This window comes from Streptomyces sp. NPDC111656 (genome assembly GCF_055656965.1).
Genome location: NZ_JBVKCA010000013.1, coordinates 56,371 through 168,404, shown reverse-complemented (window position 1 = coordinate 168,404; position 112,034 = coordinate 56,371). Strand labels below are relative to the sequence as shown.

Annotated in this window: 103 protein-coding genes, 5 pseudogenes and 1 riboswitch (1 of these 109 running past the window's edge); of the genes and pseudogenes, 56 read left to right on the top strand and 52 right to left on the bottom strand. The window is 71.8% G+C overall.

What is annotated here, in order from left to right; all coding sequences use genetic code 11:
* Positions 1-96 precede the first annotated feature (96 nt).
* Positions 97-912: a DUF899 domain-containing protein gene (locus tag ACZ7M3_RS32955; protein ID WP_472068020.1), complete on the top strand. Its 816-nt coding sequence runs from the start codon at positions 97-99 to the stop codon at positions 910-912.
* 78 nt (positions 913-990) lie between these two features.
* Here ACZ7M3_RS32955 and ACZ7M3_RS32950 read toward each other — a convergent pair.
* The 9 genes and pseudogenes from ACZ7M3_RS32950 to ACZ7M3_RS32910 form a co-directional block, all read right to left on the bottom strand.
* A pseudogene (locus ACZ7M3_RS32950) lies at positions 991-1,830 on the bottom strand (LLM class flavin-dependent oxidoreductase); the annotation flags it as partial.
* Positions 1,784-2,323: pseudogene (locus tag ACZ7M3_RS32945) on the bottom strand (LLM class flavin-dependent oxidoreductase); the annotation flags it as partial. The pseudogenes ACZ7M3_RS32945 and ACZ7M3_RS32950, both read right to left, overlap by 47 nt.
* Positions 2,320-3,708 (bottom strand): NtaA/DmoA family FMN-dependent monooxygenase, encoded by a 1,389-nt coding sequence (locus tag ACZ7M3_RS32940; RefSeq protein ID WP_472068018.1) that lies wholly within the window; start codon positions 3,706-3,708, stop codon positions 2,320-2,322. The gene ACZ7M3_RS32940 and the pseudogene ACZ7M3_RS32945, both read right to left, overlap by 4 nt.
* Before the next feature lie 17 nt (positions 3,709-3,725).
* Positions 3,726-4,961, bottom strand: coding sequence for an LLM class flavin-dependent oxidoreductase (locus tag ACZ7M3_RS32935; protein ID WP_472068016.1), 1,236 nt, complete (start codon positions 4,959-4,961; stop codon positions 3,726-3,728).
* 75 nt (positions 4,962-5,036) lie between these two features.
* Entirely contained in the window at positions 5,037-5,126 is a 90-nt protein-coding gene (locus ACZ7M3_RS32930; RefSeq protein ID WP_323138250.1) for a putative leader peptide, read from the bottom strand.
* 106 nt (positions 5,127-5,232) lie between these two features.
* Entirely contained in the window at positions 5,233-6,009 is a 777-nt protein-coding gene (locus ACZ7M3_RS32925) for a GNAT family N-acetyltransferase (protein WP_472068014.1), read from the bottom strand.
* Positions 6,010-6,035: 26 nt separating this feature from the next.
* Entirely contained in the window at positions 6,036-7,061 is a 1,026-nt protein-coding gene (locus ACZ7M3_RS32920; protein WP_472068012.1) for an ABC transporter substrate-binding protein, read from the bottom strand.
* 110 nt (positions 7,062-7,171) lie between these two features.
* Positions 7,172-7,996: an amino acid ABC transporter ATP-binding protein gene (locus ACZ7M3_RS32915; protein ID WP_261686495.1), complete on the bottom strand. Its 825-nt coding sequence runs from the start codon at positions 7,994-7,996 to the stop codon at positions 7,172-7,174.
* A complete protein-coding gene (locus ACZ7M3_RS32910) occupies positions 7,993-8,958 on the bottom strand; it encodes an amino acid ABC transporter permease (protein ID WP_472068010.1) in 966 nt (321 codons plus the stop codon). The genes ACZ7M3_RS32915 and ACZ7M3_RS32910 overlap by 4 nt, the downstream gene beginning before the upstream one ends.
* Positions 8,959-9,427: 469 nt before the next feature.
* Positions 9,428-9,574, top strand: a riboswitch (SAM riboswitch).
* Positions 9,575-9,604: 30 nt separating this feature from the next.
* On the opposite strand from ACZ7M3_RS32910, the gene ACZ7M3_RS32905 reads away from it, so the two are divergent.
* Positions 9,605-9,685 (top strand): putative leader peptide, encoded by an 81-nt coding sequence (locus ACZ7M3_RS32905; protein WP_351696613.1) that lies wholly within the window; start codon positions 9,605-9,607, stop codon positions 9,683-9,685.
* 152 nt (positions 9,686-9,837) lie between these two features.
* Positions 9,838-10,527 carry a glutathione S-transferase C-terminal domain-containing protein gene (locus ACZ7M3_RS32900; RefSeq protein WP_472068008.1) on the top strand — a complete coding sequence of 230 codons (690 nt, stop codon included), beginning with the start codon at positions 9,838-9,840 and terminating at the stop codon, positions 10,525-10,527.
* 56 nt (positions 10,528-10,583) lie between these two features.
* Here the strand turns inward: ACZ7M3_RS32900 and ACZ7M3_RS32895 are convergent, their stop codons facing one another.
* Positions 10,584-11,099 (bottom strand): YceI family protein, encoded by a 516-nt coding sequence (locus ACZ7M3_RS32895; RefSeq protein WP_351299322.1) that lies wholly within the window; start codon positions 11,097-11,099, stop codon positions 10,584-10,586.
* Positions 11,100-11,255: 156 nt separating this feature from the next.
* Here ACZ7M3_RS32895 and ACZ7M3_RS32890 point away from each other — a divergent pair, with 156 nt between their 5' ends.
* Positions 11,256-11,801: a MarR family winged helix-turn-helix transcriptional regulator gene (locus ACZ7M3_RS32890; RefSeq protein ID WP_472068006.1), complete on the top strand. Its 546-nt coding sequence runs from the start codon at positions 11,256-11,258 to the stop codon at positions 11,799-11,801.
* 24 nt (positions 11,802-11,825) lie between these two features.
* Here ACZ7M3_RS32890 and ACZ7M3_RS32885 read toward each other — a convergent pair whose 3' ends face one another.
* Both ACZ7M3_RS32885 and ACZ7M3_RS32880 read right to left on the bottom strand, forming a co-directional pair.
* Positions 11,826-12,620: a maleylpyruvate isomerase family mycothiol-dependent enzyme gene (locus tag ACZ7M3_RS32885; protein ID WP_472068004.1), complete on the bottom strand. Its 795-nt coding sequence runs from the start codon at positions 12,618-12,620 to the stop codon at positions 11,826-11,828.
* A gap of 55 nt (positions 12,621-12,675) precedes the next feature.
* Positions 12,676-13,560, bottom strand: coding sequence for a dioxygenase family protein (locus ACZ7M3_RS32880; protein WP_472068002.1), 885 nt, complete (start codon positions 13,558-13,560; stop codon positions 12,676-12,678).
* Positions 13,561-13,866: 306 nt separating this feature from the next.
* Between ACZ7M3_RS32880 and ACZ7M3_RS32875 the strand changes: the two genes are divergently transcribed.
* Complete coding sequence (locus ACZ7M3_RS32875) at positions 13,867-14,340, top strand: hypothetical protein (RefSeq protein ID WP_388116124.1); 474 nt, start codon at positions 13,867-13,869, stop codon at positions 14,338-14,340.
* A 131-nt stretch (positions 14,341-14,471) separates the two neighbouring features.
* Here ACZ7M3_RS32875 and ACZ7M3_RS32870 read toward each other — a convergent pair whose 3' ends face one another.
* Positions 14,472-15,098: a MerR family transcriptional regulator gene (locus ACZ7M3_RS32870; protein WP_472068000.1), complete on the bottom strand. Its 627-nt coding sequence runs from the start codon at positions 15,096-15,098 to the stop codon at positions 14,472-14,474.
* A gap of 149 nt (positions 15,099-15,247) precedes the next feature.
* Between ACZ7M3_RS32870 and ACZ7M3_RS32865 the strand changes: the two genes are divergently transcribed.
* From ACZ7M3_RS32865 to ACZ7M3_RS32855, 3 genes are all read left to right on the top strand, one after another.
* Positions 15,248-15,691, top strand: a complete 444-nt coding sequence (locus tag ACZ7M3_RS32865) for a DUF3291 domain-containing protein (protein ID WP_472067998.1) — start codon at positions 15,248-15,250, stop codon at positions 15,689-15,691.
* Between the two features lie 58 nt (positions 15,692-15,749).
* Positions 15,750-17,192, top strand: coding sequence for an MFS transporter (locus tag ACZ7M3_RS32860; protein WP_472067996.1), 1,443 nt, complete (start codon positions 15,750-15,752; stop codon positions 17,190-17,192).
* 192 nt (positions 17,193-17,384) lie between these two features.
* Complete coding sequence (locus ACZ7M3_RS32855) at positions 17,385-18,680, top strand: YhgE/Pip domain-containing protein (protein WP_472067994.1); 1,296 nt, start codon at positions 17,385-17,387, stop codon at positions 18,678-18,680.
* A gap of 138 nt (positions 18,681-18,818) precedes the next feature.
* Here ACZ7M3_RS32855 and ACZ7M3_RS32850 read toward each other — a convergent pair whose 3' ends face one another.
* Entirely contained in the window at positions 18,819-19,502 is a 684-nt protein-coding gene (locus tag ACZ7M3_RS32850) for a TetR/AcrR family transcriptional regulator (protein ID WP_472067992.1), read from the bottom strand.
* Positions 19,503-19,508: 6 nt separating this feature from the next.
* Positions 19,509-19,703, bottom strand: a pseudogene (locus tag ACZ7M3_RS32845) (cytochrome P450); the annotation flags it as partial.
* Here ACZ7M3_RS32845 and ACZ7M3_RS32840 point away from each other — a divergent pair.
* Positions 19,702-20,628: pseudogene (locus ACZ7M3_RS32840) on the top strand (MFS transporter); the annotation flags it as partial. The pseudogenes ACZ7M3_RS32845 and ACZ7M3_RS32840 overlap by 2 nt on opposite strands.
* Before the next feature lie 55 nt (positions 20,629-20,683).
* Here ACZ7M3_RS32840 and ACZ7M3_RS32835 read toward each other — a convergent pair.
* The 3 genes from ACZ7M3_RS32835 to ACZ7M3_RS32825 all read right to left on the bottom strand — a co-directional run bounded on the left by ACZ7M3_RS32835 (position 20,684) and on the right by ACZ7M3_RS32825 (position 24,031).
* Positions 20,684-21,946 (bottom strand): NAD(P)/FAD-dependent oxidoreductase, encoded by a 1,263-nt coding sequence (locus tag ACZ7M3_RS32835; RefSeq protein ID WP_472067990.1) that lies wholly within the window; start codon positions 21,944-21,946, stop codon positions 20,684-20,686.
* A gap of 166 nt (positions 21,947-22,112) precedes the next feature.
* The gene (locus ACZ7M3_RS32830; RefSeq protein ID WP_472067988.1) at positions 22,113-22,829 is read right to left on the bottom strand and encodes a response regulator transcription factor; all 717 of its coding nucleotides are present in this window, start codon (positions 22,827-22,829) and stop codon (positions 22,113-22,115) included.
* Positions 22,830-23,506: 677 nt separating this feature from the next.
* The gene (locus ACZ7M3_RS32825; protein ID WP_452971741.1) at positions 23,507-24,031 is read right to left on the bottom strand and encodes a MarR family winged helix-turn-helix transcriptional regulator; all 525 of its coding nucleotides are present in this window, start codon (positions 24,029-24,031) and stop codon (positions 23,507-23,509) included.
* Positions 24,032-24,537: 506 nt separating this feature from the next.
* Here ACZ7M3_RS32825 and ACZ7M3_RS32820 point away from each other — a divergent pair.
* Positions 24,538-25,581 carry a zinc-dependent alcohol dehydrogenase gene (locus ACZ7M3_RS32820; RefSeq protein ID WP_472067986.1) on the top strand — a complete coding sequence of 348 codons (1,044 nt, stop codon included), beginning with the start codon at positions 24,538-24,540 and terminating at the stop codon, positions 25,579-25,581.
* A 28-nt stretch (positions 25,582-25,609) separates the two neighbouring features.
* Here ACZ7M3_RS32820 and ACZ7M3_RS32815 read toward each other — a convergent pair whose 3' ends face one another.
* The 5 genes from ACZ7M3_RS32815 to ACZ7M3_RS32795 form a co-directional block, all read right to left on the bottom strand.
* Positions 25,610-26,614: an SMP-30/gluconolactonase/LRE family protein gene (locus tag ACZ7M3_RS32815; protein ID WP_472067984.1), complete on the bottom strand. Its 1,005-nt coding sequence runs from the start codon at positions 26,612-26,614 to the stop codon at positions 25,610-25,612.
* A complete protein-coding gene (locus tag ACZ7M3_RS32810; protein WP_472067982.1) occupies positions 26,611-27,513 on the bottom strand; it encodes a helix-turn-helix domain-containing protein in 903 nt (300 codons plus the stop codon). The genes ACZ7M3_RS32815 and ACZ7M3_RS32810 overlap by 4 nt, the downstream gene beginning before the upstream one ends.
* Positions 27,514-27,574: 61 nt before the next feature.
* Complete coding sequence (locus ACZ7M3_RS32805; protein ID WP_472067980.1) at positions 27,575-28,453, bottom strand: HTD2 family dehydratase; 879 nt, start codon at positions 28,451-28,453, stop codon at positions 27,575-27,577.
* Between the two features lie 52 nt (positions 28,454-28,505).
* Positions 28,506-29,696 (bottom strand): RNA-guided endonuclease InsQ/TnpB family protein, encoded by a 1,191-nt coding sequence (locus ACZ7M3_RS32800; RefSeq protein ID WP_472067978.1) that lies wholly within the window; start codon positions 29,694-29,696, stop codon positions 28,506-28,508.
* 245 nt (positions 29,697-29,941) lie between these two features.
* The gene (locus ACZ7M3_RS32795; protein ID WP_472067976.1) at positions 29,942-30,895 is read right to left on the bottom strand and encodes a LysR family transcriptional regulator; all 954 of its coding nucleotides are present in this window, start codon (positions 30,893-30,895) and stop codon (positions 29,942-29,944) included.
* Between the two features lie 19 nt (positions 30,896-30,914).
* Between ACZ7M3_RS32795 and ACZ7M3_RS32790 the strand changes: the two genes are divergently transcribed.
* The 3 genes from ACZ7M3_RS32790 to ACZ7M3_RS32780 are packed head-to-tail and all read left to right on the top strand — an operon-like array spanning position 30,915 to position 33,556.
* Positions 30,915-31,130, top strand: a complete 216-nt coding sequence (locus tag ACZ7M3_RS32790; protein ID WP_472067974.1) for a hypothetical protein — start codon at positions 30,915-30,917, stop codon at positions 31,128-31,130.
* On the top strand, positions 31,127-32,329 hold the full coding sequence (locus ACZ7M3_RS32785) for a CaiB/BaiF CoA transferase family protein (RefSeq protein ID WP_472067972.1): 1,203 nt from the start codon (positions 31,127-31,129) through the stop codon (positions 32,327-32,329). The genes ACZ7M3_RS32790 and ACZ7M3_RS32785 overlap by 4 nt, the downstream gene beginning before the upstream one ends.
* 60 nt (positions 32,330-32,389) lie before the next feature.
* On the top strand, positions 32,390-33,556 hold the full coding sequence (locus tag ACZ7M3_RS32780) for an acyl-CoA dehydrogenase family protein (protein ID WP_472067970.1): 1,167 nt from the start codon (positions 32,390-32,392) through the stop codon (positions 33,554-33,556).
* On the opposite strand, the gene ACZ7M3_RS32775 is transcribed toward ACZ7M3_RS32780, so the two are convergent.
* Both ACZ7M3_RS32775 and ACZ7M3_RS32770 read right to left on the bottom strand, forming a co-directional pair.
* Positions 33,477-33,809: a DinB family protein gene (locus ACZ7M3_RS32775; protein ID WP_472067968.1), complete on the bottom strand. Its 333-nt coding sequence runs from the start codon at positions 33,807-33,809 to the stop codon at positions 33,477-33,479. The two genes, ACZ7M3_RS32780 and ACZ7M3_RS32775, sit on opposite strands and share 80 nt — an antisense overlap.
* Before the next feature lie 135 nt (positions 33,810-33,944).
* The gene (locus ACZ7M3_RS32770) at positions 33,945-34,526 is read right to left on the bottom strand and encodes a dienelactone hydrolase family protein (RefSeq protein ID WP_472067966.1); all 582 of its coding nucleotides are present in this window, start codon (positions 34,524-34,526) and stop codon (positions 33,945-33,947) included.
* Between the two features lie 50 nt (positions 34,527-34,576).
* Here ACZ7M3_RS32770 and ACZ7M3_RS32765 point away from each other — a divergent pair, with 50 nt between their 5' ends.
* Positions 34,577-35,002: an SCO4225 family membrane protein gene (locus ACZ7M3_RS32765; protein ID WP_472067964.1), complete on the top strand. Its 426-nt coding sequence runs from the start codon at positions 34,577-34,579 to the stop codon at positions 35,000-35,002.
* 51 nt (positions 35,003-35,053) lie between these two features.
* On the opposite strand, the gene ACZ7M3_RS32760 is transcribed toward ACZ7M3_RS32765, so the two are convergent.
* Entirely contained in the window at positions 35,054-35,623 is a 570-nt protein-coding gene (locus tag ACZ7M3_RS32760; protein ID WP_472067962.1) for a TetR/AcrR family transcriptional regulator, read from the bottom strand.
* Positions 35,624-35,781: 158 nt separating this feature from the next.
* Between ACZ7M3_RS32760 and ACZ7M3_RS32755 the strand changes: the two genes are divergently transcribed.
* Positions 35,782-36,639, top strand: a complete 858-nt coding sequence (locus ACZ7M3_RS32755) for an AAA family ATPase (RefSeq protein WP_351299551.1) — start codon at positions 35,782-35,784, stop codon at positions 36,637-36,639.
* Positions 36,636-38,018, top strand: a complete 1,383-nt coding sequence (locus tag ACZ7M3_RS32750; protein ID WP_472067960.1) for a vWA domain-containing protein — start codon at positions 36,636-36,638, stop codon at positions 38,016-38,018. Before ACZ7M3_RS32755 ends, ACZ7M3_RS32750 begins: the two co-directional genes overlap by 4 nt.
* A 46-nt stretch (positions 38,019-38,064) precedes the next feature.
* On the opposite strand, the gene ACZ7M3_RS32745 is transcribed toward ACZ7M3_RS32750, so the two are convergent.
* On the bottom strand, positions 38,065-38,766 hold the full coding sequence (locus tag ACZ7M3_RS32745; protein ID WP_472067958.1) for an SDR family oxidoreductase: 702 nt from the start codon (positions 38,764-38,766) through the stop codon (positions 38,065-38,067).
* 184 nt (positions 38,767-38,950) lie between these two features.
* Positions 38,951-40,468: an MFS transporter gene (locus ACZ7M3_RS32740; RefSeq protein WP_472067956.1), complete on the bottom strand. Its 1,518-nt coding sequence runs from the start codon at positions 40,466-40,468 to the stop codon at positions 38,951-38,953.
* A gap of 164 nt (positions 40,469-40,632) precedes the next feature.
* Here ACZ7M3_RS32740 and ACZ7M3_RS32735 point away from each other — a divergent pair, with 164 nt between their 5' ends.
* The 23 genes from ACZ7M3_RS32735 (at position 40,633) to ACZ7M3_RS32625 (ending at position 69,751) form a co-directional block, all read left to right on the top strand.
* On the top strand, positions 40,633-41,112 hold the full coding sequence (locus tag ACZ7M3_RS32735; protein WP_472067954.1) for a MarR family winged helix-turn-helix transcriptional regulator: 480 nt from the start codon (positions 40,633-40,635) through the stop codon (positions 41,110-41,112).
* 112 nt (positions 41,113-41,224) lie between these two features.
* Positions 41,225-41,851, top strand: a complete 627-nt coding sequence (locus ACZ7M3_RS32730) for a Pvc16 family protein (protein ID WP_472067952.1) — start codon at positions 41,225-41,227, stop codon at positions 41,849-41,851.
* Positions 41,848-42,570, top strand: a complete 723-nt coding sequence (locus tag ACZ7M3_RS32725; protein WP_472067950.1) for a hypothetical protein — start codon at positions 41,848-41,850, stop codon at positions 42,568-42,570. Before ACZ7M3_RS32730 ends, ACZ7M3_RS32725 begins: the two co-directional genes overlap by 4 nt.
* Positions 42,571-42,592: 22 nt before the next feature.
* A complete protein-coding gene (locus ACZ7M3_RS32720) occupies positions 42,593-44,416 on the top strand; it encodes a phage tail sheath family protein (RefSeq protein WP_472067948.1) in 1,824 nt (607 codons plus the stop codon).
* 41 nt (positions 44,417-44,457) lie between these two features.
* Positions 44,458-44,913 (top strand): phage tail protein, encoded by a 456-nt coding sequence (locus ACZ7M3_RS32715; RefSeq protein WP_067361825.1) that lies wholly within the window; start codon positions 44,458-44,460, stop codon positions 44,911-44,913.
* A gap of 189 nt (positions 44,914-45,102) precedes the next feature.
* Positions 45,103-46,662 (top strand): phage tail sheath subtilisin-like domain-containing protein, encoded by a 1,560-nt coding sequence (locus ACZ7M3_RS32710; RefSeq protein WP_472067946.1) that lies wholly within the window; start codon positions 45,103-45,105, stop codon positions 46,660-46,662.
* Complete coding sequence (locus tag ACZ7M3_RS32705; RefSeq protein ID WP_472067944.1) at positions 46,659-47,174, top strand: phage tail protein; 516 nt, start codon at positions 46,659-46,661, stop codon at positions 47,172-47,174. Before ACZ7M3_RS32710 ends, ACZ7M3_RS32705 begins: the two co-directional genes overlap by 4 nt.
* Positions 47,175-47,218: 44 nt before the next feature.
* Positions 47,219-47,440, top strand: coding sequence for a putative phage tail protein (locus ACZ7M3_RS32700; RefSeq protein ID WP_452968840.1), 222 nt, complete (start codon positions 47,219-47,221; stop codon positions 47,438-47,440).
* Positions 47,440-48,141 carry a CIS tube protein gene (locus ACZ7M3_RS32695; RefSeq protein ID WP_472067942.1) on the top strand — a complete coding sequence of 234 codons (702 nt, stop codon included), beginning with the start codon at positions 47,440-47,442 and terminating at the stop codon, positions 48,139-48,141. Before ACZ7M3_RS32700 ends, ACZ7M3_RS32695 begins: the two co-directional genes overlap by 1 nt.
* A 6-nt stretch (positions 48,142-48,147) precedes the next feature.
* The gene (locus tag ACZ7M3_RS32690) at positions 48,148-49,365 is read left to right on the top strand and encodes a phage late control D family protein (RefSeq protein ID WP_472067940.1); all 1,218 of its coding nucleotides are present in this window, start codon (positions 48,148-48,150) and stop codon (positions 49,363-49,365) included.
* A 7-nt stretch (positions 49,366-49,372) separates the two neighbouring features.
* A complete protein-coding gene (locus tag ACZ7M3_RS32685; RefSeq protein ID WP_261686529.1) occupies positions 49,373-50,125 on the top strand; it encodes a phage baseplate assembly protein V in 753 nt (250 codons plus the stop codon).
* On the top strand, positions 50,122-50,577 hold the full coding sequence (locus ACZ7M3_RS32680; RefSeq protein WP_472067938.1) for a GPW/gp25 family protein: 456 nt from the start codon (positions 50,122-50,124) through the stop codon (positions 50,575-50,577). Before ACZ7M3_RS32685 ends, ACZ7M3_RS32680 begins: the two co-directional genes overlap by 4 nt.
* A complete protein-coding gene (locus ACZ7M3_RS32675; protein ID WP_472067936.1) occupies positions 50,574-52,733 on the top strand; it encodes a baseplate J/gp47 family protein in 2,160 nt (719 codons plus the stop codon). Before ACZ7M3_RS32680 ends, ACZ7M3_RS32675 begins: the two co-directional genes overlap by 4 nt.
* Positions 52,730-54,892: a putative baseplate assembly protein gene (locus ACZ7M3_RS32670; RefSeq protein WP_472067934.1), complete on the top strand. Its 2,163-nt coding sequence runs from the start codon at positions 52,730-52,732 to the stop codon at positions 54,890-54,892. Before ACZ7M3_RS32675 ends, ACZ7M3_RS32670 begins: the two co-directional genes overlap by 4 nt.
* 2 nt (positions 54,893-54,894) lie before the next feature.
* Entirely contained in the window at positions 54,895-56,457 is a 1,563-nt protein-coding gene (locus ACZ7M3_RS32665) for a hypothetical protein (protein ID WP_472067932.1), read from the top strand.
* On the top strand, positions 56,454-57,896 hold the full coding sequence (locus ACZ7M3_RS32660; protein WP_472067930.1) for a hypothetical protein: 1,443 nt from the start codon (positions 56,454-56,456) through the stop codon (positions 57,894-57,896). The genes ACZ7M3_RS32665 and ACZ7M3_RS32660 overlap by 4 nt, the downstream gene beginning before the upstream one ends.
* A complete protein-coding gene (locus ACZ7M3_RS32655; RefSeq protein WP_393014089.1) occupies positions 57,893-59,044 on the top strand; it encodes a hypothetical protein in 1,152 nt (383 codons plus the stop codon). The genes ACZ7M3_RS32660 and ACZ7M3_RS32655 overlap by 4 nt, the downstream gene beginning before the upstream one ends.
* Before the next feature lie 50 nt (positions 59,045-59,094).
* Positions 59,095-60,318 (top strand): hypothetical protein, encoded by a 1,224-nt coding sequence (locus tag ACZ7M3_RS32650; protein ID WP_472067928.1) that lies wholly within the window; start codon positions 59,095-59,097, stop codon positions 60,316-60,318.
* A gap of 18 nt (positions 60,319-60,336) precedes the next feature.
* Positions 60,337-60,948 carry a hypothetical protein gene (locus ACZ7M3_RS32645; protein WP_472067926.1) on the top strand — a complete coding sequence of 204 codons (612 nt, stop codon included), beginning with the start codon at positions 60,337-60,339 and terminating at the stop codon, positions 60,946-60,948.
* Between the two features lie 93 nt (positions 60,949-61,041).
* The gene (locus tag ACZ7M3_RS32640) at positions 61,042-63,063 is read left to right on the top strand and encodes a hypothetical protein (RefSeq protein WP_472067924.1); all 2,022 of its coding nucleotides are present in this window, start codon (positions 61,042-61,044) and stop codon (positions 63,061-63,063) included.
* Between the two features lies 1 nt (position 63,064).
* On the top strand, positions 63,065-65,263 hold the full coding sequence (locus ACZ7M3_RS32635) for an ATP-binding protein (RefSeq protein ID WP_472067922.1): 2,199 nt from the start codon (positions 63,065-63,067) through the stop codon (positions 65,261-65,263).
* Between the two features lie 335 nt (positions 65,264-65,598).
* Complete coding sequence (locus ACZ7M3_RS32630) at positions 65,599-68,673, top strand: DNA/RNA non-specific endonuclease (protein WP_472067920.1); 3,075 nt, start codon at positions 65,599-65,601, stop codon at positions 68,671-68,673.
* A 139-nt stretch (positions 68,674-68,812) separates the two neighbouring features.
* Positions 68,813-69,751 (top strand): tetratricopeptide repeat protein, encoded by a 939-nt coding sequence (locus ACZ7M3_RS32625; RefSeq protein WP_472068225.1) that lies wholly within the window; start codon positions 68,813-68,815, stop codon positions 69,749-69,751.
* Between the two features lie 193 nt (positions 69,752-69,944).
* Here ACZ7M3_RS32625 and ACZ7M3_RS32620 read toward each other — a convergent pair whose 3' ends face one another.
* Positions 69,945-72,707 (bottom strand): helix-turn-helix transcriptional regulator, encoded by a 2,763-nt coding sequence (locus ACZ7M3_RS32620; protein WP_472067918.1) that lies wholly within the window; start codon positions 72,705-72,707, stop codon positions 69,945-69,947.
* Positions 72,708-73,162: 455 nt separating this feature from the next.
* Between ACZ7M3_RS32620 and ACZ7M3_RS32615 the strand changes: the two genes are divergently transcribed.
* A complete protein-coding gene (locus tag ACZ7M3_RS32615) occupies positions 73,163-74,344 on the top strand; it encodes a glycosyltransferase (RefSeq protein WP_472068223.1) in 1,182 nt (393 codons plus the stop codon).
* A gap of 257 nt (positions 74,345-74,601) precedes the next feature.
* On the opposite strand, the gene ACZ7M3_RS32610 is transcribed toward ACZ7M3_RS32615, so the two are convergent.
* The 3 genes from ACZ7M3_RS32610 to ACZ7M3_RS32600 form a co-directional block, all read right to left on the bottom strand.
* Positions 74,602-75,543, bottom strand: coding sequence for an SDR family NAD(P)-dependent oxidoreductase (locus ACZ7M3_RS32610; protein ID WP_472067916.1), 942 nt, complete (start codon positions 75,541-75,543; stop codon positions 74,602-74,604).
* A gap of 118 nt (positions 75,544-75,661) precedes the next feature.
* Positions 75,662-76,468: an SDR family NAD(P)-dependent oxidoreductase gene (locus ACZ7M3_RS32605; protein WP_472067914.1), complete on the bottom strand. Its 807-nt coding sequence runs from the start codon at positions 76,466-76,468 to the stop codon at positions 75,662-75,664.
* Positions 76,465-78,093 (bottom strand): acyl-CoA synthetase, encoded by a 1,629-nt coding sequence (locus ACZ7M3_RS32600; RefSeq protein ID WP_472067912.1) that lies wholly within the window; start codon positions 78,091-78,093, stop codon positions 76,465-76,467. Before ACZ7M3_RS32600 ends, ACZ7M3_RS32605 begins: the two co-directional genes overlap by 4 nt.
* A gap of 252 nt (positions 78,094-78,345) precedes the next feature.
* On the opposite strand from ACZ7M3_RS32600, the gene ACZ7M3_RS32595 reads away from it, so the two are divergent.
* From ACZ7M3_RS32595 to ACZ7M3_RS32585, 3 genes are all read left to right on the top strand, one after another.
* Entirely contained in the window at positions 78,346-79,152 is an 807-nt protein-coding gene (locus ACZ7M3_RS32595) for an enoyl-CoA hydratase/isomerase family protein (protein WP_472067910.1), read from the top strand.
* Between the two features lie 120 nt (positions 79,153-79,272).
* Positions 79,273-80,331 (top strand): alcohol dehydrogenase catalytic domain-containing protein, encoded by a 1,059-nt coding sequence (locus ACZ7M3_RS32590; protein ID WP_472067908.1) that lies wholly within the window; start codon positions 79,273-79,275, stop codon positions 80,329-80,331.
* 1 nt (position 80,332) lies between these two features.
* Positions 80,333-81,487 (top strand): acyl-CoA dehydrogenase family protein, encoded by a 1,155-nt coding sequence (locus tag ACZ7M3_RS32585; RefSeq protein WP_472067906.1) that lies wholly within the window; start codon positions 80,333-80,335, stop codon positions 81,485-81,487.
* Between the two features lie 58 nt (positions 81,488-81,545).
* Here the strand turns inward: ACZ7M3_RS32585 and ACZ7M3_RS32580 are convergent, their stop codons facing one another.
* Positions 81,546-82,253 carry a TetR/AcrR family transcriptional regulator gene (locus ACZ7M3_RS32580; protein WP_472067904.1) on the bottom strand — a complete coding sequence of 236 codons (708 nt, stop codon included), beginning with the start codon at positions 82,251-82,253 and terminating at the stop codon, positions 81,546-81,548.
* 197 nt (positions 82,254-82,450) lie between these two features.
* On the opposite strand from ACZ7M3_RS32580, the gene ACZ7M3_RS32575 reads away from it, so the two are divergent.
* Positions 82,451-84,460 carry an alpha-ketoacid dehydrogenase subunit alpha/beta gene (locus tag ACZ7M3_RS32575; RefSeq protein WP_472067902.1) on the top strand — a complete coding sequence of 670 codons (2,010 nt, stop codon included), beginning with the start codon at positions 82,451-82,453 and terminating at the stop codon, positions 84,458-84,460.
* A gap of 66 nt (positions 84,461-84,526) precedes the next feature.
* Here the strand turns inward: ACZ7M3_RS32575 and ACZ7M3_RS32570 are convergent, their stop codons facing one another.
* On the bottom strand, positions 84,527-85,573 hold the full coding sequence (locus tag ACZ7M3_RS32570) for a cyclase family protein (protein WP_472067900.1): 1,047 nt from the start codon (positions 85,571-85,573) through the stop codon (positions 84,527-84,529).
* A gap of 153 nt (positions 85,574-85,726) precedes the next feature.
* Here ACZ7M3_RS32570 and ACZ7M3_RS32565 point away from each other — a divergent pair, with 153 nt between their 5' ends.
* Together ACZ7M3_RS32565 and ACZ7M3_RS32560 are read left to right on the top strand one after the other, a co-directional pair.
* Positions 85,727-86,122 carry a YybH family protein gene (locus ACZ7M3_RS32565; RefSeq protein WP_472067898.1) on the top strand — a complete coding sequence of 132 codons (396 nt, stop codon included), beginning with the start codon at positions 85,727-85,729 and terminating at the stop codon, positions 86,120-86,122.
* A gap of 53 nt (positions 86,123-86,175) precedes the next feature.
* Positions 86,176-86,574, top strand: a complete 399-nt coding sequence (locus ACZ7M3_RS32560) for a nuclear transport factor 2 family protein (RefSeq protein ID WP_472067896.1) — start codon at positions 86,176-86,178, stop codon at positions 86,572-86,574.
* A gap of 149 nt (positions 86,575-86,723) precedes the next feature.
* On the opposite strand, the gene ACZ7M3_RS32555 is transcribed toward ACZ7M3_RS32560, so the two are convergent.
* Positions 86,724-88,361, bottom strand: coding sequence for a flavin-containing monooxygenase (locus tag ACZ7M3_RS32555; RefSeq protein WP_472067894.1), 1,638 nt, complete (start codon positions 88,359-88,361; stop codon positions 86,724-86,726).
* A 667-nt stretch (positions 88,362-89,028) separates the two neighbouring features.
* Here ACZ7M3_RS32555 and ACZ7M3_RS32550 point away from each other — a divergent pair.
* The 4 genes from ACZ7M3_RS32550 to ACZ7M3_RS32535 all read left to right on the top strand — a co-directional run bounded on the left by ACZ7M3_RS32550 (position 89,029) and on the right by ACZ7M3_RS32535 (position 91,922).
* Complete coding sequence (locus tag ACZ7M3_RS32550; protein WP_472067892.1) at positions 89,029-89,409, top strand: carboxymuconolactone decarboxylase family protein; 381 nt, start codon at positions 89,029-89,031, stop codon at positions 89,407-89,409.
* A gap of 206 nt (positions 89,410-89,615) precedes the next feature.
* Positions 89,616-90,368 carry an SDR family NAD(P)-dependent oxidoreductase gene (locus ACZ7M3_RS32545; protein WP_472067890.1) on the top strand — a complete coding sequence of 251 codons (753 nt, stop codon included), beginning with the start codon at positions 89,616-89,618 and terminating at the stop codon, positions 90,366-90,368.
* A gap of 154 nt (positions 90,369-90,522) precedes the next feature.
* On the top strand, positions 90,523-91,710 hold the full coding sequence (locus tag ACZ7M3_RS32540) for an NAD(P)/FAD-dependent oxidoreductase (protein WP_472067888.1): 1,188 nt from the start codon (positions 90,523-90,525) through the stop codon (positions 91,708-91,710).
* A gap of 17 nt (positions 91,711-91,727) precedes the next feature.
* Positions 91,728-91,922, top strand: a complete 195-nt coding sequence (locus ACZ7M3_RS32535; RefSeq protein WP_060895483.1) for a ferredoxin — start codon at positions 91,728-91,730, stop codon at positions 91,920-91,922.
* Between the two features lie 133 nt (positions 91,923-92,055).
* Here the strand turns inward: ACZ7M3_RS32535 and ACZ7M3_RS32530 are convergent, their stop codons facing one another.
* Entirely contained in the window at positions 92,056-93,297 is a 1,242-nt protein-coding gene (locus ACZ7M3_RS32530; protein ID WP_472067886.1) for a DUF418 domain-containing protein, read from the bottom strand.
* Between the two features lie 202 nt (positions 93,298-93,499).
* Between ACZ7M3_RS32530 and ACZ7M3_RS32525 the strand changes: the two genes are divergently transcribed.
* Both ACZ7M3_RS32525 and ACZ7M3_RS32520 read left to right on the top strand, forming a co-directional pair.
* On the top strand, positions 93,500-94,171 hold the full coding sequence (locus tag ACZ7M3_RS32525) for a response regulator (RefSeq protein WP_472067884.1): 672 nt from the start codon (positions 93,500-93,502) through the stop codon (positions 94,169-94,171).
* Positions 94,168-95,286 carry a sensor histidine kinase gene (locus ACZ7M3_RS32520; RefSeq protein ID WP_388526187.1) on the top strand — a complete coding sequence of 373 codons (1,119 nt, stop codon included), beginning with the start codon at positions 94,168-94,170 and terminating at the stop codon, positions 95,284-95,286. The genes ACZ7M3_RS32525 and ACZ7M3_RS32520 overlap by 4 nt, the downstream gene beginning before the upstream one ends.
* A 109-nt stretch (positions 95,287-95,395) precedes the next feature.
* Here ACZ7M3_RS32520 and ykgO read toward each other — a convergent pair whose 3' ends face one another.
* The 3 genes from ykgO to rpmG all read right to left on the bottom strand — a co-directional run bounded on the left by ykgO (position 95,396) and on the right by rpmG (position 96,085).
* Positions 95,396-95,518 (bottom strand): type B 50S ribosomal protein L36, encoded by a 123-nt coding sequence (gene ykgO, locus ACZ7M3_RS32515; protein ID WP_054230145.1) that lies wholly within the window; start codon positions 95,516-95,518, stop codon positions 95,396-95,398.
* Between the two features lie 40 nt (positions 95,519-95,558).
* Positions 95,559-95,819 (bottom strand): type B 50S ribosomal protein L31, encoded by a 261-nt coding sequence (locus ACZ7M3_RS32510; RefSeq protein ID WP_452968913.1) that lies wholly within the window; start codon positions 95,817-95,819, stop codon positions 95,559-95,561.
* Positions 95,820-95,920: 101 nt separating this feature from the next.
* On the bottom strand, positions 95,921-96,085 hold the full coding sequence (rpmG, locus tag ACZ7M3_RS32505) for a 50S ribosomal protein L33 (protein WP_054230143.1): 165 nt from the start codon (positions 96,083-96,085) through the stop codon (positions 95,921-95,923).
* A 761-nt stretch (positions 96,086-96,846) separates the two neighbouring features.
* On the opposite strand from rpmG, the gene ACZ7M3_RS32500 reads away from it, so the two are divergent.
* Positions 96,847-98,658 carry a hypothetical protein gene (locus tag ACZ7M3_RS32500; protein ID WP_472067881.1) on the top strand — a complete coding sequence of 604 codons (1,812 nt, stop codon included), beginning with the start codon at positions 96,847-96,849 and terminating at the stop codon, positions 98,656-98,658.
* Positions 98,659-98,665: 7 nt separating this feature from the next.
* Positions 98,666-99,796, top strand: a complete 1,131-nt coding sequence (locus ACZ7M3_RS32495; protein WP_190168152.1) for a serine/threonine-protein kinase — start codon at positions 98,666-98,668, stop codon at positions 99,794-99,796.
* Between the two features lie 78 nt (positions 99,797-99,874).
* Here ACZ7M3_RS32495 and ACZ7M3_RS32490 read toward each other — a convergent pair whose 3' ends face one another.
* Both ACZ7M3_RS32490 and ACZ7M3_RS32485 read right to left on the bottom strand, forming a co-directional pair.
* On the bottom strand, positions 99,875-101,116 hold the full coding sequence (locus ACZ7M3_RS32490) for a cytochrome P450 (RefSeq protein ID WP_472067879.1): 1,242 nt from the start codon (positions 101,114-101,116) through the stop codon (positions 99,875-99,877).
* 208 nt (positions 101,117-101,324) lie between these two features.
* Positions 101,325-102,059 carry an SDR family oxidoreductase gene (locus tag ACZ7M3_RS32485; protein WP_067361910.1) on the bottom strand — a complete coding sequence of 245 codons (735 nt, stop codon included), beginning with the start codon at positions 102,057-102,059 and terminating at the stop codon, positions 101,325-101,327.
* 136 nt (positions 102,060-102,195) lie between these two features.
* Between ACZ7M3_RS32485 and ACZ7M3_RS32480 the strand changes: the two genes are divergently transcribed.
* On the top strand, positions 102,196-102,786 hold the full coding sequence (locus ACZ7M3_RS32480) for a TetR/AcrR family transcriptional regulator (RefSeq protein WP_472067877.1): 591 nt from the start codon (positions 102,196-102,198) through the stop codon (positions 102,784-102,786).
* Between the two features lie 69 nt (positions 102,787-102,855).
* On the opposite strand, the gene ACZ7M3_RS32475 is transcribed toward ACZ7M3_RS32480, so the two are convergent.
* The 10 genes and pseudogenes from ACZ7M3_RS32475 to ACZ7M3_RS32430 all read right to left on the bottom strand — a co-directional run bounded on the left by ACZ7M3_RS32475 (position 102,856) and on the right by ACZ7M3_RS32430 (position 111,160).
* Positions 102,856-103,398 carry a nitrobindin family protein gene (locus ACZ7M3_RS32475; RefSeq protein ID WP_472067875.1) on the bottom strand — a complete coding sequence of 181 codons (543 nt, stop codon included), beginning with the start codon at positions 103,396-103,398 and terminating at the stop codon, positions 102,856-102,858.
* 357 nt (positions 103,399-103,755) lie between these two features.
* Positions 103,756-104,313 (bottom strand): hypothetical protein, encoded by a 558-nt coding sequence (locus ACZ7M3_RS32470; protein WP_472067873.1) that lies wholly within the window; start codon positions 104,311-104,313, stop codon positions 103,756-103,758.
* A 62-nt stretch (positions 104,314-104,375) separates the two neighbouring features.
* Positions 104,376-104,651, bottom strand: a pseudogene (locus tag ACZ7M3_RS32465) (BlaI/MecI/CopY family transcriptional regulator); the annotation flags it as partial.
* Between the two features lie 107 nt (positions 104,652-104,758).
* Positions 104,759-105,346 (bottom strand): class I SAM-dependent methyltransferase, encoded by a 588-nt coding sequence (locus ACZ7M3_RS32460; protein ID WP_472067871.1) that lies wholly within the window; start codon positions 105,344-105,346, stop codon positions 104,759-104,761.
* 297 nt (positions 105,347-105,643) lie between these two features.
* Positions 105,644-106,495, bottom strand: coding sequence for a helix-turn-helix domain-containing protein (locus tag ACZ7M3_RS32455; protein WP_472067869.1), 852 nt, complete (start codon positions 106,493-106,495; stop codon positions 105,644-105,646).
* A 213-nt stretch (positions 106,496-106,708) separates the two neighbouring features.
* On the bottom strand, positions 106,709-107,353 hold the full coding sequence (locus ACZ7M3_RS32450; protein WP_472067867.1) for a class I SAM-dependent methyltransferase: 645 nt from the start codon (positions 107,351-107,353) through the stop codon (positions 106,709-106,711).
* Positions 107,354-107,447: 94 nt separating this feature from the next.
* Complete coding sequence (locus ACZ7M3_RS32445) at positions 107,448-108,686, bottom strand: MFS transporter (protein ID WP_472067865.1); 1,239 nt, start codon at positions 108,684-108,686, stop codon at positions 107,448-107,450.
* Positions 108,687-108,840: 154 nt separating this feature from the next.
* Positions 108,841-110,232, bottom strand: a complete 1,392-nt coding sequence (locus tag ACZ7M3_RS32440) for an amidohydrolase family protein (protein WP_472067863.1) — start codon at positions 110,230-110,232, stop codon at positions 108,841-108,843.
* A gap of 89 nt (positions 110,233-110,321) precedes the next feature.
* Positions 110,322-110,678, bottom strand: coding sequence for an Atu4866 domain-containing protein (locus tag ACZ7M3_RS32435; RefSeq protein ID WP_472067861.1), 357 nt, complete (start codon positions 110,676-110,678; stop codon positions 110,322-110,324).
* The gene (locus tag ACZ7M3_RS32430) at positions 110,675-111,160 is read right to left on the bottom strand and encodes a hypothetical protein (RefSeq protein ID WP_472067859.1); all 486 of its coding nucleotides are present in this window, start codon (positions 111,158-111,160) and stop codon (positions 110,675-110,677) included. Before ACZ7M3_RS32430 ends, ACZ7M3_RS32435 begins: the two co-directional genes overlap by 4 nt.
* A 347-nt stretch (positions 111,161-111,507) precedes the next feature.
* Between ACZ7M3_RS32430 and ACZ7M3_RS32425 the strand changes: the two genes are divergently transcribed.
* Positions 111,508-111,774 carry an Atu4866 domain-containing protein gene (locus ACZ7M3_RS32425; RefSeq protein ID WP_351311008.1) on the top strand — a complete coding sequence of 89 codons (267 nt, stop codon included), beginning with the start codon at positions 111,508-111,510 and terminating at the stop codon, positions 111,772-111,774.
* A 240-nt stretch (positions 111,775-112,014) separates the two neighbouring features.
* Here the strand turns inward: ACZ7M3_RS32425 and ACZ7M3_RS32420 are convergent, their stop codons facing one another.
* On the bottom strand, positions 112,015-112,034 hold the 3' end of the coding sequence (locus ACZ7M3_RS32420; protein ID WP_472067857.1) for a helix-turn-helix transcriptional regulator. Its footprint extends 838 nt past the window's final position; 20 of the gene's 858 nt are visible here — the last part of the coding sequence; its start codon lies beyond the right edge, outside the window — the gene reads right to left on this strand; it ends in the stop codon at positions 112,015-112,017.

Sequence of the window (112,034 nt, the reverse complement as noted above, 5' to 3'; positions counted from 1 at the left end):
GCCGCGATGAGTTCTGGTCGGCGCGGGAGTCTGTTCCGGTGAGCGTCGCGGAACGTCGTGCGACGCCGCCCGGCACGAGACACCACGGAGGACCCCATGACGACCACGCCGAGTGACCCGACCACCGCGCTGCCCGGCCGCCCGCCCGTCGCCGACCTGGCCACCTGGCAGGCCGCCCGTGACGCGCTCCTGGTCCGCGAGAAGGCCCACACCCGCGAGGGCGACGCCCTCGCCGCGGCCCGGCGCCGGCTGCCGATGGTGGAGCTCGACGGGACGGTCGAGGTCGTCGGACCCGACGGCCCGGTCCCGTTCCTGGACCTGTTCCAGGGCCGCGACGAGCTCGTGGTCTACCAGCACATGTGGCACGACGGCGCGCCGCACCAGGGGCAGTGCGAGGGCTGCACCACCACGGCCTGGCACCTGAAGGACGCCGTCTACCTCAACGCCCGCGGCGTCTCGTTCGCCGTGCTGACCTCGGGCCCGTGGGACGAGGTGGCCTCCTACGTCGAGTTCATGGGCTACACCCAGCCCTGGTACTCGGTGCGCGGTGTGGACGCGCCGATCGGCGGAGGAATGGGGCACATCGCCTGTTTCCTGCGCGACGACGACCGCGTGTTCCTCACCTACTCCACGACGGGCCGTGGCAACGAGCCGGTCAACGGGTCCCTCGCCCTGCTCGACATGACGCCCTACGGCCGCGGCGAGGCATGGGAGGACCATCCCGAGGGCCGGCCCGTGATCGGCGATGTCCGCGAGGGGCACCCGTCCGCGGGCCGCCAGGCCTGCTGGTACTGGCGCTCGGACGCGGACGGGAACGCCACCTGGGGCCCGACCAGCCGGCCCGTACCGCAGTGGACCCGGCCCGGCGCGACCGCCGTGGAGACCCTCGGCCGGCACGGCCACCACCACTGACGCGCCTTCGTCGACGACGTCGGCATCGGCGTCGGCGCGGGGAGTCCGGGTCCGCGTGTCGTCCGAGTGCCGGTACCGCTATCTGCGTCGCCACTCCTCGGCCAGCAGTTCGTACGAGCGCACCCGGTCCGCATGGCCGTGGGTGATGGTCGTGATCAGCAACTCGTCGGCCCCAGTGGCCTCCTGGAGCTGTTCCAACTGGTCGGCGACGTGTCCCGGGGAGCCCACGAACTGGGTCTCGACGCGATCCGCGACCAGCGCCCGGTCCGTGTCGCTCCACACGTGGGCGCGGGCCTCCTTCGGCGTCGGGAACTCGATCGCGCCCTCGGCGGTACGGATGCTGCGGACCCAGAGGCCGTATCCGGTGGCGAGTTCGCGCGCGGTCCCGTCGTCCTCGGCGACGACCACGTCCGCGGACACGCTGACGTACGGCTTGTCGAGGACGTCGGACGGCCGGAAGGCGGCGCGGTAGCCCTCCGCCGCCTCCAGCACCGTGGCCGGACTGACGTGGTAGTTCGCCGCGAACCGCAGCCCGTTGCGGCCGGCGACCGTGGCGCTCTCCCCGCTGCTACTGCCCAGGATCCACACCTGCACGTCCGCGCCCTCGCCCGGGACGACATGCGCCTCGACGCCGTCCGCCGACCGGTACGTCCCCGCGAGCAGGGCGAGGATGTCGTCGATCTGCTCGCCGTAGTCCTGCGACCGGGCGTGCGGCTGCTGGAGCAGCGTGCGCTGGAGGGCGACGCGGGGTGAGCCGAGCAGGTACTCGAAGGAGAACCGGGGCGGGATGCGCGGACCGTTCGGGGCGCGGACGTCGACCACGGGGGTCGCGGTCGGCAGCGGGGCGGTGGGCCCTCCCGGCGGGCGCCCGCCGGAGCGGCCGAGGCCCAGGTCGAGACGGCCGGGATGCAGAGCGTCGCACCTCCGCGTCCTTGAGTTCCGGGCGGAAGCGGGTCTCGGCGGTCACCTTGTCCTGGCGCCAGATCTTGCGGAACACCTCGTAGCTCTCGGCGTTGCGGTCCCACCGGTCCTCGGGGGTGACCTGGAACAGGTCCCGCTGGGCGGCGCCGTTGCCCTTGCCGATGATCAGGTCCAGGCGACCGTCGGAGAGGTGGTCGAGGGTCGCGTAGTCCTCGTGCGCGCGTACCGGGTCGAGCAGGCTGAGCGTCGTCACGGCCGTGAACAGGCGGATGCGTTTGGTGAGCGCGGCGACGTGGCTGAGCACGACGGGCGGCGAGGACGAGATGAACGGCCGCTCGTGCCGCTCCCTCACGCCGAAGCCGTCGAAGCCCAACTCCTCGGTGAGCAGGGCGTTGTCGAGGACCTCGCGGAATCGGTCGTGGGTGGGCTTCTGCACGCCGGTGATCGGGTCCGGCCGGAGCACGATCAGGGTGATGGCGAGGAATTTCATGACACCGCACGCTCGTCGCGCACGTCGTCCGGGTGGGCGAGGCCGAGGTGGTCGCGCAGGGTCGTGCCCTCGTACTCGGTGCGGTACACGCCGCGCTCCTGGAGCAGTGGGACCACGGTGTCGGCGAAGGTGTCGAGGCCGCCGGGGGTGATGTGCGGGACGAGGATGAAGCCGTCACTGGCGTCGGCCTGCACGTAGGAGTCGATGGTCTCGGCGACGGTGGCCGGGGAGCCGACGAAGGCCTGCCGGTTGCCGGTCTCGATGACCAGATCGCGGATGGACCACTTGTTGGCGGCCGCGAGCTCCCGCCACTCCCGGGCGGTGGCGAGCGGGTCGCGGTACATCCGGACCTGGGCGCGGCCCCGGGCGATGGTGTGTTCGCCGAGGTCCGGGTCGATGTCGGGCAGCGGTCCTTCCGGGTCGTACGCGGACAGGTCGCGGTTCCAGACGAACTCCAGGTGCTTGATCGCCGTGGCGCCGCTGACCTGCTGGCGGCGTACCTCGCGGGAGATCTCCTCCGCCTCGGCGTCCGTGTCGCCGAGGACGAAGGTCGCGGCGGGCAGGATCAGCAGCTGGTCGCGCTGACGGCCGTAGCGGGCGAGGCGTCCCTTGACGTCCTTGTAGAACGCCTGGCCCTCCTTGAGGGTGGCATACCGGCTGAAGATCGCGTCCGCGCTGGAGGCGGCGAACTCGCGCCCCTCGTCGGAGTCTCCCGCCTGGAAGATCACCGGGCGTCCCTGCGGGCTGCGCGGGACGTTGAACTGTCCCTGGATGTCGAAGTGCCGGCCCTGGTGCACAAAGGCTCCGGCCTTCGCGTCGCGCAGGAAGGTGCCGGTCTGCTGGTCGGCGACGATCTCGTCCCCGTGCCAGGAGTCGAGGAGCTCGTTCGCCGTGGTCAGGAACTCCTTGGCCCGGGAGTAGCGCTCCTCCTGCGGGAGGAAGCCGCCGCGGCGGAAGTTCTCGCCGGTGAAGGCGTCCCAGGAGGTGACCACGTTCCAGGCGGCGCGGCCGTCGGAGAGGTGGTCGAGGCTGGCGAACTGGCGGGCCACCTCGTAGGGCTCGTTGAAGGTGGAGTTGATGGTGCCGGTCAGACCGAGGTGTTCGGTGACGGCGGCGAGCGCGGTGAGGATCGTGAAGGTGTCGGGGCGGCCGACGACGTCCAGGTCGTAGACCTTGCCGCCCTGTTCGCGCAGTCGCAGTCCTTCGGCGAGGAACAGGAAGTCGAACTTGGCGCGCTCGGCGGTGCGCGCGAAGTGGGCGAAGGAGCTGAACTCGATGTGGCTGCCGGCCTCGGGGTCGCTCCACACGGTGGTGTTGTTGACGCCGGGGAAGTGCGCCGCGAGGTGGACCTGCTTGCGGGGCTTGTCCTGTGACGTGCTGCTCATGAGTGGGTCCCTCCGGCTCAGGCGGTGGCGGCGTAGCGGTTGGCGGGGCGGGAGAGGCCGAGCAGCCCGCGCAGGGTGTCGGACTCGTACGACTGCCGGAAGACGCCCCGGCGCTGGAGTTCGGGCACGAGGCCCCGGGTCACGGCGGGCAGGTCGTGGCCGAGGACGGCGGGACGCAGCCGGAAGCCGGACAGCCCTGCCTCCGCCAACTCCTGGAGCAGATCGGCCAGTTGGGCGGGGGTGCCGGTGAAGATCCGGGCATCGCTCGTGTACGGGTATCCGGCCAGGGCGTCGAGACGCTCGCGGCGGGCCGCTGCGGCGGCCGGATCGTCGTCCAGGAACACCACGAGGTCGCCGAAGACGTGCAGGGGTTCGTCGGCGCGGCCGGCCGCCCTCTGCTCGGCGCGGATCTCCTCGACGATGGCACGGGCCTGGCCGGCGTCGTGCGGGGTGACGTAACCGATGTCGGTGGCCCGGGCCACCAGCCGGTAGGGGACGGTCGCGTGGGCGAGGGCGCTGACGATCGGCTGGCCCTGCGGCGGGCGGGGGGTGATCGAGGGGCCCTTGACGCTGAAGCGCTTGCCCTCGAAGTCGATGTAGTGCAGTTTGTCGCGGTCGACGAAGCGTCCGGTGGCGACGTCCCGGATCTCCGCGTCGTCCTCCCAGCTGTCCCAGAGCCGGCGCACCGCCTCCACATAGTCCGCGGCCTCGTCGAAGAGGTCGGTCGTCAGCTCTCGCACGGCCGGGCTGTCGAGGTCCTCGATGCGCAGCGGCGGGAGCGTACGGCGGCCGAAGTGCGCGGCTTCGTGCGCGCGGGCCGACACCTGCGCCCGTACGCCCGCACGGCCCGTGCTGACGTAGTCGAGGGTGGCGATCGCCTTGGAGAGGTGGAAGGGCTCGGTGTGGGTGACGACGGCGGTCGGGACCAGTCCTATGTGGCTCGTCACAGGGGCGACGCGGGCGGCGATCAGGACGGCGTCCAGGCGCCCGCGGACCTGGTCGGTGCGGCTGTCGGGCTCGGTGAGGTGCGAGGACTGGAGTCCGAGGGCGTCCTCGATGGTGACGAAGTCGAGGAGACCGCGCTCGGCCTCGGTGACCAGGTCCGTCCAGTACCCGGCGGTGAGCAGTTCACGGGGGCGGGCCACCGGCTCGCGCCAGGCGGCCGGGTGCCAGCCGGCGCCGTCGAGTGCGACGGCGACGTGCAGATGGGGGGACGAGGGGGAGGAAACGGGCAGCGAAGATGATGCGGACACGGAGGGGGTGCCTTCCTGGTCGACCGTACGAGAGCGCGGCCCTCTACGCGGAGGGCGTGGCGGCGGGGTGACAGGTCAGGGACGACAGAGCGCGCCGGCCACGCGCTGCAGATCGATGTGCGGCCGGGAGTAAAGACGTACACGGCGGCGCGGGGTGAGCACCATGACGCGGAGATCGGACCCGACTCGCACGTCCCTCACCTCCGCCCTTGCGTCCCGGCGGGCCTGTGGCCGCGCCGACGTCGTGAACCTCTTCAACACAACGGCCCGTCTACGCCGTCTGTTCCTGCTCGGCGCCCGGAGTTCGGACGAGGAGGAAGTCCGAGCGGCGGCGCAGGGTGAATCCGATCGACTCGTAGAGCCGGATCGCGCCGGTGTTGGTCGCGGAGGCATGCAGGAAGGGCGTGTCTCCGCGCTCCCTGATGCCGGCGGCGATCGCGCGGACCAGTCGTGTGGCCAGGCCCTTGCCTCGGTGGTCCGGGGCGGTGCAGACCGCGCTGATCTCCGTCCAGCCGGGCGGTCGCAGCCTCCCCCAGCCTCCGGCCGGGGGGACCCCCATCTCGCTTCGCTCGCCGGCCAGCGCGATCAGCCGGCCGCGGTGCCGGATGCCGAGGTAGGTGCCGAGTTCGACCGTGCGGGGCAGAAAGGGCCCCGGCTCGGTCAGGGCGATCAGGTCCAGGATCTCGGGGACGTCGTCGGGCCCGAGCCGCACTGCTTCGGGGGCGGGCTCGGCGCGCAGCGCGGTGTCGACCAGTTGTACGCCCTGGCCGTGCTGGACCGTTTCCCAGCCCTGGGGCGCCGACTTCGCCCCGGTCACGGGGGTGACGGTGCCGGGGCCGACGAGAGCGGCGAGGTCGTCCCAGGCGCGCGGGTCGGCCGGATCGGCGAGGGCGGTGAACGGGGAGACGTCCAGGGGGTAGCGGGCGGCGCTGCCGACGCGCTCGGCGAGGTGGGCGTGCGGGCCGGTCAGCGCTGCCCAGGCGGCGTTGTCCAGGATGTGGGGTGTCGCCGTGCTCTGCGGCGGGGTCGGTCGGGCAACGGTGGACATGGTGGTGTCGGACCTCCGGAAAGCGGTCAGGAGTTGTCGAGCGGGAGGCCGGGCGGGTTGATCCGCGAGGTACTGACGGCCTCGTTGGAGAGGTTCCAGGCGGCGAGCCACTTGGCGTACCGACCGTCCTTGATGAGGTGGTTGATCGCGTCGGCGACCGGCTTGGCCAGCCCGCTGTCCTTCTTCGCGGTGGCCGCGATCAGGCCCTGGAGGGTCGCGCCCGCGCCGGAGAACTTGCCCGCGTTACGGGTCGGGTTGGGCGTCTTCGCCGTCTGGGTGATGTGGTACGAGATACCGGGGTTGGGTCCGAAGTAGGCGTCGATCTTCCCGCTGGACAGCGCCAGATAGACGCTGTTGTTGTCCTGGAAGTACTTGACGGTGAGCTTCTTGCCCTCCTTCGCGAGCTTCGCCTTCCACTCCAGCAGGAGCTTCTCCTGGTTGGTTCCGGCGCCCACGGAGACGGTCTTGCCGGCCAGGTTCTCGTAGTCGCCGGCGAAGTTCCAGGTGCTCTTCTTCGGCACCTCGAAGGCGAGGTTGTCCTGCCGGTAGGAGGCGAACTCGTACTTCTTCTTGCGTTCCTCGGTGTCCGTGACGTTCGTGAAGGCGACGTCGACCTTGCCGCTGTCGATGCCGACGAACAGGTTCTCCCAGGTCGAGTTCTTCACCTCCGCCTTCAGTCCGAGGACCGCGGCGACCAGTCGGCCGAGGTCGGGTTCGGCACCGGTGAGGGTCTTCTGGTCCTGGCCGACGTACGCCAGCGGCGGGAACCCGGCGGGCAGTGCGCCGACGCCGACGACCAGTTTGCCGCTCTTGGCGACGGACTTGGGCAGCTCGGCGCTGATGGACTTGACCTCGGACACCTTGAGGTCGGTCTGCTGTGCGGCGCCGTTGGAGAGCGCGCCCACGGTGACGGTGCCGGCGGCCGCGCTGTCGGAGGTGGTGGCGGCGTCGCTCTCGCCCCCGCAGGCGGCGAGTCCGGCGGCGAGAGCGGCGACGGCGGTGGAGGCGGTGAGGCCACGGAGGAGTCTGCTGCGGAGGGTGAGGGTGCGCATGGCTGTCCTTGTCCGATGCTCGTGATGAACCGTGTGGTGGGTAAGGCGCGGTGAGAGAAGGCGTGAGGGGTGAAGGTGCGGTGAGGGAAGGTGCGGTGAGGGCGGGAGGTTCAGAGGACCTTGCTCAGGAAGTCCCTGGTCCGCTCGTGCGTCGGGTGGTCCAACACCTCGGTGGGCGAGCCCTGTTCGACGACGCGACCCTCGTCGAGGAAGACGATCCGGTCGGCCACCTCGCGGGCGAAGCCGATCTCGTGGGTCACGATGACGAGCGTGGTGCCGCTGGTGGCCAGGTCCTTGATGACGGCGAGTACCTCGCCGACCAGCTCGGGGTCGAGGGCGGAGGTCGGCTCGTCGAAGAGGATGACTCCGGGCCGCAGCGCGAGGGCGCGGGCGATGGCGACCCGCTGCTGCTGGCCGCCCGACAACTGGCGTGGATAGGCGTCGGCCTTGTCGGCCAGACCCACGCGGTCGAGGAGGGTGCGCGCGAGCTCCCTGGCCTCGGGCCGCTTCAGCCGTCGGGTCGCCACCGGCGCGGCCGCCACGTTGTCCAGCACCGTCAGGTGCGGGAACAGGTTGAAGTTCTGGAAGACGAACCCGATCCGGCCGCGCTGGGCCAGGATCGCCCGCTCGGTCAGCTCCTTGAGCCTCCCCCAGCCTTCGGCCGGGGGGACCCCCATCGCGCTGCGCTTGCCGTGCCGGCGTACGCCGATGAGCTCGCCGTTCAGGCTGACATGGCCGATCTCGGGCTTCTCCAGGTGGTTGATCACCCTGAGGAGGGTGGACTTGCCGGAGCCGGACGGGCCGAGGATCACGGTGACCTCTCCGGGCCGCACCGTCAACTCCACTCCGTTCAGCACGCGTTGGGCGCCGTACCACTTGTGCACATCGCGCACCTCGACGGCGGCCGGTCGGATCTCGAGCGTCTCGCCGGTCATATCGCCGCCTCCTTGCGGACCCGGGCCCGCAGGTCACGCAGACCGGTGCGGACCTTCTGCAACGGGGTCGGCGGGAGGGAGCGCAGCGCGCCCCGCGAGTAGTACCGCTCGACGTAGAACTGGGCGACGGACACGACGCTCGTGAGGATCAGGTACCAGGCGGTGGCGACCAGCAGCAGCGGCACAATGTCGCCGGGGTAGGTGGAGCCCATGCTCTGCACCGAGCCGAAGAGGTCGAGCAGCGAGACGTAGAAGACCAGCGAGGTGCCCTTGATCAGGCCGATCAGCTGGTTGACGTAGTTCGGGGTGATGGAGCGCAGCGCCTGCGGGAACACGATCCTCGTGAACTGGTACCCCTTGGGCAGACCGAGCGCGGAGGCCGCCTCGTGCTGGCCCTGGTCGACGGAGAGGATGCCGCCGCGGACCACTTCCGCCGCGTACGCCGCCTCGTTGAGGCTCAGTCCGACGACCGCGACGACCATGTCGGTGGCGAGCCGGGACTCGTCGAAGGTGAAGAAGGCGGGGCCGAAGGGGACGCCGAGGCTCAGCGTCTTGTAGAGCGCGCTGAAGTTGTAGAGGAAGAGCAGGACGACAATGAGGGGCACCGAGCGGAACAGCCAGATGTAGACCCAGCTCACCGCGCGCAGCACGGGGCTTTCGGAGAGTCGGGCCAGGGCGAGCAGGATGCCGACGAGCAGGCCCAACACGGCGCTGTAGAGCGTCACTTCGAGGGTGATGAGCAGGCCGTCGAGGATCGTGGGACGCAGGAACCAGTACTGGAACCGGTCCCATTGGAAGAAGGGGTTGGTCGCCAGCCCGTGGACGATCTGGGTGACCACGACGAGCACGATCGCCGAGGCGATCCAGCGGCCGGGGTGGCGCAGGGGCAGCACGCGCTGTGCCGCTGCCGGGCGGGGCTCCGACGTGCTCAACGGCACGGCGGAGCCCAGGGATTCACTCATAAAGGGCTCCAACGAATGCGGACACACCGCCGCCGGCCCGTACGACGGCGGTGCGCGCGGGGACAGACGGATGTCAGGGGGTATGGAGGGAGGAGAGGCTCACCGACTGCGCGCCGACAGGGCGGCGGGCGAGGGAGGTCGAGCCGTGCGGACGTTCAACGCCGCGGAAGGCGGAAGCGGTCAGCCCTGACAGAGACAGCGGGCGCCGCGGGAGCTACGACACAGTGCGGCGGCGGGGCAGCCGTGGCGCCGCGAAGCGGTCGTCCCGTCAGCTGCGTACATCGCGTTCACCGTCACCATTCCGCCCCGCTGGGCCTCGAACGCACCGGAATCGATCCGGTCCGATGCGGCGTAAGTTAGGCATGGCCCCAAACGAATGTCAACGCGCCCCGGCCGGAACGACCACGTGGTGAGACCGCGCATATGCCTTCTTGACTGCTCCGCGGACCGCACCGAGACTGGCTGGGACGGTCACGATTGTCAGCGCCCGTCGTGCGGGTTTCTCCCGTTCGACGCGGTTATCGGCCCCGGCCCGCTGACAGGCAACCCTTCCACCGCGACGGGGTGCCCCGGGTGACGACCGGGTCCCGCCGGTGCGGTGGGGCAAGCGTGGTCTCGCCTCTCGCGAGCCCCGGACACGGGAGCGATGGGAATGGCCAGGAGGAGCACGAGCGGTCTGACCAGGCGCCTGCACATCGATCTGCAGCGGGTCTCCAGCGCGTACTAGTCCAGGCGGTCCGTCCAGCGCGTACTGGTCCACGCGGTCCGTCCGGTCAGGCACGTCCCACGATCCGGACCGGCCCGTACGTCAGCGCAGTCACTCCGTTCCGCCACCGCCGTCCAACGGGCCGCGGGGGCTTCGACGTTGCCTGGAGAGTCATGCCCAAGACAGTCTCGCTCGCCGCCCCTCGCCCCCACCGCATCCGCAGCCGCATCGGCGTCGGCCTGGCCGGCGGTTTCTACCCGGCGCCGCACCGCTATCAGCTGTACCTCGCCGAGGGCTGTCCGCGCTCGCTGCGCATCTCGGTCACCCTGGAGCTGCTCGGTCTCCACGACTCGGTCGCCACCACGCTGCTGACGCTTCCCGCCGAGACACCCGACGCGTTCGCCGCACTGCGCCGCGCGTACGAGGCCACCTGGCACCACTACGACGGCCCGCTCACCGCGCCCGCGCTGTGCGACCGTTGGAGCGGACGGATCGTGAGCAACCACACGCCGGACATCCTGCGTGACCTCGCCGGGCTGCCGGTCTGCCGGAGCGACGCCCGCCTCCCCCGGCTGAACCCACCGGCCCTCGCCGCGGACATCGACGCCTTGCGCGAACTCCTCGACCGGGACGTCACCCCCGCCGCGCCGCCGCTTGCGCGCACGACGGCACTCCAGTCGCTGGACCGGCAACTCGCCTCGCGCGTCTACGCGTTGGGCGACGAGCTGACGGCCGCGGACGTCGACCTCTGGGTGGCTCTGACCCAACTCGGCCCGACGGAGTCCCTCTCCCCCTACGGTCGACTCCGCGACTACGTACGTCGGCTCGACGCCCACCCGGCCTTCCACGGCAAGGTGCGCTGAGCGCGTACGCCGGGGCCGGTAGGGCCGTAGGGCCCGGGCCCCGGCGCCGCGTCGACTCAGCCGTTGGCGCGGGTGAAGACGAGCGTGCCGGTGACGGTCGTCAGGCCGCGGATCATGCCCATCTGGTTCCAGCCCATGTCGAACTGGTCGCGGTCCACGGTGAACTCCGCGGTGAGCGTGACCGTGTCGGCGCTCGCCCCGGTCACCCGGCCGGTGACGGGCTGCGGCCGGCTGATGCCGCGCACGGTCAGCTGCCCGTTGATCTCCACGGTGTCGTCCTGACCGAGGACGGCGTCGCGGACGGCGAAGGTGATCGTGGGGTGGCGGTCGGCGTCGAAGAGGTCGGCGGAGCGGAGGTGCTTGTCCCGCTTGGCGTTCTTCGTGTCCAGGGACGCGACATCCAGGGTGATGGTGCCGCGGGCGGTCCCGTCGGGCTGGACCTCGCCCTCTCCGGCGACTCCGGTGAAGGTGCCCTTCACGGTGACCATGCCCCACATCGTCTTGTGCTTGATGGCGACGGTGGTACGGGCGGGGTCGAGCTGCCACAGGCCGGTTTCGACGGCGACGGTCATGAGAGTTCTCCAGACGGTTACGGGCAGTGCACAGGGGTGCGCGACGCACGGGGCGCGCGGCACACGGGGACTGTGGGGACAACGCGGTCATCCAAATTTGGATGACTCCACGCTAGCCGGTTCTTCAAATTTGGACAACCGGTAGACTGTGACACTATGGCCGACCCTTCCGCCCCCGCTGACCTGCCCGAACGCGAGCCGTCGGGCGACGGTGAGCTGCTGCCCGCCCCACTGCGGGCCTGGATGCGTCTTCTGGCGGCGGCCGGGGCGATCGAGCAGCAACTGCGCGCCCGCGTCAAGGAAACCCTCGACGTCTCGCACGACGAGTTCCTGGTGCTGTGTCTGCTGGCCGACCAGCCCGGATCCAGCCTGCGGATGACCCAGATCGCGGAACTGCTGGGCCGCCCCAAGACGCGGCTGACCTATCAGGTGGCGTGTCTGCAGCACGCGGGACTGATCACACGGCGCTCGGCGTGCGGTGACCGACGCGGTATCGAGGTGGTCCTCACGGACAAGGCGCGTCGACTGCTGCGCGAGTCCACGGGCCCGCTGGCCGACGCCGTCTCGCAGGCCATCGCACAGACGGCCTGCGCGCAGCGCTACGAGGCCCTGCACGACTTGCTGCCACCCTCGCCGCATCCCGGTGCCGGCTCCGGGCAGGTCGAGGGTGGCGATGCGGCCCCCGAGGGGCCGGTGAAGTAGCCCCTCAGGGGATGGACCGGCGGATCAGAACCCGGGGAAGACGCGTCGCAGGTCGTCCAGGGTGAGGGCGTCGCCCTTGAGGGTCACCTCGGCCGGGGTGTGGGTGGCGGCATGGCGGCCGGTGACGAGCCGCAGCCACCACTCGGCCGGTGCGCTCAGGACGGCGTCGGGCTCGGCCGGCTCGTCGGTGAGCGCGACCGCGTCGACCAGGTCGAGCCCGAACGCGTGCCGGGGAGCGGTGGTGTGGACCGCGAGGCGAACCTGCCGCCCACCGAGGGCCTCGACCTTGCCGAGGAAGCCGATGAGCAGTCCGGCCTGGTCGAGGAGCGGCTCGACCGCGGCGGGCGCCAGAACCGCCGTACGGTCGAAGGCCACCTCCACGTCCCAGGTGTGGTGGGTGAACTCGCCGAGCCGCAGACCCGCCACCGTCGCGACGTCCACGGGCGCGGGCAGGAAGCCGAGGTCGACCCGGAGTTCGGCACGGGCCCGCGGATCGAGAGCCTCGTATGCGCGCACCAGCGCCTCGTTGACGGTCACGAAGTTCTCGGCGCGCTCGACCGGGGACATCGCGTCCCAGCGCGCCCACACCGACTTGTTGAAGTCGCCGTCCCTGGGCCCGGTGCCGTGCAGCGCGCCCTCCAGGGAGGCGAGGCCGATCTCCGCGCCGCTGCCCAGGTGGCTGAGGACCTGGGACACGTCCCACTCCGACGCCCCGGACGGCCGGGTGAGGTCGGCGGTGGCGAGCCCGTGCACCACGGCGGTCAGGTAGTCGTGTCCGCCGCGCAGGGCGTCGATGGTCTGGTCGGCACGGTCGTTCATGTCTCAACTCCGTTGACGTGGAAGCGGTGTGTGTCGGTACGGAGGGTTCAAGGGTTCACACCGCGGTCTGGAAGGACCGCTTGGAGAAGCCCATCATGAAACCCTCGACGGTGGTGCGCACCGCCCGGTCGGCACTCGGGGCGGCGCCCAGCGTGACGAACAGCGGGATGTAGTGGTCAACCGTCGGATGGGCGTACGGCATTCCGGGCGCCCTGGTCCGGAAGGCCGCGAGTGCGTCGATGTCGCCGCGGGCGAGCGCGTCGGCGACCCAGGTGTCGAAGTCCGAGGACCAGCCCGGCACTTCGCCCTTCGTCAGCATCTCGCGGGTGAGGAAGGGCAGCCCGTGCGTCATGAACCCCGAGCCGATCACGAGGACGCCCTCCTCCCGCAACGGGCCGAGCCGGGCGCCGAGTTCGAGGAGCCGGCCGGGGTCGTGGCTGGGCAGGCTGAGCTGGAGCACCGGGATGTCACCCAAGGGGTACATGGCCATCAGCGGCACCCAAGCCCCGTGGTCGAGGCCGCGGGAGGGGTGCTGGTACAGCGACTCGCCGTCCGGCATGGTCCCGGCCACGCGGTGCGCGAGGGCGGTCGCGTCGGGGGTGTCGTACGTCATCGCGTAGTAGCGCGGGTGGAAGCCGCCGAAGTCGTAGACGAGCGGGGTGTGCGCCGCCGGGGCGGACAGGCACAGCGGCGCCGCCTCCCAGTGCGCGGAGACGATCAGGACGCTCTTCGGCTTCGGCAGGGACTGGGCCCACTCGAACAGTTCCCGCAGCCATGGCCCGTCGTCGAACAGCGGGGGCGCGCCATGGCTCAGGTACAGAGCGGGAAGCGGTCCGTCCGCGGGCGTCCACGCGCGCTGGGACCGGGCTCGCGGCAGCGCGTCGATCAGGAACCGGTCGTACGCTCCGGCGGGCACCTCGGGATCATGGAGGGAGTTCATGCCGGTCCTTACGTGGGTGAGGGTGCTCCGGCTTGCGGGGTGAGGCGCATTAACTTGAACATTCAACTTTGACCCTAGGTCATCCCACTTGAGACGTCAACCAAACGGCCGCGGACGGTGACGCCGGAGGTCCGAAGAAGGACGCCGTACGCGATCGGACGTAGTCCGATCTCCGTATGCGGGATCGGACGCCGGTTGGACGCGGTGGCCGACGGGCTTCACTAGGGTCGGCCGGAGTCCACGGTCAGGTGCAGCTCAACGGTGGACCGTCCGGAGTTCGGGCTGCCCGCCGAAGGAGTCCACCGCGTGTCGCACCATCCCTCCGTTCCCTCGCCCCACGACCGGATCACCGGCCCCCACCCCGCCCGGCACACCGCGTTGCTCCTGCTGCACGGGTACACCGACGGCGACGCGCGGGCCGTCGCCTCAGCCCTGGACACCCTGGACGATTCGGCGCTCGACGACACGTACACCTATCTCTGTGCCGTCATGGACGTCACCCTGCGCCTCACTCTGACCGCCCAGCCCGCGGCCCGTGACGTGGGCCGGGCCGCCGAACAGGCGGCCACGGCGGCTCCCCCGCACTACGAGTTCGCCTTCGGGCAGGCGGTCCGGGCCTGGGCGGCGGGCGACACGCAGGCCCTGACCCGCGCCGCCGACGCGGACCTCCCGGGGGCCGTGCATCTACTGGCCGTGATGACCGTGGCCCTGGGTGTCTCCGTGCTCGACCACGACGGCCTGAACGCCCTGCTCAACTGCCTCCCGGAAGACCCGCGTTGATCGCGACCACCGCCTGATCGAAGCTCCTCGGTCAGCGCCACCCGCATCACACGGCCCGTCCGATGACGGCCGTCCGTTCAACAGCGGCCGTCCGCCCGATGACGGCCGTCCGTTCAACGGCGGCCGTCCGATCAACGGTGACCGCCCCCATGGCGCCGCGCCGACTCGTTCTCCTGGGCCATGCGGCGCAGCGCCATCAGCGCGGGTTCGAGCAGGACCGTGAGCAGCAGCGCGCGCTCTGCCAGTTCCAGCGGGTCGTCGATTCCGTCCAGTTGGTCGAGGTCGAGCGCCGCGGTGCCTTCGGCCAGCCGGGCGTACGGCACGAGCGCGCCCCGGTCGAGCGGGACACCCAGGCCGCGCAACGAGCCCAGGGTCTCGGCCAGCGTCGCCCGCGCGGGCGCCGACTTGTGGACGTCCCAGCCCAACTCCTCGACGAGCGCGTCGACTTCGGCCCGTTCAGTGGAGTCCTCCGCGGATTCCTCAGCGGCCCCGATCGAACCGAGGGTGAGACCGAGCAGGCGATGGGTGTCGCCAGTGTGCTCCGCCAGAGCTCCCAGGACCTCCCGGGTGGTGCTGACGGACAGCCCCCGGACGCCGGTCAGCGCGCGGATCAGGCGCAGCCTGCGCAGATGGTTCCCGTCGTACTCGGCCTGGGTCGCCGACAGTTGCCGGCCGGCCGGGAGCAGCCCCTCGCGGAGGTAGTACTTGATCGTCGTGACGGAGACGCCACTGAGGCGGCTCAGCTCGGACATACGCATCGGGTCGGCTCCGCTCTGGTCATTGGATACCTCTACTGTCTAACATGGATAGCGGAGGTATCCAATCAGCGCTCCCCTGGATCTCCGTCCATTGAGCGCTCCCCTGCGCCTCCGCCCGTCGTCCTGCCTCTGTGGAAGAAGGCGCCACCGTGCCCACGCTCCCCTGGACCACCGTCAACGCGCCCGGACCGGACTCCCGCGCGTTCGTCATGGCCTCGCGCTTCGAGGTTCGCTCCTTCCGTGACGTACCGCGCTTCTTCCTGCGGTCCCTGGCCGCGTGGAAGCAGGTGAAGAGCGCGCCCGGCGCGTACGGCGCCACGCTCGTCGCCCAGCCGCTCAAGCGCACCTTCTGGACACTGTCGGCCTGGGAGGACAAGCGAGCCCTCTACACATACGCGAAGACCGAACCGCACCGATCGATCATGACCGGGCTGCGGTCCACGACGAGCGGCTCGGTCTTCACGTTCTGGGAGCTTCCGGCCTCGCAACTCCCCCTCGACTGGACGGACGCCCGGCGACGGCTCGCCGAGCAGGAGCGCGCGGACGCCACCGGCGCGCGCCGACCTTCCGACGCCGGACCCGGCACCACCTGACACTCCCCCGCCCCCCTCCCCCGCACCAACTCTTCATCGCACAAGGAGACATTCCGTCATGACGCTGTCCGAGCGAAGCCCGGCCCTGGACGACCCTTCGGTCGACCCGGCGCGCGAGCGACGAAGGGTGCCCCTGTGGCTCGCGATCGTCGCGTGCAGCGTGCCCATGTTCATGGTCGCACTGGACAACCTCGTCGTCTCCACGGCGCTACGCACCCTGGCCGTGGACCTGGAGGCGTCCACCCAGCAGCTCCAGTGGTTCGTCAACGCCTACGTGCTCAGCTTCGCCTGTCTGCTGATGACGGGTGCCGCCCTGGGCGACCGGTTCGGGCGCCGGCGGGTCTTCGTGATCGGCATCGTCGTCTTCACCCTGGCCTCCGCCGGCTGCGGACTGGCCGACAGCAGCGCGCAGTTGATCGGCTACCGCGCGGTCCAGGGCTTCGGTGCCGCGGCCGTGATGCCGCTGTCGCTGACCCTGCTCTCCCAGGCCGTGCCGGAGCGGCTGCGCGGCCTCGCCCTCGGTCTGTGGTCGGGCATCAGCGGGCTGGCGGTGGCGATGGGCCCGGTGGTCGGCGGCGCGGTGGTCGACGGGCTGGACTGGCGATGGATCTTCTGGATCAACGTGCCGGTGGGCGTCGTGGCCGTACCCCTCATCCTGCTCACCCTGCGCGAGAGCTCGCTTCCGGGCGTCCGCCTCGACCTGGTCGGGATGGTGCTGGCCGCCGCCGGACTGTGCGCCGTGGTGTGGGGCATCGTGCACGGCGACACGGACGGCTGGACGTCGGCGAAGGTGCTGGGGGCGTTCCTGGGGGGCGCGGTGCTGCTCGCCGTCTTCGTGGCCTGGGAGGCGCGGGTTCCCGAGCCGATGCTGCCGCTCTCGTTCTACCGGGTCCGGGCCTTCACCCTGACCAACGTCGTCTCCGCGGCGATGTACTTCGGCGTCTTCGGTTCGCTGTTCCTGCTCGCCCAGTACCTCCAGATCGTGCCGCAGCGCACGCCGTTCGAGGCCGGAGTGCGCACCCTGGCCTGGACCCTGATGCCCATGTTCGTCGCCCCCGTCGCCGGACTGCTCTCCAACCGGGTGGGCGGCGGCAGGCTGATGGCCCTCGGGCTCTTCCTCCAGGGCGTGGGTCTCGGCTGGATCAACGTGGTCGCGGACATCGACACCCCGTACTCCTCCCTCGTCGCCCCGATGATCGTCGCCGGTGTCGGTATGGGCCTCGTGTTCGCCCCGACGGCCGCGGTCGTCCTCGGCTCGGTCAGCAAGGAGCACGCAGGCAAGGCCTCCGGCGCCAACACCACCGTCCGCGAGATCGGCGGCGCCCTCGGTATCGCGGTCCTCAGCTCGGTCTTCGTCGCCCACGGCGGCATGGGCACGCCCCAGCGGTTCATCGACGGTCTGCACCCGGCGGTGTGGGTCGGCGTCGCGGTCGTCCTCGTGGGCGCGGTGTGCGCGCTGGGCATCCCGCGCGGGCCGCGAGGGGAGGGGGCGGGCGCGTGAACGCCGGTCCGCGCGGCGCCGGTCCGCGCGGCGCCGGTCCGCGCGGCGCTGAGCCGGGGGTGCGGTGCCCCCGTGGCGTTGTGTGCGCGGCGCGTCGCTGACCGCCGCGCCGCCGCAGCCTCCATCCTGGCCTGGTGCGGGCGCCCGTACCCGCCCACGCAGGTCCCGCGCCGCACCCACCCACGGAGAGCCATGGCCGCCGACAGCCCGCCCCCCGCCGACGACACCCGCGTCCGGGCAAGCGCCTCCGTGCTTCTGCGCCGGCCGAAGCTGTGGCTGGTGCCGACCGTGCTGTGCGGGCTGCTGGCGTTCCTGCTGTCACTGCTCTACATGGGCGGCATCGTGAACCCGAACGGGGAACTGCACCACCTGCCCATCGGCATCGTCAACGCCGACCAGGGCAGACCGCTGCCCGGGCAGACCACGAACCTCGGCACGCAGGTCACCCGCTCCGTCACCGCCGACACCTCCGGCAAGGCCGACTGGCAACCCCTCACCCGAGCCGAGGCCCAGGACAGACTGGCCTCCGGCAAGATCTACGGCGTGCTGGTCGTCCCCGCCGACTTCACGACCACCACCGCCGCCCTCACCACCGCGAACGCCGGCACCCGGCCCACCCTGACGGTGCTCACCAACCCCGCCATGGGCAGTCTCGGCTCCTCCCTCGCGAGCCGGATCACCCAACAGGCCGCGCAGCAGGCCTCCCTGGCCATCGGCATGCAGCTGATGGATTCCCCCGCCACCGCGGCGGCCGACGCCACCACCCGCCTCGTGCTGGCCGACCCCGTCGCCGTCGCCACCCAGGTCGGCCACCCGATCGGCGACCACAGCGGTCTGGGACTGAGCGCGTTCTACTACACCCTGCTCCTCGTCCTCGCCGGGTTCCTCGGCGGCAACGTCATCAGCAACGGCGTCGACACCGCCCTCGGTTACGCCGACAACGAGATCGGCCCCTGGCACGCCCGCCGTCCCACCGTGCCCATCAGCCGCACCGAGACGCTGCTGCTGAAGATGGTGATGACCGCGGGGATCACCGTCCTGACCACCACCCTGGTCATGATCGCCACCGTCGGGATCCTCGGCATGGACGCCTCGCACCTGCCGCTGCTGTGGATCTACTCCTACTGCGCGTCACTGGCCGTCGGCCTGGGCGTGCAGGCCATCAACGCCGCCTTCGGGGGCATCGGCCAGCTCGTCTCCATGTTCGTGTTCATCGTCCTGGGCCTGCCCTCCTCCGGTTCCACCGTCCCCCTCGAAGCCGTGCCGGGCTTCTACCGTTTCCTGAGCCACTTCGAACCCATGCGCCAACTGAGCGTCGGCGTCCGCGCCATCCTCTTCTTCGACGCCCGCGCCGACGCCGGCCTCACCCGCTCCTGGATCATGATCGCCGTCGGCGCCGCCCTCGCCCTCCTCTTCGGTCTCGCCATGACCCGCTACTACGACCGCAAGGGCCTGCACCGCCTCACCCCCCAACCCCCCTCCGGCTGATCGCCCGGAAGACGTGCCGTGGACGACCTCCAGTCCGGGCGAGGGGCCGGCCCAGGCACTGCTGGACGCCGAAGCCGAAGGCGTCCGATTCGCGGGGGCTGCATCGCTCTGTCGTCCGCGGAAGCCGCGGGGACGGGATCAGTCGCGGCAGATCTCACCCCGCTGTCGGCGCGGGCAGGGTGTGATCGGTGCCAGCCACAGCGCGACGACGGCATCGGTCAGGCCGAGTGCGGTGTCGTGCCAACTGGACCGTGGTGTGGGGGTGTTGTCGGCGAGGGCGCGCTCGCGCTCGGCGCACATGTGCACCATCAGCTCCCGCGCCATGTCACTGCGCTCGGCGTGCACCTCGACCGGCAGGTCGGCAAGGCACCGGTGCAGCCGTTCGAGGACCATCCGCATCGACGGGGAGCTGAGGGTCTCGTCGATCACGATCCGGCGCAGCGCCGGGTCGGTCATCACCTGCGCGGTGAAGCGGGCGTACCAGGAGGGCCGGCCGAGCTCGGCCAGGTGTTCGGTGAGGGGGCGCACCAGGCAGGCCACCCAGTCCCGGATGTCGGCGCTCTCCTCGTCGATCTCGGCGAGCAGCCGCAGGCGCACCTGCTCGATCCGTACGAAGTGCTTGCGCACGATCGCCCGCACCAGGTCGGCCTTGGTGCCGAAGTGATAGCCGACCGCGGCGTTGTTGCCCTGCCCCGCGGCCTCGCTGACCTGGCGGTTGGAGACCGCGTACACCCCTTGCTCGGCGTACAGTCGCTCCGCCGCGGTCAGGATCGACTCCCGTGTCGCACTGACCTGTTCGGCCCGTACGGTTCTGGCCGCCATGGCCGGTCACCACCTCACCGGGACTTCGCGCAGCCCTCCGACGACCAGTCCCTCGAGCCGTCGCAGTTCCTCGACCGGAACGGCCAGGTCGAGCGAGGGAAGCCTACGCAGCAGTACGTCGAGGACGGCCCCCAACTCGGTTCGGGCGAGCGCCTGTCCCAGGCAGGAGTGCGGGCCGACGCCGAACGCCAGATGGGTGTTCGACCTGGTGGGCGCGGCCGGGCTGTCGGCCGCGCTGCTCTGCCTGCTGCTGGCGATCTCCAAGGGGGCCGACTGGGGCTGGGCGAGCGCCACGACCCTCACCCTGTTCACGGTGGCCGTCGCCGTACTGCTGGTGTGGGGCCGCTGGGAACTGCGCGCGGGACAACCGCTGGTGGACCTGCGGACCACCGCGCGGCGTCAGGTGCTGTTCACCAATCTCGCCTCCGCCGTGTTCGGCTTCTCGATGTTCGCGATGGCCCTGGTGCTGCCGCAGCTCCTGCAACTGCCGAAGGCCACCGGCTACGGCCTCGGGCAGTCGATGATGGTCGTCGGCCTGGTCATGGCGCCCAACGGCCTGGTGATGATGGCCACGGCGCCGCTGTCCGCGCGGATCTCCAGGACCAAGGGGCCCAAGGTCACGCTGATGCTCGGCGCCCTCGTGGTCGCCGCCGGCTACGGCCTCAGTGTCACGATGATGTCCGCCATCTGGCAGCTCGTCCTCGTCTCCAGCATCATCGGGGCCGGCGTCGGGCTCGCCTACGGCGCGATGCCCTCGCTCGTCATGGGGGCCGTCCCCGTCTCCGAGACCGCCGCGGCCAACAGCCTCAACACACTCATGCGGTCCATCGGCACGTCGGTCTCCAGCGCGGTCGCGGGTGTCACCCTGGCCCAGCTGACCACCACGTTCGGCTCCGTGGCCCTGCCCTCGGAGAACGCCTTCCGGGTGGTCATGGCCATCGGTTCCGGCGCCGCCCTGGTGGCCTTCGGCTTCGCCGCCTGCCTGCCCCGCCGAAGCCCGCTCGCCGGCACCCCGTCGACGCCGGTGACCGGGGAGCCGTCCACGCCCGCGGACCCTTCCGAGGGCACGTCCGAGGGCACGTCCGCAGGGACTCCGGCGAGTACGACCGTGGAGACGAGGCCGTAGGCCGCAGGCGGACGGGGCCCGCGTGGCGACGCGCGGGCCCTCCTGCGGGCCGTGCTCAGAACGACGGTTCGCCGTGGACGATCTCCTTGGCATCGGCGTCCGTCGCCCATGCCCACCCCCGTATCGCCTCGTGCCAGCTGGTGCCCATGGCAATGGCCTGCCGCCAGGGACGCATGGCCTTCGGCGGCATCCCGACCGCGAGGGCCCCGGCCAACCGGTCACCGGTGCGGTAGATGGCGAGGAACCGACGCTCGCTCATCTCGCCCTCCACCACGACGATCTCGTCGTGCCCGCGCAGATGACCGAACGCCTGCACCTTCATGTCGTACTGGTCCGACCAGAAGTAGGGCATCGGGGCGAAGGGCCTGCGGGCCTCGGGGTGGAGCAGGTTGTAGGCGGCGGTGACGCCCTGCTCAGCCGCATTGGTCCGGTGCTCGATCCGCATCGACGTACCGAACAGCGGGTTGTACCAGCGGGCGACGTCCCCCGCCCCGTACACCCCGGGTCCGGCCGCGCAGAACTCGTCGCACACCAGGCCGTCGGCCACCTTGAGGCCGCCGCCCTCGAGCCACCCGGTGTTCGGCACACATCCGATCGTCACCAACACCTCGTCGGCGTCCACGAGTTCACCGCCCGCGAGCCGCACACCGTCCTCCGTCACGTCGGTGACGGTCACACCGGTCCGCAGATCGACGCCGTGCTCCAGGTGGGCCGCCGAGAACACCCGCCCGACCTCCTCGCCCACCGCGTGCGCCAGCGGAACCGGGGCCGGTTCGAGGAGTGTGACCTCCGTGCCCATGCCGCGCGCCACGGCGGCGGCCTCCGCGCCGAGGAACCCGGCACCGACGATCACGAGTCGCCGCCCGTGCCCCAGCCGTTCCCGCAGGGCGAGCGCGTCGTCCACCGTGCGCAGTACGCGCGCACCCTCGCCGGGGAGCCTGCGCGGGCGTGCCCCGGTGGCCACGATCAGACCGTCGTACGACAGTCGCGTGCCGTCGGCCAGCAGGACCGTGCGAGCGGCCGCGTCCAGAGCCGTCGCGGCGACCCCCAGCCGCAGATCGAGGCCGAGCCCGTCCAACTCCGCCTGCGTGCGCAGCGCCAGCCGCTCGGGCTCCCACCGCGCGCCGAGGACCTGCTTCGACAGCGGCGGCCGGTCGTACGGCGCGTGCGGCTCCTCACCGACCAGGGTGAGCGAGCCGTCGTATCCCTCCCCTCGCAGGGTCTCCACCGCCGCGAGTCCGGCGGCCGAGGCGCCGACGACCAGAATCCGCCTCGCCCGTCCAACAGCCGGATCACCACGCCCTTGTGTGTCGGCCATGTCACTCCTCGGTCGTGAGGTCCGACCTCAACCGGGGGCCGGAACAAGGTGGTCGAAGACCCGGTTGTGGACCTGGTTGGGCCCAGGCAACCGAACCGGGCTGACGCCCTCCGGCCTTTTCCCTGACTTCAAGCTGACGTGATCGAGGTCACACGGTCGAGGTTCCTCACAGGGTGGCGCGGCCCAACCAGTAGCCGAAGCCCCGGCGGGTGTGGATGAGGGCCGGTTCCTCCTGGTTCACCTTGCGTCGAAGGCGGGACACGAGCTTCTCGATCGCGTTCTCGGCACGGACCTCACCCCAGACGTGCCGGCTGATCTGGTTCTTCGAGAACACCTGTTCCGCGTTGACCAGCAGGTGCCGCAACAGCCGGTACTCGGCGGGGGTCAGATCGAGCACCCGCTGTCCGCGCCGCGCCTGACAGGCCGCGTCGTCGAGAACCAGGTCGCCGTAGCGCGGCGAGCCGTCCCCGCGCCCCGCGCTCCTGCCACGCAGCAGTACCTGCGCCCGGGCCAGCACCTCGGCGATCCGGAAAGGCTTGGTGACATAGTCCACCTCGCCCAGGCCCAGATCGGGGATGAGACTGCCCAGGGAGTCGCACTCGGTCAGGAACAGCACGGGCGGTCGCCCGGTGGGCGCGAGCCGGTGTCTGCGGGGGATGCCGCCCAGGTCGGTCATCATGGCGTCGAGGACCACCAGGTCGAAGCGGTGCTCGGCGAGCTGGGCTGTCAACTCGGCGGCGCCGGCCACGACTTTGACGCGATAGCCCGCCAATTCCAGTGTGGTCGAGAGCAGTTCGGTGACGTCGGGGCCGTCGGCGACTACGAGGACATGCTGACCCTGCCCACGCACCGGCGACCGCCGCTCACTCACGTATCCGTACATGGAAAGACCATTCGTGTAGGGCCGGACTTCACACGGGAGCGGCACCGAGCGACGAGAGGGGTGCGGTCGGAGGTCTCCGCCGGGTTCGCCGGGCGGCGGGGGCGGTACGTCGGACGCGTGCGGGTGAGGGGAGCGGTGCACTCACGGGGACTCCTCCGCGGGTCTCCGAAGGGACGTCCGCCACCGTGGAGTGCTCCGGCGCTTCTGAGCGGGCTCCAGGGGCGGCACTTCTGCGTGGTCGGGCCGGGGGTGGTGCGGGCTGCCGCGGGCGGGGGTCGTTGGCGGTTCGGCGGGGTGCGTGGATCGCTGTTGAACGGTGCGGCGGGCTGTGCGGGGTGTCGCTGAGCGGGCTGGCTGTGCGTGACGCCGAGCGGTCGAACCGGGCGGGGTGTGCGGGGGGCGGTCGTCGGGGGGCTGCCCGGCGGTCGTCGGGGGCGGGGTGTCGTGCGGCTGGGCCGTTGGTCGCGTCGGTGCGGTGCGGTGCGGTCGAGCGAACGGGCTGGGGTCGCGCCGGTGCGGTGCGGTCGAGCGGTCGGGCTGGGGTCGCGCTGGGGAACGGCCGGCCCGGGGGTGTCCCTGGGCGCTGCCCTTCCGTTCGTTCGGCCAGACCCGTCGTACCCCCTCCCCACCTCCGGCCCGGTGGCCGTCGGCCCGGCCGAGCCGAGCGGGCCCTCGGATCAGGCCGGGCGGGCAGCCCCGGCCGGCTCCCGGGAGGTCTCCTCGTCCTCGATGGCGTAGGAGAGGAAGTCGTCCACCATCCGGTGGAACAGGGTGGCGAGCTGCTGCAACTCCTGCGGCGACCAGTCCGCCAGAGCCATCTGCATACCCCGCGTGCTCGCCTCGCGGATGCGGTGGACCGCCTCCTCGCCTGCCGGAGTGATCTGAATGCGCTGCGCACGGCGGTCGTCGGGGTCCGGAACCCGGGTCACGAGACCGGCCTTCTGCAGCTGCTGCACCTGCCGGGTGATGTGGGACGCCTCCACGGCCAGCCGGGCCGCCAGCTCGCCGGGGCGCATCGGCTCGGAGTCGGCGATCTGCCGCAGCAGCGCCGTCGCGGCACGGTCCAGCGCCACTCCGGCCAGCGCCATCAGCCGATCGTGCTGGCGGATCCCTCTGGCCAGGTAGGTGATGCGACTCAGTGCGCGCTCGATCTCCAACGTGGCGGTCGAGACGGGAACGTCTGCGGGCGGCGGTGTGGGCATGGGTCCAGTCTAGCGCCTGATTGCCTGAGTCAAGTAACTTAGCAAACCATTTGCTTGACTCAAGTACTTCACATATGCTTGCCTGACTCAAGTAAGCCGGTAGTGAGAGCCGGTGGCCGACACACAGACCGAGGCCCCCTCCAGCGGAGGCGGCCTCGCCGCGCCGAACCCGTGGGGACGGGGAACGGCGCAGTCCCGGGCCCGGCGGCCGGTTCACTCCCCCGTCCACCGCCGGGCCCGAGGGCACCGAACCGCACCGCCTCTCCCCTGTCCGGCCAGGTCGACGTCCACCGCGCACAGACCGAAGGAGCACGGCATGAGCAGCACCGGCCCCGAAGGGCGCGGCGCCGTCCTGCCCGTCGACCACGGCTGGTCCGCCGTCTGACGACGGCCCCCTGATCCGATCGGGTCGCGAACCGCGCGCACCGGTCACGACCCGTCCGAGCCGGCAGCAAGCAGCCCGCAGCAAGCAACTGTCGCAGCGTCTTCAGAAAGCGAATCCCTCCATGGCCACCATGAAGTCCGTACAGACCGGCCCCGTCAACGCCATCGACACAGTCGAGGTCGAGCGCCCGGTACCCGGTCCCAAGGACGTCCTCATGCGCATCCGCGCCTGTGGCATCTGTGGGACCGACACCTTCTTTCTGCACATCGGCGGCGCGCCCTTCGGCCCCGACGGCTCCATGGTCTCCATCCCTCTCGGTCACGAGCCCGCGGGTGAGATCGTCGAGGTCGGCGCCGAAGTCGAGGACCTGAAGGTGGGCGACCGTGTGGTGGTCAATCCCCAGGCCGCCCCCTCCGGCATCATCGGCTGTGGCGGCAGGTTCGGCGCCCTCGCCGAGTACCTCCTCATCGAGAACGCCGAGATCGGCAGGAGCGTCGCCGTCTTCCCCGGGACCGTTCCCTTCGACGTCGCGGCCCTCAACGAGCCCATGGCCGTCGCCCGCCACTGCGTCAACCGGTCCGGGGCCGAGCCGGCCGACAAGGTCGTGATCTTCGGTGCCGGGCCGATCGGTCTCGGCGCGGCGATCTGGCTGAAGCTGCGGGGGGTCCAGCACGTCACGGTCGCCGACGTCATCCCCGAGCGCCTGGAGACCGCACTCGCCGTGGGTGCCGACGCCGTCATCAACTCCGCCGAGGAGAAAGTGACCGAGCGGCTGACCGAACTGCACGGCCAGGCCGCGAACGCGCTCGGGCAGCCCCGTCCCGCCACCGACATCTACATCGACGCGGCCGGTGTCGCCGCCGTCATCAACACCACGGTCGAGTCGGCGAAGTGGGGAGCCAAGCTGGTCATGGTGGCCGTGCAGAAGAAGTCCGACGCGGTCGATCTCGGCGGGATGCTCCGCAGTGAGCTGACGCTCATCGCCTCGCAGGGCTATCCCACCGAGATCTTCGAGGTCACCCCCGAGCTCGTCGAGCACCACGAGCGCTTCGCCAAGCTCATCAGCCACCGCGTCCCCTTCGGTGACGCCAAGCACGCGTTCGAGCTCGCGCTGACGCCGGGTGCGGCGGAGAAGGTCGTCGTGACCTTCGACGACGAGCGGTAGTCCCGGGAAGCTTGTCGGGTGGGACGAACTACTTCCGGCTCCTTCCTATCGACGCGGGACCCAGCAGGAGGTTGGGGTCGGTGGACGTGGTGTAGGCGGCGCTGAGCACGTAGAGCGTGCCGTGACGCAGCGCGACGGAGGTCGGGTTCTGCAGGCCGTCGGCGGCGGTGAGTACGGTCGACGAGGTGCCGTCGCGGCGGATGCGTACGACCGTGTTGGGGCCGTTGAGCGCGGCCAGGATCTCGTCGCCGCGGCCGGTGAAGGCGAAGTCGTCGATGCCGGCCAGATCCGTCGCCCGGATCCGGACGGGGCCGGGCCCGCCGTTCGGGCCGAACGGGATGCGCAGCACGGTGCCCCGGTCGAGGTTGGTCGCCCACAGCGCGTTGCCGTGGATCTTCAGACCGTTGACGCCGAGGAAGCCGGTCGCGGAGAGTTCGGGGGCGGCGGACCAGGTGGCCGGTTCGCTGCCGGTCGAGCCCTTCGTGGGGACGGTGTAGATCTTCCCCAGTACGGAGTCGGCGACGTAGAGCCTGCCACGGTGTTCGTCCAGCACCAGTCCGTTGGGCAGGCCGTCCGCGGGGAGGGCGGCGATGCGTTGCGGGGTGCCGCCCGGGCGCAGCCGCCACAGGCCGGTCAGGTCCGAAGTGCCGGTGGCGTAGAGGAAGTACAGCGTGCCGTCGTGGGCCCGGGCGATGCCGGTGGTCAGGGCGAAGCCGAGGACCGGGGTGTGCACTCCGCCGTCGGCCGGGGCCGGCAGGGTGGCCAGGATGCGGGTCGTGCCCGCCGTGCTGACGGCGGCCACCTGCCGGGCGGCAGCGAAGGTGACGTCGGCCGTGCCGTCGGGCTCCAGCGCGATGTTCTCGGGCATCTGCCCCCGTGTCAGGTCGAAGTGCGCGGCAATACGGGGCTTCGCGAGCGGCCCGGTGCAGGCCGCCGCGGGGGACGCGGTGAGGGCGGTCACGGCGGTCATTCCGGCGGCCGTGAGCGTGTAGGCGAGTGCGGTCAGTTTCCGTGCGGTCAGTTTCTTTCTCATGCTTCTTTCGCTGTTTCCTTCGTGATGGTTCTCGGGCGCACGGCGGACGGGCCGACCGCCGCCGTGCTGTGGGTGAGGAGGGTCATGGCGGCCCGGGACGGCGAGTCGGCCTCGGTGGTCGCGACGACGACGTACTGCCCCTGTTCGGTGTGCAGCGTCTGCTGGGTGACGTCCATGGCGCCGACCAGCGGATGCCGCATCGCGTAGACCGCGACATCGCTGGTCTTGACCCGGTGGTCGGCCCACATCGCCGCGAACTCGGCGCTGTTGAGGGTCAGTTCACCGACGAGCGAGGCGAGTGCCGGGTCGTCGGGGTACTGCCCGGACGCCAGGCGCAACGTGCCCACGACGGCTCTGGCCTTGGCCGGCCAGTCCGCGTACAGATCGCGGGTGTGGGCGTCGAGGAACACCAGCCGGGCCATGTTGGGACGGTCACCCGGCCGGTCCGGGCCGTCCGGGTCGAGGTGTCCGGCGTACAGCGCGTGCCCGGCGCGGTTCCACGCCAGTACGTCGCTGTACCGGCCCGTGACCACCACGGGCACATCCGGGAGCACGCCCAGGAGTTGAGCGACCGCGGGTGAGACCCGTTCCGGCGCCGGGCGGCGCGTCCGGGGCCGGCGCCGGGCAGCGGCGGACAGCTCCCGCAGGTGCCGTCGTTCGGCCTCGCTCAGCCTCAGTGCCTGGGCGATCGCGTCCAGAACGTCCGGGGAGGCCTGGGACTGCCCCTGCTCCAGCCGCGCGTAGTACGACTCGCTCACCCCGGCGAGCCGGGCCAGTTCCTCGCGCCGCAGCCCCGGCACACGACGGCGTTCGCCGTACGTCACCACACCGAGGTCCTCGGGCCGCAGCTGCGAGCGGCGCGCCCGCAGGAACTCACCCAGCTGTCGTTTTCCGTCCATGCGCCGAGTATTGGGCTCGCCCGCGAGGGCCAACCACACCCTGATCGGGATACCCGAGGGCTCAGCGCTCCGTGAAGGTCACCTCGGCCGTGGCGTGCGTGGGATCCCGGTGGGTGGCGACGGACAGGTCGGCGCGGTCCTCGCGGGGCGTCCCGCGAGCCAACAGGTGTTCGCCGGCGAAGACGGGGCTGCGCAGCCGGTAGGACAGGGAAAGGACCTGTCGGGAGGGGGCGTCGCGGCGGACCAGTTCCAGCATCAGGAGGGCCAGGAGCGGGCCGTGCACGACGAGCCCGGGATAGCCCTCGCCGTCCCGGGCGTACGGAGTGTCGTAGTGGATGCGGTGGGCGTTCGCGGTGAGTGCGCTGAACCGGAACAGCAGGGGCGGGTCCGGGTGCAGGGGAAGGTGCCAGTGGCCGTCCGGCCGGGCAGTCGCCGAGGGGTCGAGCGCCGCCCGGGTGTGGGGGGTCGTGGTACGGCCGGAACGGTAGACGATGTCCTGTTCCTCGACGAGACAGGTACGGCCGCGCTGGCGGAGCTCGTGGCGCTGGGTCACGAAGAGGAGTTCGCCGCTCCTGCCCCGCTTAGTGGTCACGGCCCCCAGGCTACTGACGCGCTCGGCGCGCTCGCCGAGGCGCAGCGGCTCGTCGACCGTGCACCGCCCGCCGGCGACCATCCGCTGCCGGTCGGGGACCGGCGGGAGGAAGTGCCCGTGCCGGGGGTGGCCGTCGGCTCCGAGGTCCCGCTGAGCCGGCCAGCTCAGGAAGTAGAGCCAGTGCCACAGCGGCGGCAGGGGGTCGCCGGTGGTGGCGACGGGTGCGGGCTCGTCCAGGAGGGCCGACAGCGCGGCGACTGGGGCGGCGTGCAAGTCGTCCACGTCGGTCACCGCCTCGGGGGCCCACGACTCCACGTAGGACCGGAGCGGGCCTGGGGTGCGCTGCATTCCTCCATCATGTGCGCTGTTGACTTCTCCCCCTCCTGAAGGAGGGGGATTCTTACGGCTCGCGCCGTGAGGGTTTCTGCTTCGTCGCCGAACGCCTGTCCGGAATACTCCGTTGAGGTCTTACAGCAGCTCCACAGACTGTCACCGCCAGCCCGGCGGCCAAAAGGTTGTGCGCCGCGTTCACGTCGCGGTCGTGGGTGATGCCGCAGTCGCACGTCCAGGTGCGCACGTTCAGCGGCATCTTCTCTTGCAGGGTGCCGCAGGCGGAGCACAGCTTGGAGGAGGAGAACCACCGGTCCACCGCGATCACCTCGCGCCCGTACCACTGGGCTTTGTACTCCAGCATGCTCCGGAACTCGCTCCATGCCGCGTCGCTGATGGCGCGGGCGAGCCGGTGGTTTTTGACCATGTTGCGCACGGTCAGGTCCTCGATCACGATCGTTTGGTTTTCACGAACGAGCCGAGTGGTGATCTTGTGCAGCGTGTCGCGGCGCCGGTCAGCGATCCGCGCGTGGATCTTCGCAACCTTCAGCCGGGCCCTGGCCCGGTTCGCCGAGCCTTTCTCCTTCTTTGCAAGACGGCGCTGTGCCTTGGCCAGAGCGGCACGGTCACGGCGCTCGTGCCGGGGGTTGGTGATCTTCTCCCCGGTCGAGAGGGTCAGAAGATGCTCCAGCCCGGCGTCGATAGCAACCGCATTCGCGTTCGCGGACAACGGCTTGACGCCGAGGTCGTCGCACAGCAGGGAGACGAACCAGCGGCCCGCCGCGTCCTGCGAGACGGTCACGGTGGAAGGGCTCGTACCCTCGGGGAGCGGGCGCGACCACACGACGGCCAGCGGCTCGGTCGTCTTCGCCAGTGTCAGCGCTCCGTCACGGAAGCGGAAGGCGCTGGTGGTGTACTCGGCCGACTTCCTGGACTTCTTCCGCGACTTGAAACGCGGGTACTTGGCCCGTTTGCCGAAGAAATGGGTGAACGCCGTCTGCAGGTGCCGCAGCGCCTGCTGGAGAGGGACCGAGGACACCTCGTTGAGGTAGGCCAGTTCCTCGGTCTTCTTCCACGCCGTCAGCATCGCCGACGTCTGGTGGTAGTTGACCCGCTCCTGCCGCGTCCACGCCTCGGTGCGGGCGGCGAGCGCCATGTTGTAAACCTTCCGCACGCACCCGAACGTGCGCGACAGCTCGGCTGCCTGCGCATCCGTCGGATAGAAGCGGTACCGATACGCCCGCTTCACGTGAGTGGTCACAGCTCACAAACTATCGCATCGACTTGTCACTATCTGCCGGGTAGTTGACCGCGAACGACGATCCGCCCTGGCGGCGAACCGTCTTTCCCTGCTTCGCAGGAGTCCGTTTCCTCTCCGCCCTGAAGGGCGGAGTATCCACGGAGGGATCAGATGAACGAAGTTGGACAATAGAAGGTTCTGATGCCTCTATACCCCGGCGGTACGAGAGCCCGCTCGGCCCTGGCGGCCCTCCCGGCCCGCTCGCCTCACTCCCCCTCGGTCGCCGCGCCCTGCGCGTGCAGCTGCGCGGCGGGCCAGCTGCCCTCGTGGACGGCCGTGCGGACCTGGCGGGTCAGCTCGCGGGCGACGACCTCGACGGCCGGTGGGGTACGCCCCGTCCTCGGCATCCCGAGGACGATCGAGCGCCACACGTCCGGCTCGCTCAGCGGCGCGGCGCTCAGGGTGCCCCCGGCGACGTCCTCGGCGATGCCCACACCCGGCAGGATCGTCCAGCCGTGGCCGGCCAGGACGAGCCGCTTCTGTACGCGCATGGAGTTGGTCTGCACGGCCACGTCCAGCTTCGCTTCGGCACGGGCGGCGGCCGCGTCGATCAGGCTGCGCAGCGCGTGACCGGCCGTGGGCATCACCAGCGGGTGGGCGGCGACCCGCGCGAAAGGAACGGGCCGGTCGGGGCGCAGACCGGCGTCGGGCGGCGCGACGGCCCACAGGTGCTCACGGACGAGGGGATGGGCGTTCAGCGACGGGGTGCTCGCCAGGTTGTAGAGCAGGCTCAGGTCCAGGTCGCCGTCGTCGAGCCACCGCTGGAGATGGCCGGAGTACGCGGTCATCAGGCGCAGTTCGATGCCGGGCCGGTCGCGGGCGAGGGCGGACACCAGCGGCTCCGCCAGCAGGTCGCTCGCGCTCTCCAGGAGACCCACGGTCACGATGCCGGTGACCGCCCCCGGGGTCGGCCGGATCTCGGCGCGGGCCCGCTCCAGTTCGTTCAGGGCGCGGCGGGCGCGTTCGACCATGAGGGTGCCGGGCTCGGTGGGGCGCATGCCCTGGCGGGTGCGCTCGAACAGGGCGACGCCGAGTTCCTCCTCCAGCGTGCGGATCTGCCGGGTGACCGCGGGCTGGACCAGGTGCAGCAGTTCCGCCGCGCGCGTGACGCTGCCGACCTCGGCGACGGTCACGAGCGCCTTGAGCTGCTTCACGTCCACCGCTGCCTCCCGTGTATCCGTGTCACGCTCGCGCGTTCGCGTCTTCGGCGGCGCCCGCATCCGCATCCGCATCGGCATCGGCATCGGCATCGGCATCGGCATCGGCACCCGTATCCGCATCCGATATGGAGCCATCAGGGCTTGCTATTTCACCGAGGCCTCCATGAGCGACCATGATGGCATCACGGCCGCGTCGCCGCGGTCTCCCGGCCAGCCTCTGGAGGTCGCCCCATGACCGAGCTCTCCGAAGCGCTTCCGCTCTCCGGCATCACCGTCGTCAGCGTCGAGCAGGCGGTGGCAGCGCCCTACGCGACCCGTCAGCTGGCCGACCTCGGCGCCCGGGTGATCAAGGTGGAACGGCCGGGAGGGGGCGACTTCGCCCGTCGCTACGACACCACCGTGCACGGCGAGTCCAGCTACTTCGTATGGCTCAACCGCTCCAAGGAGTCCCTGACCCTGGACCTGAAGTCGGCCCGGGGCCGGGAGGTCCTGGAGCGACTGCTCGCCGGTGCCGACGTCTTCGTACAGAACCTGGCGCCGGGCGCGGCCACCCGGCTCGGGCTGGACGCCCCGGCGTTGCGGGAGCGGTACCCGTCTTTGATCCCGTGCACCATCTCCGGATACGGGACCAGCGGGCCCTGGGCCGACCGGAAGGCGTACGACCTGCTCGTGCAGTGCCAGACCGGGCTGGTCTCCCTGACGGGGAACGAGCACGGGTCCGCCCGGACCGGGGTGTCGATCGCCGACATCGCGGCCGGGATGTACGCCTACTCGGGCGTCCTCACCGCCCTGTTCACGCGCGCCACCACGGGAGTCGCCCGCGCGGTGGAGGTCTCGCTGTTCGAGGCGCTGGCGGAGTGGATGGGGCAGCCGGCGTACTACACGCGCCACGGCGGCACCCAGCCGCCACGGCTCGGCACCCAGCACGCCACCATCGCCCCGTACGGCGCCTACTCCGCGGCCGACGGCAAGGACGTGCTCTTCTCGATCCAGAACGAGCGCGAATGGGCCGCGCTGTGCGAGCGGTTCCTGGGGCGCCCGGACCTCGTCGACGACCCGCGTTTCGCCACCGGCTCGGACCGTGTGTCCCACCGGGAGGAACTGAACGCGATCCTGGCCGCGCGGTTCCGCGCGCTGGACAGTCAGGAGGCGATGAAGCTGCTGGACGCGGCGGCGATCGCCAACTCCGGTGTGAACACGGTCGAGGAGTTCCTCACCCACCCCGTGCTCGAGGAGCGCCACCGCTGGCAGGACGTCCGACTGCCCGGGGGCGCGGGGCCCGTGCCCGCGCTGCTGCCGCCCGTCGACCTGGCCGGGGTCACTCCCCGTATGGACGCCGTTCCCGCCGTCGGCGAGCACACCGACTCGATCCTGGCCGCGCTGGGACACAGCGCGGCCGACATCGCCGCCCTCCGGGCCGACGGCGTCGTCTGAGTCCCCGGCCCGGCGCTTCCTCTCCCCATTCCGCGTGTGTCCCCCAAGGAGCGGCACAGCATGAGCACTCTCGACGTCCTGTCCGAGGAGGAGCGGCTCGTCGTCGCCGCCGTGCGCGAGTTCGTCGACAAGGACGTCAAGCCGGTCGTCCGGGAGCTCGAGCACGCCAACACCTATCCCGAAGCCCTGATCGAGCGGATGAAGAAGCTCGGGATCTTCGGGCTCGCCGTCCCCGAGGAGTACGGCGGCACACCCGTCTCCACCTCCTGTTATGTGCTCGTCACGGAGGAGCTCGCCCGCGGCTGGATGAGCCTGGCGGGCGCGATGGGCGGCCACACGGTGGTGGCCAAGCTGCTGCTGCGGTTCGGCACCGCGGAGCAGAAGCGCCGCTGGCTGCCGCGGCTGGCCACCGGCGAGGTCCGGGCGACGATGGCGCTGACCGAACCCGGCGGCGGGTCCGACCTCCAGGCGATGCGGACTGTCGCCCGCAGGACCGCGGACGGCTACGTGGTCAACGGCTCGAAGACATGGATCACCAACTCGCGGCGGTCCGGGCTGATCGCCCTGCTGTGCAAGACCGATCCGGACGCCATTCCCGCACACCGGGGCATCTCCGTCCTCCTCGTCGAGCACGGCCCCGGGCTCACCGTCTCCCGCGATCTTCCGAAGCTCGGCTACAAGGGCGTCGAGAGCTGCGAGTTGTCCTTCGAGGACCACCGCGCGCCGGCCGACGCCGTCCTGGGCGGGGTCGAGGGCGAGGGGTTCGCCCAGATGATGAAGGGGCTGGAGACCGGGCGGCTGCAGGTCGCCGCCCGCGCCCTCGGCGTCGGCCGGGCGGCCCTGGAGGACTCGCTCGCGTACGCACAGGAACGGGAGTCCTTCGGCAAGCCCATCTGGCGGCACCAGTCGATCGGCAACTACCTCGCGGACATGGCCACGTCCCTCTCCGCCGCACGCCACCTCACCCTGCACGCCGCACGCGAGGCCGACGCCGGTCGGCGCGTGGACATGGAGGCCGGCATGGCCAAGCTGTTCGCCTCCGAGACCGCCATGCAGATCGCCCTCAACGCCGTGCGCATCCACGGGGGTTACGGCTACTCGACCGAGTTCGACGTGGAGCGCTACTTCCGGGACGCCCCGCTGATGATCATCGGCGAGGGCACCAACGAGATCCAGCGGAACGTGATCGTGCGCCAGCTCGTCGAGCGGGGTGGGCTGGACGCGTGAGCCGGTCACGCGCCGCGAAGCGGAGGTGCTCGCACTCCTCGTCCCTCACCACCTCCAGGCAGCTGCCGACCGTGCGTGTCTCCTCGGGGTAGCCGGGCGCGGGCGGCCGCTCGCGAGGCCGTTCGAGCTCGGCGTCGGTGACGAAGACGAGGTGGCGCAGGGTCTCGACGAACGACCACTCGTCGTGGACCCGTTGGTGGCGGGCCGCTTCGGGCAGCCGCTCGGAGTGGCGTCGGTCCGGCTCGGCGGCCACGAACGCGGTGACGTCGTCGTGGTGAGGTCGGTGACCGCGAAGCGCGCACCGCGGAACGCGTCCGTGTGGTCGCTGTCGTACTCCCCCGCCGACCACCGGTGCGGACCGTACTGTGCCGCTGCCACGGTCGGGCCCCTATTCGATGCCGTCGAGGAGGGCGAGCACGCGCCGGGTGAGCAGGGTGGCGGCGTGCTCGTCGTACGACGGCAGGCTGTTGTCGGCGAACAGGTGCTGCTTGCCGGGGTAGAGGAACAGTTCGGCGGCGTCGGGGGCCGATTCGACGAAGGCGCGGGCCGCGTCGAGGTCGCCCTCGCCGACGAAGTACTCGTCCGCCTCCATGCCGTGGACCTGGACCGGGACCTGCCGCGGCCAGTCGCCGCCGAACTCCGAGGCCGGGACGCAGGAGTGGAACAGCAGCGCGCCCTTCGCGCCGGTCCGGTTCTGGGCGAGGTACTGCGCCGGGAGGACGCCCAGCGAGAAACCGGCGTACACCAGCTCGTCGGGCAGCTCGGCCGCGGCGGCCCGGCCGCGCTCGACGAGGGTGCCGAACCCGATGCCCTGGGCGTGCGCGACGCCCTCTTCGAGGTTCTCGAAGACCCGCCCTTCGTACAGATCCGGCACGTGGACGGCGTGTCCGGCTCCCCTGAGCGACTCGGCGAACGCGTGCACGCCGGACGTCAGTCCGTGCCCGTGATGGAACAGCAGTACTTCAGTCATGTCGGCCCCCTCCTTCGGCGCGCAGCCCAGGTGACTCCGCGGGACCGAGTATGGACCGGGGCACTGACATCGCCCGGCGGTCTCCGCGCACCCACGCCGAACATCTCGTCCGGTGGGCGGGCGTGCCGTGTGAGGGCGGGGCCACGGACTCGGGACCGCTGCGGGCCGACGACCTCGGCAGTGGCGGCTCGGGCGGCGAGCTGATCACGGTGACCGGCTACGTCCTCTTCGACGCCCTCTTCGTCGACCACCCCGACACCTCCATGGCCGCCGTGGTGCCCTGGCTGCTGACCGCCCCGCTGAGCCTGCTGTACACCCTCCTGCCCGACGGCGCCCTCTCCGGCACGAGCACCGGCGTGTTCACCGCCCTCTACCTCGCGGGGATCACCTTCGCCGCCCTCGCGAACGCCGCCTTCATGGGCCATGTCGTCCACAGGCTCCGCCAGCCGTTCCCCGGCACCGCGCCCAGCGCCTGAAGGACCACGCCTGGCGGGCGAGGCGGTGGGCGAGGCGGGCGTCGGTCCCGCCTACTTCACCCCGCCCGCATCCAGCAGCGCCGTCACCGTCGTCGTGGTCAGTCCTTCCAGCGTCTCGATCCCGGCACCGGCCCGGGCGCTCGCGCCGTCGAACACCAGCATCAACTGCCGGGCGAGCAGCTCGGGATCGCGCGCACCACCCAACTCGGCCTGCACACGGAACACCTCTTTCATGCGCCCCTTCGCACCGACCGCGACCACCGACGCCGGGTGCCCGGGGTCCTTGAGTTCGACGAGCGCGGCGAGGAACGGGCAGCCGCGGTACTCGGGCCGCACCGAGGCCGCCTCCATCCACTCGAAGATGTCCAGGATGCGCTCGCGCGGCGTCCCGGCGTCCTCCGGGTCCGGCGCGAGCTGCTTCTCGTACTGCGGAATCCGCCGTTCCAGGCTCGCCGCGAGGACGTCGTCCTTGCTCTCGAAGAGCTGGTACATCGACCGCTTCGAGACACCGGCCGACCGGCACAGCGCCTCGATGCCGATGGATACGCCCTCGCGGTAGACGAGGTCGGCCGCCGCGTCCAGCAGCCGGTCCCTGGTGGACGCCTTGTCTGTAGTGGCCATAAGGGCAGGTTACCGCGCGGGACGAGACAAGGAAACCGATCAGTCTCCCCGGGCCGCGTGGGCGCAATCACACGTGACACAGCGACTGAACAAGCGCTTGGATAGTGACGTTCGGATCGTGTGTCCCACCCCGCCGTGCCGCGCTGGAGGCCCCGTTGCTGTTCACATCCGTCGACGATGTCTCCGCGCGTCTCGCCGAGACCGGCTATCTGGCCTCACCCGCGGTCGCAACCACGGTCTTCCTGGCCGACCGCCTGGGCAAGCCGCTCCTGGTGGAGGGCCCCGCCGGGGTCGGCAAGACCGAACTCGCCAAGGCCGTCGCCCAGGTGGCCGGGGCCCGACTGGTCCGGCTTCAGTGCTACGAGGGCGTCGACGAGTCCCGGGCGCTGTACGAGTGGAACCACGCCAAGCAGCTGCTGCGCATCAGCGCGGGCCGCGACGAGACGTGGGACGAGGCGCGCACGGACATCTTCAGCGAGGAGTTCCTGCTGCCGCGCCCCCTTTTGACCGCCATCCGCGGCGACGACCCCAAGGTGCTGCTGATCGACGAGACCGACAAGGCCGACGTCGAGGTGGAGGGGCTGCTGCTGGAAGTGCTCAGCGACTTCCAGGTCACCGTCCCGGAGCTCGGCACGATCACCGCGACCAGCCGGCCCTTCGTGGTCCTCACCTCGAACGCGAGCCGTGAGCTGTCGGAGGCGCTGCGCCGCCGTTGCCTCTTCCTCCACATCGGCTTCCCGGAGGAGGAGTTGGAGCGTCGCATCGTACGACTGAAGGTGCCGGGTCTGGACGCGGCGCTGACGGAGTCGGTGGTGCGGGTGGTCGGCGCACTGCGCGAGATGGACCTGCGGAAGGTCCCCTCGGTCGCCGAGACGATCGACTGGGCACGCACCCTGCTCGCGCTGGGCGCCGACACCCTCGACGGGACCGTCGTACGTGACAGTCTCGGCGTGCTCCTCAAGCACCAGGACGACATCCTCAAGGCGGCCGCCAAGCTCGACCTGGACGCCATGTGAACGCGCCGACGGGCGTCGCCGAGCGGCTGACGGGACTGGTCGGCGCGTTGCGCGCGCACGGCGTGCGGATCGGCACCGGCGAGACGGTGGACGCCGCGCAGGCGGTGGTGGCGCTCGGCCTGACCGACCGGGAACTGCTGCGTGAGGGCCTCGCGGCCACTCTGTTGCACAGCACGGGGCAGCGCCGGGTGTTCGACCCCGTCTTCGACCTGTACTTCCCGCGTCTCGTCGGGGCGCCGATGTCCGAAGGGCGCGAGAGCGACGCTCCCGCCGCCGACCGGGAGGACCTGCGCGACCGGCTCGCGGCCGCGCTCGCCGCCGGCGACCGGGAGACGCTGGAGCGGTTGGCGATCGAGGCGGTGGACGGCTTCGGGGGCTACGGCTCCTCGCCGGGGTCGGACGGCTGGTCGTCGTACCAGACGCTCGACCGGCTCCGCCCGCAGACGCTGATGGCGCGCGTCCGTGACAGCGTGCGGGCACGGCAGGAGGGAGCGGCGGGGTTCGCCGACCGGCTGCTGGAGGACGAGATCCGGCGGCGTATCGAGGTGTTCCGCGCGCTGGTCGCCTCGGAGGCGCGGCGCCGGGTCGCCGAGCGGCGCGGCCGCGACGAGTTGGCGCGGCGGGCGGTGGCCCCGACCGCCGACCGGGTCGACTTCCTGTTCGCGGGGCGGGACCGGCTCGCCGAGCTGCGCAGGACGGTGCAGCCGCTGGCGCGCAAGCTGGCCACCCGGCTCGCCGCACGCCGCCGCCGGGCCGCGCGCGGCACCATCGACCTACGGCGGACCCTGCGCGGTTCGCTGTCCACCGGCGGGGTGCCCATGAAGCCGGTGCTGCGCAGGCGCCGCCCCGTCCGGCCCGAACTGGTGCTGCTGTGCGATGTGTCGGGCTCGGTGGCGGGCTTCTCGGACTTCACGATGCTGTTGGTGCAGGCGCTGCACGACCAGTTCAGCAAGGTGCGGGTGTTCGCCTTCGTCAACCGGATCGACGAGGTGACCGGCCTGCTCGTGCACGGCACGGCCGATCCGGAGGGGCTGGGTGCCCGGATCCGCTCGGAGGCGACGCTCACGGGCTGGCACGGCAGCAGCGACTACGGCGTCGCGTTCGGCGAGTTCGCCGAGCGGTACGTCGACGCGGTGGGACCGCGCACGACCGTGTTCGTCCTCGGCGACGCCCGGACGAACATGGGGGACCCGAATCTGCCGGCCGTCCGGCGGTTCTCCGAACGGGCCCGCCGTGTCTACTGGTTGAACCCCGAGCCGCTCTCCCAGTGGGGCACGGGCGACTCGGCGGCGCCCGAGTACGCCGAGCTCGTCGAGATGCACGAGTGCCGCAACGTACTGCAGCTCAGCGGGCTGATCGGCCGACTGTTGCCGGTCTGACCGCCGGGGGCGGAGCGGGATCGGCCTCCCCGTCTCCCCGCCTCCGTTACGCGACCAGCTGCGGGTACATCACGCCCAGATCCTCGGCCAGCTGGGCCTTGACCTGCCGGGAGAGGTCGTCCGCCAGCACCTCGAAGGCACCGGACTCGATACCGTCGAGGGCCTGTGCCGCGACGCTCTCGGGCGAGGACTTCGGCGCGTCCACGTGCGCGGCCAGGTCGGTGTCGACGTATCCGACATGCAGGCCGGTGACGTCGATGCCGCGCGGCTTCAGGTCGAGGCGCAGGGAGTTGGTCTGCGACCAGAAGGCCGCCTTGGAGGCGCTGTAGGAGCCCAGGAGCCCTACCCACGACAGCACCGAGTGGACGTTGAGGAGGTGGCCGCCGCCGTTGCGCTCGATGATCGGCACGAAGGCGCGCGTGACGAGGAGAGGGCCGAAGAAGTTCGTCTCGAACTCGCGGCGGACGTCCTCGACGGGCGAGTCCAGGAAGTTCGCGTTCACGGACGCGCCGGCGTTGTTGATCAGGACGGTGACGTCCTGCGCCTGCTCGGCGGCCGCGGCGACGGACGCGGGGTCGCTCACTTCCAGCGCCAGCGGCACCGCGTCGGGGTGCGTGACGGTCCGCGGGTCGCGTGCGGTGGCGTACACCTTCGACGCGCCGCGCTCGTAGAGGGCCTGCACGAGCGCGCGGCCGATGCCGCGGCTGCCGCCGGTGACCAGGACGACCGAACCTTCGATGGATGTCATGAGAACTCCCGAAGCCACGGGGAAACCGATCGGTATCCCTTCACCGGAAGAGTAAACCGATCGGTTTCCAAGGGCAAGACGGGAGGCGAGGAGGGGGCACGGAGGTGGGCGAAGAAGGGGGCAAGGAGCGGACACGAAAACGGCCCGCCCCGACGGACGGGGCGAGCCGTTGACCGTGTCCGGATCAGGACGCGACGGCCACCGTCTCCACGACAGCCTCGTCCGCCGCGGCATCATCGGTGGCCGCGGCCTTCTTCTCGACCGTGTACTCCTGGGCCGCACCCCTGGTCAGACCGACCAGCGCCACGGCCACGATCAGCACGAACGCGACCCCGGCGATCGCGAAGCTCAGCGTGAACTGGCTCTCGGCGGGCAGCGCGGGCGCGCCGGCCGGCAGGTGCTGGATGGTCTTGGACGCCAGCAGCGAGGTGATCACGGCGCTGGCGATCGCGCTGCCGACGGAGCGGGAGATGGAGTTGAGGCCGTTGGCGATGCCGGTCTGGTGGTGCGGCACGCTCGCCACGATGAGCGCGGGCATGGCCGCGTAGCCGAAGCTGATCGCGACACCGATCAGCAGGCCCGCCAGGATGATCGACGCGGAGGTGTCGTGCGCCAGGGTCAGCCACGCGAAGCCGGCGACACCGAACACCGCACCCACGGCGAGGGTGAACCGCGCCCCGATCCGCCCGACGAGGATCCCGCCGAACTGTGCGGCGAGCAGCGAGATCAGCGTGGTCGGCAGCAGGTACTCGACCGAGGCGCGCAGCACCGAGGCGCCGAATCCGTACCCGGTGAGTTCCTTCGGCATCTGCGCCAGGTACGCGACGCCGATGAACTGGGAGAACATCGCGAAGCCGAGGAAGAGGCCGGCGAGGTTCGTGAAGAGCACCGGGCGGTGGGCGAACATCCCCATGTCCACCATCGGCGCGCGGACCTTGCGCTCGACCAGGACCCAGACGCCCGCCATGACGACCGCGGCGACGAACAGGCCGATGGTGCGGGCGGAGGACCAGCCCCACTCGTGTCCCTGCGAGATGGGCAGCAGGAGCAGGACGAGCAGCGCGGCGAGCGTTCCCGCGCCGAGCCAGTCGGTACGGCCGCCGGTCGTCGAGCGTGAGGAGGGGACACGCAGGACGACGCCGACCAGGGCGAGGGCCGCGAGCCCCACGGCGAGCCAGAACACCCGGTGGTAGTCGGGGTCCGAGCCCCGCGTGAGCAGTCCGGCCGCGACCAGGGCGAGTCCGCTGCCGACCGCGAGCGTGCCGCTGACCAGCGCCATCGCGCCGTGCAGCTTCGCCGGGGGTATTTCCTCGCGCAGGACCGAGAGGGCGAGCGGGAAGATCGCGGTGGCCGCGCCCTGGAGCACCCGGCCGACGATCAGCCACAAAAGCGAGGTGGTGGTCGCCGCCAGCACCGAACCGGCGATCATCAGCAGCAGAACCCCGATCAGCGTGGGCTTCTTGCCGTGCATGTCGCCGAACCGGCCGAGCAGCGGGGTGAAGACCGCGGCGGACAGCAGGGTCGCGGTGGTGACCCAGCTGACGTTTGCGGTGGTGGTGCCGAGGTCGCTCTGGATGATGCTCAGGATCGGTACGACGAGGGTCTGCATCATCGAGACGATCATGGCCGCGAGGCCGAGGACCAGGACGAGTGAGAGGTCGCCGGTGGGGCGCCCGGGCGCCACGCGATCTGTGGGTGTCACGGTGTTCTTCCGTTTGGTCAGGACGTCCAGCAATCACGGAGAGTGATGCCGCGAAACTTGAGGACCGCAAAGCTATAGAGACTGGAAGTTTGAGGTCCTCAAGTAACTTGATAGAGGTAAGCATCGAAGGTTGAGGTAGTCAAGTTTCGGGTTACGCTGGATCCATGTCCGCGACATCTGGAACGAACCGCTCCACCGAGGCGTCCGACACCGGACCCCTCACCGTCTCCAACGTCATGCTTCTCGACACCCTGTGGGCGTCGATGGTCAGCCTCTACGCGGATCTCACCAGCGCCGCCGCCGCGCACGGCCTCACCTACAGCCAGGCCAAGGCGCTCAACGTACTGCGCCAGGGCCCGGCTCCGATGCGTGCCCTGGCGGGCACACTGCGCTGCGACGCCTCGAACATGACCGGGATCATCGACCGGCTGGAGGCCCGCGGTCTCGTCTACCGCGAGCCCAGCCCCACCGACCGACGGGTCAAGAACGTCGTCCTCTCGGAGGACGGGGCGGCCGCCGTGTCGAGCATCCGCGACGGCATGCACGGCACCCACCGGGCCCTCGACTCACTCAGCGACGCCGAGCGGACCACCCTCGAAGGCCTGCTCTCGCGCCTGTTCGTCGCCGAGGACGACAGGGCCTAGGGAGGGACCCAGGGATTTCCCCGAAGAGTCGGGGTGCGGCGCGGCCCTAACCTCGCAGGTGATCGGCCGGGGTGGCAGGCGAAGCCCCGGGCAGACACAGGGGGTGGTCGCGGTGGGCAGTGCCGATGTGATCGCCGATGTGTCCGACATCCTGGTGCACGTCCTGACCGCCGCGGTACGTGAATCCGACGCCCACGCCCGCGTACGGCTCGTCGAACTCGTCGGGCAGCAGCGCGGCGGCGGCCACGGAGCGCTCGGCCTCGAACTCTTCCTGTACGAGGTCGCCGAGGACCCGAGCGCACGCAACCGCCCGTCCCGCCACACCGTGATCGAGGATCCGGGCACCGGTGCCGCCCGCCAGGAACGGCGCAGGGCGGACATGGCCCTGCTGCTGCGCTATCTGCTCATCCCGACCGGCGGTACCCCCGACGCCCAGCAGCGGATCCTCGGCCGGGCGATGCGGGCGCTGTACGACGACGCCATCCTCCAGGGCCCGTTGCTGGTGCCGGCCGCGCAGAGCAACAGCGTGGCCGACGCCGGGGAGTCACTGAAGCTGCGACTGGCTCCCCTGTCGCTCGACGAGCGGGCCAAGGTGTGGTGGGCGATCTCGCAGCCGTACCGGCTCTCCCTCAACTACGAGGTACGGGTGGTCAATCTGGCCTCCCGGGACATCACCACGGAATCGGCCGTCATCGGCGGCGACGTCGGCGTCGGGTCGAGCGCGGGAGGCCGCCCGTGACGGCCGGCGGCCCGGCGGTGGACACCGTACGGATCGCGGTGGGGCCGGTCTGTCTGCTGCCGTGGGACACCTTCACCGGACGTGCCCCGGTCCTGCCCGTCACCGCCCTCGTCGAACGCCGGACGCGCGGCGGGCAGTGGGCCGCCGAGGACGACGTACCGGTCGTGACGACCCCCAGCGGCGCGATCGTGCTGCCGTCCCTGGCGAGCGCGCGACCCGCGCCCGCGCCAAGTGCCGTACAGCGACTGCGGATCCGGCTCGTCTCGCCATATCTGCTGGACGCCGAGCATCCGGCCGGCGTGGAGTTCGACGCCCCGGCGTACGCGGCGCCCGCGGTGACCCGGACACGGCTGTATCCGCTGCCCGCCTACCCGTTCCCGCCCGGCACCCGGCTGCTGCACGGACGGGTGCGGCGCGGCGGGAGCCCGGTGGCGGGAGCGGCGGTCGTCGGCCGGGCCCGTGCGGACGCGGAACATCTGCCGCGGGTCGCCGCGTGGACGGAAGTCGCGGCCACGGCCGGGGACGGCGTCTTCCGGCTGCCACTGCGGCGGGTCGGCAGCAGACCGCAGCAGCCCCCGCCGGATCCCGCCGCGCCCGACGCCGAGTGGTTCACGGTCACGGCGCTCGCGGAGCCGGGCCGGGCGGGCGGCCCCCAGGTGTCCGTCCAGCTGACCGCCCAGGACATCCGCGGTACCGAGCAACTCATCGAGATCCCGTAGCGGAGTAGCGGAGGAAGTCCCGATGCCCGAATACCTCAGCCCAGGCGTCTACGTCGAGGAGATCTCCACCGGCCCGCGGCCGATCACCGGAGTGGCCACCAGTACCGCCGGCATGGTCGGACTGACCGCCCGGGGCCCCGACTCGGGCAAACCCAAGCTGGTGACCAGCCTGTTGCAGTTCCACCGGCTCTTCGGCGGCTTTCTGCCCGAGCCGGACCCGGCCGGTGTCCGCACGGCCGACGGGAACGGCATGCGGTGGTGGCTGCTCCCCCTCGCGGTGAAGGGGTTCTTCGACAACGGCGGGCAACGGCTGTACGTCAAGAGGCTCGTCCCCGCGGACGGCGCCGCCGCCCAGGCGTCCGCGACGCTCCACGACACCGCCACCCCACCCGCGCCGGTCCTGTCCGCACAGGCGGTACAGGCGGGTGAGGGAGGCAACGGCCTGCACGCCGTACTGCGCCTCGCGCGGTCCGCCGGCTATCCCGTCGTCGCCCCCGCCGCGGCGCCCTCCGGTGTCCCCCCGGCCACCGTGACGCTCGCCCACCTGGGTGCGATCGGCGACGGCGACACCGTCCTGCTCCTCCCCGCCGACCGTACGAAACAACCCGGCCTGCACACGGTCGTCTCGCACGCGCCCGCCGGGAGCGACGTCACCCTCACCCTGGACCGCCCACCCCAGGCGGCGGCCGTCGCAGGCGACGCCCTCGTCCTGGCCGGGTTCCGGCTGGAGATCATCGACGCGCCGCCCGGTGTCCCACGGGCCACCCGGACGATCCCGCCGGCGTCCCAGGCGGCCTCCGCCGATCTGGCCACGCTCGCGCAGGACGTCGGTGCCGACCCGGACGCACCGCTCACCCTCACCATCGGCGCGAGCCCGCTGCCGTATCTGAGCACCCGTGTCTCCCGGACCGATCCGGGCCGGCCGCTCGCCACCCTGGATCTCGTGGACGGCGACAGCGGCGGCGCCACCCTCACCGCCGCCGACTACATCGGCGTGGACGGCGGCAGCGGGAACCGGACCGGCATCCAGGCGCTCGAGGACATCGACGAGGTCGCGATCTGCGCCGTGCCCGGGGTCTGGGAGCCGACCGTCCTGGACGGACTGAAGACGCACTGCGAGATCCTCGGTGACCGGTTCGCGGTGTTCGACGGACCCCCCACGACCGATCTGGAGGTCGTCAGGGGCTTCCGCGCCGCGCTGTCCACCGACCGGGCCGCCCTGTACCACCCCTGGCTGCACGTGCCGGATCCCACGGGCACCGGCAGCGCGGACGCACCCCCGTCGGGACACATGATCGGCGTCTACGCCGACACGGACGTCAGGCGCGGGGTCCACAAGGCCCCGGCCAACAGCGTGCTGCGCGGCATCGTCCCCGGGGCCGGCCTGGCCGCGGACGTCACGAAGCGCGAGCAGGACACCCTCAACCCCTTCGGGATCAACGTGCTGCGCGCCTTCCCCAACCTGGGCCAGCGGGTATGGGGCGCGCGCACGCTGGCCGACGACACCCGGTGGCAGTACGTCAGCGTCCGGCGGCTCTTCCTCTTCATCGAGGAGTCGCTCGACGAGGGGCTCCAGTGGGTGGTCTTCGAGCCCAACTCCGAGCAGCTGTGGGCCTCGGTCCGGCAGACCATCGGCGCCTTCCTGACCGGGGTCTGGCGCGGCGGCGCGCTGGCCGGCGCCACCGCGGAGGAGGCGTTCTACGTCATCTGCGACCGGACCACCATGACCCCGGACGACCTCGCCCAGGGCCGACTGGTCTGTGAGGTCGGGGTCGCCCCGGTCTTCCCGGCCGAGTTCGTCGTCGTCCGGATCCAGCAGGCGACCCGCGAGTCGACGACCTCCTGACCCGTACCGAAACCGAAGGAACCCAAAGAGAGGGGTCGGCCGTGCCGCCCGTTCAGCGTGACGATCCGTACGGTGCCTACAACTTCCTCGTGGAGGTCATCGGCATCGCCCCCGACGGCCATGATGTGACGGCGTCCTTCACCGAGGTCACCGGGCTCACCGTGGACATCCAGCCGATCGAGTACCGCGACGGCAACGCGAAGAAGCCCCATGTGACCAAGCAGCAGGGCCTCGCGAAGATGTCCAACCTGGTCCTGAAGCGCGGCATCACCGGCCATCCGGAGTTCTGGAATTGGGTCAAGTTGTCGATGAACGGCAGGACCGAGCGTGCCGAGGGCGCCATCACGCTCCTCGACGAGAACCGCAGCGCGGTCATGCGCTGGAACTTCCGCCGCGGCTGGCCGGTGAAGTACACCGGCCCCTCACTCGGCGCGACCAAGAACGAGATCGCCATGGAGACGCTCGAACTCTGCGTCGAAGAGCTCGAGATCGCTTAGTCGAAGGGCTCTGGACCGCGTGGTCGAAGAGCCCTGGATCGCGTGACCCGAGCTCTGGATCGCGTAACCGGGAGAACATCGCGCAACCGGGGGAACACCGTGCCCGCATCCGCCCTAGGACCGCCGCCGCCCGCCCACCCGTCGCCGCCGTCACTTCCACCACCACCATCGCCGCCGTCGCTGCCGGGAGTGAGCGCGACGGCGGTCGCGGCGGCCGATGCCGTCCAACCGTTGCGCACCGACGTGGCCTGCTTCGCCGGGCGCACCCGGCGCGGCCCCCTGGCCTCCCCGGTGCGCGTCACGGACTGGGCGGCCTACACCGCCGTCTTCGGCGGCCTGGACGCCGCGCTCGATCTGCCGTACGCCGTAAGCGGCTACTTCGCCAACGGCGGCACCGCGCTGTGGGTACTGCGGACGGAGCCGGCCGGACCCACCCCGGCCGCGGCCGCGTGGCCGGCCGGAGCGCCCTCCCCGTTCACGCCCGCGGCGGGCTGCCGGATCGAGGCGGCCTCACCGGGCGGCTGGGCCGATGGCACCCGGGTGACGGTCCGGCACCGCGCGGCCGGGGCCGCCGGGCGGCCCCAGGTGCTGGTGCGGGTCGATTCCCCCGGGGAGTCCCCCGAGTCGTTCGGCTGGCTGCGGGCCACCGAACTCCCCGCCGCCGTGAGCGCGCTCTCCCGGCTCGTCCGGCTGGTCCCCGACGCCCTCGCCCCCGTGTCCCCTGCCGCCACGGCCCACGCGGGCACCCACACGGTCACCCTCGCCGGTGGGACTCCCCTCCCCGGCGGCCCCGACGACAGCGGCACCCTGGCCGACGCCTACGCCGACGCCGTACGGGCCATGGCCCAACTGCCGGAACCCGCCCTGCTGGCCCTGCCCGACCTGGACCGCTGCTGGGTCGGCGAACAGCACCGGGAGGAGCTGGCCGATCTGCTGGTCGAGGGCTGCGCGCAGGCGCTCGACCGGCTGGCCCTGCTCGACCCGCCCCGTACGCCCGACACGGACGCCGATCCGGTGGCGGCGACGCGCCGGGCCACCGACTGGATGGAGGCCCTGCGGCAGCGCCACGACACGGCGGGGCTGCAGGCCTGCGCGGTGCACTGGCCGCCGCTGCGGGTGCCCGATCCCCTGGCCACCGTGCCGCCCGCGCTGCGCACCGTGCCCGCCTCCGGCCATGTCGCCGGGACGGCGGCCCGACTCGACCGTGAGCGGGGCGCGTTCGCGACCCCGGCCAACGCGTCGCTCGAGGATGTCGTCGACCTCGCACACGTCCTGCGCGCCGAGCAGGAGATCGCCGTGTACGCCTCGGGCGCCAATCTGCTGCGCTGCCCGCCCGGCCGGGGACCGCTGGTGTGGGGCGGGCGGACCGCGGTGCCGCCGGGGCGGGCCGGGGGCGTGGGCGACGGCTGGTTCATCGCCCACCGCAGGCTGCTGCACCGGCTGGTGCGGGCGGCCCGCGCGGTGGCCGAGCCGCTGCTCTTCGAGCCCGACACGCCCGGTCTGCGGCTGCTGCTGGTGCAGGGGCTGACCGAGGTGCTGCTCGGTCTGTTCGAGGCGGGCGCGCTGGCCGGGGAGCGGCCCGCGGAGGCCTTCCGGGTGCGCTGTGACGAGGGGCTCAATCCGCCGGACCTCGTGGCGCTCGGGCAGCTGGTCTGCCAGGTGGAGGTGGCTCCGGCCGCGCCCATGGAGTTCATCGCCGTCCGGCTGCTGATGGGCGGGCGGGACCGGCTGGAGGTGGTGGAGGCATGACCGAACAGGCCCTGGAGTTCTTCACCGAGCCACTGCCCAAGTACCGGTTCCTGGTGGTGCTCGGCCCGGCCGCCGCCCATCTGCCGCCCGAGCAGGCGGCGTTGCTGCCGCTCACCGCCCAGGGCGCCTTCCAGCAGGTCACCGGGCTAGGGGCGCAGTTGGAGGTCACGGCGTATCCGGAGGGCGGGGTCAACGACCGGCTCCGGCAGTTCCCGGTGCGCCACGCGTGGAACCGGATCGTGCTGCACCGCGGGGTGGCCCGGGGCCCGGGCCTGTGGGCCTGGTACCGGGCCGGGCTCGGCAATCCGCTGGGCGCGCGGCGCAGCGGCGCGGTGCTGCTGATGGACGCGGCCGGGGTGCCCGGCGCGGTGTGGGCCTTCCGGGGCGGCCTGGCCTCGAAGTGGACGGGCCCCGATCTGCACGGGGAGCGCAGCGAAGTGGCCCTGGAGCAGCTGGAGATCGCGCACGAGGGGCTGGTGGCGGTGGAGCAGGGGGTGCCGGAGCTGAGCTGACATGGACGGCCGCCGACATGACGGGGTTCGGGAGAGAGAGAAGAATGCTGACGATTCATCACCTTTCCGTCGATTTCGAGGTCGGCGGCGACGACACGGCGGTCTTCGCCCGGCTCTTCGCGGAACACATCCGGGAGTGGTCGCAGCGGCAGGACGACGTCAGGGCCCGTGGCCGGCTGTTGGCCCGGGAGGCGTCGCTGACCGGTGAAGGACCGGCCCGCGAGGCGTCCGGCGGGCCCGCTGCCGGTTGCTTCGGGGGGTCCTGATGGCTCCGCTGCCCGGTGTGCCCACGGGGCGGGACGCCGCGCCGACACTGGCGACCCTGGTCGTCCGGCCGTCCGACTCCGTGTCCGGGCCCGCGCAACCGCTGCTGACGCTGCCCGTCAATCCGACCGAGTACGCGGTCTCCAAAGCGGTGACGTTCGCCGAGATCGGCATCCCGGGTCTGGACGCGCCGCCCCTGCAGTTCGTACGAGGTGGCGCGCGGACCCTCAAGCTGGACGCCCTGGTCGACGCCGCCGAGGAGCCGGAGCCCCGGGACCGGAACGTGCAGCGGCGCTGGCTCGACGACTTCCAGGACTTGACGCTCCGTCAAAGCACCACGCACGCCCCGCCGGTGGTGACCTTCGCCTGGGGTGCCAATCCCCCTTTCACCGGGGTCGTGGACAGCCTCTCCTTCACCTATGTCCTCTTCGACCGGGACGGTACGCCGACCCGGGCCAAGGTGTCGTTGTCGCTCAAGGAGTTCAGGACGGCCAAGGAGCAGCAGCTCACCACGGCGACGAGTTCACCGACCGTGCGCAAGGTCTGGACGGTGCGGCGCGGCGACACGCTCTCCTCCATCGCCGCCGCGGTGTACCGGGACTCCGGGCGCTGGCGGGAGCTGGCGGCCGCCAACGGCCTCGCCGATCCACGGGCGCTGGCTCCCGGCACCGCGCTCGTCGTGCCCGCGTTGGAACGGGGGTGAGCGGCGATGGCACCGTCGGCGAACGCGCTCGCGACTCCGCTGCCGGCCGACTCGTACGCACCGTGCTTCGAGGTCGCGCTGGACGGCTCCGAGATCGCCGCCCAGATGCGTGACTCCGTGCTCGACATCCAGGTGGTCCGTGAGCTGGACAAGACCGGAACGTTCTCGCTGGCGCTGAGCAACTGGGACGAGCTGAGCCGTCGGCTGCGCTTCGACGACCCCAAGCACTTCGCCCCCGGTCAGCTGGTGGAGATCCGGCTCGGCTACACCTCGCTCGGCCGGCCGCTCGTGGTGGCCAAGGGTCAGGTCACCACGGTCCAGTCGGACTTCCCCTCGTCGGGACCGCCGACCCTGCAGATCACCGGCCAGGACCGCACGACGCGGATGAAGGAACGCAAGCCGCGGCCCGACGACGTGAAGAAGTTCCTGAACCTCGCGGACTGGCAGATCGCGCAGAAGATCGCGGAGCGGCACCAGCTGGAGCTGGTGGCCGAGAAGGAGGGCGTGGTGCATCCACTGGTGACGCAGGACAACCTCGACGACGTCTCCTTCCTGCTCAAACGCGCCAAGGGCATCGACCGGGAGTGCTATGTGGCGCCCTGTCCGCGGACCGGTGTGGAGAAGCTGTACTTCGTCTCCCCCGCCGACGGCCGGGCGGGCTCGACGGCCCGGCAGCCGCACACCTTCGACCTCTGGTACGCGGTGCCGGCCGGCGGCGCCCGCTCGGATCGGGCGGCGCAGGGCCCGGCCGCGACCGGGTCTCCCGAGCCCAATCTGATCTCGTTCCGGCCGACCGTGACCCTGTCGGGGCAGGTCGCCAAGGTGACGGTGCGCGGCTGGGACCCGCGGACCAAGAAGGCGATCGTCGGCATCGCCACCCAGGCGGACCTGCGGGCGGAGCGCGACGCCGGGCGCAGCGGGCCCGCGGCGGCGGCGCAGGAGATGGGCGACCGCGAAGAGGTGATCGTGGACCGCCCGGTCGGCTCCGAGCAGGAGGCACGGGCGCTGGCGGTGAGCGTGCTGCGCGGGAAGTCGTACGAATTCGTCACCTGCGCGGGGCAGTTGGCGGGAGTGCCCGATCTGGTGCCGAGCGACTCGCTGCGGATCGGCGGGGTGGGGAGCCGGTTCGGCGGCACCTACTACACGACCAAGGTGACGCACTCCTTCAACTCCTCAGGTTTCCTCACCTCGTTCGAGGCGCGGCGCACATCCGAGGGGCGGTGACGGGGCGATGACGGCGATGCCCGGACAGAGCGTGGACAAGAGGTATTTCGGTGTGGCGACCGGAATCGTGGAACGGGTGGAGGGCGACCCGGAGAAGGAGTGCCGGGTGCGGCTCACGCTGCCGTGGTACGACGGCGCCACGATCAGCGAGTGGTGCCGGGTCGCGCAGCCGTACGCGGGCAACGGGTACGGGGCGAGTTTCGTACCCGAGAAGGGCGACGAGGTGCTCGTCGCCTTCGACCAGGGCGACATGCGCTACCCCGTGGTCATCGGCTGCCTCTACAACGGCGTCGACAAACCGCCCACGCACCGCACCGGCGGCCGGGACGAGAAGCTGCTGCGGACCAAGCACGGTCATGAGCTGGCCCTGGACGACAGCGCGGGCCGTCAGGCCGTACGGCTCACCTCGTCCGCCGGGCACCGCGTCGAACTCTCCGACGCGGGCAACTCGGTGGTGGTGCGCACCGCCTCCGGCGGCAAGGTGACGGTGACCGCGGACGGCTCGGTGGAGATCAGCGCCGGGTCGGGTCCGGTGACGGTCAGCGGAGGTTCGGTGACCGTCACCGGTGACTCGGTGACGCTGGACGCGCCGCAGGTGAGTCTGGGCACCGGCGCCGCGGAGCACGTGGTCTCGTGGGAGCGGTTCCTGCCGTGGTTCGTCGCGCACACCCACCCCGTCGCCACACCCGGCGCCACGGGCCCGGCGATCCCCGCGACCACGCCTGCGCCGATGTCGACGACCGTGCGGGTGGCCCCGTGACCGGCGGCGCGGAGGCCTTCCTCGGGCGGGGCTGGCGCTTCCCGCTGCTGCCGGACGCCTCGGGGCGGCTGGCGTACGCGGCCGGTGAGGACAGCGTCCGCGACTGTCTGCTGGTGCTGGTGCGCACCGGCCTCGGCGACCGGGTGATGCGCCCCGAACTGGGCACCCGCGCATCGGAGTTGGTCTTCGCTCCCGGCAGTGCGCGGACCCTGCGCGAGTTGGAGGACTCGGTGCGCTTCGCCATCCGGGACTTCGAGCCGCGGGCGGCCGTGGACGACGTACGGGCGCAGGCGCAGCCGGGCGAGGAGTGGCGGGTGACGGTGTCCGTCGACTACCGGGTCAGGGCGACGGGCCGGCACGAGACGCTGGTCTTCCCCTACTACCTCGACGGCGGCGCGGGACTGGTGGGCGGCGCGGGCGCGTTCGAGGCGGGCGGGGGTGGCCTGTCATGACGTCGGCGCCGCTGCGGCTGGACGATCTGTCCTGGGCCGATCTGGTGGACGCGGTCCGCTCACGGATCCCCGCCGAGTCCGCGGGCCGCTGGACCCTGCACGCCCCCGTCGACCCGGGCATGACCCTGCTGGACCTGCAGGCGTATCTGCTGGAGCAGCAGATCTACCGGCTCGACCAGGTTCCGGACGCGGTCGTGCACGCGGTGCTGCGGCTGCTGGGGGTGCCCGGACCCGCCCCGGCGACGGCCGCGGTGACGGTGCTTCAGGTCGTGCCGGAGGAGCCCGGCGCCCGGCTGCGGATCCGGGAGGGTGCCTCCTTCGGCCGGGAACCGGGACGCGGGTCGGACTTCCATCTGGACAAGGACCTGGACGTGCTGCCGGTGCGGGTGAGCGGGCTGTCCGTGCGCGACGCGTCCGGCGAACGGGACCGCACGGCCGATCTCGCCACCGGACGCCCGGTGCCGCTGGCGGGCGCCCCCGGCGGTCCCGCGCGGGTCCGCGTGCGCCTCTCCGTGTCCGGTGACGGCTTCCCGGACGGCGGAACGCTCGCACTGCTGGTCACTCTGGAGGAACCGGCGGGGCCGTGGACCGGGAGTCCGGCCCCCGAGGGCTGGAGCGCGCGGGCCGTGCCCGACGTACCGCCACCGGCTCGACTCCATTGGTCGTACGGGCCTGTCGGGGACGTACGCGCCCTGCCGGCCGGTGCGGTGGTGGACGGCACCGGCGGACTGCGCCGGTCCGGTCTTGTCCGGTTGACGCTCCCGGCCACGGCGGGCGGCACCGAACGCGAACTGCTGCTGGACACACCGGCCGCGACCTTCGCCGCACCACCGCGGCTGCTGGGCCTCGCACCGAACACGGTCCCCGCGCACCACGCGCGGCGCGTCCGTCTGGAGGAGGGCCCGGACGGCCCCGTGGCGCGCCGGTTCGTCGACCGGCCGCGGCTTCCGGGCCTGGTGGTCGCCCTGCCCGAGGACGCGGCCGGGCGGCTCATCGACGTCGGACGGTTCACGCTGTGGGAACCCGATGACGCCGGGGACGCCGGGGACGCCGGGGACGCTCGCGCCCACGACTGGACGGCCGTACCGGATCTGGCGTTCAGCGGGCCGCTGGACCGGGTGTTCACCGTGGACCGGGCGTTCGGGGCGTTGCGCTTCGGCGACGGTCTGACCGGACGGATCCCCCGGGTCGGCCGCATCGGGTCGGCGACGGTGTTGTGGGCGGAGTACCGGCTGGGCGGCGGTCCCTCCGGCAACGGCGGCGCGGATCCGGCCGTGCGCGCCGCCCTTCCGGCGGCGCTGCTGGCCTTCCCCGCGCTGGCCGGGTTCGCCGGTCCGCGCCCGGTGGCCGGGGCCCCATCCCCGCCGGGGGACTGGGTGTTCACCGGCGTCCCTGAAGACACCGAGCCGCCCGGCGCGCTGTGCACCGCGCGCGCCCTCGTGCCGTCCGTGGGCGGGGCCGAGCCCGAGTCCCCGGCGGCCGCGCGCCGCCGGGCGGCCGTCGCGCTCGGCGTCGTCACCCGTGCCGTGACCGCCGCCGACCATGAGGAACTCGCCCTCTCCACGCCCGGTGTCGGCGTCGCCCGCGCCCACGCACTGGTCGGCGTCCACCCGGCGCACCCCGGGCGGAGGGTGCCCGGCGCCGTCACCACCCTCGTCGTCCCCCGGGTGCCGCGCGCCCCCGGCGACGGCACCGCGCCCGACGCCGTGCCGCTGCCGGTGCCCGACCCCGGCGCGCTGAGCGCCGTACGGGCCCGGTTGGAGGCGGCGCGGCTGCTGGGTGCCGGGGTGTTCGTCGCACCCCCGCGCTACCGTCCGGTGCGCGTACGCGTCACCCTCGCCGCGGACACCGCCCGCCGGCACCTCCTTGACGCGGCGCTGCGCCGCCACCTCGACCCGCTGGTCGGCGGCGACGGCACCGGCTGGCCGTTCGGCGGGGTCCTGCGCCCCTCGGCGCTGCAACGCACGGCCGAGCGGGCGCTGGAGGCGGCGGGCGACCGGACCCCGGTGCGGGCCGTCGCCGTGGCCCTGGACGAGGGACCGTACGAGTCCTGCGGCGATGTGCCGCTGCGCCCCGGCGAACTTCCCGGCCCGGTCGAGGTCCTGGTGTGCGCGACCCCGCCGTCCGGTGCCGTCCCCCGGGAGGTGCGCGCGTGAACGCCCACGACCCCGGCCCGCCCGCGCCGGTCGATCCCGCCGCCCGGCTCGCCCCCGCGGTGGACGAGCCGTGGTGGACGCTGTCCGCCGGTGCCGCGCGGCCGACGCTGCTCGCCGCGGACGGCCGCCCGGTACCGCTGGGCGTCACCCGGGACGACCTGGTGGCCGCGCTGCGAACCCGGGCCGGCGGCTTCACCCCCGAGTGGACCGGCACGGGTCCCGACGACGCGGGCGAGGCGCTGCTGCGGCTGTTCGGGCTGCTGGCCGAGGCGGCGGCCGGACGCGTCGACCGGCTGCCCGCCAAGCTCCTCGTGGAGCACCTGCGGATCGCCGGGGTCTCCCCACTGCCCCCCTCGCCCGCCCAGGTCCTGCTGCGCCTGACGGCAACGGCCGCCGCCGGCACGGGAGTTCAGGTGCCCGCGGGCTTCCAGTCCGGCGCTCCCGGCGAGGACGGCACCGAAGTGGTGCTGGAGACCGTGGACGACATGTGGGTGTCCCCTGCCGAGCTGACCTCCCTCGCGGTGGGCCGCCCCGCCACGGGCACGCTGCCGGGGCCGGTCGACGAGGTGCTGCCGGGTCAGGGGTCGGCCGCCGACGGATTCCTCCCGTTCGGGGCCCGGGGCACGGCCGGTTCGGCGCTGTGGCTGGGGTTCACCGCCCCCGAGGTCGTCGAGGGCGGGCTGTCGCTCGCCTTCGTCGCGGCGCCGCGCCCGGGCGGTCCCGCCGCGGCGGCCCGCGGACCCGTCGCTCCGCCCGACGCGCCCCCGCCGCAGCTGCGCTGGTCGGTCCTGGACGGCGACACCTTCCGGGCGGCCGATGTCGTGGTGGACCACACCGGGGCGCTGGCCGGCACCGGGACCGTACAGCTGCGACTGCCCACGGGATGGCGGCCGGGGCGGCCGCCCGGCGGGCCCCAGCTCCCCGAGGCCCGCTGGCTGCGGGTGCGGCTCACCGGAGGGGCGTACGCCGAGCCGCCGCGGCTCGTCGCCGTCCTGCCGCACACGGTGCTCGCCACGGCCGTACGGACCGTGCGTGACGAGGTGCTCGGCCCCGTGCCGGTGGATCCCCGGGAGCGGGACGGCGGTGCGGGCGTACGGCTGCGGGTGGCGACGCCGCCCGTGGTGCCCGGCTCGCTGACCGTCACCGTCGCCGACGACCCGGCCGCGCCGCTCTTCCCGGTCGGGGAGGCGACAGCCGACAGCACGCGGGGCCCGGGGCCCGTGTGGCGCGAGGTGCCCGATCTGACGCTCGCGGGCCCCGCCGACCGGGTGTTCGCGCTCGACGCCGAGACCGGCGTTCTCACTTTCGGCGACGGCGTGCACGGCGTCGCGCTGCCCCCGGGAGCGGGGAACGTACGGGCCGTCGGCTACCGCACGGGAGGCGGCAGGCGGGGTGCCGTCGCGGCGGAGACGGCCACCGTGCTGCGTACCGCCGTGGCGGGAGTGGCCTCGGTGACCAATCCGCTGCCGGGGACCGGCGGCACGGACCCCGAGCGGTTCGACGCGACCGTCCGGCGCGGCGCCGCCGAGATCCGCACCGCAGGGCGGGCCGTCACCCCGGCCGACCACGCCCTGCTGGCGTTGCGGGCCCCGGGTGCCCGGGTCGCCCGCGCCCACGCCGTACCGGGGCACCACCCGGACCACCCCGGCACACGGCTGCCCGGCATCGTCGGCGTCTATCTGGTGCCGCCGGACGAGGACCCCGCCACCGCCGGGGCGCCGCTGCCCACGGCCGGGGACCTCGAAGCCGTCGCGAACCATCTGACCCGCGCCCTCGCCCCGACCGGCATCACCGTCGTGGCCGCCGCGCCCCGTTACGTCCGGGTCGACGCCCGGATCGTGCTGGCGCTCGAGCCGGGCGCCGACCCTGCCGCCGCCGTGCGGCGGGCCCAGGACGGGCTGCGCCGCTTCCTGCATCCCCTCGACGGGGGTGCCGCGGGCGACGGCCGACCCTTCGGAGCTCCGCTCGTCCACACCGAGTTGCTGCACCGGCTGCTCACCGACGACGCGGTGACGGCGGTGCCGCTGCTGACGCTCACGGTGGACGGGCGGCCGGTCCCGCCGTGCGCCGACACACCGCTGCCGCCGCACGCACTCGTCCGTGCCGGACGGGTGACGGCCTCCGTCGTCGCCCCCGCCACCGACCGGAAAGGGGGGTGACCGTGGACATCCGCACCGACGCGCCCACCCATCTGCTGCTGGACGCCGCCTCCGGCTGGCGCCCGGCCGAGGGCGCCGCGGCTCCGCTGCCCGCACCCGTCCAGGACGGCGACGCACTGGTCCTGCCGCCAGGCGTCACCGAGGCGGCCCTGGTCACCGTCCCGCTCGACAGCGGAATCTCCCGGTGCCGCTGGCACCGGATCCGGATCGACGCCGACGTCCCCCCGGGCAGCGCGCTGGTCGTCCAACTGGCCACCACCGGCGACGATCCCGCGGGCGTACCTGGACCCGAGGACTGGCAGTCGGTCGCGGGCGGGGCCCACGACGTCCTGGTCGACCAGCCGCCGGGCCGGTTCCTCGTCGTACGACTGCTGCTGGGCCGTGTCGAGGCCACCGCACCCGGACCCGCCGTACGGCAGCTGCGCCTCGACCTGCCCCGTGCCACCTCCGCCGATCTCCTCCCGGCCGTCTACCGCGAGGATCCGACCGGCGACGACTTCACCGAGCGCTTCCTCGCCCTGTTCGACTCCGTCGTCGAGACCCTCGACCGGGCCACGGAACGCGCGCCCGCGCTGCTCGACCCGTCCGGAGTGCCCGACGGCGTACTGCCGTGGATCGCGGGCCTGCTCGGCCTCGACCTGGGCCCCGATCCCGATCCTGCGCCGGGCGCGAGCGCGGGCGGCGGGTCGGGGAGCGGCACGCACCCCGGCGCACCCGACCGCGGTACCACGCAGCTCCCGCCCGCCGTGCTGCGCCGACTCATCGCCGCGGCACCCGAGTTGCGCAGGCGGCGCGGGACGCCCTGCGGGCTCGCCCTCGCGCTGGAGATCGTGCTCGGGGTGCGCCCGGCGATCCTGGAACCGGCGGGCGCGCCGTGGGGCGCGGTGGGCCGCGACACCCGCGTGGGCGAGGTACGGCTGTTCGGCCGGTCGGCGTCGCGGGTGCGGCTCGGCGGGCCCGCGGTCCTCGGTTCACGGCTGGCCGGGAGCGGCGGCCGCGGAGGCGGAGCGCCGCTGCGTTCGCTCGGCGACCCGGACGACGACCCGCTGACCGACACCGCGTTCCGTTTCCGTGTGCTCCTGCCGCCGCGTCCGGCCGCCACCGCCCGGTGTCCCGCGCCGCCCGCCGACGCCACCGCCAAGGCCGCCGCCGACCTGGTCGAACGGCTCGCCCCCGCGCACACCACCGCCACCGTGTCCCTCGGCGGGCACGGCTTCACCGTCGGCGAGCGCAGCGCGGTCGGCGTGGACACCCTCCTGGTCGCGCCCGCGGTCTCCCCGGCGGGCGCGGCGCACCTCGGCGCGGACAGCGTGCTCGGGGCGGACCGTTCGGGGCGGCGCGGCATCCGGCTGGACGGCACATCGGGTGCGGGCGTCCGCACGGTGGCCCTGAACGAGGGCGCCGCGGGCGGGCATCCCGGCCCGTGTCCCGGGGGACACACCAGCCCGCACGCCGGGCGACGCCCCGAAAAGAAGACCGGCGGACACCTCGGCGAGGAGACCGGCGGGCACCCCGACGAGATGACCGGCGGACACCCCGACGAGAAGAAGGGCAGGACCTCATGACGGCTCCTCCGACCGGGCGTGACGGCGCCCCACCGACCGGCCGGCGGCGGCTGACGTACTTCCACGGCCAGTTGCTGTCCGCTCAGGACCTCCGGCAGGAGCAGGAGCAGTTCCTCGCCCGGCTGCGCCTGCACAACCTGGCCCTGCACGGCTACGGCGTGGCCCACGGACTGTGGACACGCCCGGTACCGACACCCGACGACACCTGCCCGGATCCGCGGCGTACGGCGCCCTGGTTCGAGGTGACCGACGGAATGGCCGTCGACCGGAACGGCGACGAACTGATCGTGCCGTGCGGTGCGCTGCCCCGGCACGACCTGTGGCGGCTGCTCGACGAGGACGAGCGGTGCCGCGCCCTGGAGGACATCCGGTCCGGCACCGACGGCGTCACCGTCCATCTGACCATCCACCACTGCGAGGAGCCGGTCGACAGCGTGCGCGCCGTCTACACCGAGTCCTGCGAGGGCCTCCCGCGCACCGCCTACGCCCATATCCGCGAAGGGTTCACCCTGCGGGCGTCGACCCGGCCCCCGCACCCCGATCCCTGCGATCCGCCCTGTCCCTGCGCGTCACCCGCCGACGGCGCGTCCCCCGCGCACGGATGCGGTGACGGCAGGACCGTGGGGCCCGGCCTGCTGCTCGCCCGTGTGGACCACGTCCGTCCCGATCGCGCCCTCACCCTCGAGCAGATCCACCCCGAGGTCCGCCGCCCCCTCGCCCGGCGTCCGGCGACCGTCGTCACCAGCGTCTCCTGGCCGCACGGCGGCCGGCTCACCACCCAGCAGGCACGCGCCCTGCTCGGCGGAGACGGCCTGCGGATCGCGTTCTCGGGACCGGTGCGCACCGCGACCCTGACCGAGGAGGGTGTCGCGGACCTGTTCCAGATCACCGGCGGCCGGGGCGTCCACGGCACCGTGATGCGCTTGGAGACCCGCCTCACGTGGGAGTCGTCGGACGGCGTGACCGATGCCGCCCACGAGAACGGGAAGAGCGGGAATGCCGACCGGGGTGCCGTGACCGTCGAGACCTGTGAGACCGCGACGGCGATCAGGATCCGGCAGACGGACCGCGAGTACCTCAACGACGGCGACCGGATCCATCTGGTGCTGCGCACCCCGTTCGTCCTGGACGTCTGCGGCGACCCGGTGGACGGCACCCACACCGGCGGCCTGGTGCCGCGGCCGGGCGGCCCGCCCGCGCATGGGGCGGGACTCCTGCCGCCCGACGGCTCGGGCCCCCGCACGTCCGGCACGCCCGCGGGCGCGGCCGGCGTCTTCGAGAGCTGGATCTTCATCGACAACCGACGACCCGACCACGACCGGGGATCCGAGGGCGAGCACTCGCCTGACACCGGCGCGGACACCCGGGCCGGTACGGCGCCGGAACCCCCGGCCGAGGACGGCGGCACCGACAGCGCGACCACGGAGGAGCGGCCATGACCGGCTCCGGCACCCACACCACCGGACCCCACCCCACCGGACCCCGCGACTGCGGCTGCGGATGCGGCGGAAGCCCCACCGCCACGGCCCCCGCCGCCCTCGCCCCGACCGCCGGGTTCCGCGCGGGCGGCCCCGTCCGCCCGGTGTTCTTCGCGGGCCAACTCCTCACCGAGGACGACCTCGGTGGCCTCGCCACCTGGACCACCGGTCGCGTCCGCGCCCACAACCGACTGCGCTACGTCTCGGCCGACGGGCACGGCGCGGTCCTGTGCGGTCTGTCCGTCGGCTGCGACTCCTGCGCCCGCGGCACGGTGCGCGTCGGGGAGGGCCACGCGGTGGACGGCGCGGGCAACGACATCCCGGTGCGGTGCGCCGAGGACGTCGATGTCGTGGCACTGGTGCGGGAGTTCCGCGCCACGGGCGGCGGCTGCCCCGACCCGTGCCCGCCGGGTCCCGAGCGTACGTACGGCCTCTTCCTGCGCTACGAGGAGGAGTTCGCCGAGCCCGCCGCCCCCTACGATCCCGGCGACGGCTGCGCGACGGTCGGATGCGTGCCCACGCGGGTACGCGAGGGCCACCGCTACTTCGTGGGCTGCGTCCCCGAGCCGCCGCGCGACCGGCTGTGCGCGCTGCTGCGTCGCCGGTTCGGTGACGACCGGGGGTTCCTTGCCGCGTGCGAGAGCGACAGGACGCGGCCCTCGGCGGACGACCTCACCGACTGGCTCACCGCCCGTCTCGACGTCAACGGCGACCTGTGCGACCGCGCCCCGCTGGCCCTGCTGTGCGACGTACCCGCCAAGCCGCCCGGCAACGACGTTCAGCACAACCGGCTGCGCAAGGTGCATGCCTGGCGCGCCTTCGAGGCGTATCTGCGCTCGGCCGTCCGCTCGCTCGTGGTCGTGCCCTGCCCGGGTGGCTGCGTCCCCGAGGTGCTGATCGCCGAGGTGACGCTGGACGGCTGCGACGTCGTACGGGCCGTACCGGCCGGACGGCGTGGCGCCCATCTGCCCGATCCGGTGGAACAGCGGTGGCGGAGCGGGCTCGCCCGGCTCCTCGCAACCGAGGCCGGCACGGCGGATCTGCTGGTGTTCCTGCTGGACCTGCTCGATCTCACCGACTGCCTGCCGCGGCCGACCACTGAGACGTGAACCGCCCACCGAGACGCAAGCCGCCCACCGAGACGTGAAAGGAGCAGACCATGCCGGCACCTCTGCGCCCGGAATTCCACGAGGGCCAGATCCTGGCCGCCGACGACCTGTCGGCCGTGGTGCGGTACGACCGCGATGCCGCAGCGCGCCACCACCGGCACCTGCACACCTGGGGGATCGCCTCGGGTCTGGAGGTGACGGTCCGCGCGCGGGCCGGATCGGACGTCTACAAGACGGTCGTCGTCGGCGGCGGCACCCTCGTCGACCCGTCCGGCCGCGAGATCGTGGTACCGGCCCCGGTCGAACTCTCCACGCCCGACCAGGGGTTCACGATCGTCGACCCCGCCAACACCGCTCCCCGCCCGCTCATGCTCATGTGGAGCGACGAGCCCGCCACCGGTGGCACCGCGGTGTCCTCCGGTGCCTGCGCGGCGAACGGCGCCGCCGCGCGCACCACGGAGGGCTTCCTCCTGCTGGTCGGCGCCCCCGGCGACGAACTCGACCTCGGCGAGCAGCAGGCCCCCGCGCCCGACGCGGGACCCGACCGCCTCGGCGGTGGCGACCGCGGCCGGGTGCTGCTCTCCTTCGTCACCTGGGCCACCGACGGCGAGGACGGCGGGTTCACCGGGGTGCTGCCCCGGGCGAACGGGGTCGGCCGCCGGTACGCGGGCGTCCTCGCCGACCGGGTGTCCGCGCGCGGCGGCACGCTGGAACTGGCGGCCGAACCCCGCCCGGTGGCCGGCAAGGTGGGGGTCCGGATCGGCGGCGCGGACGGCAGCCTGGACATCGGCCGGTTCAACGCGGCCGGCGCGCTCGCCCCGGCGCTGCGCGTCCTCGGGGACGGCAGCACCCGGATCCTGGGTGACGTGCGGGTCTCCGGCGGGCTGACCGTCGGTGGCGCCGTGGACAGTCCGCTGGTCAGCGGCAGCGTCCTCGTCCAGTCCGGCACGGCGACCCACGGTGTGATCCTGCCGCTGCCCCCGCCGGTGACGGCGGACCAGGCGGAGTCGGGCGAGGTCGTCCTGCACGTCCAGGTGACGCCACGGCTCCAGACGTACGGTGCTCCCGCCGAGGGCGGTGCCGACACATCCGGCTTCGGCGCCCTGCCCGTGGTGCTGCGCTGCGAGGTGGACTCCGAGCGCCGGCTGAACTGTCTGATCGCCTGGTACACGGGGCTCGGCACCGCGCGGACGCTCGACCTGTTCTCCGTCCTGCCGGGCACCGCCGACTACGTCGTCCTGGCCACCCGACCCGCCGCCCACCCCGCCACCTGATCTGAGAGCGAGTCACTCATGACGATCGCGGTACCGGCCCCGGCGGCCGGGCCCCCCTCCGGGCGGACGAGCGGGCGGACGACCGAGCCGACCGTCACGGTCGTCCGCCTGAAGCACACCGGCCATGTCGTCGCCGCCCTCACCAGGACCGGCACCGCTCCCCCGCCCGTCGCCGGGCACCTGACGGGCGGCGCCCTCCCGCTGGCCGTACCGGGCGCCACCGGGCTGGTCCTGGTCCCGACCGACCTCCTGACGGCCGAGGAACTCGGCGCGCCGCCCGGGCTGCTCACCACGCCCTGGCACTGGTACGTGGACACCGGCGACCCGCAGGCCGCCGCCCCGGCGACAGCGCGGCTCGCGGAGGTCTCCGGTCACATCCCGACCGTCGACCCCGACGCCGGGTCACTGCGGATCACCTCGCCGGACGACGCGAACGCCCCCGTCCTCCTCCTGGTCAATCCACCGGCCCAGTGGGGCACGGGCGCCACCGCCCACATCACGCTCGCGGCCCATCTCGACGGGACCGGGACGGTCGTCCTGGGCGACGGCGCCGTCGGGCAGAACGATCACGCCCTGGTCTTCGTCCGAGGCCGGCCGGTGAGCGTGTACCTCACCGGACTGCTGGGCTGACACCCGGCCGCGTACGGATCAGGTCTCGTACGGATCAGGTCGCGTACGCGTGACGTCTCGTACGGATCACACGACGACGGAGAGGCGACGGGCATGACGACGTTCCCCACGGAGGCGACGGCCGACGACGGCGACGGGCTCCTCGACGCGCTCGGCGGCTGCACCGTGCTCGACTGCCGGCTGCGCGTGGTCAGGACCGACGGCTGGAGCTGGGGCCCCGACCCCTCCGAACTGGCCCGGGGCGCGGTCGCGTTGCTCCCCCGCGTACTGCGGACCCACCTCGCCGACGCACTCCACCGCACCGGCCTGCCGATCGCCACCACAGGTGTCGCCCCGCAGTCCGGCCCCACAGCGCAGGACTTGGAGGTCACCGTCCCCGTGCGCATCAGGGCCCACACCTCGCTCGGCGAACTCTCGGCCGCGGCCACGCGCGCGAAGGCCCTGGGCGACACGCCCGCGTCGCCCGGCCCCGGCGCGGCGGTGCCCCTCCACCGCGGCCACGCGGGACCGACCCACCCAGCTGGACCCGCCCACCTGCGCGCCACGGGATCGCCGACCGGCGCCGAGCCGAGTGCCGCGGCCCACGACACCGTGGACCGCGAGATGGTGCGGAGCTCGGGTCTGCCGGTGGCCGCGCCGCTCTTCGACCGTGACCGGGTGCTGGTCGGCCTCCTCCACGAGGCGTCCGCCTGCGGGGTGCTGGACACCGTACTGGCCCGGCTCGGAGCGGAGACGCTACGGCTGCTGCTGAGCGCCCTCGACGCGGCGGGACGCCGTACGACGTCCGCGCCCGGCCCCCCGCCGACGACCCCGTCGACCCCCGTACCCGGCGCCGCCGAAGACGCCCCTGGCGCGGTCGCACCCTCCGCGCCACCCGACACGGACGCCCTCACCACCGCCCTCCTGGCGGCCCTGCGATCCCTGCCGTCCGCCGGGCGGGACACTCCACGCACCGGCACTCCCACCGGCCCCGAGCCCGCCCCGGGCGCCGACGGCACACCGCCCGTGCGCACCGCACCGGTCCCCGGCCGGTCGTGGGAGGAGCACCACCGCGGCCCGGTGTCCGGCACGATCACCGACACCGACCGCGCACTGCCCTTCCTGCTGCTGCCGCCGCTTCACGACCGGGGCTATCTGCAGGCGCTGACGGCCGTCCTCAGCGGCGGGGGCGCGCGGGACGCCGACGGCGCGGCCTTCGCCGCCTGCCTCGCGCACAAGGTGCTGCCGCCGCCCGTGCACGGCTGGCTGCGCGCACCCGGGGACGCGCACGCGGTCGCCGTCTTCGCCGGTGCGACGACGACCGCCCAGGGCACGCCCGACGCCTCCGCACCGGACCTGGAACGCAGGCTGGGCCCGCTGCTGCCCCTGCTCGACGCCCGGCTCGGGCTGCAAGCCGCCCAAGGGCACACCGCCACCAGCCCGTTGCTGCTCCACGCCCTGGCCGCGGACCGGCTCCTCCTGCTGGACCTCGACGGCCTGTACCCGGTGTGGGAGGCCGCGCGACCCGCGGAACTGCTCCGTCCCTGGGAACTGGCCGGCCGGCCCCTGGTCCTCCTGCCCGCCCGGTCCGTCGCCTCCGGGGCCACGGGGCTGACCCACGCCCTGGACGCCCTGGGCATCGGCTTCGTGACCGATCTGCCGCCCGCGCGCGGCGAGCGCCTCAGCCGGGTGCCGGGTCCGCGCCGCTGCTGGACCAACACCGGGGCGCGACTCACGTCCCGTTCCGCGCCGGACGACACGCTGGTCGGGGCGGCACGCCGACTGACGTACGAGGCGTCCCGCGCCGCCCGTTTCGTGGCGGCCCTGGTCGAACTGCGCCCGGCGGTGCGCACCGGCCAGGCCCCGGCGGTCGAACGCTCGACGACGCTGGCCGTCGGGGTCGCGCTGGCCGACCTCGCCTGGACGCTCTGGTCACAGCGGGAGGCCACCGATCCCGTCGACGCCCTAGACCGCTTCGCCGACCTGGGGGCCCGTGTGCTGTTCCACGACAGCACGGTCGAGATACGGCTGCCGCTGGGCGCGCGCCATGCCGACCTCTACCGGCACCGGCTGCTCGCCGATGTGCCGGACGTGCCGTGGCTCGGCGGCCGGACCGTCGTCTTCACAGGAGGGTGAGATGCCGAACGGACCCCTGCGGCCCCAACCGGCCGTCGTGGCGGCCCACTTGGCCCTGCGCCAAGGGGCCGTCCACCGCGCGTTGCGGAGGGCGGCGGCCCGCCGCGCCAAGCGTTCCGCGCTGCTCGCCGGGGTGGAGCTGTCCCCGTACTGCGTCACCGACCAGCAGGCCGGCCTGCTCCTGGACCTCACCGATCCCGCGGACGTCCAGGCGTCGTCCCCTCCTGCCGAGCAGCCCGGCGCCCAGACGGAGGCGGAGCGCGAACTGCGCCGCCGGGCCGCCGCCGAGGGGGCCACGCTGCCGCTGGACGCGCTGGCCCGCGCCGCGGAGCTCGACTCCTTCGAGTGCGACGCGCTGCTGCTGTGCCTCGCCCCGGCGCTGGCGCCCGAACACGCGCCGCTGTTCGGCTATCTCGTCGACGACCTCGACCAGCGCCGTCCCACCGCCGAGTTGATCCTCACCGTACTGGCGCCCACGCCCGCCGAACGGTTCGCACGGCTGCCCGCGCTGGGCCCGTACGGACGGCTGCGCCGCTTCGGCCTCCTGCTCCAGGACGGCGTCCCCGACCCGTACGGCGGGCCGGAACCCTCCGGCGCCGATCTGCTGCGCCCGCTGCACGTGCGCCCCGAACTGCCCGCGTTCCTGCTGCACGGCCTCGGCGATCCCGGACTGCTGGCGCACGACCCCGGCCACGTGGTCGCACCACGGCCCCTGCTGCTCGACACGGAGACCCGCACCCACGCGGCACGGCTGGCCGCCCACCTCGCCTCCCACCCGGCGGGCATCGCCGCGCTGTGGGGGCTGCCCGTCGGCAGCCGGCGCGACGCGGCGTGCGCCGTGGCGCGGCAGGCGGGGCTCGCGCTGCGCCGCACCCCGGACCTGGAGCTGTGCCGCAACCCCGACGACGTGCGGGCCGCCCTGGGCCGGGCACTGGCCGCGGCGGCCGTGCTCGGCAGCGGGCTGTGGCTGCCCACCGACGACTTCCACGCCCCGGACGCGGAGTGGGCCGCGGCGGCGGTCGTCGACCTGCTGACCCGGGCGGGCGTTCCGGTCGTGCTGACCGGCCGGACGCCGTGGCGTCCGCTCGCTCTGCTCTCCTCGGGACGGTACGCGGAGGAGTGCGCGGGCGAGCCCGGCTACCGGGAACGGCGGGCGCTGTGGAACACCGCCACCACCGGAACGGACCCGGACCCCGACCCCGCTCTGCTCGACGACCTGGCCGCTCGCTTCCGGCTGACGCCCTCTCAACTGCGGTCGGCCGTAGGGCTCGCCGAGTCCGGCCGCGTGCCACTGGACGAGGCCGTGCCCCGGGTCCTGACCGCGACCCCGGCCCGGCTCGCCGAGGTCTGTACGCCCACCCGCGGCCCCTCGGACCTCGTACTCCCCATGGAGCAGGAACGGCAGATCGACGGACTCGCCGCGGCGTTCCGTGCCTGGCCCAAGGTCTCCGAGGAGTGGGGCTTCGGCGGGCAGCACGGCGGGGCCGGACTCAAGGCCCTGTTCACCGGCGAACCCGGCACGGGCAAGAGCCTCGCCGCGGAGGTGCTCGCCGGTGCGCTCGGTGTGGATCTGCTCCGGGTCGACCTCGCGCAGACCGTCTCCAAGTGGGTCGGCGAGACGGAGAAGAACCTCGACGAGGCCTTCGGGCACGCGGAGGCCACGGGCGCGCTGCTGCTCTTCGACGAGGCCGACGCCGTCTTCGGCAAACGGGGCACGGTCAGCCGCGGCACCGACCGCTACGCCAACCTCGAGGTCGGCTATCTGCTGCAACGTCTGGAGCGCAGCCCCGCGTTGGTCGTCCTCACCACCAATCTGCAGGGCAACCTGGACGAGGCCTTCACCCGCCGCTTCCAGTTCGTGGTGCACTTCACCCGGCCCGGCGAACGGGAGCGGACCCGGCTGTGGCGGATGGCGTTCCCGCCGAGCGCCCCGCTGGACCCGCTGCTGAGCCTGGCGGGACTCGCCCGGCTCGATCTCACCGGGGCGGGGGTCATGGCCGTCGCACGCTCCGCCGCGCTGCTCGCGGCGGAGAACGACAGCGCCGTCATCGGCCGCGAACACCTCTGCGAGGCGATCGCGCGCCAGTTCCGCCAGGAGTCGCGGCTGCTGCGCTCCGGCGAACTGGAAGGGGCGCTCGGCCCGGCGCCGGTACGGGTCCCCGACACGGCCGACCGACACGACCCGCACGACCGACCATGAACACGCCCACGCCCGGCGCGCCGACGCCCCCGCCTCCCGTGACCGGCACGGGCACGGGCACCGAACGCGCCCGACCGTCCCCCGGCACACTCAAGTCCCTGCGGAAGCGCCCCGCGCCGACAACGGGTTCGGCGCGTGGGGCACGTACGAGGGATGGGGCGCGTACGGACTCCGGTTCCGCCGCGTCGGCGGTACGAGTGCTGGGGGCGGCCTCCGCTCCGGCGCGGCCCCCCGAACGCGCTGCCGCCGCTGCCAAGACCACGGCACGGCCCCTTGGGACGACCGGCGCCCCGACGCGGGCAGACGCATCCTCCGCCTCCGCGGCGCACCCGCTCGTGCCCGCCCGGCGCCCGCGCCGGGCGCACCCCGGCGTCGGCAACGCCGCCACCGTGGCGCTCGCCGCTCGCGGCGCCGAGGCGTCCGTCGGGCACGCTGAGGGCGGGGCCCCCGGACGGGCCGTCGCAGGCAAGAAGGCCGCCGTGCCGGGGCTGCGCCGGATCGCCGCCCAGGTCACGGCGGGCAAGCGCGCCCTGACGCGGCACCCCGCACCCGCCGCCGAGGCCGCGGCGGCCCAGCGCGCGGCGGTGGCGCCCCCGGGCGAGCGGGCCGCGTTCGCCGGGCAGGAGCGGGCGGCGGCGATCGCCTCGGCGCAGGCGAAGCCCTTCGCCCGGGCCGAGTTCATCGCGAAGTTCGAGAAGCGCATCAAGGACCAGCAGCCCACCACGCCCGAAAAGGCCGAGGAGTTCGCGGACCCGGCGCGTGCGGACACGCTCACCCCGCAGCTCTCCGGTGAGGCGCACGCCGCAGCGCAGGCCTCGTCCGGTGAGGTACGGGCGACCGCGGCGACCCCGCCCGACCCCACGCGCGTACCCGAACGTCCCGCGGTGGCGCTGACACCCGACCGGCCGCCGCCCGTACCCGCCCCGCCCCGCGCGGCGGACGCCGTACCGGCGCCGGTGGCGACCGCCGCGGTGGACGTCTGCGCGCATGCGAGCGGTACGACGGACGCGATGGACAAGGCGGGTCTCACCGACGAGACCCTGGCGGACGCCAACGAGCCGGCGTTCTCGACCGCCCTGCGGTCGAAGAAGGCCGCGGAGGAGGACTCCGCCGCGGCGCCGGGTTCCTTCCGCGCCAAGGAGGCGGCGCAGCGGGCCGCGGCCGAGCAGCGGGCGGCCGTCGCGGGCGGTACGGCGATGGCCGCGATGGCGGGGCTGCGGGTCGCCGCGGGCAAGTCGGCGGGCGGCGGCAAACAGGCGGTCCAGTCGCGTACGGAGGCACGCCGCGCCGAGGTCACGGCCGAACTGACCGCGATCTACGAGGAGACGAAGCGTGCCGTCGAGGCCGCCCTCGGCGGCCTCGACGACACGGTCCGCACACTCTTCGACGAGCGGGCGGGGCAGGCCCGGAACCGGTTCCTCGCCGCGTGCAGGAAGAGCTGGTGGGACTTCTTCACCGGTGCTCCCGAATACGAGAAGCACGCGGCCGTCTACACCGCCGAGATCCGGGGCGTGGTCGACGAGATCGCCACCGTCGTGGAGCAGCGCGTCAACGACGCCCGGCAGAAGGCGGCGGACGGCCGCCGTCGGATGGCCGACCATGTCGCGGGCCTGGAGCCCGCGCTGCGCGGGTTCGGGGAGCAGGCGGCCGCCGGATTCGCCGCGCGGTTCGACGCGTTGGAGGCGTCGGTCGACGAGAAGGCGGACGCCGTCGTCGACCTGCTCGCCGAGTCCTACGCGCAGGCGCAGGAGGCGACGAACGCGGCGCTCGCCGAGGTGAAGCAGGGCAACAGGAGCCTGTGGGACCGGGCCCGCGACGCCGTGGTGGGCGCGGTCAAGATCCTGATCGACCTGAAGAACCTACTGGTCGGGGTGGTGAGGCGGGCGGCCGGAGTGGCCGATCGGATCGTACGGAATCCCATCCGTTTCCTCTCCCACCTCGGTGCCTCGGTCAAGGCCGGGCTGACCGGGTTCCTGTCGAACATCGTCACCCACCTCAAGGCTGCCCTGAAGGACTGGCTGTTCGGCAATCTGGCCGCGGCCGGGGTGGAGCTGCCGGAGCAGTGGGATCTGCGCGGCATCGTGAAGACGGTGCTGTCGCTGTTCGGGATCAGTTGGGCGTTCATCCGTTCCGAGCTGCTCAAGCACATGCCCGAGCCGGTGCTGAACACGGTGATCGGCGCGATCAGGGTCTTCGGGGTGATCAAGGACAAGGGTGTCGGCGGCCTGTGGGAGGAGATCAGGGAGAAGATCGGCGACCTCAAGCAGCAGGCCTTCGAGATGATCAAGGGCTTTGTCGTGGAGACCGTCCTCAAGGCGGGCATCACCTGGCTGCTGTCCCTGATCACTCCGGCCGGCGCCCTGGTCAAGGCGGTCATGGCCGTCTACGACTTCCTCACCTTCCTGGTGGAAAAGGCCCGCGCCCTCGCCGAGTTCGTCAACTCGATCCTCGACACGCTGGAGGAGATCTGCGACGGCGTCTCCCAGAAGGTCGCCACCAAGATCGAGTCCTCCCTCGCCCGCACCCTCCCTCTCGCCATCGACCTCCTCGCCCGCGTCCTCAAGCTCGGCGCGATCCCCGGGAAGATCAAGAACGTCCTGGAGAAGATCGGCGCACCCGTCCGCGGCTTCATCTCGAACATCATCGCCAAGGCCGCCGCGTACGGCAGGAAATTGATGGCGGGCGGAAGAAAGGCCCTGGGAAAGCTCGTCGACGCGACGGACCGGCGGTCGGCGGCGGAGAAGGAGCGCGACGTCAGGGCCGCGGTCAGGCTCGGCGTCACCACACTCAACAAGCTGAAGGGAACCCGCTTCGACGGGAAAGTCCTCAAGGCCGCCCTGCTCGCCATCCAGCTGCGGTACCGGCTCAAGTCCCTCGAACCGGTCGAGGACGACGGCGTATGGAGTGTGGAGGGAACGCTCAATCCGACGGCCAAGGAACTGACCAAGCTGTCGGCCCTGGCACCTCCCGGCACCCCCCGATACGGAGCACTGGACAGCGCCGACCGCGCCACCGGGATCACCGCGACGCTGACCGCGGATTCGATCGGCGGCACGACCAGGCCTTCGGTCGACCCCGCCGGCTGGGAGAGCGAAAAGGGATTCCATCGCTCGCATCTGCTCGGCGCCCAACTGGGTGGCGCCAACAACCGAAAGGAGAACTTCGTCACCTTGTACGCGCGGGCGAACACCCCGGAGATGCGCGGCCACGAAAACGCGGTGAGAAAGGCCGCGGAGGTTCCGGGACAGCGCGTGGTGTACGTCGTCACACCCGAGTACAAGAAGCAGAACCTGCGCGGCGCCGAGCGGAACGACAACAAACTGCTGCGGCCGACGAAGGTACACATCAAGGCCACGGCCATGGGAAAGAAGTCCTACAACCTCACCGAGACAGTGAAGAACGTTCCCTGAGGGCTGCCCCGTAGATCATCGTTGGCGTGGGCCGCGGCCGGCGAGCCACGGTGGACGGGCCGACAGACAGCCTGATCAGGGATATCCTCGCGCGGTGTCGAACAGAGCGATAGCGGCTGGAGCAGGTCTCGCGCGGGTGATGGCGCACTGCGGGGGCAGCCCCGCGGCAGCCGTGCACCATCTGGCGGGTGCCATCGCCTCCGCGCCCGAGAACCCCGAGCCCTATACGGTTCTTGCCGAGTTGTGGGCGGACAAGCCGTCGGAGCTGGCCGAGGTCGTTCGGGATGCCGACTCCTCGAGGACGGTGCTGGCCCAGTCGTACATCAGCTTCCTCGAGGGCGACATGGACACCGCGGCGCTGGCCATCGGATCGGTCACGGGTGTGCAACCCGACATCGCATGGGCCAAAGCCCCCTGGTTCGGCGATGAACGATTTCTCGGTGTGGTGAGTGCCGACGCGCTGGCCGAGGCCGCCATGCGGACGATGGACTACGGCCGTGTTCTGGACACCGAAGGCGTGCGGGAACGGTTCCGGCCCTGGTTCGACGCCATCGACGTGGTCTCCGCCCGCCGGCCGTTGCCGGAGGCGTTGGCCAAGATGGCGATCCTCCTGCGGACATGCGGTCTCACCGATGCGTCCTTCGCCCTCTGCGACCAGGCGGACTCCGTTGAGCGGATCATGCTGACGGAAGTCGTGCGAGCGGGCACGTGGCGCAAGCTGGGTGATCCCGAACAGACCGTGGCGGCGTTCGAGCGCGCTCTCGCCCTGGAGCCAGCCAACTGGTCGCTCTATCTCGACCTGGCCGACGTGCACGCCGAACAGGGCGACTTCACCGCCGCGGTCCGGCTGATCGACCAGGGGCTGAAGCACGAGCCGGCTGAGCTCACACTTCGCGCGGCGGGGGCCGCCTACCGGGCACGCCTCACCGGCTCGGCCGCCGAACTGAGCGAACTCATCGAACTGGCGCCGGATCTGTCGAACGACTCGTACCGGAACCTGCTGATCGATCACGCATGCGCCGGTCCCGCCCTGCCTTCCGAGCTCGTGGCCGCGGCCCGCCGCATCCAGAACAGCTGAGGCCCCGCTCCTCGACGAGCAGCAACTCCAGCCAGTTCCTCAGGGGTAGTTGGCCGCAGCGGTCTCCTCCTCGGCGCGGAGTCCGGGCACGTCCGTACGGCGAGGAGTGAGCTCCCGCTGCGGGGCAACCTCCGCCGGGGGCCGGGCGGTTTGCCGCCGTCAGCCGCTGACGCCACGCGCGGACGCAGGTGGCTCAGCCCCCGGACACCGCGTCGAACGTCCGCGCCAGCTCGCTCCGCGACCGCACCCCCAACTTCCGGTACACATTGCCCAGATGGAACTCCACCGTCTTGGGACTGAGGAACAGCGCCGCCGCCGTCTCCTTGTTGGTCGCGCCACCGGCGACCAGCGAGGCGATCCGCCCCTCCTGCTCGGTGAGCCGCGTACAGGTCGTACGCCCGGTGCGGGCCCCCGCCGCGCGCAACTCGCTGCGGACCGCCTCCTCCCACGGCACGGCTCCGAGCATGGAGAAGACCGACAGCGCCTCCTCCAGTGCGTCCCGCGCCTCCGGCGTACGCCCCGTACGCCGGAGCCACTGCCCGTGGCAGAGCAGGGTCCGTGCGCGTTCGAAGACGACGGCGCCGCGCGCATGCCATTCCAGGGCCTCGTGGAAGGCCGCCTCGACCGCGCCGGGCGTGCCGTGCCCTTCGGCCTCCAGTAGCAGGGCGCGGCAGCGGGCGCTCACCGCGAGCGCCCAGGACGGACCCGAGCGCCGCATCTCCGCGTCGAAACGGCCGTGTTCGCGCTCCGCCTCCCCGATCCGCCCGCTGCGCAGATACGCCTCGACCAGGTTGGCCGCCCACGGGGCCACCGACGGGTCCTCGATGCCCGCGCCGCGCGCCAGGGCACCGGCCCTTTCGTAACCGGCCACGGCCTCCTCGTACTTGCCCGCGCCGAGGGCCAACAGGCCTTCGGCCACGGCGATCTGGCCCATGACGAGTTCGAGGCCGTGCGCTCGCGCGACACCGGCGGCGCGGGCCAGTATCGCCCCGCACTCCGCGACCCGGCCCTGGGCGGCCTCGAGCCGGGCGAGCGCGACCAGCCCCTGCGCCAGGGACGCGGTCTCCTGTCGCTGTTCGGCGCAGCCGACGGCTTCCGTGGCGTCGGCGCGGGCGCCGTGCCAGTCCCCGGTCCACAGCCGGATCCAGGCCCGGCAACCGAGCGCGGCCGCCCGCTGGGACGGGTTCACGCCGCCTTCCGTGCCGCCGAGCGGCGGGGGCTGGTCGCCGAGCACTCGGTCCAGCAGGACGCAGGCGGCCTCGTACTCCTCCAGCCACCCCAGGACTTCCGCCCGGCCCACCAGCGCTCGCGCGGCCTCGCCCGCGGTCTGCCCCAGCAGCAGTTCGCGGGCCTGGCCGCGCTCGCCGCGCAGGGCCAGGACCTGGGCGAGATGCACGGCCGCCGCCTCCGCGAGGTCCCCGCCGCACAGACGGGTGAGCCGGTACGCCTGCCACGCACTGCCCAGCGCGGCCCGGCTGTCGGCCGCGTGGACCGCGGAATCGACCGCTTCCAGCAGGAGTCGGGCCGCCCGGTCGGGCTCCCCGGTGAGCCGTCCTGCCGCGTCGCGCAGCACCCGGTGCGCGGTCCTGGGGTGGCCTCCCGCACCGGGCCGACGCGCCTGGAGGACGGCCAGTTCGCGGCGCAGGCCCGGGGCGCGGGCGAGTGCCATCGCCTTGCCCAGCAGCATCTGTACGTGTTCAAAGGCTCCGGCCCGCTGTCGGCAGACCGCGGCCAGGTGGAGCAGCCGGGCGGTTTCGTCGTGGTCGTCGGCCAACCCCGCGGCTCGCTCGTACAGTTCGGCGCCCGCGTCTGCGTCCGTCTCCTCGGTGGCGCGCGCCGCCGCTTCGACGGCCCGCGCCACGTCCGGGCTCGGGCAGGTGTGCGCGGCGGCGAGGTGGCGCCCCGCGTCGGGCCCGCGCAGTACCTGCGCGAGCACGTGGTGGACGGCGCGCCGACGGGACGTAGCGGCGTCGTGGTACGCGACGAGGCGCAGCCGTCGGTCGGCGAAGACCAGTCGGCCCCTGCGCAGTTCGACGACGCCCTCTTCTTCCGCGGGCAGCAGCGCGTCGGGGGCGTGTCCGAGCAGTTCCAGCGCGCGCTGCAGATCGCCGCTCGGGACGTCGCCGGCCGCGGCGGGCACCAGCAGTGCGGCCCGGGTGGGGTCGGGGAACCGGGCCAGCGTCGGGAGATGGGTGTCGCGCAGCCGTTCGCCGGGGGTGAGCGGGTCGTCGAGGGGCAGGTGCCCGGAGCACTGGCCCGGGGTGAGGACGGCCGGCAGTTCGGTGAGGGCGAGCGGGTTGCCCTCGGCGACGGCGAGCAGTCGGTCGGCGACGAATCGGCGCAGCGGGTGCGGGGCGGACCGCTGGAGCAGGGTCCGCGCGTCGGCCGGGTCCAGCGGTCCAAGCCTCAGCTCCGGTACGCCGGTGACGGCGGGGCGCAGGTCGGATCCGGCGGCAAAGCCGCGGTGTTCGGCCGTGAGGAGCAGGACGATCGGCTCTTCGGCGATGCGCCGCGCCACGAAGAGCAGTGCCTCCCTCGACGGGGTGTCGAGCAGATGCGCGTCGTCGATCGCGAGCAGGAGAGGGCGCCGTGCGGCCGCGGCGCCGAGCAGTCCGAGCACGGCCGCGCCGACCGCGAGCCCGGTGTCCCCCGGCCGCTGCTGTCCGGTGGCCAGCAGATGGCCGAGCAGGTCGCGCTGGGGTGCGGGCAGGCGTGGCAGATCGCAGCGGTAGGCCTGGACGACCTGGTGCAGCCCCGCGTAGCACAGCCCCGATTCGGCTGCGGCGCCCGCGAGATACACCGCCCGGACGGTGTCGTCGAGGGTGAGGATCCTGCGGAGCAGGGTGGTCCGTCCCAGCCCCGGTTCTCCTACGACGAACAGCGCGCCACCGCGCCCGGACGCCGTGTCACGGAGCAACCGGGCCACCGCGGATGCTTCAGCGATCCTCCCGAGCACATTCTGCGCGGCGGTACGGGAATCAGACGCGTGGCCCCGCGTCGCCGGTGCCGCTTCCCCCCTGCGTCAAGCTTGGCACGCACTCCTCCGCCGGAACCCGGAAATACCCAGACATTCACCCTTCCGCTTCGGCCGAGCGGTGGCGGCACCCCCGCTCGGCCGCGGCGCGGATTGTACGTGTCGCGCGTCCCCGGGCCAGGAAATTTCTGGCCTGTTTTTTACCATCCGATCGGTGTGAGAACAGCCGTCAGGCCCGCGACCTCAGCCTCTTCATTCGGCTGATCAACCGAACAGTACGCCGTAACCAATCGTGTCCGAATTTGAAACGACGAGTTCACAGGCTCGCAAGTTTCTCCTGTGTCCATAGCGGAGAACCCGCAGATCACAGGGGTTGAAAAGGTTTCCTCCCTTTCTGCGAGACGGGCCAAGAGGTGCGCGTGATGGACGAACTGCGTGTGCTGTCGATCTATGAAGGATTCTTCTCGGGCGGGGCCCGGATCGTGCACAGTGATGTGGTGCTGGGGCTCCATGAGGGTGGCCAGCGGCATGCGGTGCTGAGCGTGAATGGCGAAATGTATCGGGAGGAGACCCGGCAGCGGATGGAGGACGACGCGTGCTACCGGTCACTGACCGCGGCGGGCGTGCCGGTCACCTCGCTGGGCCGCACCCCCGGGACCCCCGGCGGCCCCGAGGCCTTCACCGGGCCGGAGCTGGCCGCCACCACGCGGGCGGTGGCCGCCGCGGACGTCATCCTGTCCCTCAAGGAGCAGCCGCTCGGCCTGCTCAACCAGGCCGGTCTGCCCCGGCGGCCCGTCGTGGTCTGTCTGCACCGCTCCGACCCCGAGAACCAGGGGGCGGCCCTGGACGAGCTGCGGACAGCGGTCGCCGACGGCCGGATCGCCGCCGGGATCTGTTGCGCCGAGTCGACGCGCGCCGCGTACGCCTCGGCCGGGGTCCCGCCCGGCCTGCTGCACGTCATCCCGAACGGCGTGGATCTGCTGAGATTTCGCCCCGACCCGTTCAGACGCGCTCTGCTGCGGACGTCGCTGGGCATCCCGGAGCGCGCGCCCGTGATCGTCTTCGCGGCACGCTACGCCACGATGAAGAACGTTCCGCTGTTCCTCCGGGCCGCCCGGGCCTGGCTGCGCCGGCAGCCCGACGGCCACGTCCTGATGTGCGGCGCGGGTATGACCCAGGCCAACGGCTGCCTGCGTGAGGACATCGCCACCGCGTTCGGCGAGGACGCCCCGCTCGCCGACCGCCTCTCGCTGCTCGGCGTGCGGCATGACATGGAGACGGTCTACGCGGCCTCCGACGTGGTGTCGCTGACCTCCGCCAGCGGCGAGGCGGCACCGCTGTGCCTGATCGAGGGCATGATGTGCGGGGCCGTTCCGGTCGCCACCGATGTCGGCGACAGCGCCTCGATCGTCACCGGGCACGGCTTCCTCACCCCGCCCGACCCCGAAGCGATCGCCCTGGCCTGGTCCGAGGCGGTGGCGCGGGGCGCCGAGTTCGCACCGGCCCTGGCCCTGAGCCGCGAACGGTTCAGTCGCACCCGCATGATCGCCGCGTACGCCGCGCTCATCGAACAGGTGCGCAGCAGGTCGAGCCGGGTTCCTCTCCCGGAACCCTTCTGAGCGAGTCCGCCGGGAAGGGGCGCCCCCGGGGCGCCCCGGGACCTGCGTTCGCCGCGCGGGGTCAGGCCTCCTTCTCGCCCAGTTTCTCGACGTACTCCTGCGCCTTGTCCACACCGGTCTCGATCTTGTCGGTTCTCCGACGGCACTGCCTGATCAGGGTCACGATCCCACCCGGCCCTCGGCGGCCAACAGGCCCACGGTGCGGCACCCTTGGGCAACGGGAGCGTACGGCGGGATTCCCCGGATGTCCGCCCAACTCAAGCAATCTGTCCGCCGAACTGGTGCTTGAGGAACGAGCCGGACCACGACATCAGGTCGGACGGCACGTAGTAGCCGGCCTCGTCGTTGATGGCGTCCCAGCTCTTGGCGATGTCCTCGACGGTGGCCGGACCGCCCTGGTGCAGATAGCCCTCGGTCGAGGCGATGAAGAGCCGTGCGAAGCGGTCGGCACCGGCCGTGTAGATCTCCCCGCTCACCGGGCAGCTCTCATGCGCGAGGAACGCGACGATGGGCGACACGGCCTCCGACGGCATGGACGGCATGGACGGCCCGTCGGCGGCGGCCCGGCCCTCGGCGACCGGCGCGTCACCCCCGGCCATCCGGGTCTGCGCCGCCGGCGCGATCAGGTTGACCTTGATCCCGTGCGGCTCGCCTGCCAGCTTCGCGCTGCGCGCCAGCCCGACCACCCCGGCCTTCGCCGCCGCGTACGACAGGTTGTTGTCGAGGCCGAACAGGCCGCTCGAGGTCGTCAGTACGACTCGGCCGTAGCGCTGCTCGACGAAGTGCGACCAGGCGGCCCGCATCGTGTTGAACGAGCCGATGAGGTGAACGGCGAGATGGCGCTCGAGGTTCTCCAGGTCGACCTCCGGCAGGCCGCCCCACCTGATGATCCCGGCGTTGTTGACCAGGATGTCGATACGGCCGTAGCGGTCGACGGCGGCGTCGACGATCGCCTGACCGCCCGCCTGCGTGGACACGTCGCTGATGTCGGCCACGGCGTCACCGCCGGCCGCGACGATCTCCTCGACGACCGACTGCGCGGGACCCTTGTCGACACCCTCCCCCTCCATCGACCCCCCGAGGTCGTTGACGACGACTTTCGCGCCCCTCTGCGCCAGCAGGTGGGCATGAGCCCGGCCGATGCCGCGCCCCGCGCCGGTGACGACCGCGACGCGTCCTTCGAAGCTGAACTCGCTCATGGGTGACTCCTGTCGTACTTGCGTTGTCACTGCGGGTCTCGACTCCCAGCCCACTTTAGATCGACCGGTCGGTACATACAATGGAGGCGTCGGGACCGCTCCCGCCCCCCGAAGCCGCTCACCAGGCGGTCCAGCCGCCGTCCACCGTGAGCGTGGTCCCCGTGACGAAACGGGAGGCGTCCGAGGCGAGGAACACCGCCGCGCCGCCGAGCTCCTCGGCACTGCCCACCCGGCCCATGGGAGTGCGGCGCACGATCCGTTCACCCCAGCGGCTGTCCAGGAGCCCGGAGCTGAGGTCGGTGTGGAAGTAGCCCGGCGCGAGGGCGTTGACGCGCACCCCGCGGTCGGCCCATTCGACGGCCAGCGCCTTGGTGAGCGCCTCGACCCCGCCCTTGCTCGCGGCGTAGGCGGCGATCCGCTCGAAGCCGGTGCTCGCGTGCACCGAGGAGACGTTGACGATCGAGCCGGAGCGCTGCTCCAGCATCACCTTGCCCGCCTCGCGGCAACAGTAGAAGGTGCCCTGGAGGTTGACGTCCAGCACCTGCCGCCAGTCTTCGTCGGTGGTCCGCTCGCTGCGAGTGAAGTGGGGGCTGATTCCGGCGCAGTTGATCACCGTGTCCAGCCGGCCCGACCAGGCGTGGATCCGTTCCACCATGGTGCGGACGGCGGTGGAGTCGCCGACGGATCCGGGCAGCACCAGCATCTTGCCGCCGTGCTCGGCCCGTTCGGCCTCCAGCCGCTCCAGGTCGGACGCCGTCCGTGCCGTCACCGCCACGGTCGCACCGGCCTGGGACAGGGCGACGGCGATCGCGCGGCCGAGCCCCTTTCCGCCCCCCGTCACCCACGCGGTCCGCCCGTCCAGACGCAGCTCGCTGTTCACGTCGGTGCGCACGTCGCCGTTCACGTCGGTGCGCACGTCGGTCATCGCTCGCCTCCCGCCGCGATGTCGCGCAGGGTCCGCTTGAGGACCTTGCCCGAGGGCGTACGGGGCAGTTCGTCGACGATGTCGAAGCGGGCCGGCACCTTGAACTTGGCCAGGCGTGCCCGGCAGAACTCCCGCAGTTCCTCGGTCCCGGCGCTCGCTCCCGGCCGGAACACGACGAACGCCCTCGGGACCTCGCCCCAGCGGGAGTGCGACAGACCGACGACGGCGGCCTCCAGTACGGCGGGGTGCTCGTACAGGACCCGTTCGACCTCGGGGGTGGCGATGTTCTCGCCGCCGGAGACGATCATGTCCTTCTTGCGGTCGTCGATGAACAGGAAGCCGTCCTCGTCGACGTGCCCGATGTCGCCCGTGTGGAACCAGCCGTCGCGCAGGGCCGCGGCCGTGGCCTGCTCGTCACGCCAGTACCCCGCGAAGACCTTCGGACCGCGCAGCGTGATCTCGCCGAGTTCGCCCGCCGGAACCTCCTTGCCCGTGTCGTCGACGATCCTGACGCGGGTGTGCGGCACGGGCCGCCCGACCGAGCCCAGTTTCGCGAGCGCGTGCTCGCGGTCGAGGAACGTGTCGCCCGAGACCGTCTCGGTCAGTCCGTAGGCATCGGCGAACCAGGCGTTCGGGAACGCGGTCGTGATCCGCCGCAGCACGGGTTCCGGGGTCTTCTCCCCGCCGCCCAGGACGAAGCGGACCGAGGTCGTGTCGTACGACTCGCGGTCCGGGACCTCCAGGACCGCGTTGACCATGGCGGGCGCCAGCCACACGTTGGTGACGCGGTGTTCCTGGATCGCGCGGAGCACGCCCGGCGCGTCGAACCTGCGCTGGAGGACGACGCCGCCGCCCGCGTACAGGGTCGCGAGGGCGGGCATGTCCAGGCCGCCGACGTGGTAGAGCGGGCCGCAGACCAGCGTGGTGTCCGCCGCGGTCAGACCGAAGTGGACGATGTGGGACAGGTTCTTGGCCTGCAGGTTTCCGTACGTGACGCACACGCCCTTGGGGCGCGACGTGGTGCCGGAGGTGTACATGAGCCGCTGGAGGTCGTCGAGCCCGACGTCCACGGGCTCCACGCGGGCATCCGGGTGCCGGGCGAGCAGATCTTCGTAGCCGGTCCACGCATCCGTGGTGGTATGTGTGTCCCTACTGGTCCACGACTCCGCCGAGTTGTCGTCCTCGACCAGGATCCGGTGTTCCAGGTCCGTCAGACAGCCGGCGCTCCGCTCCACCGCGGGGGCGAACTCCGGCTCGGTGACGATCGCCTTGGCTTGGGCATGACCCAGGATGTACTGCCACTCCTCCTCCGACAGCCGGTAGTTCAAGGGGAGGAAGACCGCGCCCAGGCGGTTGGTCGCATAGACCAGTTCCAGGAACTCCGGCCGATTGTAGAGCAGCAGGCCGACGACGTCGCCGCGCCCGATGCCCAGTTCGGCCAGTCCGGCGGCCAGCCGGCTGACCCGCTCATGGAATTGACGAACCGTCAGACGTCGCTCGTCCTGCGCGACGACAACGGCGTCGGGCCGCTGGGCCAGGTGGTAATCGAGGATGCTCGCGAAATTGTGCACGGGACTCTCTCGCTGGGTCGTGTTCGACGTCGAACGCTGCCTGCCGCGGCTCACGCGGTCACTGTGCGGTGTGCGATCTGCGGTGTGCGATGCGCGCTGCGCCATGTGGGGTGCGCGGAATTCTCGTTCTCCCCGGAGGGAAAGCGGGCGCGGGCCGGATTCCGACCGGTCGGTTGCCCACCCTCAAGATTTAGTGTACCCATTGGTCTATAAAACTTGTGTGCCGCACTTTACGACGGCGCGTGCGCCTCGACAACCATGCGCGCGCTCGCGATGTCGCTTCCGCCAGACGAGGAGTGCCCCTCTGTGCCACGCATCCGAATCGACAACGACGGCCCCGTCGTCACGGTCCGCCTCGACAACCCGCCGCTGAACGCCTTCGACTCGGCCCTGCGGGCGGAGCTCTCCGCCTGTGCGCGCGAGCTGGCCGACGCCCGGGACGTACGGGCCGTGGTACTGCACGGGGGCGACCGGCTCTTCGCCGCCGGGGCGGACATCAAGGCCCTGGCCGCAATGGGGCCCGAGGAGGTGCGGGGCTGGAACCGCGCGTTGCAGCGGACCTTCGACGAGGTGGCCCGGCTGCCGATGCCGGTCGTCGCGGCGCTCACCGGGTACGCGCTCGGCGGCGGTATGGAACTGGCCCTCGCGGCCGACTACCGGGTGGCCGCCGACAACGCCGTCCTCGGCCAGCCGGAGGTGCAGCTCGGCATCATGCCGGGGTCGGGCGGCACCCAGCGGCTGACCCGGCTGATCGGGCCGTCGCGCGCGAAGAACCTGCTGATGACCGGCCGCCGGGTGGCCGCCGACGAGGCGCTGCGTCTGGGGCTCGTGGACGAGGTCGTCCCCGCCGGGTCGGCGCTCGACGCCGCCCTGGGTTACGCCCGTCGGCTCGCCGAGGGACCGGCCGCGGCCCTGGAGGCGATCAAGGAGTCGGTGGACCATGGCGCCGACGCGGGCATCGCCACCGGACTCAGCCTCGAACGCGCCCTGTTCACGGGGGTGTTCGGCACGCAGGACGCCACCACGGGCATCCGCTCCTTCCTCGACCACGGCCCGGGCCGGACCCGCTTCGGGGATGCGGGACAGGAGCGCCCCGAAGGGGCGCGGGGCTGAATCCAATTGCGGCTTCGCCGCGGGGCGCGACCAGCCACGACGGCGCCGCAGCCGAACGACAACACATGACGGCGCTCACACGCTGCGCCAAGGCCGTACGACACGAAAGGGGTGCCCACCATGAAGGCACTGCGTTGGCACGGCGCGCGGGACCTGCGCCTCGAGGAGGTCCCCGACCCTCCCGAGCCCGGACCGCACGAGGCGGTCGTGGAGGTCTCCTGGTGCGGAGTCTGCGGCACCGACCTGCACGAGTTCCTGGAAGGCCCGCACATGATCCGCGAGGGCCCGCATCCGCTCACCGGCGCCCGGCCACCCCTCGCCCTCGGCCATGAACTGAGCGGCACGGTGGTCGCGTTGGGCGCGCAGGTGCCCGGCATCGGGGTCGGCGACCGGGTGACCGCCGACCCCTGCTGGCGCTGCGGCGTCTGCTACTGGTGCACCCGCGGCGAGTACCGCCTGTGCCCGAAGGGCGGCTCGGTGGGCCTCGCCTCGCCGGGCGCCTTCGCCGAGCGTGTCACCGTCCCGCTCGCCGGGCTGATGCGCCTTCCGGACAACGTGAGCGACGAGATGGCGGCGGTGGCCGAACCCCTGGCCGTCGGTCTGCACGCGGTCACCAGGGCCGGGGTGCGGCCGGGCGACAACGTCCTGGTCGTGGGCGGCGGCCCCATCGGCTTCGCCGTGGTCCTCGCCGCGCGTCTGGCGGGGGCGGCCGGGCTCTACGTCAGCGAGCCGCTCGAGGAACGGCGGGAGAGGCTCCTCGAACTCGGCGTCACCGAGGCCTTCGACCCGCGCGCGAGCGACGTACGCCGCGAGGTGTTCCTGCGGACCGGGCGCATCGGACCGGACGCCGTCATCGACGCGACCGGGGTGGCGCGGCTCGCGGCGCAGGCCGTCGCGACCGTGCGGCGCGGCGGCCGGGTGGTGCTCGCGGGCGTCGGCCACGGGAGCGTCGAGTTCGACATGGGGCAGCTCGTCTTCTACGAGCGTGCCGTGCTCGGCACGCTCGGCTACACCTTCGACATCCCCCGCGTGATCGATCTGATGAGTACCGGGCGTCTGGACGCCTCGGCCCTGATCACCGGGCGTTTTCCGCTGTCGGGAGGAGCCGGGGTCTTCGAGGACCTGGTCGCCGATCGCGCCCGGCACCTGAAGGTGCTGCTGACCCCGAAGGGACTGTGAGATGGATTTCGACCTGCCTGAGGAGACTCGGGCCCTGCAGGACATGGTCCGCGAGTTCGCAGCCAAGGAGATCACCCCGCACGCGGCCGAGTGGTCGGAGAACGAGCACTTCCCGACCCAGGTCTTCACCAAGCTGGGCGAACTCGGCCTGATGGGCATGCTCGTGCCCGAGGAGTACGACGGCGCCGGCTCCGACACGGTCTCCTACGTGGCGGTGATGGAGGAACTCGGCGCCGCCGACCAGTCGGTCGCCTCCTCCTGGAACGCGCACTCCACCATCGCCTCCCTGCCGCTCCTGGCCTACGGCACCGAGGAGCAGAAGCGGCGCTGGCTGGCGCCGCTGGCCAGGGGCGAGGCGATAGGGGCCTTCGGGCTGACCGAGCCGGACGCCGGTTCCGACGCGGCCGGTATCGCCACCACCGCGCGGCGGGCGGACGGCGGCTGGGTGATCAACGGCACCAAGATGTTCATCACCAACGCCGGGACCGAGATCAGCCAGGGTGTCACGCTGCTGGCCGTGACGGGCCGGGACGACGACGGGCGCAAACGGTACGCGACCTTCTACGTCCCCACCGGCACGCCCGGCTACGCCTGCGGCCACAAGCTGAAGAAGCTCGGCTGGCACGCCATGGACACCCGGGAACTGGTCTTCACCGACTGCTGGATCCCCGACGACCATCTGATCGGCGAGGAGGGCGGCGGGCTGCGCCAGTTCCTGTCCGTGCTGGACAAGGGCCGCATCAGCGTCGCCGCGCTCGGCCTCTCCCTCACCAAGGCGGCGCTGGCGCTGGCCCTCAAACACGCCACGGAACGCCACCAGTTCGGCCGCCCGCTCTCGGACTTCCAGGCCGTCGCGCACAAGATCGCCGATATCGGCACCGAGTTCGAGGCCGCCCGTTGGATGGTCTACCGCGCCGCCTGGCTCGCCGACCAGGGCCGTCCGCACAGTACGGAGGCCGCCATGGCGAAGCTGTACGCCTCCGAGGTCGCCAACCGCGCGGCCTCCGCGTCGGTGCAGATCCACGGCGGCTACGGCTACGTACGGGAGTCGGAGATCTCCCGTTTCTACGCCGACGCGAAGATCCTGGAGATCGGCGAGGGCACGAACGAGATCCAGCGCAACGTCATCGCCAGAGCGCTGGTGAGGCAGGCGTGAGCCGGCCATGAGGAACGGTTGGGTCCCGCGGTGTGCCGGAGCGCACCGCGGGTCCGGGTCAGCCGCCGACAGCGGCCGGCTGCCACTCCGCCTCGGGGTCGAGCGGCAGGTCGGGACGGTCGCGCTTGAACGCGGCGGCCCGCTCCTCCACGTCCGGCAGCGCGTTGTCGGACGCGCCGAAGCCGCGGAACAGGGTCGCGCAGTACTCGCGCGAAAGGAACGCGGCGTCCCACTGCCCCTCGGGGCGCACCCATTGGTAGGTGTGGTTGTGCAGGTTGAGGAACTGCAGGGTCGCCAGCCGCGGTTGGAGCGCACGGAAGATGCCCTGGTCGACGGCTTCCGCGAGCAGGCCGGAGACCAGGTGCTCGAAATCGGAGCGCTGGCCCAGCAGGGTCTCCAGCTCGTCGCCGCTGAGACTGCGGTAGTCGTGTTCGTAGACCCAGATGTGGTCGAGCCTGCGGAAGATGATCGTCAACAGGGACTCGGACAGCAGCCGCAGTCGCAGCAGGGGATCCTCGTCGAGTTCCGCGATCTGCCGCGCACGCGACAGCAGTGGTCGCATCACCCGCGACTGGATCTCGATGAGCAGGTTCTCCTTGGAGACGATGTAGTAGTACAGCGCTCCCTTGGCGAGCCCGACCGCGCGGCCCAGGTCGTTGATGGAGGTCGCCGCGTATCCCTGTTCGGCGAACAGGGAGGCAGCGATGTCGATGATCTTCTGGCGTCTGACTTCGAAGCCCGGCCCATGACCCGGTGGTCGTGGCATTGATTCACTCCCCGCCTGATGTGACGGCGTGTCTCGACCGAGACCAACCCGGCGTCCGCTCCAGACGGCCGTCGGCGCACCTGGGGGGAAGCGGACTCCGGGACGCCGCTCCAGTTTGCTAGACCAAACGGTACATTAAAAGATGGACCCGGACGGCGCGCAAGCGCGCCGTCTGCGCGAGCATTGCGAGGACGCGCATGACCGAGGCACCGCAGTTCACCGACGCAGGCGTCGGCACCGGCTCCGCACCCGCGGAGCGGCTCCTGGAAATGTACCGTCGGATGCGCCGGATCCGACGGTTCGAGGAGCGGGCCTCCGACCTGTACAAGGCGACGGAGATCCCCGGCTTCCTGCATCTGTCGATCGGGCAGGAGGCCAGTGCGGTCGGCGCCTGCTGGCCGCTCGGCGCACGCGACGGCATCACCTCCACCCACCGCGGCCACGGCCATGTCCTGGCCAAGGGGCTGGACTCCGCGTCGATGATGGCCGAGCTGATGGGCAAGGACGCCGGGACCTGTCGCGGCCGGGGCGGTTCGATGCACATCGCGGACCCGGGCCTCGGCATCTACGGCGCCAACGGCATCGTCGGCGCCGGACTGCCGATCGCCACCGGGGTGGCGACCGCGGCCAAGCTGCGCGCCGCCGGTGACGTGGTGGTGGCGTTCTTCGGCGACGGGGCGGTGGCCCAGGGCATGTTCCACGAGGCCGTCAACCTGGCCGCCGTATGGGACCTGCCGGTCGTCTTCCTCTGCGAGAACAACCACTACTCCGAGTTCTCGCCCGCCGCCGACCAGCACCGCGCCCCGCTCTCCGCCCGCGCCACCGGGTACGGCATCGCCTACGAACACGTCGACGGCAACGACGTCGTCGCGGTGGCGCACACCATGACCGAGGTCGTACGGGGGCTGCGCGAGGGCGGCGGTCCGGTCCTGGTGGAGGCGGAGACGTACCGCTGGCACGGCCACTACGAGGGCGACCCCGAGCGCTACCGCTCCCCCGAGGAGGTCGCCGCCGCCAAGCAACGCGACCCGCTGCTGGTGGCCCGCCGGCACCTGGAGACGGCCGACGTGGCGACCGCGCTGGCCGACGCCGTCGACGAGGAGATCGACAAGGAGATCGAGGCGGCCGTGGAGTGGGCGCGCGGTCTGCCGGAGCCCGCCCCGGAGACCTTGTACGACTTCGTGTCGGCCCCGCGCCCCGCCCTGCCCGAGCCCGCCCCGCTCCCGGCCCAGGCCGAGATCTTCCGCTCCATGGACGCCGTACGCCTCGCCCTGGAACACGAACTCGCCGCGGATCCCGCCGTGTTCGTCGCCGGGATCGACGTCGGCGCGGGCGGCAACGTCTTCGGCCTCACCCGGGGCCTGGCCGGGACCTTCCCCGGCCGGGTCCGCGACACCCCGATCAGCGAGAGCGCCATCCTGGGTACGGCGGTGGGTGCGGCCATGGCCGGCATGAAGCCGGTCGTGGAGATCATGTACATGGACTTCATCGGCGTCTGCCTGGACATGCTGCTCAACCAGGCCGCCAAATTGCGCTTCATGACCGGCGGCCGGGCCTCCATGCCGCTCGTGGTGCGCACCCAGTTCGGCGCCGGACGCTCCTCCGGCAGCCAGCACTCGCAGAGCCTGGAGGCCATCCTCGCCCACATACCGGGACTGACCGTGGTGATGCCCTCCAACCCGGCGGACACCTACGGCCTGCTGCGGGCCGCCATCCAGGACCCCAACCCGGTGGTCTTCGTCGAGAACCGTCTGCAGTACGGCCTCAAGGGCCCCCGGCCGCCGGTGGAACACCTGATCCCCCTGGGCAAGGCCAAGGTGGTCCGGGAGGGCACCGACATCACTCTGGTCTCCTGGTCGCGGATGGTCCAGGACTGCCTGGCCGCCGCGGAGTCGCTCGCCGCCGAGGGCATCGGCGTCGAGGTCGTCGACCTGCGGACGATCGCCCCACTGGACCGGGAGACCGTCCTCGCCTCCCTCGCGAAGACCAACCGCCTGGTCATCGCGCACGAGGCGGTACGGGACTTCGGCGTCGGCGCCGAGCTGGCCGCCCTCGCCGTCGACGAGGGCTTCTGGCACCTGGACGCGCCGGTCACCCGGGTCGCGCCGCCCTCCGTACCGGCGCCGTACGCGCCCTCTCTGGAGCGGACCTGGCTTCCCTCACGGGACACGATCGCGGAGACGCTGCGCAGGATCGCCGCGGTCTGAACAGGGCTACGACGGGAAGGGCCCCCAGCAATCCTGGGGGCCCTTCCCGTCGTAGCAGCCGTCAGGTCAGACGGTCGCGACCGGAGTGAGCGGACCGCCCTGCGTCCCCGGCAGGTTCAGCGGGGGCGCCGTGAGCAGGAACCGGCTGCGGTGGTGCTCCCGCAGCCAGGCCGCCAGCTCATGCAGGTACCACAGCTCACCGAGCGGGACACCGAGCTTGAAGAGGCAGAGGTGGTGGATCGGCAGGAGCGTGTGGGGGCCCTGGGCCTGTGTGACGCCCACGCCCTCGACCGCGTAGTTGTCCGAGATCAGCGCCGAGATCTGCGACTCGGCGATCCAGTCGAGCAGGTCCGGGTCGTCCGCGTCGAGGTAGGCGGCCGTCTGGTGGATCGCCACCGGGTCCGGGTTCTTCTCCCAGGCGAGGATCTGGGTGGCGAAGCCGGTGTGGAGGAGCAGCATGTCACCGGGCTCCACGACCACGTCGTCCGCGGCCATGATGTCCTGGAGCTGCTTGAAGCCGACCGGCTGGTAGCCGGTGCCGAGGTGGTGGGCTATGTCGATGAGGACACCCCGGCCCTGCACCCCGTGCTCCGCCATCTTCTCCAGACCGAGGTGGCGGGCGAAGCTGAGGCTCCCGCTGCCGTCCCCCTTGGCGTCCTCCTGCGGTCCGACGAGGTCGGTGCCTGCCCGGTAGCCGTTGTAGTAGACCGGCTCGGCGACCCCGTCACCGTCCGCGTCGAACTCGGCGCCCTGGTGGGCGAGCGAGTCCCACTGGGTCGAGTACTGGAGCCAGAGGGTCACCACGTCGTCGGACCACACATCGATCAGTGAAGGGTCGATCTGCTCACGCGCGACGACGTTGTAGAAGACGTCCTGCTTGTGCTCGAGGTCCTCGGTCGGTCGCAGGATCGGCGGGTAGCGCCGCTGGTTCATCGCCGAACCGCCCGGATAGTCGAGAGGCAGACTCAGACTGAAGCTGATCCCGTGCTCGACCTCACGCACCCCTTCGAGGACCTTCTGCGGGGTGAGCAGGTTGATGCGCCCCAGTTCGTCGTCCTCACCCCAGTCGCCCCACGTCGAACCCGGCGGACGCTGCTTCCAACGCTTCGTCATGATCACGCCTCCTTCGGCACAGTCCCCGTTGACAGCCGTCCGCATGCTATTTGCGATTGTACCGATCGGTCAACAAATCCGACGCACTCCACTCCCATTCCCTTGGACTCGGCAATAGACTAGGTGGTCGAAACATCAACCCTGGAGAGAAGAATGAGCGAATCCACAGAGGCGTGGGTCGTGGCGGGTGTGCGTGCGGTGATCGGCGCGCACACCCAGGCCCAGGACGCGGGCCGCACCGACGACGTCGTCGCGCTGTACACGCCCGACGCGGTGCTGGAGCTACCGGGAATGGACCCCGTCGAGGGGCACGACGCGCTCCGGGACGCCTTCAAGTCGTGGGCGCCGACGCAGCCGCAGCTGCATCTGGTGACCAACACCGTCGTCACCTCGCGGAAGGAGGACGAGGCGACCGCGGCGAGCGACGTCGCCTTCCTCCAGCGGGGTGCGTCCGGCTGGGCGGTGCAGCTGGTCGGACACTACGAGGACACGCTGCACCGGCGCGACGGCGTGTGGCGGTTGCACCGCAGGAGCACCACCTTCCAGTAGTTCTTCAGTTCTTCCAGTAGTCGACCCACTCACCTTTGGGAGCTTGGAGCGAGATGAGCGCATCGACCGAGGCGTCGGTGGCGGCGAACGTGCACGCCGCCATCGCCGCCTACGCACAGGCTCTGGACGCCGGACGCGTCGACGACCTGGCCGACCTGTTCTGGCCCGACGGCGTCGCCGAGATCGTCGGCGTCGGCACCTTCGAGGGGCAGGAGGCCATACGCAAGGGGTACGCCGCCTTCGCGCCGACCCATCCCCAACTCCACCTGACGGCCAACACGGTCGTCACTGCATGGACCGAGGACGAGGCGAGGGCGGTGAGCAACCTGGCGTTCTTCCAGCGCGCCGAGGCGGGCTGGGCGGTGCGGCTCGTGGGGCGCTACGACGACACCCTGAGCCGGCGCGACGACGCCTGGCGGTTCCAGCGGAGGGTGACGACGTTCGTGCCGTAGGCCGCAGGGGGTCAGAGGGCGGGCAGAGCGTGGGCGGGGGCGGTGGGCCGTAAGCCGTCATGGAGCCCACCGCCTGCCTCAGGAACCCGGCACGCCCGGGCCGCGTGGAGACGACCGATCGCCTCCACGCGGCCCGGGCCTTCGTACGCCTAGGCCTCTTTCGTGGCCTTGGTGAAGACGAACGTCGCGTACTCGTCCTGCTGGATGGCGGCGATCATCTCCTGGAGCGCCCACCGCCCCGTCGGGTTCAGCAGCTGCCGCACCGGCTTGCCGGGGATGTTGGCCCCGTAGAAGTAACTGCTCTTCAGGAACGAGGACAGGTCCCCGCTGCTGTTCATCTTGTCCGTCCACTCGTCCTCGGCGGCGGCGGTCACCTCGATCACGTCATGGCCGCGTGCACGCGTGTGGACGAGCGCGTCGACGACGAAGTCCACCTGGTCGCCGGAGTAGCGCGGGTTGTTGCCGAGCGCGCCGTGCGGGCCGCCGGGGAAGAAGAAGTTCGGGAAGCCGGCGGCCGCGACCCCGAGGTAGGTGCGCGGGCCGTCCTCCCAGTACTCCTCCAGCGCGAGCCCCCCTCGGCCGCGCACCCCCAGCCGGTTGAGCGCGCCGGTCCCGAAGTCGTAGCCGGTCGCCCAGATGATGATGTCGATGTCCTGCGTGCCTTCGGCCGTCTCGACGCCGGTCTCGGTGATGCGGGTGATGGGTGTCTCGTTGAGGTCGACGAGGAAGACGTTCGGCTTGTTGTACGTCTCGTAGTAGCCGGTACCGAACGGGGGCCGCCGACCGCCGTAGCCGTGCCCCTCGGGGATCAGCTTCTCCGCCGTCTCGGGATCCTTGACGATGCTGCGGATCTTCCCGGCGAGGAACTCGCACCACTCCGCGTTCACGGTGGGGTTGGTCGTCATGTCCATGTAGTGCTCGGACAGCTTGGTGAAGCCGGGGCCGTTCCACCGCTCCTCGTAGAACTCCTGCCGCTGCTCGGGGGAGTCGTCGAGGCCCGAACGCATGGTGATCTGGTGGAGGAACCCGCTCGGCGAGGTGTTCAGCGTCTCGCGGATGGACTCGAAGTTCGCCTTCAGTTCCGCCTGTTCCTCGGGCGCGATCGGGGCGTTGTTGAGCGGGGTGAGCCAGTCGGCCACCTTCTGGTACACCGTCAGGGAGGCCACCTCGTCCGCGATCGCGGGGACGATCTGCACACCGCTGGACCCCGTGCCGATGAGGGCCACACGCTTGCCGGAGAAGTCGACGGGCGTCTTCGGCCACAGACCGGTGTGGTGCTGCTCGCCCCGGAAGTCGCCACGCCCCGGAATATCCGGGATGAACGGCACGGAGAGGATGCCGGTCGCCGCGACGACGAAGCGCGCCCGGTGCTCGGCGCCGTCGGAGGTCCGCACGGTCCACGTCCCGGACGGTTCGTCGTAGACGGTCGCGGTCGCCTTGGCGCCGAACACGATGTCGCGCCGCAGGTCGAAGCGGTCGACCACGTGGTTGAAGTAGCGCTCGATCTCCGGCTGGCCGGCGAACCGCTCCGACCACTCCCACTCCTCCCACAGCTCCTTCGAGAACAGGTAGCCGTAGGTGTAGCTCTCGGAGTCGAAGCGGGCCTCGGGGTAGCGGTTCCAGTACCAGGTGCCGCCCACACCGGTGCCCGCCTCGACCAACTTCGCCGAGAATCCGGCCTCGCGGGCTCGATACAGCTGGTAGATGCCCGTGACTCCCGCTCCTACGACCAGCACGTCGACTCGGTCCTGGTCCGCCGCACTCGACACCTTCGTCGATTCGCTCATCTGCCCTCCAACGTGACAGGGGCCGCGACTCCCCACGCGAGCCTCATTGATATTTCGACCGGTCGATCGAATATTCAGCCCGAGCGTAGATGAGGGGAAGGGTTCGACTCAATGGCCGTGGCGCGGGAAGAGTGCAGGCCCTTGAGCGACGGGACACAGTGAGCCGCGCAGGGGTGGTCAGCGGCCATGTCGTTCGGGGCCATTGATTGTACCGACCGTTTGATCTAACTTTCGCTGCAACGAACGTGAGCGCATGCACCGGGAGTCGCACATGAGGGCCATGGATGCCGAGGAACCCACCGCCGCCGAGACCGGCGGGGTGGAGCCCGCCCCGCGTTCCGTGGGGAGTGGGGGGCGGGGTGGTTGGTCGGGGGCTGGATCGGGGGCGGGGTCGGCAGCCCGGGCAGTGTCGGGGGCGGGGGCTGAGTCGGGGGCGGGTGCTGGTACCGGGGCCGAGACGGGGGTGGGGTCTGGGGCCGGGGCCCGTGGCGGTGCCGGGTCCGACTCCGTGTCGAGGCCGGGGGCCGGAGCTGAGTCCGGGTCCGGGGCCGCGTCTGGGGCGGGGTCCAGTGCCTGGTCGGGTGCCGGTTCTCGGTCGGGTGCCGGTGCCAAGGTCGGGTCCGGGGCCGATCCGCAAGTCGGTCCCGATCCGCAGGTCGGAACCGACTTGCGGGCCGGGACCGATCTGCGGGCCGCGGGGCTCAAGGCCATGCGGGAGGCGCTGCCCGGCGTGTTCCCCGAGGGCGACGACCTCGACCTGCGTGACGGTCGACTCGGAGAGGAACTGGTCGAGATCGGCCTGACCAGTGTCTGGGGCGCGCTGTGGGCCCGCGAGGGGCTCAGCCGCCGGGACCGCAGCCTGGTCACGCTGGGCATCCTGATCGCCCTCGGCGCCGAGACCGAGCTGCGGACCCATGTCCGGATCGCACGCACCAACGGCCTGACCGAGGACGAGATCGCCGAGGTCATCTACCACGCCACGGGTTACGCGGGCTTCCCCGCCGCGACGGCGGCCCGCAACGCGGCCCGCGAGGCACTGGCCGACTGACCGACTCCGGGCCCGCCGTCACGGCGGCGGGCGGTCACGCCTGGGAGGGAGTCCCGCTCCAACTCCTGGGACCGGGAAGCAAGTTCCACTCCGGTTCCTGGGGGACCGGGGAGGTTTCGCCCCGGGAACGGAGTTCTCCCCCGGAGAGGTCCCCTCCCCCACACCAAAATCCCGGCACCTGAGACCACGCACACAAGGAGCACTCCATGCCACTGCCACTGTCGCTGGAAGGAAAGGTCGCCGTCGTCACCGGCGGCGCCCGTGGAATAGGGCAGGCGATCGCGACCGTACTCGCCACCCAGGGCGCCGCGGTCGCGGTGTGGGACCTGAACCTGGAGGCCGCGGAGAAGACCGTCGCCGCGATCCACGAGGCGGGCGGCACGGCGATCGCGGTGGGCGGCGACGCGGCCGACGCCACCGCCGTGGCCGCGGCGGCCGCCCGGACCCGCCACGAACTCGGCCCCGTCACCGTCCTCGTCAACAACGCCGGAATCAGCGTCTACGAGTCCTTCACTGACATCACCGAGGACTCGTGGGACCGCATGATCAGGATCAACCTCAAGGGGCCGTTCCTGGTCACCAGGGAGCTGGTGCCGGACATGCTCAGGGCGGGATGGGGCCGGATCGTCAACATCTCCTCGTCGGCGGCCCAGACCGGAGCGCCCGCCGTAGGCCACTACGCGGCGTCCAAGGGCGGTGTCATCGGCCTCACCAAGGCGCTGGCGTTCGAGTACATCGACAAGGGCATCACCGTGAACCACGTCCCGCCCGGGTTCATCGACACCCCGCTGGTGCGGGAGTCCGACGTCGACGTCGAGGCGGTCGCGGCCATGATGCCCATGAAGCGGGCCGGCCGACCGGAGGACGTCGCCTACGCGGTCGCCTACCTCGCCTCCGAGGAGGCCAGTTACGTGACCGGCCAGACGCTCAGCACCAACGGCGGCCGCTACATGGCCTGACCCCGGGCCCGCGTGCCCGACACCCACCGCCATTGATTGTACCGACCGTTAGGTCTACTTTTCCCTCACGGGGCCACCGCACCCGCGCCGCAACGGAGCCGCACATGAAGATCGAGGACGACACCAGGGAGACCGTAGCCCCCGGGGTGCACGGATGACGGCCCCGGCCCGCGTGCTGGTGGTGGGCGCGTCCGCCGCCGGACTCGCCACGGTGGAGGCGCTGCGCCGCAAGGGATACGAGGGCGGGATCACGGTCCTCGGAGCCGAACCGCACGCGCCGTACGACCGGCCACCGCTGTCCAAACAGGTGCTCTCGGGCGCGTGGGAGCCGACCCGCTCGGCGCTGCGGACGCAGGAGGTGCTGTCGACGCTGGACGCCGAGTTCGTCCTCGGGGACGCGGCGGTCGCGCTGGACACGGCGACCCGGACCGTACGGGCGCAGTCCGGGCGCGAACTGCGGGCGGACGCGATCGTGATCGCGACGGGGGTACGGCCACGGGTGCTCCCCGGACAGGATGACCTGACCGGCGTACATGTGCTGCGCACCCTCGACGACGCGCTGGCCCTGCGGAAGGATCTGCTGGACTCCGCTCGGTCGGTGGTCGTCGGCGAGGGTGTCCTCGGCGCCGAGATCGCCGCCACCGCGCGGACGTTGGGCCTGGACGTCACCATGGCGGGCCCACTGCCGGCCCCGCTGGCCCTGCAGGTGGGCCCGCTGGTGTCCGGGCTGTTGGCGGAACTGCACGACGAGCGCGGGGTACGACTGCGGCTCGGCACCGGCGTCACGGGGCTGGCCGGGGAGCACGGGCGGGTCACCGGAGTACTTCTGGGCACGGGCGAGGTGCTGCCCGCCGACACCGTGGTGGTCGCGATCGGCGCGACCCCCGCGACGGAGTGGCTGGCGGACAGCGGGCTGCGCCTCGACAACGGGGTGGTCTGCGATTCCCGGTGCCGCGCGGCCGAGGGTGTCTACGCGGTCGGTGACGTGGCCCGGTGGCAGCACGAGCGACTCGGCCGCCTGGTCCGCCTGGAGAACCGGACGAACGCCACGGAGCAGGCCACGGCGGTCGCAGGGGTGATCCTCGGCGAGGACCGTCCCTACCAGCCGGTGCCGTACTTCTGGACCGACCAGTTCGACGCGAAGCTCCAGGTGCACGGCGTGCTGCCGGCCGACGCCGAAGTGGACGTCGTCGAGGGCGACATGACGGCCCGGCGCTTCGTCGCCCGGTACCGCAGCGACGGCGTGGTCACCGGTGTCCTCGGCTGGAACATGCCCAAGCAGGCCCGCCTGCGCCGCCAAGAGATCGTCGACGCGCTGAACGCGCCGACCCCCACCCGCTGAACGAACAGGAGAGACCCATGAAGGTTGTCGTCGACGAGGAGAAGTGCGTCGCTGCCGGGCAGTGCGTGGCCGCCGCCATGGACGTCTTCGACCAGCGCGACGAGGACGGCATCGTCGTACTGCTGAACGAGAACCCGTCACCGGAACTGGCCGACGACGTGCGCAACGCGGCAGCCGTGTGCCCCGCGCTGGCGATCCACATCGAGGAATGACGACGTTCCCCACTCCCCCGGCTCGACCTCACCCGGGGCGGCGGCCCGAGTCGTCGGCGTACAGGTCCGGGCGTAGGACGGCGGCCTCCGTCAGTCAGGAGCCAGGGCTCCCAGCGGCCGCCCGACGGGCCCCTCACCGGACGCGCTCCGCGATCCTGGTGGCCCGGCCGAGCAGCCACTCCAGCGGTCCGCGCGCGAAGTGGCGGGACCAGAGGGTCGCGAACACGGTCACGGCCACGAGGAAGCCGAGCAGCACGTGCAGCGGGGAACCCGGCAGTTCCTCCATGCCCAGGGCGCGGATGGCGACGATGTGGAAGACGTACGCGGTCAGGGACATCGTGCCCACCGCGATGACCGGAGCTGCCAGTCGGCGAAAGCGCGGGAGGGCGTCGATGGCGGCGAGGCAGGCGGCCAGGACCGCGAAGGCCACGCCGGTGTTGGCCACGACCGAGAGGGTCGTCTCGCTGTGCGGCGAGGCCGCCAGCAGCCAGGCAGGGGTGCTGCCGGTCGGGTAGCCCGCGGTGTCGGACCACCAGGCCGACATGACCGAACCTCCCTCGCCCGAGCCGGAGGCACGGAGCGCGGAGGCGGCGCCGGGGGCGAGGTGCAGGGCCAGGAAGGAGCCGCCGTAGCCGAGGACGGCCAGCGAGACACCGGTGATCGCGAGGCGTGTGCGCACGACGGCGGAGGCCAGGTCCAGCCGGGCCACGGCCATGCCGGCGACGACGAACGGGATCCAGGCCAGGGCCGGGTAGCCGCCGGTGAAGAGCAGCGAGACGATGCCGTCCGCGTCGGCGGGCCAGGCCCAGATCCCGCCCGGACCACCGCCGTCGCCGCCACCGGGGTTGAGGGCCTGCTGCACCACGTACAGGATCTGAGGCAGGATCAGCGCACCGCTCACGGCGATGACCGCCAGCGGTCGGGCGCCGAGCCGGTACAACGGCAGGACCAGCAGGAAGTACAGGCCGTAGAAGGCGAGGATCACCTCTACCGGGGTGCCGGTCAGGGTGAGCGCGGTGCCCAGAACCAGCAGGATGAGGGCTCGGATCACCACCTTGGCGACCGCCTGACGGCCCGCCCGGCCGGTCTTGGGAGTACAGCGGCCGGTGATCAGCACGATCGAGAAGCCGGCCAGGAAGGCGAAGAGCGCCGAGGCCCGGCCGTGAGCCAGTTCCATGAAGAAGCCGGTCGATCCGCCCTCGGAGGGATCGGGACCGACGTGGGCCGCGTACATCCCGAAGACCGCGAGCCCCCGGGCGAGGTCCACTCCGATCAGGCGCCCCACCGAGGGCCGGAGGTCGGGGAGTTGCGTGGTTTCGGACGCCTCAGGTCGGGGCGGTGCCAGGAGCGCCGTGTCGTGTGCGTTGTGCGTCATGGCTCACAGGCTCGAGAGGAACGCCGATCGCGCAGTATCCGGCAGGCGTCCGGTCCACACCCCCCGGACGACTGGAACCGACCCGCCGGGTGGCCGGGCCGTTCCGCCGGAGCGCCGCACCGGGCTTTTCCCGTTCTACGGTCACAGTGACGACAATCGACATCGAGGACATCGATGGCATCAAGGACGAGGCGGAACGCACGTGATCCGGGTAGTGGTGGTGGACGACGAGGCCCTGGTGCGGTCCGGCTTCGAGCTCATCCTCGGCGCGGCCGACGACATCGAGGTCGTCGCGACCACGACGGGCGCGGAGGCGGTGGACGCGGTACGGCGGGAGGCACCGGACGTCGTACTGCTGGACATCCGGATGCCGGACGTCGACGGTCTGACCGTACTGCGGCACCTGCGGGCGCTGCCGGACGCGCCCGCGGTGGCGATGCTGACGACGTTCGACGCCGACGAGTACATCCTCACCGCGCTGCGCTCGGGGGCGGCCGGCTTCCTGCTCAAGGACACCGAGCCGGACCAACTCGCCCAACTGGTACGCACCTTGTACGCGGGCGGTGTCGTGATGTCACCGAAGGCGTCCCGTGCCGTGTGGCAGAGCCACCCGGGCGCGACCGCCGCGGACGACGAGGAGGCCGCCCGTGTCGGACGGCTCACCGAGCGGGAGCGCGACGTGCTGGTGCTCATCGCGGAGGGTCTGTCCAACGCCGACATCGGCAGCCGCGTCCACCTCAGCGCGGGCACCGTCAAGGACCATGTCAGCGCGATCCTGACCAAGCTGCGCGTGACCAGCCGGGTGCGGGCCGCGCTGCTCGCCCAGCGGGCGGGCCTGCTGGACGGGCGGAACGGGTCGGAGGACCGGCGATGAACGCGGGCAGGTCGTGGTGGGCACGGATCCCGGATCCGGTCGTCGATGCCGTGGTCGTCGCCGTGGCCGCCGTGGACGTCCTGATCAACCTGGGGGACTCGAGCCGCCTCGCGACGGCGGCGACAGCCGTCGCCTGTGCCGCGCTCGCCATGCGTCGCCGCTTTCCGCTCACGGTGTTCCTGTTCACGCTCCCGGCCAGCCTGATGGTGGACATCGTCTTCGCCCCGTTCGCCGCGCTGTTCACCCTCGCCGAGCGCTCCCGCGACCGTCGGCTCCTGGTCACGGCCGCCTTTCTGTTCGCCGGCGCCTCCGCCGTGCCCTGGCCCCTGGGCAACGTCGGCTCACACGAACGCGCCTGGACGCTGATCTACTTCCTCTACACCCTGGCCACGGCCGCCGCCCCCGTATTGCTCGGCCAACTCGTCCAGGCCCGGCGGGACTTGGCCGACCGGCTCACAGAGATCGAAAAGGCCCGCGAACACGAACGGCTGCTGCACTCCCAGGCCGTCCTGGCCCGGGAGCGCGCCCAGCTGGCCCGCGAGATGCACGACGTCGTCTCCCACCAGGTGAGCCTGATCGCCGTACAGGCGGGTGCCCTTCAGGTCGCCGCGAAGGATCCGCAGTTCAAGGAGGGCGCCCGCACCATCCGTTCGCTGAGCGTCGACACGCTCGACGAACTGCGCCACATGGTCGCGCTGTTGCGGGCCTCCGGGGGCCGCGTCGGCGAACTCACCCCGCAGCCCACACTCGCCGACCTGCACAAGCTCGTGTCGACCAGCGGCATCGAGGCGACCCTGACGGGTGAACTCCCCTCCGCCATCGCCACCCCCGCGCAACGCGCCGTCTACCGCACCGTGCAGGAGTCCCTGACCAACGTGCGCAAACACGCGCCCGGCGCGGCCGCCACCGTCCACCTGTGGCACTCCGACGACCGCTTCGGCGTCACGGTGACCAACAATGCCCCCACCCGCCCCTCCCTGCCCCTGCCCGGCTCCCAGCAGGGCCTCGTCGGCCTCCGGGAGCGCTCCGAACTCCTGGGCGGGGTCTTCGAGTCCGGGCCCACCCCCGACGGCGGCTACCGCGTGACGCTCCGCATCCCGACGGACGCGGACTGAGCGCGACGCCGTGGCCCGTACGCCTCGGGACAGAGGCTCACGCCCGTACCGCACGCCGGCTTCGGGCATGCGCTACGGGCGTGGTGTGCGACGGTCGCCCCGGGCGTCGTCAGCCCTGGCGCGCCTTGAAACGCGGGTTCTTCTTGTTGACGACGAAGACCACGCCCCGTCGACGGACCACCTGAGCCCCCGGCTTGGACTTCATTGAACGCAAGGACTTGCGTACCTTCATGGATCTGCCCTCCTCGTGCTGTGAACTATCGAACCCACCGTCAGTGCCGCGGCGCGGCCGTACGGCCGTAACGACGCTCGAAGCGCTCCACGCGGCCTGCGGTGTCCAGGACCCGCGAGGTCCCGGTGTAGAACGGATGGCTCGCCGACGAGATCTCGACGTCGATCAGCGGGTAGGTGCTCCCGTCCTCCCACTCGATCGTCTTCGACGAGTGCGCGGTCGAACGGGTCAGGAACGCGATGTCCGCGGCCCGGTCACGGAAGACGACGGGGCGGGATTCGGGGTGGATGCGGGGCTTCATGAGGGTGCCTCCCTTGTGACGGTCGACGGTTCCGTGACGGCCGACGGTCTGGTGACGGTCGACCGTCCTGTGACGCTCCGCCCGGCGGTGCCGGGCTCGGCTCAGCGCTCCTCCCGGAACGGGACGTGCTCACCGACCACCGGGTCGTACTTGCGCAGGACGAGCCGGTCGGGGTCGTTTCCGCGGTTCTTCCGCGTCACGTAGGTGACGCCGGTCCCGGCTGTCGACCTCAGCGTGACGACGGGTCGCGCGCTGTTGCGTGCCATGAGGTCCTCCTTCCGCCCACATCACGCGATCTTGACTCGCGCATGTCAGCTACGTGTGCTGTAACAGCGGACCTGGTCGGCGCATTCCCGGGGGCTGGAGCAGGGGCCAGAGGCCGGGGTGGAGGGAGGCAGGGAGGCAGGGAGGCAGGGAGGCGGAGAGAGACAGGGGGCGGGGAGGCGGAGAGAGGCAGGGTGACGGGGAGGCGGAGAGAGGCCGGGTGACGGGGAGGCGGAGAGAGGCAGGGTGACGGGGAGCGGTACGGAGGCGACAGGAAGGCTTGGGGCGAAACGAAACAAGCCCCGCCTCCGGAATACAGGAGGCGGGGCTGTGGAGCGCCGGGCAGGCCTTGCACCTGCATCTCCCCGCAGGAAGCGGGACGTCTTTCCTTGGACCACCAACGCGAGGCCGACCACCGAAGTCTTCCGGCGGGCTGCTCAAGATCAATCATAGCGCAGCCGGAGCGGTGCATGACACCACCGGGGTTGCCGCGTGTCCAGGACGGCCCAGGAGTCATCGGCTGCGGCGATGAGCGAGAGCCCCTCGTCCGGTACCTCCTGGGCCGGAGCCGTGCCCGGCCGGCTCCCGAGGGCCGACCGCGCGCGGGAGGAAGCCGAGGCTGCCGTCTTCGCGCACCGGCGCCCGTCCGAAGACACACATGCGCCGCGCGCGCCGCTACGCGCCCTTGCGCTCCTCCGGTGCGTCGCCAGAAGGTACCTGTTCCGAAGACCGAAACCGCACGGCGGGACGAACGGGGAGCGGTGTGAGTGAGCAGCCCGAGGCCGACGCCAGTCTCAACGAGTTGAGGGACGGCCTCAAGGAGATACGCGAGGCACAGCAGCGCCGCGAAGGCGACCTGAAGACCCTGCACGACCGGTTCGGCACGCTGTCCGGAGGCCTGGAGGCCCTGCGCGGCAGAGCCAACGAACTCGCCCTTCAGGTCGAATCGGTGGGTTCCGCCACCGAAGAGTTGCGGGAGGGGCTGAACCGGACCCAGTCCGAGCTCGGCCAGGTCAAGGCCGAACTCACGGACTTCCGGTCCCAGTACGAACGCGACCAGGCCGTCCTTGCCGCGCAGTTCGAGCTCGACCGGATCACCGAGGACTGGCAGCGCTGGTTCGGCAACCGGGAAAAGGTGCGCTCTCTCGCTCGTGGCCTGGTCAAACAGCTGACCCCGCAGCTCGTGAAGAGCGGGGCGCTGAGGACCGACAACCTCCGGCTCTTCGTGGAGCAACACCTCGTCCACGACCCCGACTTCTGGCTCGCCCACGCAACCCTGGCGGTCGCCGCCCGGCTGGACGGGGACGACGACATCCGGCTCACCGCGATGGGGCAGGCGCAAGGGCTCGACCTCGGCAAGGCCAACCTGTTCTTCTCGCTCGCCGCGGCCAGGACGGGCGAGCACGAACGGGCGGGGAACTGGATGGACGGCTACCTTCAGCACGCCGTCGACCCGGACCGACTCGGCAGGGACTTCCTCGTGGTCCTCGACGCCGTCGCCTGCCGCGAACTCGGCGACCTCGCACACAGCTACGCCCGGCAGGTGATGGTGCGCTGGGGCACCGAGGCGGCGGCGGGCGGGACGGCGGCCAGGGCGAGTGTGCGTCGGTGGACACCCCAGCTGCGCAAACTCCTCGCCTCACCCGGCGACCGGTTCGACTCCCTGGGCCAGGCGTACGAAGGGGACTGGCCGGCGCTCCTCGAACACTGGCGGCTCGCCACCGTCACCACCGGCACCCTCGCCCACCTCCGCAAGGAGTTCCCACCCCCGAACCACACGGCGTCCTCCCGCGCACGTGTCCGCTATGCCGAGACCGCCATCGACCGCCTCATCGGTCATCTCGAACCCGATGAGGCTGCCCTGCACACCAAGAAGGAAGCGCTGCGCCGGTTCATCGAGCACCGGGGCGACGAGAAGGCGGCGCAGGAGGAGCATGAGCTGCGTCAAGAGGCGGACGCCGAGGTCATGGACTTCACGACCCTCCTCGACAACGCCGTTTTCAAACCGAGTCAGATCGCACTCGGAGACGACGCGCGCCGCCTCGCGCTCATGCAGATGCTGCCCAACCTGTGCACCGCCGCCGAGGAAATGGTGGTGGCCTCGCTGAGCCACCGGCCTCAGAACATCCGTATCGCGATCGACGAGTGGCACGCTCTGCTGCCGACCGACCCCGCCGCGTCCGTCGACGGGAAATCCCTGGCCGACGCGCTGGAGACCGAACTGCTCGAACGCACGGAGGCCGAGGCCGCGGCTGTCGACCGCAACCTGCCGCGGCGCGTAGGGGGCAGCGCCGGTGGCCTGGCCGCCCTCGTCCTGGCCCCCTTCCTCCTCGGCGGCTTCTTCCTGGCACTCGCGTTGCTGGTGGGCGCCTTCGCCGGGGTGTGGGGGCTGCTGGACGTGACGCGCGTACCGGCCGAGCGCGGCAGGATCCGCGAGGCCGGGGTGTTGCGGCGGCAAAGCGCGCAGCGCCGGTTGCAGGATGTGCTGAGCCGGCGCATCGAGTTCTTCGCCGAATGGAACGAGCATGTCGCGCGGCTGCCCGAGCTGTGCGCCTGGGACCCGACGGGCAAGTGACGCAATCATGGAATCAGGACGTGTCCTCGACCGGCGCTACAAGCTGGAGTCGCCCCTCGGTCGCGGCGCCCAGGGCTCCGTCTGGCTCGGACTCGACCTCCGCCTGAACCGGCCGGTCGCGGTGAAGGTGGCCACACTGCACCGTCACCCCGGACAGGGCGAGCACTCCGAGGAACTGAACCGGCGCGTCGAGCGATTCCGCAAGGAGGCTCAGGCGATGGCGCGCATCCGTAACCGGCCCCATGTCGCCGTCATCTACGACCACGGCGAGGACGGCGACATCCTGTACTCCGTCATGGAGTACATCGAGGGCAGGCCGCTCTCCGCTCACACCGGGCAGGGCCGGCACCTCACCCTGGAACAGACCGTGCGCTGGACGAGGCACATCTGCGACGGCCTCGCCGACGCCCACGAGGCGGGCGTGGTGCACAGGGACGTCAAACCCGGCAACATCGTCATCGACACCACCGGATCCGCCAAGGTCGTCGACTTCGGCCTCGCCCGCTTCATCGACGCGTCCTCTTCGCACGGTCCAGGGTGGGGCACCGTTCACTACGCTTCCCCCGAACGGCTCCGTGAGGAGTCCGGCAGCGCTCTCAGCGACCTCTACTCACTCGGCTGCGTCGTGTACGAGATGCTCACCGGCTGGTCCCCTTTCGGCCATATCTCGGATCCCTATGCCGTCATGTGGCACCACGTGGAGAAGACGCCCGCCCCGCCGGGCGCGCTGCGTCCCGGCATCCCCAGGCCTCTCGACTCCCTCGTGCTGAGACTGCTGGAGAAGTCACCCGGGAACCGGCCGCCCGACGCCCGAGCCGTGGCCCGGGCGGTCCAGCAGATCGAGTACGTCTCGGACGACTCCGCGGATCCACACGTCGACACGCGCCATATCGCCGAGATCCAGAACTTGGAACGGTTCATCCAGCTGCACGCCGACGGTCCCCGGGCCATGGACACGGACGTCCTCGACGCACGCGCCCGGCACGCCAGGCTCACCGGCGAGTCGGGCGACTCCCGAGGCGCCGCCGCGCTCTGCCAGCGCCTGGGGCAGGACTGCGCGCGCCTGCTCGGCCCCGATCACCACCGTGTCTTCGAGGCCTACCGGGAGGCGTCGCGCTGGAAGGAGGGCACCGGCTGAAGCTCCGTATCTCCCTTGGTACGTCCCTTCCTGCGTCCTGCTGGTATCGAAGGGCTACGGGCTAGAGGTACGGACGGGCTACCAGGTGACCGGCAGCGCGGCGACGCCGTACGCCATCGCGTCCTCCTTGAAGTCGATCTGCTCCAGCGTGGTGGCCAGGCGCAGCGTGGGCACGCGCCGGTAGAGCGTGCCGTAGACGACCTGGAGTTCCACGCGGGCGAGTTGCTGGCCCAGGCACTGGTGGACGCCGAAGGCGAACGCGTTGTGCTGGCGGGCGTCGCGGAGCAGATCGAGGCGGTCGGGCTCGGGGAAGGCCTCCGGGTCCCAGTTGGCGGCGGGGAGGGAGACGATGATTCCGTCCCCGCCGCGGATGACCTCGCCGCCGATCTCGGTGTCCTCCAGGGCGATCCGGCGCTGGCCGGTGTGGGCGATGGTCAGGTAGCGCAGCAGTTCCTCGACCGCTCCGGCCACGACCTTGGGATCGTCCGTCTCGCGCAGCAGGGCGAGCTGCTCCGGGTGCTCCAGCAGCGCGAGGGTGCCCAGCGCGATCATGTTCGCGCTGGTCTCGTGCCCGGCGATGAGCAGGATGACGGCCATGAGGGACGCCTCCCCCATGGTCAGTTCACCGGCCTTGACCAGGGCCGCGAGGTCGGACAGCGTGTCCTCGGCGGGGTTGTCCGTCTTGGCGTGGATCTGCCGGGCCAGGTACTCGCCGAGCGCGACACTCGACTCGCGGTCCTGATCGGCCGATGACGTCTGACTGACGGCGACGGTGGCGTGGTACTGGAAGAACTCGTGGTCCTCGTAAGGGACTCCGAGCAGTTCGCAGATCATCAGCGTGGGAATGGGCAGACCCAGCGCCTGGACCAGATCGGCCGGCTTCGGCCCGGCCAGCATCGCGTCGATGTGCTCGTCGGTGACCTTCTGGATGGCGGGGCGCAGGGCCGCCATCCGCTTGGCGGTGAAGGAGGAGGTCAGCATCCGGCGGAGCCGGGTGTGGACGGGGGCGTCCGTGTTGAAGAGCGTGTCGGGGTGGTGGTGCGCGTTCTCCGCCATGGCCTTCTTCGGGAACGGAAAGCCGGGCCGCTTGTCGTCGACGCTGACGCGGGGGTCGCCGAGGACGGCCCGCAGGTCCTCGTGGCGGGTGATGAGCCAAGGGGTGCTGCCGTCCCAGATCCGCACCTTGCTGATCGGCTTCTCCTCGCGGATCTCCGCGAGGACCGGCGGCGGCGCGAACGGACAGGCGGCCGCCCTGGGCGGCACGAACTCGGGGATCTCTTCGGCGGCGCCGCTCGAGGTTCCGGTCAATGTCTCAGCCATGTCACTCCTCGGTGGGGGGCTCCCCCGGAACGGGGAGCGGGGTCTCAGAGGGGCTCTGCGGCCTATGAGATCGGAGCAGACTGACGGCTACGGGCCACTTCACTGACGGGAACCTGACGTGACTCGGATCACGCGTACGCGCCCCACACCTCGGCGCCGGAAGGCCATGACGCGGCATGGCATGGCGTGGCATGGCGGGGAACGGACCTCAGTCCTGGGCGGTGGGGCGCACCACGATGTCACCCACGTCGACACCGTCCGGCTGCTCGACGGCGAAGGCGACGGCGCGGGCCACCGCGGCCGGCGGGATCGCGATGCTGTCCATCTTTTCGACGATCTGGACCTTCACCTCGGCATCCATGCGGTCGGCGAAGTCCGTACGGACGAACCCGGGCGAGACGACGGTGACGCGCAGGCCCTCACCGGCCTCCTGGCGCAGGCCCTCCGAGAGGGTACGGACGGCGTTCTTCGTGGCGGCGTACACCGACTGGAGCGGAGTGACGCGCAGCCCGGCGGTGGACACGATGTTGACGAAGTGCCCGAAGCCCTGCTCCCGGAAGACCGGCAGAGCTTCGGCGATCCCGTACAGCACGCCTTTGAGGTTGACGTCGATCATCTCCTCCCAGTCCTCGACACGGAGGTCGTCCAGGGGGGAGATCAGACCGACTCCGGCGTTGCTGACGAGGACGTCGAGCTTGCCGTACCGCTCGCGGGCCAGCCGTACGAGGCCGGACAGATCCTCGCGCCGCGTCACGTCCGTACGGACCCAGGCGGCTTCACCGCCCGCCTTCTCGATCCGGGCGGCCAGGGCCTCGAGACGCTCCGCACGGCGCGCCCCGAGGACGACCCGGGCACCGCGTTCGGCGAGCAGGAGCGCGGTCGCCTCACCGATGCCGCTGCCGGCACCTGTGATCGCCACTACCTTGCCTTCGATTCCCGACATGATCGGCAGTCCTTTCGCAGGAGGAACGAGGGCATGTCACACGCATGCCCTACAGTGAAAGTGGAGGCGCCGCCACTTCACCCACCATAAGCGGAGGCGCCGCCACTTAGCAACGGGAGAGCGAGGAGCGACGCCGATGGCCCGCGATACGGAACGTCCACTGAGGGCTGACGCACAGCGCAACCGGGAGAAGATCCTGGCCGCCGCGGTACGTGTGTTCACCGAGGAGGGGCTGGACGCGCACTTCGAGCGCATCGCCAAGGAAGCGGGCGTGGGCACCGGCACCCTCTACCGCAACTTCCCGACCCGGGAGGCGCTGATCGAGGCCGCGTACCGCAACGAGGTGGCCCGGCTGTGCGAGGCCGTCCCCGGGCTCCTGGCGACGATGCCGCCGCGCGAAGCCCTACGCGCCTGGACGCGTCGCTTCATCGACTACGCCACCGCCAAACTCGGCATGGCCGAGGCCCTACGAGCCGTCGTCGCCTCGGGAACCAACCCCTACGCCGAGAGCCACGAGCTGATTCAGGCCGCCCTCACCTCCCTCATGAACGCCGGCACCGCCGCCGGCGCGATCCGCACCGACATCAGCCCGACCGACATGTTCGCCGCCCTCGCCGGCATCGCCCTCACCTCGGCCGGCCCCGACCAACGCGAACAGGCGGAACGCCTCCTCGACCTCACCCTGGACGGCCTGCGCCCGACGCCGCCGCAGGAGCCCGACAACTGACGCCGACGCCCCGTGCGGGTGCACCCACACCGCGTCCCAGCGGTGCTGCTCAACAACCTCGTCGCGCGGCTATTCCTTGCGCCGCAGCGTCGCCGAGAGGTGGTGCTGCAACGGCTGCCCCACCGCCGCGAGTTCGTGCACGAACGTGAGCGTGTCGTCGTCGGTCAGAGCGTAGGTCCGGCGGGTCGCGGTGACCTCCTTGGCCGTGGGTGTGAGGGCCACCTCGTGGGTGGAGAGGTCGACCGTGTTGTCGGCCGCCCGGCCGACGGCGATCTCGGCGATGCCGGTGGGCTGGGTGATCAGTGCCTCCACCCGGCCGTCAGGCTGGAGCCGCCACCAGCCGCTCTCCCGAGCCGACGGGCGCAGCGGCGTGCCGTCGGCATCGAGCAACCAGGCCCGGGCCTCGTACCGGAGGAAGGGGCGGCCGTCGTGGCTGAAGGTGACCTCCTGCGCGTACGCGAACTCCCCGGCGAGCGTGGGATACCCGCCGTGACCCCGCCCGTGCCAGGTACCCAGGAGTCCGATCACCGGTGCGAGAAGCGCGTGCGGGGCAGGCGCTTCATCCGATCGGTGGACGTCGGGGTACGGATACTCCGGTGCGGGGTCGAACACGGTGTGCGCTCCTGGGATCGGGTCCGGTGCCGGGCCGAAGCCTAGGCTGTCGATGTCGCTCCCGGCGGCGACGGCGCGAAGGACGGTCCGCCGACCCGTCAATGCCGGCAGTCCCGGGGCATGCGATCCCGTCCGCGGACGCGGTGGACAGCACGGTCGCCGTGCATACGGACGACGCCCAACCAGCCTGCGCTGTACATACGTTCACGCGGCGGCTCAGCTCCAGGCGGCACGGCGCGCGGCGGACCACGTACACGACAGCTCGACCTCCGCCGTTCCGATCGCGCCCGAACCGCCTCCCGCGGGAATGTCGAACCGCGCCCTCCCCGCGGCAAGACCACGGTCGTGTGTCTGGGCTCAGCCCGTGCCGGTGGACTTCGTGCCGGACGGGGTGACGGCGTACCACGTGTTGCCCTTGGCCTGGCCGTTCGTCTGTCCGGCCTGCGTGTCGCCCACGTATCGGTACAGCGGCCAGCCGCCGAGGGTGAGCTGTTTCATGCCGCTCCGGTGGACCGTGCCGAGCACGCTCTTCTCGACCCCCATGGTCTGTACGGAGTCCTGCACGATGACGGGGATCCACGTCTTCGTGCACTCGCCGGCGCACGTCCACTTGGACGGATTCGCCTCGTCCTTGTCGTAGCGGTAGAGGGTCATCCCCTTGTCGTCGGTCGCCACGCTGCCGATGCCGTTGACCGTCTTGGCCATCACCATGGTGGTGGTGGCCGGTCCGGAGGGCGTGGATTCCGAGGCGGTCGGAGCAGAGGTCGCGGACTCCGACGCGGCCGTGGCGACCGGAACGGCGTTGCCGGGGCTCGTACCCGTGGACGCCTTTTCCGTCGAGCTGCCGCACGCCCCCAGAAGGAACGCCGAGGCGAGCCCTGCGGCCGAGAGGAGGACGATGCGTCGCTGGATCACGGAGTTTCCCTTCGGCGGTCGTTCTACTTACTCCTTCAGTACGTTGGGTAGCTCCCGCCGGCTCAGCCGCCCATGGCACATGGCCAAGCCTTGACCACGGTCGGCCGACCGTTTCGCAGAGCCCTGCGCAGAGCGGCCACTTCTTCCTCCGACATGTTCTCGACGAAGTGGCGCAGCGCGACCGAGCGGTCCTTGCTCTCCCCCAGGCTGTCCTCCATGAGTGCGGCGGCGTAGGTCTCGCGGCTGCGGACCGGCGCGTACAGCCAGGCGCGACCCTGCTTGCCCCACAGCAGCCAGCCCTTCGCGTACAGGATGTTGGTGACGGTCATCACCGTGGATCTCCGCCTCGAGACCCCCAGCCGCCGCATGGCCCGGCTCCCTCACGCCACCGAATACGTAGGGCCATAGTAGAAGGCTGACCTGTCGATTTCCGTGGGCAACCTGCTCAGCGGCCCTTGACGGCATGCAGCAGTGTGACGCCGAGCCAGGGGCCGCCGTACCAGTACCCGGGGCCGAGTCCGCGCAGCGTGCCCTGGCCGATGTGCGCCGCGTACTTTCTGGCCATGGGCCAGAAGTCGGCGACGATCAACTGCCCGCCCGGGCGCAGCACCCGCATGGCCTCGTCCACCGCGCGGTATCGCGCCTCGGGTGACGGGATGTTGTGGATCGCCAGCGCGCTCGTCACGACGTCGAAGGAGCCGTCCGCGAACGGCAACGCGGTCATGTCAGCCGTCTGTACTTCCACCCGGTCGGCGACCCCTGCCGCAGCGGCGTTGGCGAGCGTGACTTCGGGCCGGTTGCCGCTCTGGTCCTTCCCTGACCACAGGTCCACGCCCACGGCGTGTCCCGTCGGCAGCCGCCTGGCCGCCTCGATCAGCACCGCGCCGCGACCGCACCCCAGGTCCAGCAGCCGCTCGTCACCCTTCAAGCCGGCCTGGTCCAGCTCCCGCCTCCAGATGCGCAGCTTGCCGTGCAGTGTGGTGCGCAGGTAGATGCCGGTGCTGGCCAGCAGTACCGTCCCCGTGGTCATCATCGCGCTGCGTCCCGACCGCCACCGGCCGGCGGCCAGACAGCAGGCCGCGCCGACGGCGCCGAGTGTCGCAGGGAACGCTGGAGCGTCTACGCCGTACCGCGGCCGTTGAAAGCGCGGCTGTGGGGAGTCATCCCGGTTCTTGGACATGGGCGCAGTGTCACAAGCTCAACTGCCGGGCGGCTTGTAGAAATGTTCCCCGGTGGCCGACCCGCCACCGGCCTCGCGCCTGCCGGGTACAGACCGTCGGGTGTCGCCTGCAGAGCGTCGGGGGCAGAGCGTCGGGGGCAGAGCGTCGGGTCAGGGCTTGGACAGGTATTCGGGGGCGGCCCATGCCACGTCGTCGACCGCAAGCCACGGCGCAACCGCGACGGCCGTGGGTGTCACACCGGCGAAGGCCATGACATCCCGATGGAGGTGGGACTGGTCGGCGTAGCCGATCTCCGCCGCCACCCGTGCGGCGCTGTGCCCCGCGGCCAGTCGGTGGGCCGCGTGGTCGAAACGGACGAGCTGAGCAGCGCGTTTGGGGTTGAGACCGATCTGGGTTCGGAACCGGGACCACAGTCGCTTACGGCTCCAGCCGACCTCGCCCGCCAGCCGCTCGACCCGAACCCCTCCCAGGTTCGTCACCATCTGCCGCCATACGAAGGCGACCTCAGGATCGATCGCCCGGCCTGCCTCGTGTCGTCGAACGAACGCCGCCTCCGCGATCGCGAACCGGTCGTCCCACGACCTGGCAGCGCGCAGTTGCTCCTGGGTGCGGGTGGCATCGCGGCCCCAGAGGTCGTCGAGGGAGACCATCATCCCGCTCAACTCCGAAGAGACGCCCAGCACGGCGTGCGCGATCACCGGCGACAGGCGCACCTGCAGGCTGTCGATGTCACGGCCGCGTCCTCGAAGGCCGCTGGGCAAGAGCCCGACGACGACACTGCCGTTCTGCTGCCGGCCGTTGATGTCGTCGACGGTGAGCGGCTCGTCGCCGAGGCTGACGACCACCGTGACGGCCGGGAACGGGATCACGCTCAGGTCGACGAACTCCGTGGTGCGAGCGCGGAATCCGGCCATGCTGACCCCTGGTAGCAGGCCGGGCCGGGACGGGGTGGCGATGTCCCAGATCGCCGCGGCGTCATGAGCCGAGTCGGCGGATCGCATGTCGCCAAGCTACGCGACATTCGTCCAAGACGGGATGTCGCAGACGCGACGACACTGACGGCTTCCGCAAGCACCGCGGACCAGAAGGGCCAGTTCCCGCCAGTACTCGAATCTGTCCTGCGCAGGCACGTCCTCGCTGCGGAACACGGTCCCGATCATTCCGTCCCATCTCCCCCGGCCCCGGAGCCGTGGCCACCCGTCACGACACCTGAGTCACTTGGCTGCGCGCATCAGCAGATGGCCATGGCGGAACTGGCGTTCCTCCTCGCGCGGCGCACGCAGCATCCGGCCGACCTCGACGAACCCGGCTTCACCGGCCAGCCCCGCGAGGTCGTCGATCGGCCATCGGTACGCCGTCACCACCTTGTGGTCGAACGCGGTGACCGGCTCACCCTCCGACTCGAAGAACGCGAGCGAGAGGTGGCCGTCAGGCGCGAGCATCCGCCGGAACTCGGCGAGGTACGAGGGCACCTCCTGCGGTGGGGTGTGGATGACCGAGTAGTAGGACACGATGCCGTTCAGCCTGCCGTCGGCCAGGTCCAGGGCGGCCATGGAGCCGACCTCGAACCGCAGGTCCGGGTATGCCTCGCGGGCGAGATCGATCATCACCGGCGACAGGTCGACGCCGAAGACGTCCAGCCCCAGGTCCCGCAGGTGCGCGGTGATGCGTCCCGGGCCGCATCCCAGCTCCGCGACGGGCCCGGCGCCGGTGGTCCGTACGAGGTCGGCGAACGCGGCGAGCATCGCGCGATCCAGCGGAAGAGCGTCGAGATCATTACGGAAGAGTTCGGCGTAACGGACTGCGACGGCGTCGTAGGCATCCGCTGTCGCACCGAGATGCGAGGAGGGTTCGGTCACAGAGGAGGGTTCGGTCACAAGCGAGGACACTAGCTCGTCGCGCGGGGCCATCTCCGCGAGGGCAGAAAGGAGTTGGTAGAAGCCCTGTTCCATGTCATTGGGTGCGGTGGTGGCGGAGGGCGGGCAGGGCCAGGAGGATGCCCAGGACGAGTGCGACGGCGACGCCGCGCAGGATGCCGCCGAAGCCGAGGCCGGTCAGAGCTCCGGTGAGCTGCGGGCCCAGGCTGGCGCCGATGAACATGCTGCATCCGTAGAGGGCGACGGCCGCGCCGCGGGCGTGCGGGGCGGTGGCGTTGATCGTCTCGACGACGGCGGGTGCCGCTGCCGCGACGGCTGCCACGAACAGGAGCAGCGCGAGGGCGAGCGGCACGGTGTGACCACCGAGGAAGGAACCGGCCGCGACGGTGAGGGCGGCCAGCGCGAACGCGAGGACCGCGCGCAGGGGTGCGGCCTGGCGCTGGAGCAGGCGGGCGAGTACGGGGATGGCGACGAGGGCGGGCAGCGCGCTGGCCCGCAGGGCGAGGATCGCGGAGGAGTTCCCGGCGATGCCGGCCGGCCCGGCGATGGCCACTGCCGTGTAGATGGCCACGAAGGAGGACATCAGGGCCACGGTCGACAGGTAGAGGGCGACCATACGCGGCCGGCCCAGTAGTCGCGGCATCGCCGCGAACGCCTGGCTCAGCCCACCGCCGCTGCCGTGGCGGAGGGTGGGCCGCAGGACGCGGCGCACCGGGATCAGGCTCAGGGCCATGAGGGTGGCGCTGAGCCAGAAGACCGCGCGCCAGCCGAGCCCTGCCGCGACGGCCTGGGCGCCGATCTGCAGGAGCACGGCGGCGGCGAACATGCCGCTGGTGATGCAGGTCAGGGCGGTCCCGCGGCGTTGTGGCGCGATGTGGTGGACGACGTAGGAGAGCGCGGAGGGCGCGTAGGTCGCGGCGGTCAGTCCTTGCAGGCTGCGCAGGACGATGACCGTGGGGAGGTCGGAGGCGGCGCTGACCGCCAGGGTGGCTGCCGTGGCGGCCACGAGTCCGGTCGTGATCACGGCGCGCGAGCCGTAGCGGTCGGACAGCGGACCGGCGAGCAGAAATCCGGCGGCGTAGGCGAAGCCGAACGCCGTCGCCGTCCAGGTGACCTGCTCCGGTGCGGTGCCGAGCGCGGTGGCCATGGGGTGCAACAGGGCCAGGACGGTGTACATCTGGCCGACCATCAGGACACCGAGTGCGGTCAGCAGGGCGATGGCCGGGGCTGCGGGCGCCCAGGAGGGCGGCTGGTCCGGGGTGTTGGGCGCGGTTGCCGCGGGCCCGGGGGACGTGGTGGGAGTGGGGTGGGACATGGGAACTCCAGAAGGGGGCGTCTGGTCGCCGCCCCGCGGGATTGTGCGCGGCACGATCGGCCGATGGCACCACCGGGATCGGGTGGGTGCCCCCGGCCGTGGGAGGAAACGCCGGGGGGCGATGGAGGGGAAGGGGCGGGTGGCGGGGAGATGCTCAGGCGGCCGGGGTGTTCAGCACGTACTCGCGCGAGGCGTGCACCTCGCTGCGCAGGGTGGCCAGGTTGACGTCGAGGACCTGTCCGTCCCACTTGCGGGGCTCGCCGTTGATGAGGACAGCGGTGATGTTGCGGGCGTCGGAGCCCAGCACGAGGGTGCCGATGGGGTCGTTGAGGGGCATGTTGTTGAGGTCCTCGGCCTGGACGACCAGCAGGTCGGCCTTCTTGCCCGGGGTGAGTGAACCGGTGACACCGGCCAGGCCGTTGGTACGAGCGCCCTGGAGGGTGGCGAAGTCGAGGACGTCGTGGGTGGTGATGCGGGAGGGCTGCCGGTCGGTGCCGTGGACGGCGTTGACCGCGCGCATCCGCTGGATGGCGTGCAGGGCCCGCATCTGCGTGAACATGTCGCTGGCGAGGGCGACTTCGACGTCGATGCTCAGGCCGGGGCGGATACCGACGGACAGGGCCTCGTCGATGGCGGGGATCGCCGTCTCGAGGCCGATCTGCGCGTCGGACGTGGGAGCAAGGGCGACGGTGGTGCCGGTCTCCCCCATCGCCTTCCACGCCTCGGAGGTCAGTCCGGTGGAGTGGATGAGAGTGACGTCGGGGCCGAGAACGCCGTCCTTGGCCCAACGCAGGACCGCTTCGGAGGAGGACGTGCCGAAGACGGCGTCCACGCTCACTCCGATACCCAAGTCCTTTGCCATGCGGGCGAGTTCGGGACCGTAGGCGAGCGTCGGACCGGCGATCTCGTCGGTGGCCAGGGTCGCCAGGCGCAGCGTGAGCAACTGGTCGTCGCTGCTGAAGTACTGGTCCTTGATACGGGTCAGGTCGCCGGGCCACTGCCGGTCCCACTCGCCGAAGTGCGGGCCCATGGAGGCGTGCACGCCTCGGATGCCGGTGTCGCGGAGCGCCCCGATGGCGGCGTCGGAGTGCTCGCGGGTGCGGGAGTTGTGGGAGAAGTCGAGCATGGTCGTGATGCCGCTGTCGATCGCGGTCAGGGCGGCCAGCCGGGTGCCGATGTACATGTCCTCGGGCCGGTAGATCGTGGCGTAGCCGGCCAGGGTGGCCATGACGTAGCCGCCCAGGTCGTCGACGTCCGGCATGATCCGGCGCAGCTGGGCCTCCCAGGCGTGCCGGTGGGTGTCGACGAAGCCGGGGGTGAGGATCGTGCCGGTGGCGTCGACGACCACCGCACCGTCAGCGGTCAGGTTCGCCCCGATCGCGGCGATCGCGTCACCCTCGACGAGGAGGTCGCCGCGGTCGATGACGCCGAGGTCGGGGTCCATGGTGACGATGGTGGCGCCGGTGAACAGGATGCGCCGTCGGTCGGCGGGCCGACGCCGGAGCTCTTCGAGCACGGCGGCGCTGGTGGTGTCGTTGACGTTCATGCGGGGCCTTCTTTCGGTACGACGGAGGGGGCGGGGAAGAGGACGAGGGCAGGGGGTGAGGGCGGGGGCGGGGATGGAGACGGGGACGGTCAGCCGAGCTTCATGACGTAGCCCGCGTGGTGGAGTTCGTCGCCCTGGAACTCTCCGTAGGCCCAGAAGCCGAGGTCGTCCAGGTAGTCGATGCGGTCGCCGTCGATCCAGTACCGGCCCTGGTAGGCGTGCGGGCGGCCGCCCCGGGTCTCGTCGTAGCGGCCGTCGGCGGTGAGCTCCTGGTGCAGGAAGTCGTGTCTGTCGATCCAGACGCCGACGCGCGGGCTGCCGGTCAGGTCATCGGAGGCCGGGATGCCCGCCTCGGGGGCGGTGGCCCGGCCGGGGGCGTCGGTGCCGGCCCACAGGACGGGCCGACCGGCCGCGACGAGTGCGCGGACCTGCTTCCGCCGGGTCATGAGTGTGGCCACCGCGCTCGGCACGTCGGCGGCGAGTTCGTCGGGCACCACCAGGAAGTCGGGGTGTTGCCCGGGGTCAGCGTCGCGACGTACTCCGAGCGGTGGCCGCGGCCGCCGGCCAGCGCGACGGTGTCCACGACCGCGGGGGCGATGGTCATGCCGGTGCAGTCGACGACGATGGCGTTGTCGTCCTGTGCCGCGGTGACGATGGCGGGGCCGACCCCCACGACCAGGGAGCCGACGAACAGCAGGTCGGCGCCGGTCATGGTCCCGATGAGCGGGTCCATCGTCAGGATGCGGGCGTTGGTGAACAGGACGGGACGCCCCTCGTCGTTCGAGAGGATCTCGTCGAGGGCCTTGGGGTTCCAGCTCACCGTGTCGGTGTCGGTGTCGGGGTCGGGGTCGGGGTCAGTGCCGGTGCCGGTCTCGATCTCGGTCTCAGTGCCGGTGTCGGTGTCGGTGTCGGTGTCGGTGATGCTCATTGCGTGCTCCTCGGTGGAGTCGGCTCATCGGTCCGCCCGATGCGCGAAGCGAGCGCCGGTGCAGGTCCGAGGCGGATGTCCGGCAGCTACCGCGGCTGCCTGACCACCAGGTTCGTCGCGCGGCGGAGTCGGAACCAGGCCGCCGTGTCCCCAGGTGTCGGGCACCCACCCTCCGTACCGTCGTGTACGACGGAGGGGGCATGCGGCGGTCTCGGACGGCACACGTCGCTGCCGCCCCGCACGAAGCACTCAGCCGCTCGCGACAGTGGGTGCGCGGCACCCAGGAAGCCCTCACCTGGGGGGACGGCGGCCTGGTTGTGACCGGCCGCCGGGCGGACCGTAGAGCCATGACCAGCAACGACACGCCCCGCGACCCCCACCCGTACGTCGGGATGTGGGTGACCGCGGACGGCTTCATCCGCCAGGAACTGCTGCCTAACGGCCGCTACGACGAGGCCCGCGGCAACCGCCGGAGCGCCTACACCGGCAGCTACACCGTCACCGGCAACCACCTCGACTACGTCGACGACACCGGCTTCACCGCAACCGGCGACGTCCGCGACGGCGTTCTCTTCCACGAGCACCTGGTGCTCTATCGCGAGGCGCGGCCATGACCATGTCCACCAGCCGGAGCCGGTCCTGCGGACCCAGCACCACGGGCACTTCATCAACGTCGCCTCGATCGGCGTCCACCAGATCTCCCCGGGCGTGACCGAGTCCGACCTCGCCGATTCCGTCCCAGCCTGCCGGTGTCGACGTCGGCGAGATCATCGTCCGTCCCACGACCGGCCGGACCTGAGTCATCCGGTTGTCCCGTCCCCTCCGAGCGATGGGGACGGGACGGTGTCATCGGCTCACGCGGGCATGGGGGCCG

Excerpts from the sequence above, each read along its gene's own strand:
- ACZ7M3_RS32455 (WP_472067869.1), bottom strand. The coding sequence starts at position 106,495 with ATGCGATCCGCCGACTCGGCTCATGACGCCGCGGCGATCTGGGACATC.
- ACZ7M3_RS32440 (WP_472067863.1), bottom strand. The coding sequence starts at position 110,232 with ATGAACGTCAACGACACCACCAGCGCCGCCGTGCTCGAAGAGCTCCGG.
- ACZ7M3_RS32700 (WP_452968840.1), top strand. The coding sequence starts at position 47,219 with ATGCTGACGATTCATCACCTTTCCGTCGATTTCGAGGTCGGCGGCGAC.
- ACZ7M3_RS32650 (WP_472067928.1), top strand. The coding sequence starts at position 59,095 with ATGCCGGCACCTCTGCGCCCGGAATTCCACGAGGGCCAGATCCTGGCC.
- ACZ7M3_RS32580 (WP_472067904.1), bottom strand. The coding sequence starts at position 82,253 with ATGCCACGACCACCGGGTCATGGGCCGGGCTTCGAAGTCAGACGCCAG.
- ACZ7M3_RS32895 (WP_351299322.1), bottom strand. The coding sequence starts at position 11,099 with ATGACCGTCGCCGTCGAAACCGGCCTGTGGCAGCTCGACCCCGCCCGT.
- ACZ7M3_RS32685 (WP_261686529.1), top strand. The coding sequence starts at position 49,373 with ATGACGGCGATGCCCGGACAGAGCGTGGACAAGAGGTATTTCGGTGTG.
- ACZ7M3_RS32850 (WP_472067992.1), bottom strand. The coding sequence starts at position 19,502 with ATGGCGGCCAGAACCGTACGGGCCGAACAGGTCAGTGCGACACGGGAG.
- ACZ7M3_RS32870 (WP_472068000.1), bottom strand. The coding sequence starts at position 15,098 with ATGCGTATGTCCGAGCTGAGCCGCCTCAGTGGCGTCTCCGTCACGACG.
- ACZ7M3_RS32520 (WP_388526187.1), top strand. The coding sequence starts at position 94,168 with ATGAACGCGGGCAGGTCGTGGTGGGCACGGATCCCGGATCCGGTCGTC.
- ACZ7M3_RS32655 (WP_393014089.1), top strand. The coding sequence starts at position 57,893 with ATGACCGGCTCCGGCACCCACACCACCGGACCCCACCCCACCGGACCC.
- ACZ7M3_RS32835 (WP_472067990.1), bottom strand. The coding sequence starts at position 21,946 with ATGGCCGACACACAAGGGCGTGGTGATCCGGCTGTTGGACGGGCGAGG.
- ACZ7M3_RS32535 (WP_060895483.1), top strand. The coding sequence starts at position 91,728 with ATGAAGGTTGTCGTCGACGAGGAGAAGTGCGTCGCTGCCGGGCAGTGC.
- ACZ7M3_RS32955 (WP_472068020.1), top strand. The coding sequence starts at position 97 with ATGACGACCACGCCGAGTGACCCGACCACCGCGCTGCCCGGCCGCCCG.
- ACZ7M3_RS32545 (WP_472067890.1), top strand. The coding sequence starts at position 89,616 with ATGCCACTGCCACTGTCGCTGGAAGGAAAGGTCGCCGTCGTCACCGGC.
- ykgO (WP_054230145.1), bottom strand. The coding sequence starts at position 95,518 with ATGAAGGTACGCAAGTCCTTGCGTTCAATGAAGTCCAAGCCGGGGGCT.
- ACZ7M3_RS32690 (WP_472067940.1), top strand. The coding sequence starts at position 48,148 with ATGGCACCGTCGGCGAACGCGCTCGCGACTCCGCTGCCGGCCGACTCG.
- ACZ7M3_RS32915 (WP_261686495.1), bottom strand. The coding sequence starts at position 7,996 with ATGACCGGCGAGACGCTCGAGATCCGACCGGCCGCCGTCGAGGTGCGC.
- ACZ7M3_RS32430 (WP_472067859.1), bottom strand. The coding sequence starts at position 111,160 with ATGAGCATCACCGACACCGACACCGACACCGACACCGGCACTGAGACC.
- ACZ7M3_RS32765 (WP_472067964.1), top strand. The coding sequence starts at position 34,577 with ATGGACCGGGGCACTGACATCGCCCGGCGGTCTCCGCGCACCCACGCC.
- rpmG (WP_054230143.1), bottom strand. The coding sequence starts at position 96,085 with ATGGCACGCAACAGCGCGCGACCCGTCGTCACGCTGAGGTCGACAGCC.
- ACZ7M3_RS32480 (WP_472067877.1), top strand. The coding sequence starts at position 102,196 with ATGGCCCGCGATACGGAACGTCCACTGAGGGCTGACGCACAGCGCAAC.
- ACZ7M3_RS32860 (WP_472067996.1), top strand. The coding sequence starts at position 15,750 with ATGACGCTGTCCGAGCGAAGCCCGGCCCTGGACGACCCTTCGGTCGAC.
- ACZ7M3_RS32510 (WP_452968913.1), bottom strand. The coding sequence starts at position 95,819 with ATGAAGCCCCGCATCCACCCCGAATCCCGCCCCGTCGTCTTCCGTGAC.
- ACZ7M3_RS32585 (WP_472067906.1), top strand. The coding sequence starts at position 80,333 with ATGGATTTCGACCTGCCTGAGGAGACTCGGGCCCTGCAGGACATGGTC.
- ACZ7M3_RS32425 (WP_351311008.1), top strand. The coding sequence starts at position 111,508 with ATGACCAGCAACGACACGCCCCGCGACCCCCACCCGTACGTCGGGATG.
- ACZ7M3_RS32575 (WP_472067902.1), top strand. The coding sequence starts at position 82,451 with ATGACCGAGGCACCGCAGTTCACCGACGCAGGCGTCGGCACCGGCTCC.
- ACZ7M3_RS32920 (WP_472068012.1), bottom strand. The coding sequence starts at position 7,061 with ATGCGCACCCTCACCCTCCGCAGCAGACTCCTCCGTGGCCTCACCGCC.
- ACZ7M3_RS32605 (WP_472067914.1), bottom strand. The coding sequence starts at position 76,468 with ATGACCGACGTGCGCACCGACGTGAACGGCGACGTGCGCACCGACGTG.
- ACZ7M3_RS32640 (WP_472067924.1), top strand. The coding sequence starts at position 61,042 with ATGACGACGTTCCCCACGGAGGCGACGGCCGACGACGGCGACGGGCTC.
- ACZ7M3_RS32445 (WP_472067865.1), bottom strand. The coding sequence starts at position 108,686 with ATGTCCCACCCCACTCCCACCACGTCCCCCGGGCCCGCGGCAACCGCG.
- ACZ7M3_RS32925 (WP_472068014.1), bottom strand. The coding sequence starts at position 6,009 with ATGTCCACCGTTGCCCGACCGACCCCGCCGCAGAGCACGGCGACACCC.
- ACZ7M3_RS32880 (WP_472068002.1), bottom strand. The coding sequence starts at position 13,560 with ATGAACTCCCTCCATGATCCCGAGGTGCCCGCCGGAGCGTACGACCGG.
- ACZ7M3_RS32590 (WP_472067908.1), top strand. The coding sequence starts at position 79,273 with ATGAAGGCACTGCGTTGGCACGGCGCGCGGGACCTGCGCCTCGAGGAG.
- ACZ7M3_RS32805 (WP_472067980.1), bottom strand. The coding sequence starts at position 28,453 with ATGCAGCGCACCCCAGGCCCGCTCCGGTCCTACGTGGAGTCGTGGGCC.
- ACZ7M3_RS32495 (WP_190168152.1), top strand. The coding sequence starts at position 98,666 with ATGGAATCAGGACGTGTCCTCGACCGGCGCTACAAGCTGGAGTCGCCC.
- ACZ7M3_RS32815 (WP_472067984.1), bottom strand. The coding sequence starts at position 26,614 with ATGAGAAAGAAACTGACCGCACGGAAACTGACCGCACTCGCCTACACG.
- ACZ7M3_RS32660 (WP_472067930.1), top strand. The coding sequence starts at position 56,454 with ATGACGGCTCCTCCGACCGGGCGTGACGGCGCCCCACCGACCGGCCGG.
- ACZ7M3_RS32490 (WP_472067879.1), bottom strand. The coding sequence starts at position 101,116 with ATGGCTGAGACATTGACCGGAACCTCGAGCGGCGCCGCCGAAGAGATC.
- ACZ7M3_RS32905 (WP_351696613.1), top strand. The coding sequence starts at position 9,605 with ATGGGAATGGCCAGGAGGAGCACGAGCGGTCTGACCAGGCGCCTGCAC.
- ACZ7M3_RS32825 (WP_452971741.1), bottom strand. The coding sequence starts at position 24,031 with ATGCCCACACCGCCGCCCGCAGACGTTCCCGTCTCGACCGCCACGTTG.
- ACZ7M3_RS32560 (WP_472067896.1), top strand. The coding sequence starts at position 86,176 with ATGAGCGCATCGACCGAGGCGTCGGTGGCGGCGAACGTGCACGCCGCC.
- ACZ7M3_RS32540 (WP_472067888.1), top strand. The coding sequence starts at position 90,523 with ATGACGGCCCCGGCCCGCGTGCTGGTGGTGGGCGCGTCCGCCGCCGGA.
- ACZ7M3_RS32675 (WP_472067936.1), top strand. The coding sequence starts at position 50,574 with ATGACGTCGGCGCCGCTGCGGCTGGACGATCTGTCCTGGGCCGATCTG.
- ACZ7M3_RS32780 (WP_472067970.1), top strand. The coding sequence starts at position 32,390 with ATGAGCACTCTCGACGTCCTGTCCGAGGAGGAGCGGCTCGTCGTCGCC.
- ACZ7M3_RS32530 (WP_472067886.1), bottom strand. The coding sequence starts at position 93,297 with ATGACGCACAACGCACACGACACGGCGCTCCTGGCACCGCCCCGACCT.
- ACZ7M3_RS32770 (WP_472067966.1), bottom strand. The coding sequence starts at position 34,526 with ATGACTGAAGTACTGCTGTTCCATCACGGGCACGGACTGACGTCCGGC.
- ACZ7M3_RS32635 (WP_472067922.1), top strand. The coding sequence starts at position 63,065 with ATGCCGAACGGACCCCTGCGGCCCCAACCGGCCGTCGTGGCGGCCCAC.
- ACZ7M3_RS32705 (WP_472067944.1), top strand. The coding sequence starts at position 46,659 with ATGACCGAACAGGCCCTGGAGTTCTTCACCGAGCCACTGCCCAAGTAC.
- ACZ7M3_RS32555 (WP_472067894.1), bottom strand. The coding sequence starts at position 88,361 with ATGAGCGAATCGACGAAGGTGTCGAGTGCGGCGGACCAGGACCGAGTC.
- ACZ7M3_RS32810 (WP_472067982.1), bottom strand. The coding sequence starts at position 27,513 with ATGGACGGAAAACGACAGCTGGGTGAGTTCCTGCGGGCGCGCCGCTCG.
- ACZ7M3_RS32760 (WP_472067962.1), bottom strand. The coding sequence starts at position 35,623 with ATGGCCACTACAGACAAGGCGTCCACCAGGGACCGGCTGCTGGACGCG.
- ACZ7M3_RS32645 (WP_472067926.1), top strand. The coding sequence starts at position 60,337 with ATGACGATCGCGGTACCGGCCCCGGCGGCCGGGCCCCCCTCCGGGCGG.
- ACZ7M3_RS32565 (WP_472067898.1), top strand. The coding sequence starts at position 85,727 with ATGAGCGAATCCACAGAGGCGTGGGTCGTGGCGGGTGTGCGTGCGGTG.
- ACZ7M3_RS32785 (WP_472067972.1), top strand. The coding sequence starts at position 31,127 with ATGACCGAGCTCTCCGAAGCGCTTCCGCTCTCCGGCATCACCGTCGTC.
- ACZ7M3_RS32910 (WP_472068010.1), bottom strand. The coding sequence starts at position 8,958 with ATGAGTGAATCCCTGGGCTCCGCCGTGCCGTTGAGCACGTCGGAGCCC.
- ACZ7M3_RS32460 (WP_472067871.1), bottom strand. The coding sequence starts at position 105,346 with ATGATGACCACGGGGACGGTACTGCTGGCCAGCACCGGCATCTACCTG.
- ACZ7M3_RS32745 (WP_472067958.1), bottom strand. The coding sequence starts at position 38,766 with ATGACATCCATCGAAGGTTCGGTCGTCCTGGTCACCGGCGGCAGCCGC.
- ACZ7M3_RS32485 (WP_067361910.1), bottom strand. The coding sequence starts at position 102,059 with ATGTCGGGAATCGAAGGCAAGGTAGTGGCGATCACAGGTGCCGGCAGC.
- ACZ7M3_RS32890 (WP_472068006.1), top strand. The coding sequence starts at position 11,256 with ATGGCCGACCCTTCCGCCCCCGCTGACCTGCCCGAACGCGAGCCGTCG.
- ACZ7M3_RS32830 (WP_472067988.1), bottom strand. The coding sequence starts at position 22,829 with ATGTACGGATACGTGAGTGAGCGGCGGTCGCCGGTGCGTGGGCAGGGT.
- ACZ7M3_RS32610 (WP_472067916.1), bottom strand. The coding sequence starts at position 75,543 with ATGAGCGAGTTCAGCTTCGAAGGACGCGTCGCGGTCGTCACCGGCGCG.
- ACZ7M3_RS32720 (WP_472067948.1), top strand. The coding sequence starts at position 42,593 with ATGCCCGAATACCTCAGCCCAGGCGTCTACGTCGAGGAGATCTCCACC.
- ACZ7M3_RS32820 (WP_472067986.1), top strand. The coding sequence starts at position 24,538 with ATGGCCACCATGAAGTCCGTACAGACCGGCCCCGTCAACGCCATCGAC.
- ACZ7M3_RS32570 (WP_472067900.1), bottom strand. The coding sequence starts at position 85,573 with ATGACGAAGCGTTGGAAGCAGCGTCCGCCGGGTTCGACGTGGGGCGAC.
- ACZ7M3_RS32930 (WP_323138250.1), bottom strand. The coding sequence starts at position 5,126 with ATGGTGCTCACCCCGCGCCGCCGTGTACGTCTTTACTCCCGGCCGCAC.
- ACZ7M3_RS32900 (WP_472068008.1), top strand. The coding sequence starts at position 9,838 with ATGCCCAAGACAGTCTCGCTCGCCGCCCCTCGCCCCCACCGCATCCGC.
- ACZ7M3_RS32735 (WP_472067954.1), top strand. The coding sequence starts at position 40,633 with ATGTCCGCGACATCTGGAACGAACCGCTCCACCGAGGCGTCCGACACC.
- ACZ7M3_RS32625 (WP_472068225.1), top strand. The coding sequence starts at position 68,813 with ATGGCGCACTGCGGGGGCAGCCCCGCGGCAGCCGTGCACCATCTGGCG.
- ACZ7M3_RS32885 (WP_472068004.1), bottom strand. The coding sequence starts at position 12,620 with ATGAACGACCGTGCCGACCAGACCATCGACGCCCTGCGCGGCGGACAC.
- ACZ7M3_RS32435 (WP_472067861.1), bottom strand. The coding sequence starts at position 110,678 with ATGACCCGGCGGAAGCAGGTCCGCGCACTCGTCGCGGCCGGTCGGCCC.
- ACZ7M3_RS32855 (WP_472067994.1), top strand. The coding sequence starts at position 17,385 with ATGGCCGCCGACAGCCCGCCCCCCGCCGACGACACCCGCGTCCGGGCA.
- ACZ7M3_RS32695 (WP_472067942.1), top strand. The coding sequence starts at position 47,440 with ATGGCTCCGCTGCCCGGTGTGCCCACGGGGCGGGACGCCGCGCCGACA.
- ACZ7M3_RS32940 (WP_472068018.1), bottom strand. The coding sequence starts at position 3,708 with ATGAGCAGCACGTCACAGGACAAGCCCCGCAAGCAGGTCCACCTCGCG.